At 55.7% G+C, this 113,868-nt stretch carries 117 protein-coding genes, 1 tRNA gene, 1 other RNA gene and 1 riboswitch (2 of these 120 cut by a window edge); of the genes, 62 read left to right on the top strand and 57 right to left on the bottom strand.

Annotation, left to right across the window (positions count from 1 at the left end; all coding sequences use genetic code 11):
* Positions 1-47, bottom strand: the 5' end (the start) of a protein-coding gene (locus QOY30_RS16680; RefSeq protein WP_283745749.1) for a hypothetical protein. 103 nt of this gene lie to the left of the window's left edge; 47 of the gene's 150 nt are visible here — the first part of the coding sequence; the start codon lies at positions 45-47; its stop codon lies off the left edge, out of view.
* 505 nt (positions 48-552) lie between these two features.
* Between QOY30_RS16680 and QOY30_RS16675 the strand changes: the two genes are divergently transcribed.
* Positions 553-1,185 carry a lytic transglycosylase domain-containing protein gene (locus QOY30_RS16675; RefSeq protein ID WP_283745748.1) on the top strand — a complete coding sequence of 211 codons (633 nt, stop codon included), beginning with the start codon at positions 553-555 and terminating at the stop codon, positions 1,183-1,185.
* Between the two features lie 56 nt (positions 1,186-1,241).
* A complete protein-coding gene (locus tag QOY30_RS16670) occupies positions 1,242-1,898 on the top strand; it encodes a DUF6629 family protein (RefSeq protein ID WP_283745747.1) in 657 nt (218 codons plus the stop codon).
* Positions 1,899-1,944: 46 nt separating this feature from the next.
* Here the strand turns inward: QOY30_RS16670 and QOY30_RS16665 are convergent, their stop codons facing one another.
* The 3 genes from QOY30_RS16665 to QOY30_RS16655 are packed head-to-tail and all read right to left on the bottom strand — an operon-like array spanning position 1,945 to position 3,023.
* Complete coding sequence (locus QOY30_RS16665; protein ID WP_283745746.1) at positions 1,945-2,346, bottom strand: helix-turn-helix domain-containing protein; 402 nt, start codon at positions 2,344-2,346, stop codon at positions 1,945-1,947.
* A 24-nt stretch (positions 2,347-2,370) separates the two neighbouring features.
* Positions 2,371-2,703, bottom strand: a complete 333-nt coding sequence (locus QOY30_RS16660) for an addiction module antidote protein (protein WP_283745745.1) — start codon at positions 2,701-2,703, stop codon at positions 2,371-2,373.
* Between the two features lie 56 nt (positions 2,704-2,759).
* Complete coding sequence (locus QOY30_RS16655; protein ID WP_283745744.1) at positions 2,760-3,023, bottom strand: type II toxin-antitoxin system RelE/ParE family toxin; 264 nt, start codon at positions 3,021-3,023, stop codon at positions 2,760-2,762.
* 703 nt (positions 3,024-3,726) lie between these two features.
* Between QOY30_RS16655 and QOY30_RS16650 the strand changes: the two genes are divergently transcribed.
* Positions 3,727-4,854, top strand: a complete 1,128-nt coding sequence (locus QOY30_RS16650) for a hypothetical protein (protein WP_283745743.1) — start codon at positions 3,727-3,729, stop codon at positions 4,852-4,854.
* Here QOY30_RS16650 and QOY30_RS18055 read toward each other — a convergent pair.
* A complete protein-coding gene (locus tag QOY30_RS18055) occupies positions 4,851-5,150 on the bottom strand; it encodes a hypothetical protein (RefSeq protein WP_349496696.1) in 300 nt (99 codons plus the stop codon). The genes QOY30_RS16650 and QOY30_RS18055 overlap by 4 nt on opposite strands.
* Between QOY30_RS18055 and QOY30_RS18050 the strand changes: the two genes are divergently transcribed.
* Positions 5,149-5,295: a type II toxin-antitoxin system RelE/ParE family toxin gene (locus tag QOY30_RS18050; protein ID WP_349496695.1), complete on the top strand. Its 147-nt coding sequence runs from the start codon at positions 5,149-5,151 to the stop codon at positions 5,293-5,295. The two genes, QOY30_RS18055 and QOY30_RS18050, sit on opposite strands and share 2 nt — an antisense overlap.
* A 10-nt stretch (positions 5,296-5,305) precedes the next feature.
* Complete coding sequence (locus QOY30_RS16640) at positions 5,306-5,605, top strand: HigA family addiction module antitoxin (RefSeq protein ID WP_283745742.1); 300 nt, start codon at positions 5,306-5,308, stop codon at positions 5,603-5,605.
* A gap of 106 nt (positions 5,606-5,711) precedes the next feature.
* Here QOY30_RS16640 and QOY30_RS16635 read toward each other — a convergent pair whose 3' ends face one another.
* The 5 genes from QOY30_RS16635 to QOY30_RS16615 form a co-directional block, all read right to left on the bottom strand.
* Positions 5,712-7,820 (bottom strand): SIR2 family protein, encoded by a 2,109-nt coding sequence (locus QOY30_RS16635; RefSeq protein ID WP_283745741.1) that lies wholly within the window; start codon positions 7,818-7,820, stop codon positions 5,712-5,714.
* A gap of 167 nt (positions 7,821-7,987) precedes the next feature.
* The gene (gene parC, locus QOY30_RS16630; RefSeq protein ID WP_283745740.1) at positions 7,988-10,351 is read right to left on the bottom strand and encodes a DNA topoisomerase IV subunit A; all 2,364 of its coding nucleotides are present in this window, start codon (positions 10,349-10,351) and stop codon (positions 7,988-7,990) included.
* A gap of 130 nt (positions 10,352-10,481) precedes the next feature.
* Complete coding sequence (locus tag QOY30_RS16625) at positions 10,482-10,880, bottom strand: endonuclease domain-containing protein (RefSeq protein WP_283745739.1); 399 nt, start codon at positions 10,878-10,880, stop codon at positions 10,482-10,484.
* A 138-nt stretch (positions 10,881-11,018) separates the two neighbouring features.
* Positions 11,019-12,977, bottom strand: coding sequence for a DNA topoisomerase IV subunit B (locus QOY30_RS16620; protein ID WP_283745738.1), 1,959 nt, complete (start codon positions 12,975-12,977; stop codon positions 11,019-11,021).
* 217 nt (positions 12,978-13,194) lie between these two features.
* Positions 13,195-13,563 (bottom strand): c-type cytochrome, encoded by a 369-nt coding sequence (locus QOY30_RS16615; protein ID WP_283745737.1) that lies wholly within the window; start codon positions 13,561-13,563, stop codon positions 13,195-13,197.
* Between the two features lie 310 nt (positions 13,564-13,873).
* Between QOY30_RS16615 and QOY30_RS16610 the strand changes: the two genes are divergently transcribed.
* A complete protein-coding gene (locus tag QOY30_RS16610; RefSeq protein WP_283745736.1) occupies positions 13,874-14,548 on the top strand; it encodes a zinc ribbon domain-containing protein in 675 nt (224 codons plus the stop codon).
* Positions 14,549-14,664: 116 nt separating this feature from the next.
* Here the strand turns inward: QOY30_RS16610 and QOY30_RS16605 are convergent, their stop codons facing one another.
* From QOY30_RS16605 to QOY30_RS18045, 3 genes are all read right to left on the bottom strand, one after another.
* Entirely contained in the window at positions 14,665-15,435 is a 771-nt protein-coding gene (locus tag QOY30_RS16605; RefSeq protein WP_283745735.1) for a slipin family protein, read from the bottom strand.
* Positions 15,436-15,729: 294 nt separating this feature from the next.
* Positions 15,730-16,614 (bottom strand): NfeD family protein, encoded by an 885-nt coding sequence (locus QOY30_RS16600; RefSeq protein ID WP_349496694.1) that lies wholly within the window; start codon positions 16,612-16,614, stop codon positions 15,730-15,732.
* Positions 16,509-17,048, bottom strand: a complete 540-nt coding sequence (locus tag QOY30_RS18045) for a Clp protease/crotonase-like domain-containing protein (protein ID WP_349496693.1) — start codon at positions 17,046-17,048, stop codon at positions 16,509-16,511. Before QOY30_RS18045 ends, QOY30_RS16600 begins: the two co-directional genes overlap by 106 nt.
* Positions 17,049-17,184: 136 nt before the next feature.
* On the opposite strand from QOY30_RS18045, the gene QOY30_RS16595 reads away from it, so the two are divergent.
* Positions 17,185-17,475 carry an acylphosphatase gene (locus QOY30_RS16595; RefSeq protein WP_283745734.1) on the top strand — a complete coding sequence of 97 codons (291 nt, stop codon included), beginning with the start codon at positions 17,185-17,187 and terminating at the stop codon, positions 17,473-17,475.
* 2 nt (positions 17,476-17,477) lie between these two features.
* The gene (locus QOY30_RS16590) at positions 17,478-18,290 is read left to right on the top strand and encodes an SDR family NAD(P)-dependent oxidoreductase (RefSeq protein WP_283745733.1); all 813 of its coding nucleotides are present in this window, start codon (positions 17,478-17,480) and stop codon (positions 18,288-18,290) included.
* Between the two features lie 2 nt (positions 18,291-18,292).
* On the opposite strand, the gene yqhD is transcribed toward QOY30_RS16590, so the two are convergent.
* The 3 genes from yqhD to QOY30_RS16575 all read right to left on the bottom strand — a co-directional run bounded on the left by yqhD (position 18,293) and on the right by QOY30_RS16575 (position 25,016).
* Entirely contained in the window at positions 18,293-19,447 is a 1,155-nt protein-coding gene (gene yqhD, locus QOY30_RS16585) for an alcohol dehydrogenase (protein ID WP_283745732.1), read from the bottom strand.
* 281 nt (positions 19,448-19,728) lie between these two features.
* Positions 19,729-22,680 (bottom strand): EAL domain-containing protein, encoded by a 2,952-nt coding sequence (locus tag QOY30_RS16580; protein WP_283745731.1) that lies wholly within the window; start codon positions 22,678-22,680, stop codon positions 19,729-19,731.
* Positions 22,681-23,168: 488 nt separating this feature from the next.
* Positions 23,169-25,016: a diguanylate cyclase gene (locus QOY30_RS16575; RefSeq protein WP_283745730.1), complete on the bottom strand. Its 1,848-nt coding sequence runs from the start codon at positions 25,014-25,016 to the stop codon at positions 23,169-23,171.
* 257 nt (positions 25,017-25,273) lie between these two features.
* Between QOY30_RS16575 and QOY30_RS16570 the strand changes: the two genes are divergently transcribed.
* The 3 genes from QOY30_RS16570 (at position 25,274) to QOY30_RS16560 (ending at position 27,606) form a co-directional block, all read left to right on the top strand.
* Complete coding sequence (locus tag QOY30_RS16570) at positions 25,274-25,429, top strand: hypothetical protein (protein ID WP_283745729.1); 156 nt, start codon at positions 25,274-25,276, stop codon at positions 25,427-25,429.
* Between the two features lie 188 nt (positions 25,430-25,617).
* Positions 25,618-27,138 (top strand): acetaldehyde dehydrogenase ExaC, encoded by a 1,521-nt coding sequence (gene exaC, locus QOY30_RS16565; RefSeq protein ID WP_283745728.1) that lies wholly within the window; start codon positions 25,618-25,620, stop codon positions 27,136-27,138.
* Between the two features lie 81 nt (positions 27,139-27,219).
* Entirely contained in the window at positions 27,220-27,606 is a 387-nt protein-coding gene (locus QOY30_RS16560) for a DUF779 domain-containing protein (protein ID WP_283745727.1), read from the top strand.
* A 44-nt stretch (positions 27,607-27,650) separates the two neighbouring features.
* On the opposite strand, the gene QOY30_RS16555 is transcribed toward QOY30_RS16560, so the two are convergent.
* From QOY30_RS16555 to QOY30_RS16540, 4 genes are all read right to left on the bottom strand, one after another.
* Positions 27,651-28,022, bottom strand: a complete 372-nt coding sequence (locus tag QOY30_RS16555; protein ID WP_283745726.1) for a YajD family HNH nuclease — start codon at positions 28,020-28,022, stop codon at positions 27,651-27,653.
* 138 nt (positions 28,023-28,160) lie between these two features.
* Entirely contained in the window at positions 28,161-28,415 is a 255-nt protein-coding gene (locus QOY30_RS16550) for a winged helix-turn-helix transcriptional regulator (protein ID WP_283745725.1), read from the bottom strand.
* Between the two features lie 174 nt (positions 28,416-28,589).
* A complete protein-coding gene (locus QOY30_RS16545) occupies positions 28,590-29,225 on the bottom strand; it encodes a DUF1109 domain-containing protein (RefSeq protein WP_283745724.1) in 636 nt (211 codons plus the stop codon).
* The gene (locus QOY30_RS16540; protein WP_283745723.1) at positions 29,225-29,764 is read right to left on the bottom strand and encodes a sigma-70 family RNA polymerase sigma factor; all 540 of its coding nucleotides are present in this window, start codon (positions 29,762-29,764) and stop codon (positions 29,225-29,227) included. Before QOY30_RS16540 ends, QOY30_RS16545 begins: the two co-directional genes overlap by 1 nt.
* Positions 29,765-29,885: 121 nt before the next feature.
* Here QOY30_RS16540 and msrB point away from each other — a divergent pair, with 121 nt between their 5' ends.
* The 7 genes from msrB (at position 29,886) to QOY30_RS16505 (ending at position 35,315) form a co-directional block, all read left to right on the top strand.
* Entirely contained in the window at positions 29,886-30,419 is a 534-nt protein-coding gene (gene msrB, locus QOY30_RS16535; protein ID WP_283745722.1) for a peptide-methionine (R)-S-oxide reductase MsrB, read from the top strand.
* Between the two features lie 24 nt (positions 30,420-30,443).
* On the top strand, positions 30,444-32,141 hold the full coding sequence (locus tag QOY30_RS16530; RefSeq protein WP_283745721.1) for a cytochrome c biogenesis protein DipZ: 1,698 nt from the start codon (positions 30,444-30,446) through the stop codon (positions 32,139-32,141).
* Positions 32,142-32,159: 18 nt separating this feature from the next.
* A complete protein-coding gene (gene msrA, locus QOY30_RS16525) occupies positions 32,160-32,786 on the top strand; it encodes a peptide-methionine (S)-S-oxide reductase MsrA (protein WP_283745720.1) in 627 nt (208 codons plus the stop codon).
* Positions 32,787-32,979: 193 nt separating this feature from the next.
* Positions 32,980-33,243 (top strand): BufA1 family periplasmic bufferin-type metallophore, encoded by a 264-nt coding sequence (locus tag QOY30_RS16520; protein WP_283745719.1) that lies wholly within the window; start codon positions 32,980-32,982, stop codon positions 33,241-33,243.
* The gene (gene bufB, locus QOY30_RS16515; RefSeq protein WP_283745718.1) at positions 33,243-34,088 is read left to right on the top strand and encodes an MNIO family bufferin maturase; all 846 of its coding nucleotides are present in this window, start codon (positions 33,243-33,245) and stop codon (positions 34,086-34,088) included. Before QOY30_RS16520 ends, bufB begins: the two co-directional genes overlap by 1 nt.
* Entirely contained in the window at positions 34,078-34,854 is a 777-nt protein-coding gene (locus QOY30_RS16510) for an HvfC/BufC N-terminal domain-containing protein (protein ID WP_283745717.1), read from the top strand. Before bufB ends, QOY30_RS16510 begins: the two co-directional genes overlap by 11 nt.
* Entirely contained in the window at positions 34,851-35,315 is a 465-nt protein-coding gene (locus QOY30_RS16505) for a DoxX family protein (protein ID WP_283745716.1), read from the top strand. The genes QOY30_RS16510 and QOY30_RS16505 overlap by 4 nt, the downstream gene beginning before the upstream one ends.
* Before the next feature lie 91 nt (positions 35,316-35,406).
* Here the strand turns inward: QOY30_RS16505 and QOY30_RS16500 are convergent, their stop codons facing one another.
* Together QOY30_RS16500 and QOY30_RS16495 are read right to left on the bottom strand one after the other, a co-directional pair.
* Positions 35,407-36,543: a PilT/PilU family type 4a pilus ATPase gene (locus QOY30_RS16500; protein ID WP_283745715.1), complete on the bottom strand. Its 1,137-nt coding sequence runs from the start codon at positions 36,541-36,543 to the stop codon at positions 35,407-35,409.
* A 47-nt stretch (positions 36,544-36,590) separates the two neighbouring features.
* Positions 36,591-37,634, bottom strand: a complete 1,044-nt coding sequence (locus tag QOY30_RS16495) for a type IV pilus twitching motility protein PilT (protein ID WP_283745714.1) — start codon at positions 37,632-37,634, stop codon at positions 36,591-36,593.
* 52 nt (positions 37,635-37,686) lie between these two features.
* On the opposite strand from QOY30_RS16495, the gene QOY30_RS16490 reads away from it, so the two are divergent.
* The 7 genes from QOY30_RS16490 (at position 37,687) to pstS (ending at position 42,944) form a co-directional block, all read left to right on the top strand.
* Positions 37,687-38,367, top strand: coding sequence for a YggS family pyridoxal phosphate-dependent enzyme (locus QOY30_RS16490; RefSeq protein ID WP_283745713.1), 681 nt, complete (start codon positions 37,687-37,689; stop codon positions 38,365-38,367).
* 231 nt (positions 38,368-38,598) lie between these two features.
* Positions 38,599-39,411, top strand: coding sequence for a pyrroline-5-carboxylate reductase (gene proC / locus QOY30_RS16485; protein ID WP_283745712.1), 813 nt, complete (start codon positions 38,599-38,601; stop codon positions 39,409-39,411).
* Positions 39,411-39,977, top strand: coding sequence for a YggT family protein (locus tag QOY30_RS16480; protein WP_283745711.1), 567 nt, complete (start codon positions 39,411-39,413; stop codon positions 39,975-39,977). The genes proC and QOY30_RS16480 overlap by 1 nt, the downstream gene beginning before the upstream one ends.
* Complete coding sequence (locus tag QOY30_RS16475; RefSeq protein WP_283745710.1) at positions 39,974-40,258, top strand: DUF167 domain-containing protein; 285 nt, start codon at positions 39,974-39,976, stop codon at positions 40,256-40,258. The genes QOY30_RS16480 and QOY30_RS16475 overlap by 4 nt, the downstream gene beginning before the upstream one ends.
* A gap of 54 nt (positions 40,259-40,312) precedes the next feature.
* Positions 40,313-40,906, top strand: a complete 594-nt coding sequence (locus QOY30_RS16470; protein ID WP_283745709.1) for an SRPBCC family protein — start codon at positions 40,313-40,315, stop codon at positions 40,904-40,906.
* A 170-nt stretch (positions 40,907-41,076) separates the two neighbouring features.
* The gene (locus QOY30_RS16465; RefSeq protein WP_283745708.1) at positions 41,077-41,361 is read left to right on the top strand and encodes an HU family DNA-binding protein; all 285 of its coding nucleotides are present in this window, start codon (positions 41,077-41,079) and stop codon (positions 41,359-41,361) included.
* A gap of 217 nt (positions 41,362-41,578) precedes the next feature.
* Positions 41,579-41,665, top strand: a riboswitch (cyclic di-GMP riboswitch).
* Between the two features lie 232 nt (positions 41,666-41,897).
* The gene (gene pstS / locus QOY30_RS16460) at positions 41,898-42,944 is read left to right on the top strand and encodes a phosphate ABC transporter substrate-binding protein PstS (RefSeq protein ID WP_283745707.1); all 1,047 of its coding nucleotides are present in this window, start codon (positions 41,898-41,900) and stop codon (positions 42,942-42,944) included.
* 106 nt (positions 42,945-43,050) lie between these two features.
* Here the strand turns inward: pstS and rng are convergent, their stop codons facing one another.
* From rng to ffh, 14 genes are all read right to left on the bottom strand, one after another.
* Entirely contained in the window at positions 43,051-44,508 is a 1,458-nt protein-coding gene (gene rng / locus QOY30_RS16455) for a ribonuclease G (protein WP_283745706.1), read from the bottom strand.
* Positions 44,505-45,122 carry a Maf family protein gene (locus QOY30_RS16450; protein ID WP_283745705.1) on the bottom strand — a complete coding sequence of 206 codons (618 nt, stop codon included), beginning with the start codon at positions 45,120-45,122 and terminating at the stop codon, positions 44,505-44,507. The genes rng and QOY30_RS16450 overlap by 4 nt, the downstream gene beginning before the upstream one ends.
* Before the next feature lie 27 nt (positions 45,123-45,149).
* A complete protein-coding gene (gene rlmH / locus QOY30_RS16445; RefSeq protein WP_283745704.1) occupies positions 45,150-45,620 on the bottom strand; it encodes a 23S rRNA (pseudouridine(1915)-N(3))-methyltransferase RlmH in 471 nt (156 codons plus the stop codon).
* Positions 45,617-45,970 carry a ribosome silencing factor gene (gene rsfS / locus QOY30_RS16440; protein ID WP_283745703.1) on the bottom strand — a complete coding sequence of 118 codons (354 nt, stop codon included), beginning with the start codon at positions 45,968-45,970 and terminating at the stop codon, positions 45,617-45,619. Before rsfS ends, rlmH begins: the two co-directional genes overlap by 4 nt.
* On the bottom strand, positions 45,964-46,629 hold the full coding sequence (nadD, locus tag QOY30_RS16435) for a nicotinate-nucleotide adenylyltransferase (protein ID WP_283745702.1): 666 nt from the start codon (positions 46,627-46,629) through the stop codon (positions 45,964-45,966). Before nadD ends, rsfS begins: the two co-directional genes overlap by 7 nt.
* A 4-nt stretch (positions 46,630-46,633) precedes the next feature.
* Positions 46,634-47,920, bottom strand: coding sequence for a dihydrolipoyllysine-residue acetyltransferase (aceF, locus tag QOY30_RS16430; protein WP_283745701.1), 1,287 nt, complete (start codon positions 47,918-47,920; stop codon positions 46,634-46,636).
* A gap of 15 nt (positions 47,921-47,935) precedes the next feature.
* Entirely contained in the window at positions 47,936-50,599 is a 2,664-nt protein-coding gene (gene aceE, locus QOY30_RS16425; protein ID WP_283745700.1) for a pyruvate dehydrogenase (acetyl-transferring), homodimeric type, read from the bottom strand.
* 2 nt (positions 50,600-50,601) lie between these two features.
* Positions 50,602-51,201 carry a 5-formyltetrahydrofolate cyclo-ligase gene (locus tag QOY30_RS16420; protein ID WP_283745699.1) on the bottom strand — a complete coding sequence of 200 codons (600 nt, stop codon included), beginning with the start codon at positions 51,199-51,201 and terminating at the stop codon, positions 50,602-50,604.
* Positions 51,201-51,503 (bottom strand): TfoX/Sxy family protein, encoded by a 303-nt coding sequence (locus QOY30_RS16415; protein WP_283745698.1) that lies wholly within the window; start codon positions 51,501-51,503, stop codon positions 51,201-51,203. The genes QOY30_RS16420 and QOY30_RS16415 overlap by 1 nt, the downstream gene beginning before the upstream one ends.
* 245 nt (positions 51,504-51,748) lie before the next feature.
* The gene (locus QOY30_RS16410) at positions 51,749-52,111 is read right to left on the bottom strand and encodes a HepT-like ribonuclease domain-containing protein (protein WP_283745697.1); all 363 of its coding nucleotides are present in this window, start codon (positions 52,109-52,111) and stop codon (positions 51,749-51,751) included.
* Positions 52,101-52,394: a nucleotidyltransferase family protein gene (locus QOY30_RS16405; protein WP_283745696.1), complete on the bottom strand. Its 294-nt coding sequence runs from the start codon at positions 52,392-52,394 to the stop codon at positions 52,101-52,103. The genes QOY30_RS16410 and QOY30_RS16405 overlap by 11 nt, the downstream gene beginning before the upstream one ends.
* A 42-nt stretch (positions 52,395-52,436) precedes the next feature.
* Positions 52,437-53,954, bottom strand: coding sequence for a threonine ammonia-lyase, biosynthetic (ilvA, locus tag QOY30_RS16400; RefSeq protein ID WP_283745695.1), 1,518 nt, complete (start codon positions 53,952-53,954; stop codon positions 52,437-52,439).
* 57 nt (positions 53,955-54,011) lie between these two features.
* A complete protein-coding gene (locus tag QOY30_RS16395) occupies positions 54,012-54,716 on the bottom strand; it encodes an HAD family hydrolase (protein WP_283745694.1) in 705 nt (234 codons plus the stop codon).
* A gap of 161 nt (positions 54,717-54,877) precedes the next feature.
* Positions 54,878-56,233 carry a signal recognition particle protein gene (ffh, locus tag QOY30_RS16390; protein ID WP_283745693.1) on the bottom strand — a complete coding sequence of 452 codons (1,356 nt, stop codon included), beginning with the start codon at positions 56,231-56,233 and terminating at the stop codon, positions 54,878-54,880.
* Between the two features lie 94 nt (positions 56,234-56,327).
* On the opposite strand from ffh, the gene QOY30_RS16385 reads away from it, so the two are divergent.
* From QOY30_RS16385 to xerD, 7 genes are all read left to right on the top strand, one after another.
* A complete protein-coding gene (locus QOY30_RS16385; protein ID WP_283745692.1) occupies positions 56,328-57,140 on the top strand; it encodes a cytochrome C assembly family protein in 813 nt (270 codons plus the stop codon).
* A 96-nt stretch (positions 57,141-57,236) separates the two neighbouring features.
* Entirely contained in the window at positions 57,237-57,491 is a 255-nt protein-coding gene (gene rpsP / locus QOY30_RS16380; RefSeq protein ID WP_283745691.1) for a 30S ribosomal protein S16, read from the top strand.
* Between the two features lie 68 nt (positions 57,492-57,559).
* The gene (gene rimM, locus QOY30_RS16375) at positions 57,560-58,084 is read left to right on the top strand and encodes a ribosome maturation factor RimM (protein WP_283745690.1); all 525 of its coding nucleotides are present in this window, start codon (positions 57,560-57,562) and stop codon (positions 58,082-58,084) included.
* Positions 58,081-58,857 (top strand): tRNA (guanosine(37)-N1)-methyltransferase TrmD, encoded by a 777-nt coding sequence (gene trmD, locus QOY30_RS16370; RefSeq protein ID WP_283745689.1) that lies wholly within the window; start codon positions 58,081-58,083, stop codon positions 58,855-58,857. Before rimM ends, trmD begins: the two co-directional genes overlap by 4 nt.
* A complete protein-coding gene (gene rplS / locus QOY30_RS16365; RefSeq protein WP_283745688.1) occupies positions 58,854-59,225 on the top strand; it encodes a 50S ribosomal protein L19 in 372 nt (123 codons plus the stop codon). The genes trmD and rplS overlap by 4 nt, the downstream gene beginning before the upstream one ends.
* A 139-nt stretch (positions 59,226-59,364) precedes the next feature.
* Positions 59,365-59,826: a methylated-DNA--[protein]-cysteine S-methyltransferase gene (locus tag QOY30_RS16360; RefSeq protein ID WP_283745687.1), complete on the top strand. Its 462-nt coding sequence runs from the start codon at positions 59,365-59,367 to the stop codon at positions 59,824-59,826.
* Entirely contained in the window at positions 59,813-60,709 is an 897-nt protein-coding gene (xerD, locus tag QOY30_RS16355; RefSeq protein WP_283745686.1) for a site-specific tyrosine recombinase XerD, read from the top strand. Before QOY30_RS16360 ends, xerD begins: the two co-directional genes overlap by 14 nt.
* Positions 60,710-60,742: 33 nt before the next feature.
* Here the strand turns inward: xerD and QOY30_RS16350 are convergent, their stop codons facing one another.
* The 14 genes from QOY30_RS16350 to QOY30_RS16285 all read right to left on the bottom strand — a co-directional run bounded on the left by QOY30_RS16350 (position 60,743) and on the right by QOY30_RS16285 (position 70,766).
* Positions 60,743-62,152 (bottom strand): phospholipase D-like domain-containing protein, encoded by a 1,410-nt coding sequence (locus QOY30_RS16350; protein ID WP_283745685.1) that lies wholly within the window; start codon positions 62,150-62,152, stop codon positions 60,743-60,745.
* 66 nt (positions 62,153-62,218) lie between these two features.
* A complete protein-coding gene (locus QOY30_RS16345) occupies positions 62,219-62,398 on the bottom strand; it encodes a hypothetical protein (RefSeq protein ID WP_283745684.1) in 180 nt (59 codons plus the stop codon).
* A 249-nt stretch (positions 62,399-62,647) separates the two neighbouring features.
* Positions 62,648-63,535, bottom strand: a complete 888-nt coding sequence (locus QOY30_RS16340; protein WP_283745683.1) for an ADP-polyphosphate phosphotransferase — start codon at positions 63,533-63,535, stop codon at positions 62,648-62,650.
* The gene (locus tag QOY30_RS16335) at positions 63,532-64,458 is read right to left on the bottom strand and encodes a F0F1 ATP synthase subunit gamma (RefSeq protein WP_283745682.1); all 927 of its coding nucleotides are present in this window, start codon (positions 64,456-64,458) and stop codon (positions 63,532-63,534) included. Before QOY30_RS16335 ends, QOY30_RS16340 begins: the two co-directional genes overlap by 4 nt.
* Positions 64,455-65,981 carry an alternate F1F0 ATPase, F1 subunit alpha gene (locus QOY30_RS16330; protein ID WP_283745681.1) on the bottom strand — a complete coding sequence of 509 codons (1,527 nt, stop codon included), beginning with the start codon at positions 65,979-65,981 and terminating at the stop codon, positions 64,455-64,457. Before QOY30_RS16330 ends, QOY30_RS16335 begins: the two co-directional genes overlap by 4 nt.
* A complete protein-coding gene (locus QOY30_RS16325) occupies positions 65,971-66,735 on the bottom strand; it encodes a F0F1 ATP synthase subunit delta (protein WP_283745680.1) in 765 nt (254 codons plus the stop codon). Before QOY30_RS16325 ends, QOY30_RS16330 begins: the two co-directional genes overlap by 11 nt.
* A gap of 2 nt (positions 66,736-66,737) precedes the next feature.
* Complete coding sequence (locus QOY30_RS16320) at positions 66,738-67,019, bottom strand: F0F1 ATP synthase subunit C (protein ID WP_283745679.1); 282 nt, start codon at positions 67,017-67,019, stop codon at positions 66,738-66,740.
* A 33-nt stretch (positions 67,020-67,052) separates the two neighbouring features.
* A complete protein-coding gene (locus tag QOY30_RS16315; RefSeq protein WP_283745678.1) occupies positions 67,053-67,736 on the bottom strand; it encodes a F0F1 ATP synthase subunit A in 684 nt (227 codons plus the stop codon).
* The gene (locus tag QOY30_RS16310) at positions 67,726-68,022 is read right to left on the bottom strand and encodes an ATP synthase subunit I (protein ID WP_283745677.1); all 297 of its coding nucleotides are present in this window, start codon (positions 68,020-68,022) and stop codon (positions 67,726-67,728) included. The genes QOY30_RS16315 and QOY30_RS16310 overlap by 11 nt, the downstream gene beginning before the upstream one ends.
* On the bottom strand, positions 68,015-68,350 hold the full coding sequence (locus QOY30_RS16305) for an AtpZ/AtpI family protein (protein ID WP_283745676.1): 336 nt from the start codon (positions 68,348-68,350) through the stop codon (positions 68,015-68,017). The genes QOY30_RS16310 and QOY30_RS16305 overlap by 8 nt, the downstream gene beginning before the upstream one ends.
* Positions 68,343-68,732 (bottom strand): F0F1 ATP synthase subunit epsilon, encoded by a 390-nt coding sequence (locus QOY30_RS16300; protein WP_283745675.1) that lies wholly within the window; start codon positions 68,730-68,732, stop codon positions 68,343-68,345. Before QOY30_RS16300 ends, QOY30_RS16305 begins: the two co-directional genes overlap by 8 nt.
* A complete protein-coding gene (atpD, locus tag QOY30_RS16295) occupies positions 68,729-70,171 on the bottom strand; it encodes a F0F1 ATP synthase subunit beta (RefSeq protein WP_283745674.1) in 1,443 nt (480 codons plus the stop codon). Before atpD ends, QOY30_RS16300 begins: the two co-directional genes overlap by 4 nt.
* An 86-nt stretch (positions 70,172-70,257) precedes the next feature.
* Entirely contained in the window at positions 70,258-70,440 is a 183-nt protein-coding gene (locus QOY30_RS16290; protein ID WP_283745673.1) for a hypothetical protein, read from the bottom strand.
* Positions 70,441-70,451: 11 nt separating this feature from the next.
* Positions 70,452-70,766 (bottom strand): DUF1840 domain-containing protein, encoded by a 315-nt coding sequence (locus QOY30_RS16285; RefSeq protein WP_283745672.1) that lies wholly within the window; start codon positions 70,764-70,766, stop codon positions 70,452-70,454.
* Between the two features lie 253 nt (positions 70,767-71,019).
* On the opposite strand from QOY30_RS16285, the gene QOY30_RS16280 reads away from it, so the two are divergent.
* The 9 genes from QOY30_RS16280 (at position 71,020) to QOY30_RS16240 (ending at position 81,374) form a co-directional block, all read left to right on the top strand.
* The gene (locus tag QOY30_RS16280) at positions 71,020-71,967 is read left to right on the top strand and encodes a DnaJ C-terminal domain-containing protein (RefSeq protein WP_283745671.1); all 948 of its coding nucleotides are present in this window, start codon (positions 71,020-71,022) and stop codon (positions 71,965-71,967) included.
* Positions 71,968-71,969: 2 nt separating this feature from the next.
* The gene (locus tag QOY30_RS16275; protein WP_283745670.1) at positions 71,970-72,290 is read left to right on the top strand and encodes a chaperone modulator CbpM; all 321 of its coding nucleotides are present in this window, start codon (positions 71,970-71,972) and stop codon (positions 72,288-72,290) included.
* An 82-nt stretch (positions 72,291-72,372) separates the two neighbouring features.
* Positions 72,373-73,398 (top strand): class I fructose-bisphosphate aldolase, encoded by a 1,026-nt coding sequence (locus QOY30_RS16270; RefSeq protein WP_283745669.1) that lies wholly within the window; start codon positions 72,373-72,375, stop codon positions 73,396-73,398.
* Positions 73,395-73,664: a thiamine pyrophosphate-binding protein gene (locus QOY30_RS16265; protein ID WP_283745668.1), complete on the top strand. Its 270-nt coding sequence runs from the start codon at positions 73,395-73,397 to the stop codon at positions 73,662-73,664. The genes QOY30_RS16270 and QOY30_RS16265 overlap by 4 nt, the downstream gene beginning before the upstream one ends.
* The gene (gene glgP, locus QOY30_RS16260) at positions 73,661-76,204 is read left to right on the top strand and encodes an alpha-glucan family phosphorylase (RefSeq protein ID WP_283745667.1); all 2,544 of its coding nucleotides are present in this window, start codon (positions 73,661-73,663) and stop codon (positions 76,202-76,204) included. The genes QOY30_RS16265 and glgP overlap by 4 nt, the downstream gene beginning before the upstream one ends.
* Before the next feature lie 165 nt (positions 76,205-76,369).
* A complete protein-coding gene (gene tkt, locus QOY30_RS16255) occupies positions 76,370-78,418 on the top strand; it encodes a transketolase (RefSeq protein WP_283745666.1) in 2,049 nt (682 codons plus the stop codon).
* Between the two features lie 209 nt (positions 78,419-78,627).
* Complete coding sequence (locus tag QOY30_RS16250) at positions 78,628-79,128, top strand: hypothetical protein (protein ID WP_283745665.1); 501 nt, start codon at positions 78,628-78,630, stop codon at positions 79,126-79,128.
* A 352-nt stretch (positions 79,129-79,480) separates the two neighbouring features.
* Positions 79,481-80,113, top strand: coding sequence for an FABP family protein (locus QOY30_RS16245; RefSeq protein ID WP_283745664.1), 633 nt, complete (start codon positions 79,481-79,483; stop codon positions 80,111-80,113).
* A 214-nt stretch (positions 80,114-80,327) separates the two neighbouring features.
* Positions 80,328-81,374 carry an AI-2E family transporter gene (locus tag QOY30_RS16240; protein WP_283745663.1) on the top strand — a complete coding sequence of 349 codons (1,047 nt, stop codon included), beginning with the start codon at positions 80,328-80,330 and terminating at the stop codon, positions 81,372-81,374.
* 18 nt (positions 81,375-81,392) lie between these two features.
* Here the strand turns inward: QOY30_RS16240 and QOY30_RS16235 are convergent, their stop codons facing one another.
* The 6 genes from QOY30_RS16235 to QOY30_RS18165 all read right to left on the bottom strand — a co-directional run bounded on the left by QOY30_RS16235 (position 81,393) and on the right by QOY30_RS18165 (position 88,785).
* On the bottom strand, positions 81,393-81,548 hold the full coding sequence (locus QOY30_RS16235) for a hypothetical protein (RefSeq protein ID WP_283745662.1): 156 nt from the start codon (positions 81,546-81,548) through the stop codon (positions 81,393-81,395).
* 72 nt (positions 81,549-81,620) lie between these two features.
* Positions 81,621-82,043 (bottom strand): surface-adhesin E family protein, encoded by a 423-nt coding sequence (locus QOY30_RS16230; protein WP_283745661.1) that lies wholly within the window; start codon positions 82,041-82,043, stop codon positions 81,621-81,623.
* 584 nt (positions 82,044-82,627) lie between these two features.
* Complete coding sequence (eruA, locus tag QOY30_RS16225; RefSeq protein ID WP_283745660.1) at positions 82,628-86,686, bottom strand: NACHT domain-containing antiphage protein EruA; 4,059 nt, start codon at positions 86,684-86,686, stop codon at positions 82,628-82,630.
* The gene (locus QOY30_RS16220; RefSeq protein ID WP_283745659.1) at positions 86,683-87,939 is read right to left on the bottom strand and encodes an ATP-binding protein; all 1,257 of its coding nucleotides are present in this window, start codon (positions 87,937-87,939) and stop codon (positions 86,683-86,685) included. Before QOY30_RS16220 ends, eruA begins: the two co-directional genes overlap by 4 nt.
* A gap of 174 nt (positions 87,940-88,113) precedes the next feature.
* A complete protein-coding gene (locus QOY30_RS16215) occupies positions 88,114-88,515 on the bottom strand; it encodes a hypothetical protein (protein ID WP_283745658.1) in 402 nt (133 codons plus the stop codon).
* A 6-nt stretch (positions 88,516-88,521) separates the two neighbouring features.
* Positions 88,522-88,785: a helix-turn-helix domain-containing protein gene (locus tag QOY30_RS18165; RefSeq protein ID WP_502958695.1), complete on the bottom strand. Its 264-nt coding sequence runs from the start codon at positions 88,783-88,785 to the stop codon at positions 88,522-88,524.
* A 392-nt stretch (positions 88,786-89,177) separates the two neighbouring features.
* On the opposite strand from QOY30_RS18165, the gene QOY30_RS16210 reads away from it, so the two are divergent.
* The 5 genes from QOY30_RS16210 (at position 89,178) to QOY30_RS16190 (ending at position 97,388) form a co-directional block, all read left to right on the top strand.
* Entirely contained in the window at positions 89,178-90,056 is an 879-nt protein-coding gene (locus QOY30_RS16210; protein WP_283745657.1) for a slipin family protein, read from the top strand.
* A gap of 91 nt (positions 90,057-90,147) precedes the next feature.
* Positions 90,148-92,289, top strand: a complete 2,142-nt coding sequence (gene glgX, locus QOY30_RS16205) for a glycogen debranching protein GlgX (protein WP_283745656.1) — start codon at positions 90,148-90,150, stop codon at positions 92,287-92,289.
* 1 nt (position 92,290) lies between these two features.
* Positions 92,291-94,921 (top strand): plasma-membrane proton-efflux P-type ATPase, encoded by a 2,631-nt coding sequence (locus QOY30_RS16200; RefSeq protein ID WP_283745655.1) that lies wholly within the window; start codon positions 92,291-92,293, stop codon positions 94,919-94,921.
* Positions 94,922-95,095: 174 nt separating this feature from the next.
* The gene (gene zwf, locus QOY30_RS16195) at positions 95,096-96,508 is read left to right on the top strand and encodes a glucose-6-phosphate dehydrogenase (RefSeq protein WP_283745654.1); all 1,413 of its coding nucleotides are present in this window, start codon (positions 95,096-95,098) and stop codon (positions 96,506-96,508) included.
* Positions 96,509-96,752: 244 nt separating this feature from the next.
* On the top strand, positions 96,753-97,388 hold the full coding sequence (locus QOY30_RS16190; protein ID WP_283745653.1) for a hypothetical protein: 636 nt from the start codon (positions 96,753-96,755) through the stop codon (positions 97,386-97,388).
* Between the two features lie 295 nt (positions 97,389-97,683).
* Here the strand turns inward: QOY30_RS16190 and QOY30_RS16185 are convergent.
* Positions 97,684-97,759 (bottom strand) — tRNA-Ala (locus QOY30_RS16185).
* A gap of 148 nt (positions 97,760-97,907) precedes the next feature.
* Here QOY30_RS16185 and rpiA point away from each other — a divergent pair.
* From rpiA to mraY, 16 genes are all read left to right on the top strand, one after another.
* On the top strand, positions 97,908-98,567 hold the full coding sequence (gene rpiA, locus QOY30_RS16180) for a ribose-5-phosphate isomerase RpiA (protein WP_283746078.1): 660 nt from the start codon (positions 97,908-97,910) through the stop codon (positions 98,565-98,567).
* Between the two features lie 60 nt (positions 98,568-98,627).
* Positions 98,628-99,335 (top strand): phosphate signaling complex protein PhoU, encoded by a 708-nt coding sequence (phoU, locus tag QOY30_RS16175; protein WP_283745652.1) that lies wholly within the window; start codon positions 98,628-98,630, stop codon positions 99,333-99,335.
* A 6-nt stretch (positions 99,336-99,341) separates the two neighbouring features.
* Positions 99,342-100,817, top strand: a complete 1,476-nt coding sequence (gene ppx / locus QOY30_RS16170; protein ID WP_283745651.1) for an exopolyphosphatase — start codon at positions 99,342-99,344, stop codon at positions 100,815-100,817.
* A gap of 48 nt (positions 100,818-100,865) precedes the next feature.
* Positions 100,866-101,084 (top strand): hypothetical protein, encoded by a 219-nt coding sequence (locus QOY30_RS16165; RefSeq protein WP_283745650.1) that lies wholly within the window; start codon positions 100,866-100,868, stop codon positions 101,082-101,084.
* A gap of 32 nt (positions 101,085-101,116) precedes the next feature.
* Positions 101,117-101,538, top strand: an RNA gene (gene rnpB, locus QOY30_RS16160) — RNase P RNA component class A.
* 583 nt (positions 101,539-102,121) lie between these two features.
* On the top strand, positions 102,122-102,349 hold the full coding sequence (locus tag QOY30_RS16155; protein ID WP_283745649.1) for a hypothetical protein: 228 nt from the start codon (positions 102,122-102,124) through the stop codon (positions 102,347-102,349).
* Positions 102,346-104,472 carry a hypothetical protein gene (locus tag QOY30_RS16150; RefSeq protein WP_283745648.1) on the top strand — a complete coding sequence of 709 codons (2,127 nt, stop codon included), beginning with the start codon at positions 102,346-102,348 and terminating at the stop codon, positions 104,470-104,472. The genes QOY30_RS16155 and QOY30_RS16150 overlap by 4 nt, the downstream gene beginning before the upstream one ends.
* Positions 104,473-104,553: 81 nt before the next feature.
* The gene (locus tag QOY30_RS16145; RefSeq protein ID WP_283745647.1) at positions 104,554-105,807 is read left to right on the top strand and encodes a hypothetical protein; all 1,254 of its coding nucleotides are present in this window, start codon (positions 104,554-104,556) and stop codon (positions 105,805-105,807) included.
* A complete protein-coding gene (locus tag QOY30_RS16140; RefSeq protein ID WP_283745646.1) occupies positions 105,804-106,691 on the top strand; it encodes a hypothetical protein in 888 nt (295 codons plus the stop codon). The genes QOY30_RS16145 and QOY30_RS16140 overlap by 4 nt, the downstream gene beginning before the upstream one ends.
* A gap of 383 nt (positions 106,692-107,074) precedes the next feature.
* Complete coding sequence (gene mraZ / locus QOY30_RS16135; RefSeq protein WP_283745645.1) at positions 107,075-107,521, top strand: division/cell wall cluster transcriptional repressor MraZ; 447 nt, start codon at positions 107,075-107,077, stop codon at positions 107,519-107,521.
* 8 nt (positions 107,522-107,529) lie between these two features.
* Positions 107,530-108,444: a 16S rRNA (cytosine(1402)-N(4))-methyltransferase RsmH gene (gene rsmH / locus QOY30_RS16130; protein ID WP_502958717.1), complete on the top strand. Its 915-nt coding sequence runs from the start codon at positions 107,530-107,532 to the stop codon at positions 108,442-108,444.
* Between the two features lie 123 nt (positions 108,445-108,567).
* Positions 108,568-108,852 (top strand): cell division protein FtsL, encoded by a 285-nt coding sequence (ftsL, locus tag QOY30_RS16125; RefSeq protein ID WP_283745643.1) that lies wholly within the window; start codon positions 108,568-108,570, stop codon positions 108,850-108,852.
* A complete protein-coding gene (locus QOY30_RS16120) occupies positions 108,849-110,585 on the top strand; it encodes a peptidoglycan D,D-transpeptidase FtsI family protein (protein ID WP_283745642.1) in 1,737 nt (578 codons plus the stop codon). The genes ftsL and QOY30_RS16120 overlap by 4 nt, the downstream gene beginning before the upstream one ends.
* On the top strand, positions 110,582-112,105 hold the full coding sequence (locus QOY30_RS16115; RefSeq protein WP_283745641.1) for a UDP-N-acetylmuramoyl-L-alanyl-D-glutamate--2,6-diaminopimelate ligase: 1,524 nt from the start codon (positions 110,582-110,584) through the stop codon (positions 112,103-112,105). The genes QOY30_RS16120 and QOY30_RS16115 overlap by 4 nt, the downstream gene beginning before the upstream one ends.
* On the top strand, positions 112,102-113,496 hold the full coding sequence (locus QOY30_RS16110) for a UDP-N-acetylmuramoyl-tripeptide--D-alanyl-D-alanine ligase (RefSeq protein ID WP_283745640.1): 1,395 nt from the start codon (positions 112,102-112,104) through the stop codon (positions 113,494-113,496). Before QOY30_RS16115 ends, QOY30_RS16110 begins: the two co-directional genes overlap by 4 nt.
* Positions 113,481-113,868: the beginning of a phospho-N-acetylmuramoyl-pentapeptide-transferase gene (mraY, locus tag QOY30_RS16105; protein WP_283745639.1), read on the top strand. The gene runs 716 nt beyond the window's last position; only the first 388 of its 1,104 coding nucleotides appear in the window; its start codon is at positions 113,481-113,483; its stop codon lies beyond the right edge, outside the window. The genes QOY30_RS16110 and mraY overlap by 16 nt, the downstream gene beginning before the upstream one ends.

Raw genomic sequence — 113,868 nt, 5'->3', positions numbered from 1 at the left:
GCGGCGGATTCACTGGAAAACGGTTGGGGAACATTGGGATTCTTCATGATTACTCCTCGTTAAATCTCGAGGGGCATTCCGTCGTCGGACGGGACGGCGGGCGCCGTATCGGGAAATCATTGTCATATAGCCGACTGACGCTGTCAACTATGGCTCTCCTGTAAATATCAGCTTTGGCAGCAGGCCATATCCGCCAATGGTCAATCTATTCAGCTACTTGAATTTACTCCCTTCTCCCGCAGGCGGGAGAAGGGTTGGGGATGAGGGGTGGTGGGCTGAATCAAAACGGTTTTCAACTCAACAGCGGGATTTCGCAAGGCAATGTGCGCTGCAGCACAGAAGCTTTGGCTTGCAAGCACATAATCGCGGCACAGCTTTTCTGAAACGCATGACCGGGGCCGCGATCACCAAGAGGCCAGTTTGCATAATTGAAAATATCATGCCGGCGTGCGCACAAAGAGACTGACGGATCTGGTTGCTGAAAAAACTCGATCCTGCTCCTTTATTACATGACTCTGTATTGCTTTGTTCATTTATTCATAGGAGCCAGCCATGAAAGCATTGGAACGCGTACCACTATTGTCGGCAGTCACCTTCATTGCGGTAAGCGTTCTTTGCATGCAACCGGTGTGGGCAGAGGAATCGATTTCAACCACTGGTGCAGGCGCAGTCAATTTACGCAATATTCAAATCGACAGTGACCACTCCGTAGTAATTCTGGAAGCGGCCAACCAAATCGTCGTGGTCCCCGAAGCATACACAGGTAAACCGCTATACAGCATCGCGGACAAAATAATTTATGAACGGATGGTCAACAGAATTGCTCGGATCTATGGTGTGGAGAGCGCGCTGCTGCATGCGGTGATTTCGGTTGAGTCGCGCTACCGGCCCGCGGCGATTTCCAGGGCTGGAGCAATAGGACTGATGCAATTGATGCCGGAGACCGCCAAGCGTTATGGCGTTGTCGATCCGCTTGACCCGATGCAAAACGTGCGCGGTGGCGCAAGATACCTGCGCTACCTGCTGAAGAAGTACCACAATGACAGAAATCTGGCACTCGCCGCTTACAATGCTGGCGAGGCATCGGTTGCGAAATATGGCAACCAGATCCCGCCTTATCCGGAAACAACAGACTATGTGCCGCGAGTGATGGAATATTATCGAAGGTATCTGGTAAAGGGCTGAGTACCCAAGAGTATCGTTTTAACCCTGTCGTTTAATTATTCCCACGGAAGACCTCAATGTGTTTTTGTGCTGCGGCAAGTTTTACAGCGGGAGCCGTTCTGTCCCTTATCGGCGTGGCTACCCTGAGATTGACAAAGCGCAGGGAGGAATTGTTCTTTGCGATGATTCCGCTCTTGTTCGGATTGCAGCAATTCATCGAGGGCCTGCTATGGTTGTCATTTCAGTTTGAAGGAAAGTTCCTCAACGTTGTCATGACGTATGCGTTCGTATTGTTCTCGCACGTCCTGTGGCCCGTATTTGTCCCGTTCTCCATCGGACACATGGAAACAGTTCCGTGGCGCAAAAAAGTGATCCGGGGATTTCAACTGACAGGCGTTGCGGTCGCCGCCTACCTACTCTATTTCATCGTTCACTATCCGATCACCTCAGAGATCCGCGAACATATCGTTTACGTATTCCCGCATTTTCATATCCCGCCCGTCCTGGCTTTGTATATCGCTGCCACCTGTGTGAGCGCGCTCTTTTCCAGCCAGCGTATCGTCGTTCTTTTTGGTGTGCTGGCTTTTGTCCTGTTTGTGGTGGCGTTCTGGTTCTACTACGTCGCGTTTTTTTCTGTGTGGTGTTTTTTTGCCGCGATACTCAGCGTAGTGATCTATCTGCATTTTCAGTTCAGGCATGTGCAGAGGTCATTCATGCAGTCGCTCATCGCATAATTGCCGATTACAAGGGGGCTGCCCCTTTGGCCCCAATCGTTCTGAATTACAAAAACAAAGCTGCCGAAACACCAAATCGCTCAGCCAAAGCTTTCACCTGACGAGCATTAAACCCGCGCCGACCAGAGAGCAACTCGGACACCATACCCTGGCTACCCAGTTCGGGTAGATCGACCTGACGCAAACCATCGCGCTGCATCAGGTAACGTAGCGCATCCGCACCGGTTGCGGCGGCCGGCACCTTGTCTTTGGCCTCGTATTCGGCAACCAGATCGCCGAGGTATTCAACCAGACGCGCGAGCGGATGCTTTTCATCCGCGCCGCCCGCATCGATCGCCGCGTCCAGCGCCTCTACCAACAGTGCATACTCCTTTGCATTGCGCGCAGGTTGCAACAGCGGTGCAACGAAGCCCCAATGCTGTATTGCTGTTTTAGCTCGTGCGTTCATTTCAAACCTACCCGGCCGTATTACTTACGCGGCTACGTGTTGGTCCGGCTCCACCGAAAGTTTCATGCCTACCGCCTTCAGCACGGCGAGCAGCGTTTTTAGCGTCGGGTTACCATTGGCCGAGAGAGTGCGATACAGCGATTCGCGACTGATACCGGCCTCTGCGGCAACCGCACCTAATCCGCCATATGCCTCGGCAACGGTGCGCAGTGCAAGTAGACCGGCTGCGCGATCATCGGGATCATCGAGAGATTCCATGGCGGCTTTGAGATATTCGACAGCCAGTTTGTGATCTGCGCGCAGCTCGGCTACTTCGCGTTCGTGGTGTGATACCGCAGCTTTAATTTTCTTGCTCATGTTTGCCTCCGCTTCCAATCTTGCCAATATTCCTTGGCGGTCTTGATATCTGCCGTTTACGATTTCTTGGTGCCACCGCACAGTAAGATGACGACTGTCTGGCCATGCCGACCGAAGTACACCCGATACCCTGCACCAAGGTGCTCGCGCAATTCCAGCACGCCATCACCTACCGGATCACAGTCTCCAAAATTGCCGGCCTCCAGTCGTTTGAGGCGGACGCGAATCTTGGCCTGCGCTTGCTTGTCTCGTAGCGACTGCAACCAAGCGGTTATTGGCTCTGTGCCATCTTCAGTCTGGTATCGGAAGACTTCGATCATGGGCATAATGTAGCTTATAAGCTACTGACAATCAAGCAGGCTTATGGGTGACGGCCTCGATGGATGGAGATCAATGTAGTCTCCTTGATTATTGATTTGTCGGTACGGATCAAATGTGAACAGAGGGCGTGCTAGAAAGCCCGACGGATTAGGTTCCTGAAAACAATCCGAACCCGACTCCTTTGGCTATATTCCTTTGCTTTGCTATCCTTCGTGTACCAGCCGACGTTGGCGGTCGATTTTTTCAGGGCGCCTCTAATAATTCAAAGTTCTGATGGAACTACTAGCCAATCCACTAAGCCAGCAAGCAGGCAAGTGGCTGGTTATAAGCAAGACAAGGCGCGAGCAAAAAATTGCGACGCGGCATATGCGGTCATGACACGGTGCGGCGGAGCCGTCTGGTGCGGGAATGACCGCTGGCGTCATCTCCCGCAAACGGCTGCTTTGCAGTAACGTGTCGATGGCGCTATATGTAAGGAGCAATTTTTTGTGAGCAACGTAGTATTGCGACAAAACGCAGTTTCAGTGAAGACTAATCTTTAGGTTATGTCGTAACTAAAATTTGGATTATTAGGGGTGCCCTTCATTGAGTTCGGGAGAATGCATGCGTATTGGCTACTTGCTGTTGGGATTGATTTTGTCCGCTTGCGGGGGAGGGAGCGTTGGGTCGCCGGTAAGTAGCAGTCCGGTTATGGATTTCAGTGTGAGCACAACACCAGCCAACTCAACGCTGAGTACGCCTTTCATGGGGCATACCAAGGTGATGGTGGGTTTCTCGGGGAGCAGCACTTCTGGCGACTCGGCACCTTTCGACATGCAGTACCAATATCTCAATTCAGGCAGCTTCAGTACCTACGACCACGCAGGGTGCTTGAATGGCACGGTGCCCGTGTCATCATGCTCCTGGTGGGGAGCCTGGCAGGAGAATGTCCCGCAACGCGGTTTGTTCGCGACGCGCTTTATTGCCACGGCCAAGGCACGCACCTGGAACTCCGTGTCTCGTCCGCAAATTCCATATTTCACCTATTACATGGTGTTGCCCGCTTCCGGGCTGAGCGAAGGGCCATCTCCCACCGGAGAAACGGCTGCGCTGAACGACCAGACGTTTTTGACCACCTATTTCGACGATTGGCGTTTCCTGTTGCAGACAATTGGCAACGAACAAGTCATGCTGCACATCGAGCCCGACCTGTTCGGATACCTGAAAGCCAGAGCCGCAGCGACAACGGGCCTACCCAGCGCAATTCCCGCCAAGGTGACGCTAAGCAACCCGACCGACTGCGGCACGGGGTTCACCGACGATGCCGCCGGCTATGCCAAGTGCATGATCCACATGGTGCGCGTCTATGCGCCCAACGCCAAGGTGGGCTTGCATTTCTCACCCTGGACCTATACCAATGCGGGTGATGCCGCGTCGTGGGCCAGCTTCATGCTCGCCATGGGCGCTGATCAGGGCGACTTTCTGGTGGCAGACTCCACCGACCGCGACGCCGATTGGTACCTCCTCGTGCAAGGGCAGCCGGGGCATGACTGGGATGTCACCAAGATGACCGCCTTCTTGCAATGGACGAAAGATGTTTCGACGGCCGTGGGCAAGCCATTCTTTCTCTGGCAACTGCCACTGGGCAATTCCTACCAGAACGACACCTACCAACACTACAAAGACCAACGCGTGGAACTGCTTTTTTCCCATATCGCAGAAGTGCGTGATGCCCATGTGGCGGGCATGCTGTTTGGTAGCGGCGAAACTGCGCAAACCAATGTGGAGTCGGATGGAGGTCTGCTGATTGGAAAGACAAAGCAGCACTACATCAGCCGTGGCGGCGACTAGTTCACTGAGTCCAAGTGATGGGGCGGTTGGCGTTGCCAGACCTTGAGAAGAATTAAAGGGGCTAGGCTCAATATGGTTTCCCGAAAAATCAAATCGAGCTCTTTGGCTTTACTGGCCCATTTAACTGGTTGACATATTACGCGCAGCGTAATACTGTGCGCGTTATGATCAAGTTGTTTTCCTGCAAGGAAACACAAGCATTGTTCGAGGGTGGAAGCCCTCGACGCTTCCGCGCCATCCAGACGGTAGCCGAGCAAGCTGGCACAACTGGACGCAGCCGCCACGCTGGATTTCATGCGCGCGCCGCCGGGTAATCGTCTGGAAGCCTTGCAGGGGAACCGCAAAGGACAATGGAGTATCCGCGTCAACGACCAATGGCGTATTTGCTTCACGTTCAAGAACGGCGACGTCTTCGATGTCGAGATCGACGATTACCACTAAGGAGGTCAACATGGCTAAGAACAAAATGCGCCCGGTACATCCTGGAGAAGTACTGCGCGAGGAATACCTCGTGCCGATGGGAATGAGCGTGCATGCACTGTCTCAGGCATTGCGCGTGCCTGCCACCCGCCTGCATGAGATCGTGAAAGAGCGACGCTCGGTTACGCCGGATACCGCACTTCGACTGGCACGCTATTTTGGTACCGATGCGCAATCGTGGCTTAACCTGCAAATGAGTTATGACTTGAAGATTGCCGAAGCAGAACTAAAAGACAAGATTGAAAAAGAAGTTGAGAAGATGGCTGCGTAGGAATTTGAGCACTGTCACCGATTATTTCGATGAAAAGCCCGAGGGTTTTGGTCGCTGGAAAAAACTCGAGCCTGGCCCGTTTATTTCCGTCGCCGGCACCTTTGGTTCAAGCCAAGGCAGCTTGGCAACAAAACTTCAACTTCTCTCCAGATCCACATGGACATTCGTCGTATGCCTTCAGATTTAGCCGTCTTACTTCCGCTTCCAACATTGCACGGCTCCGCTTTCGCCAGCCTGCAATACGTTGGTCAGAATTGCGGAGATCACCCCAAATAGAAGGAATCAATACGGAGCCTGAATTGCGAGGAATAAAGAGACCTGACAATTGGTCACGCGCCCGCTGGAGTACAGATGAAGGAAGAGCTTGATGAAGCCCTGCATTAATCGCGGTAACAATTTGACCACCATCATCAGCAGCAAGGCGTTGTGCAATTTCTCGACGAAAATTTTCCCCTACGGCTGACTCACGAAACTTCAATATTTCTAAGAGTAAACTGGGCTCTTGAATAATGATTTCACCAACATCTGAATCGTATTTTCCAGTCAAAACATAGCTAGCTGCGCTATCAGCCCATTCTGAACTTGCAGCGGCAGAAAAAGCGACACTAGCCAGTTTTTCGCTGCCAAAAATCATCCGGGTTGAACTAGCTTGAATGTGCTGACAGATGATGCCATTACTTATTACTCCCGCGAGTCTAAGAGTCGGAAATGACAACCACCGGGGTACAGAATTCCTTGGCGTACCGAGGCTCATACCAAGCATGCGGCGGATAGAAGGGTTCATTAGCGCACTACGAATTTTCGGCGTTAGAGAATCTGTCAGCTTTGCATCAGATGCATCTAGGACAGTTGACTCAAGGAGTTGAAAGAGTTGATTGGCTTCATTTTCCTTGCCTATCACTGGTAAGAGTTGTCTGCGGATACGTTCAGATATACCTATCGTCGTAAATTCACCTAACGAACTGGCGTTTGAGCCAAGGCTGATTGCGCCCAGTGAGCCAACCTGCGATGCCTCGTCGGAAAAAATGATTGCTGGTGCGGCTGGCGGAATTACTAAGCGAAGTGAGCCGCTAGTGACAAAAATCCAGAAAGCATCAGAGCCTAGTAGTTCGTGTACACGAGCTAAATGGTCTATTGATATACAAACTATATCGAAACAAATTAAACCAACGACAATATCATGGAGAGCGGAGTAATTATTAAGCACGACCTCTCCATCAACATAGCCTTCTCCAACAATCATCTGATGAGAAGCTCCAGTAGAGGTTTGAATAATCATTGTATGGGAAGTATCCCACTTACCCGGTGGTAAAAGGTCGGCAATAAAATAGAGACTCTTGCGAACAGAAGTTACTTCACTATCCTTGTATGCGGCCAAAGAATTTTGATTAGGGAGAGTGTCAGCTATCATCTCCAACACTTGAAGTGCATCTCGATGATCCGCAACTTCGGGAACGTAAAGTATGCGTCGAACCGATTCGGGCAGGCCAAACAGTTTTTCAGATGTCACGACGAAATGAGGTCCGGTACCAAATAACGGGCGGGCAGCTGAACTTTTCAGAAGACTACTGAGTACATAATCGTCACGCAAACCGTATCCAAGAAACAACACACTTGAATTTTCAAAAATTGTACGAATTGCGTTCAAATAGTCATTATTGTTTTGAATAGTTTCGTAATCCCTTTCAGAGAAAATCATAGTTTCAACTGAACTGCAAGAACCATGAAGTTTGCACACAAATGGTGAGCGCTCATGCATTAACTGCGGCAGACGTTCGAGATCAGAACGCTGGACCGTTAAAAGTTCTGGCATATTATGCTCCAGAGCCTCATCAACATTAGTTGTTACTAAGCTTACGTTTGGGAGATTGCGCAGTGCTCTTATTAATCGGAGGTATATACCATTGCTAGTTTTAGGCCGAAACTGATCCGACAACATGGTGAAGTAACGTGGCTGGTTGGCAAGTCGCATTTGCTCAAAAAACTCGGGAAATTTGCCTTCTTTAAGCAATAGAGCAGAAGTGATCTTGTTATAACTGTGTTCCTCCCGTGAATATGTCGAATGCATCTTGGCAGCTAGATCTTGCCATAGTGGATAGCCTGCCCAAGCACTAGCACCAGCACCAATCCATATTATGAGGGGGCGAGTTGGATTTTGTACTGCAGCTATAAGAGAGTTGAGTGCCTCGGCAGTTTCTTGATTATCGCTGAACAAATTGGCTCCTAGCTTATTAACTCATAACAATGCAATGTGCCTTGTTTCGACCTTCAGCAATATTTATTGGATGCTAAATGGCAGCGCATTGCAGTCATCATCCATCTAAATATTATTTACCTGCTTCTTATAAAGTCTATCCAAAGCTAACTAAACAATGTGCCTGTTCACTCAAACCTCAACCCCTTCAACTTAGTCTCAACCACCTTCCCTGCTCTCGCCCTCGCACCAAAGTAATCCTTCAACTCTTTCCCGCCAATGTGCAACTGCTGCACCTTGCTGCCCGCGGTGCCGCTCAAGGTCACCGCCGGTTGATTGACGACCGTGCAGGCCGTCAGTTCGTCGCCTTCTTTCAGGTCGATCAGCATCATGCCTTTGCCGCCGCCTTGCAGCAGTTTCAGTTCGGAGAGCACGAACACCAGCAGCCTTGCGTTCTTGCTCAGCACGGCGACGAGTGAGTTCTGCGTCGGGGCCAGGATGACGGGCGGCAGGATGGTGTCTTCTTTCACGCTGATGAACTGTTTGCCCGCCTTGTTGCGACCGACCATGTCGCCGAGGAAGCAGGGGAAGCCGTAACCGGCGCTGGTGGAGATGAGTACGGGGGTTTCGGTCTTGCCGCAGAAGGCGTGCGCGATCCTGGCGCCGGGGGCGAGTTCGATGAAGGTGGCCAGCGGTGCGCCGTCGCCGCGGCCGGAGGGCAGCGCGGAGACGGGGATGCTGCACACTCGGCCGTTGCTGCAGATGACGATGCACTGGTCGGTGGTGCGGCATTCATAGGTGGCGGCGATGCTGTCGCCGTCCTTGAAGGCGATGCTGCTGGCGTCGATGCCGTGGCCCAGTCTTGTGCGCACCCAGAAGCGTTGCGAGATGAACACCGTCACGGGCTCGTCGCTCACTTGAGCGGTCACTTTGGTGACTTGCGCTTCTTCGATCAGCGTGCGGCGCTCGTCGCCATAGGTCTTGGCATCGGCTTCGATCTCGCTCACCACCAGTTCGCGCAGCGCATCTTCGCTATCGAGTACGCGCTTCAGTTCTTTGGCTTCGGCCTTCAGCGCCTTGATCTCTTTCTCGATCTTGATGCCTTCCAGACGCGCCAACTGGCGCAGACGGATTTCCAGGATGTCTTCGGCCTGCCGTTCAGAAAGCTCGAAGTGCGCCATCAAGTCTTCTTTGGGATTGTCCGAGCCACGGATCAGCGCGATCACTTCGTCGATGTTCAGGTAAACGATCATGCGCCCGGCCAAGATGTGCAGGCGGTCGTTGACCTGGTCAAGTCGGTGTCCGCAACGGCGCGTGACGGTGCGCAGGCGGAACTCCACCCACTCGCGCAGCACCTGCGTCAGCGACTTTTGTTGCGGGCGTCCGTCCAGGCCGATCATGGTGAGGTTGACCGACACCGAGTTCTGCAGGCTGGTGTGGGTGAGCAGCACCGCCATCATGTCGTCCGGATTCAGCTTCGATGTCTTGGGCTGGAACACCAGACGGATCTTTTGCGATTTGTCCGATTCGTCTGCCACCGCATCCAGCACCGAGAGGATGAGCTGCTTGTTCTGCACCTGTTCCGGCGTGAGCGATTTCTTGTTGGCCTTGACCTTGGGGTTGGTCAGATCGTCGATCTCTTCCAGCACCTTCTGCGCCGAGACGCCGTGCGGAAATTCGCTCACAACCACCTGCCACTGGCCGCGCGCCAGTTGCTCCACCGTCCAGCGTGCGCGCATCTTCAGCGAGCCGCGTCCCGTGGTGTAGGCATCGCGGATGTCCGCGTCGGACGAGATGATCTGTCCGCCGCCGGGGAAGTCCGGGCCGCTGATGTAAGACAGCAGCTTGTCGTCCTTGAGGTTAGGGTTCTTCGCCAGCGCGACTGCGGCCTTGGCGACTTCTTTCAAGTTATGCGAAGGAATCTCGGTCGCCATACCCACCGCAATGCCGGATGCGCCGTTCAGCAACACCATAGGCAAACGTGCAGGCAGCATCGCCGGCTCCTGGAATGCGCCGTCGTAGTTGGGGATGAAATCCACCGTGCCCATGTCCAGCTCGGACAACAGCAGATCGGCGATCGGCGTAAGCCGCGCCTCGGTGTAGCGCATCGCCGCCGCGTTGTCGCCATCGCGCGAACCAAAGTTGCCCTGGCCATCCACCAACGGATACCGCATCGCAAAATCCTGCGCCAGCCGCACCATCGCCTCATACGCGGAAGAGTCGCCATGCGGATGGTATTTACCCAGTACATCGCCCACCACGCGTGCCGACTTCACATGCTTGTTGCCGTGCGTCAGGCCCATGCGCAGCATGGAGAACAGGATGCGCCGCTGCACGGGCTTCTGTCCGTCGCAGACTTCGGGGAGTGCGCGGCCTTTGACGACGGAGACGGCGTATTCAAGATAGGCGCGTTCGGCATAATCGGCGATGAGGACTTCGTCGCTGTCGGGGAGCTTGGCGAGGGGCGCGAATTCGCGCTTGCCGCTGGAGCTGGATTCAGCGGGGGCGGGGGCTTCGATTTCGGGTGTGTCTTGTGGTTCGTTTTCGTTCATGGTTGTTCGTTGTTGGTGCGGTTATTAATGTTCACTTCACTGTTTCTAACTCCTTCCCCCTCACAGGGGGAAGGCGGGGATGGGGGTGAATTTCGAGCTAACCGGCGCTCCAAGTTTCTACCCCCCCACCCTAACCCTCCCCCTGCATGGGGGAGGGAATGTCGGTGTTGGGTGTGCTTTTTAGCTTCTCCACTATTACTTCAAGCACCCCGTCCAGATTTTCCAGCACTTCGTTGTTCCAGAAGCGCACTACTTGCCAGCCCTGTTGGTTCAAATAGCCGCTCCTGGTGTCATCGTAAGTTTTCTGGTCCTGGTGCTGTCCGCCATCCAGTTCGATCACCAGCATTCTTTCCACACACGCAAAGTCCGCAATATAAGCGCCTATCGCGTGCTGGCGTCGGAAGCTGCAGCCTTCAAGTTGTTTTCCCCGGATCGCGCTCCAAAGCCTGCGCTCAACATCGGTCATGTTGCTGCGCAGCGACCTCGCTCTTGCGGTTGTGATCGGAAGAATCCTTCTCCTGTCCGGCATCGAAGCCTGCCCTCCTTATCTCTCCTTCCCCTTCTCAGGGGGAAGGCCGGGATGGGGGTGAATATCGAGCTATCCGATGCTCCAGTTTCTACCCCCACCCTAACCCTCCCCCTGCATGGGGGAGGGGATGGTGTTGTATCAAATATCCACCTCAACCTCATTCCCGTGATACTCCAGCCACGCCCTGCGGGTCGAAGCCTCCTGCTTGCCCATCAGCATGTTGAAGATCCCCATCGTGGATTTGAACGAAGCCAGATCCGCCTTCACACACAGCGCACGCCGTGTATCCGGATTCAGCGTTGTATCCCACAGCTGTTCCGGACTCATCTCGCCCAAGCCTTTAAATCGCGAGATCGACCAGCTGCCTTCGCGGACTTTTTCCTTGCGCAACCGGTCGAGGATGCCGTTCATCTCGGCTTCGTTCAGCGCATAGACCTTGCTCGCCTGCTTCTTGCCATGTGCAGGCACATCAATGCGGAACAGCGGCGGTTGCGCGATGTAGATCTTGCCCGCTTCGACCACCTTGTAGAAATGTCGGTAGAACAGCGTGAGCAGCAGCGTGGAGATGTGCGAACCGTCCACGTCGGCATCGGCCATGATCAGGATGGCGTTGTAGCGCAGGCCGGAGAGGTCGACGGTATCCGTCGGCGCATGCGGGTCGACGCCGATGGCGACGGCGATGTCGTGGATCTCGTTGTTGGCGAACAGGCGGTCTTTCTCCACCTCGAAGGTGTTTAGCACTTTGCCGCGCAGTGGCAGCACGGCCTGGAATTCCTTGTTGCGTCCCTGCTTGGCAGAACCGCCGGCGGAATCGCCCTCGACCAGGAACAGTTCGGTGCGGGTGGAATCGCTGGAGCTGCAATCGGTGAGCTTGCCGGGCAGCACGGCGACGCTGGAGCCTTTTTTCTTTTCGACTTTCTGTGCCGAGCGCAAACGCGCCTGCGCCTGCTGGATGGCGAGTTCGACGATCTTCTTTCCGTCGTCGATGTGCTCGTTCAGCCACAGGTCGAGCGGGTCCTTGATCATGGAAGAAACCAGGCGCAGCGCTTCGCGCGACACCAGTTTCTCTTTGGTCTGGCCCTGGAATTGCGGGTCCAGCACTTTGGCGGAGAGCACGAAGCTGGAACGCGAGAACACGTCTTCCGCCACCAGCTTCACGCCTTTGGGCAGCAGGCCGTGCAATTCGGCGAACGATTTCACCGAATTGAAAATACCTTCGCGCAGGCCGGACTCATGCGTACCGCCGGAGGGAGTGGGGATCAGGTTGACGTAGGATTCGCGCACCACGTTGCCTTCGGCGCTCCATGTTAGCGCCCAGGTGGCGCCTTCGCCTTCGGCAAAGCCGCTGTTGTCGTCCTTGCGCGCGAATTTTTCCTGCAACAGGATGGGCGTGGTCAGTTCGAATTCGGAAAGCGATTCCGCCAGATAGCCGCGCAGGCCGTCGGCATAGGTCCACGATTTGGTCTCGCCGGTCTTTTCCAGATTCAGCGTGATGGTAACGCCGGGCAGCAGCACGGCCTTCGAGCGCAGCGAGTGCTCGAACTGTGCGAGGTTGACGTTGGGTGCGTCGAAATATTTTGGGTTGGGCCAGGCGCGTACGGAAGTGCCGGTCTTGGTCTTGGGGCAAGAGGCGGTCTTCTTCAGCGGCGCTTCGGCGACGCCTTCGATGAAACGCAACTCGTGCTGCCCGCCGTCGCGGAATACCGTGACTTCCACTATCTTCGACAGTGCATTGGTCACCGCCACGCCCACGCCGTGCAGGCCACCGGCGAATTGGTAGGCACCACCTTTTTCCTTGTCGAACTTGCCGCCCGAGTGCAGCACGGTGAAGGCGACCTCGACCACCGAGCGGCCTTCTTCCTTGTGGATGCCCACCGGGATGCCGCGTCCGTCGTCAGAGACAGAGATCGAGCCATCGCTGTGTGCCGTGACGACGATGTTCTTCGCGTATCCCGCGAGCGCTTCGTCGCAGGCGTTATCCACTACCTCGGCGATGATGTGGTTGGGCGATTCCAGGTTGGTATACATGCCGGGGCGTTGCCGCACCGGCTCCAGACCGCGTAAGACTTTGAAACTTGCTTCGTTGTAAGTAGCCATTATCTGATTGATTGGTAACTGGTATTTCCGTAATAGGGCGCCTTTGGGCGGCCTATTTTACCGGACAGAGTAACAGAGAGACGAGTCCCCTTCGCTATTGTTGGCATAACCGGTCGTCGGTTTGATCCTCAGGGCGCGCTTGTATTTGGTGCGCATCGAAAGCAAGAAAGCCGGCATTGAGCCGGCTTGTCTCGGGGTATCGCGTTTTAAAATCTATTTATGGATGGGTCGTGGCCAGGCTTTGCTCGAACCTTACCAGCTCCTCGATCTTGGCTCTCTTGGCACCGGCCAGGTCATTGGCAGGCATGGGCATGGATCCCCAGTTGCCGGATCCGCCTTTGGATACTTTCATCACCAGGCCTTCGATCAGCGGGTATTCCTTGCCTCTGTAGGTATAGGTGGTGACGCCCTTGCCTGTGTATCTGTTGGCCACGTCGCGCCATGCCGGACCGACTACCTTGTGGTCGATCGCGTGGCAGGCGACGCAGTTGAGTTCTTTTGCCAGCGGCGGCATATCTACTGCAAGGGTATTGCCGGCGATCATGATTGCTGCGGTTGCTGCCATGCTTACGATGATGGATTTCATTTTTCCCCCTAAGAAATATTTCTACTAAACCAGGCAACGGTTAAGGATATGGCAGCTTTGTTGATTCAGACCTCCGAGTATCAACTTTTTTCGCTGACAAACATACAACGTCTATCCTAAAAGATTGTTGACGAATATGCTCGGCTGTTTCGCAACAAATCAGAATTTTTGTCGGACTTTAACCTTCCTTTAACGTTGGCATGACGTCTGCGGCCTGTTTCCGGTGTCGGCTGTCATCGTGACCTGTGCTGTATAGCCTTATGCAAGCTTTGCTGATAAATTTTGGACCTGACGGTTCCGGATGATTTTGATGTCATTAATAACCTGCAAGAAATGCAAGAAAATCGTCGACTCAAGTGCCGAGTCCTGTCCCTATTGCGGTGAGAAAAATCCAGGAGGCGTGCAGGGCGATTTGAGTGCACAGCAAGGGGTTTCCAGATACGCGGGAATCGGATTGATCATTCTGGTTGTGCTGCTGATTATTCTTTTTTTGTGGTCGCAAAATAATGATCTGTCCAACGAGACAAATCCGGATCAGCCTTCCGGTAGCAATGCGGCTGACGTTTCGCCGGCCCCCTCAAGTTGTCAGGACTCCGAATGTCCGGCAGGAACGAAAGCCGTTTCATACGCAACGCAGCAGGAACCGTTCTATCTGTGCAAAAGCAGCGAGCTTTCAGAGTACGCAAATTTTGTTCTGGGTGTGATGGTCAAGCAGGCACGGTATGCAGAGGTTGCTCCGCTAATATCCGGCAAGACCGGCGAGCCCGCAGTCGAGGGGGACGATAAATTGCTGCTGGATAAATACCGGGCGAAAGCGGGCGTTTCGTCATTCGAAGAAGCCATGTCCAAATGCTACAAAGGCAGGCGGGATATGAAACTGGTTGTGCTGTATAGCCCGGAGGATAGCAGCAGTATTTATGTGGCCGCGGAAGACGATCAGGAAAACAAGCTTTGGCTGCCCAAGGCGAGGTTGTTCAGGAGGTAGTATTTACGAATGCCACCGGCCTTTCCATGCGCTCATGCACATGGAAAGTTGCATCGAATCTGATGCAAGACAAGCATCATGCCTGCCCGCCATCTTCCCCACAAAAAATGCCGTCCTTACGCTTGGCTCCGGTTTGATTTGGCCTTTTCCAGGAACGGGGTGATGAGATCCATGGGCAACGGAAATATGATGGTCGTGTTCTTGTCCGCGCCGATGACCGTCAGCGTTTCCAGATAGCGCAACTGGATTGCCTGCGGTTCCTGCGCAAGGATCTTCGCAGCCTGGAACAATTTTTCCGAAGCCTGCAACTCACCCTCGGCATGAATGACCTTCGCACGCCGCTCGCGTTCCGCTTCGGCCTGTCTTGCGATGGCCCGTATCATGGATTCGGTCAGGTCGACTTGCTTGATCTCGACGTTGGCGACCTTGATTCCCCATGAATCGGTCTGCGCATCCAGCGCTTCCTGTATGTCCTTGTTCAGTTTCTCCCGCTCTGCCAGCATGTCGTCCAGCTGATGCTTGCCCAGTACCGAGCGCAACATGGTCTGTGCCAGTTGGCTGGTGGCGTTGAGATAGTTCTCGACCTGGATGATCGCTTTTTGCGGATCGATGACGCGCAGATACACCACCGCGCTGACCTTCACCGAAACGTTATCGCGCGAGATCACATCCTGGGTCGGCACCTCAAGCACGATGGTCCGAAGGTCGACCCTGACCACCTGCTGGATGCCGGGGATGAGGACGATCAGTCCCGGTCCTTTCACCTTCCAGAAACGTCCCAGCATAAAGACAACGCCGCGCTCATATTCGCGAAAGATCTTCAGGCTTGAGAACGCCAGCAACGCGATCAGCAACACAACAACGCCGAAACTCAAATTCAGATCCATGTCATTCTCCTTATCGAAAGTATCAGAAAAAAATGATTATTGATCTTTCCATAATTAATTACACAAAATTTGTGAACTATCGTCATTCCGGCGAAGGCCGGAATCCAGTCAGAAAACAAACTCCCGCAACGCGGGACAAAAGCTAAAAGCATGTTGAATAAACCCGCTGGATTCCGGCCTTCGCCGGAATGACGAGATAACAAGTTTCGTGTGTTGTCACCAATTATGGAAACCTCAATAAGTCTGTTTCTCTCCCTTCGGGAGAGAGAACTTGTTCGGTATTTATCCAATCATTCATACCTGTCTTTCAGGCTCCACCTCCAGAATCAGCCCGTTCATGCGAACGACCCTGACGCGTTGTCCTTGGCTCAGCGGCTGCTTGCTTGCGATGCGCCAGTTTTCGCCGTGCACAAGCGCCCGGCCATCCTTGCCGTCGAAGTCTTCCAGCACTTCGCCGATACCTCCGATCAACTCCTCACGGCCGCTCACGACAGGGCGACTTCGCGCCTTGAGCGCCATGCCGACCGCAAAGAAAATGAACAGCGCGCAGGCGAAGGCGACCGGCAAGATCACCGACCACGGAACGCCATACCCCGAGACATCGGTATCGATCAGCATCACCGAGCCGAACACGAACGAGGCGATGCCTCCGATGCCGAGTATCCCGAAGCTGGGCACGAACGCTTCGGCAGTCATGAAAGCAATACCGAGCAGCATGAGCACCAGCCCGACATAGTTGACGGGCAACACCTGGAAGGCGAACAGCGCGAGCAGCAGGGAAATGGCGCCGATCACCCCCGGCAAGATGAAGCCCGGATTGGAGAACTCGAAAAAAATCCCGAGGACGCCCGCGAGCATCAGCAAATAGGCGAGGCTCGGATCCGCGATGGCAGATAGCACGCGATTCCGCCAGTCCGGATCCAGCTTGACGATGGCGGCTCCGGTTACATTCAGTGTGCGCTCTTCATTCAACACCTTCACTTTGCGCCCGTCCAGTTTGCGCAGCAGGTCGGGTACGTCGTCGGCGACCACATCGATGACCTTGAGCTTCAGGGCTTCGGCCGCAGTCAGGCTCACGGCTTGCCGTACCGCCTGTTCAGCCCATTCGACATTGCGGCCGCGCATCTGCGCCAGGCTGCGGATGTAGGCGGAAGAATCATTGACCAGTTTGTGCTCCATAGCGGAAGTCGGTGCGCCTGATCACCCGACCCCGGCAGGCCGCCGATGCCGATCATGACGGGCGTGGCCGCGCCCAGGTTGGTGGCGGGCGCCATCGCGGCGATATGGCTGGCGTACAGGATGTAGGTTCCCGCACTCGCCGCTCTGGCGCCGTCGGGTGCGACAAAGGCAACAACAGGAACCGGCGAAGCGATGATCTGCTTGATGATCTGGCGCATGGACGTATCCAGCCCACCCGGCGTGTCCATCTTCAGTACGACCAATTGGGCCGATTCGGCTGCGGCAGATTTCAGGCCGCGCACGATATAGTCGGCGGTGCCGGGGCTGATCGCCCCGTCCACGTTGAGCACGACTACCACAGGTGCAGATGAGGCCAGACACGTCCCGGCGATCAAGAACAGGCCGGACAACAGCAGTGCAATAACCTTGTTCATGATGTGCTCCTCAGGAAGCCATCGTTGACGAAATCAAAGCATGCGCCAGCAGGGCGGGATTATCAATACATGATGCCGATGCTGTTTAAATTCCGGGCGCCGACTGCTAGGATGGCTCAATTGCAGGAGCACCGATATGACCAGCCAGTCTTCTTCCAACCTGAAAACATTGCACCTTGTGATCCATGGTCGCGTGCAAGGCGTGTTTTTCCGCCAGTCGATGCAGCACGAAGCAGAGAGTCTGGCGATCTCCGGCTGGGTGCGGAACCGCAGCAACGGGACGGTGGAGGCGGTGGTACACGGCGATCCCGCTGCGGTCGACGCGATCGTGCGCTGGGCGCAGCGCGGTCCGCAACTGGCGCAGGTGGAGCGTGTCGACATCGATCCGACGGATGGCGCTTACACCAATTTCGAGATCATCAATTGAGCATGAAGACGATACTCATCACCGGGGCGACCGACGGCATCGGCCTGGAAACCGCAAAGGCACTGGCGCGGCAGGGACATGAACTGGTGCTGCATGGGCGCAACCGGAAAAAGGCGAGAACTGCCATGGGCGCCGTGCATGCCGTTGCGCTCAATGCGCCACTGGAAATAGTCTGCGCCGATCTGGGCGACCTGGCAGCCGTGGCGCGCATGGCGCAGGACCTGTCTGCGCGATTGCCGCGGCTGGATGTGCTGATCAACAATGCGGGGGTTTACATGACCGAACGCAAGACTTCCCGCGACGGATTCGAGATGACGCTGGCGGTAAATCATCTTGCACATTTTCTGCTGACCAATCTGTTATTGCCGCTGCTGAAGAAGTCGGATGCACCGCGCGTGGTAACGGTCAGCTCGATGGTGCACAAGAGCGGGCACATTGCATTCGACGACATGAACAGCGAGAAAAATTTCGACGGCTATCAGGCTTATGCCGATTCCAAACTGGCCAATATGCTGTTTGCGAACGAGCTGGCGCGGCGCGCGCCCTGGCTTACCTCGAACAGCCTGCATCCGGGCGTGGTCGGCACCAAGCTGCTGCATGCGGCTTTCAGCATGCAAGGGGAATCTGCAGCGACCGGCGCGCGGACTTCGGTGTATCTGGCGACTTCACCGGAAGTGGAAAAAGTGACGGGAAGATATTTCAGCAATTGCACTGCGGCGACGGCAGCGGCACAGGCGCTGGACCAGCAACTGGCGCAACGCTTGTGGGAGTGGTCGATACAGGCGGTAAAGGCATATGCGCCGGAACTGAATTAAATTCAGGCAGCCAGTTCGTATACGCGCTGCGAACGTTGGATATCGAAATCCTGGTGCTCGCCCAGCCCAACCGCGCCGTGCCGCTGCAGCTGGGCGACCAGTGCCGGTATCGCGTTGGCGCTGATGCCGTAAGCTGACAGCCGTGTCGGCACTTGCAACGATTCGAAGAAACGGCGGGTGTGCTCGATGGCTTGGTCGATGCGCGCATCCGCGCTGCCTTCGTGCAGTCCCCAGACACGATCCGCGTACTGCAATAATTTCTCGCGCTTTTCCTTGCGCCGCATCTGCAGCATGGCAGGGAGGATCACGGCCAGGGTCTGGGCATGGTCCAGTCCGTGCAGCACGGTGAGTTCATGCCCGAGCATGTGGGTCGCCCAATCCTGAGGCACACCGGCGCCGATCAAACCGTTGAGTGCCAATGTCGCTGTCCACATGAGGTTGGCGCGTACCGAATAATTCTCCGGTTCCTGCAATGCCTTCGGTCCTTCCTCGATCAGTGTCAGCAGCAGTCCCTCGGCAAAGCGGTCCTGAACCTTTGCATCGACCGGATAGGTGAGGTATTGCTCGATCACATGCACGAAGGCATCGACGACACCGTTGGCAACCTGGCGCGGTGGGAGGGTGAAAGTCTTGACCGGATCGAGCACGGAGAAGCGCGGGAAGACCTGCGAACTGAGAAAGACCAGCTTGTCATTGCTGGCGCGCCGCGTCACCACGGCGCCGTTGTTCATCTCGGAACCGGTTGCGGACAGCGTGAGCACGCAGCCGAAAGGGATTGCAGTCTTGACCTTGGCTTGCTTGGCGAGGATGTCCCAGGGATCGCCTGCGAAGGGGACGGCGGCGGCGATGAACTTGGTACCGTCAATCACCGAACCGCCGCCGACGGCGAGCAGGAAATCGATTTTTTCGCGGCGCGCGAGTTCGACGGCCTGCATCAGCGTTTCGTAAGTCGGGTTGGGCTCGATGCCGGAAAACTCGAAGACCGTATAGCCCTTAAGTGCGGACTTCACTTCGGCCAGCGTGCCGGTCTTGACGACACTGCCGCCGCCGTAGGTGATCAATACGCGCGCTCCGGCCGGGATTTCGCGGGAGATATCGGCGATGCGGCCTTTGCCAAAGAGGATGCGTGTCGGATTATGGAAGGTGAAGTTCTGCATGGGTTCGTCCTTGTGGTTCGGGTTGGGGTAACGCGGAATGGATGGTCAGTGTAACGATGTTAAAGGCAAAGCGAAAAAGATATCCGGAATTTGTGATTGATTTCATATGCACGTTGTTGCAGGGACGGCGGACATACGCCAGTTTCTGGTTGGCTGTCGCTTTCTAACCCACAAGGTCAAGCTACTCCAAAGCCGACATTCAGGGTCGCCAAATTTTCAGCCGTTGATGTACAGACGTATAGGACAAAATGCTTTCTGAACTGGTACAAAACGGCAGCAGTTCAACTCGGCTTGTTTAATAGCTTGGAATGCAGTTTTTCAGAGCGGACAAAGGCCGCGAACTCCTCGGCCGGGAGTGGACGGCTGTACAAGTAACCTTGAATCTCGTCGCATCCATAGTTTCTGAGAATGACAAGTTGATCTTCGTTTTCGACGCCCTCTGCAATCACGGAAAGTTGCAGTGTGTGCCCGAGCTGTATGATTGCTTTCACGATTGCAGCATCGTCGGGGTCAACCGACATATCACGAACGAATGACTGGTCAATCTTGAGTTTATCTACTGCCAGACGCTTCAGGTAGGAGAGGCTGGAATATCCCGTTCCAAAATCGTCGATGGAGAGCCTGACTCCGATCTCCTTCAGGCCGTGAATGGTCTTCATGACGGATTCCACGTCCTGTAATAGCACGGATTCGGTCAATTCCAACTCTAGCTGACTCGCTGGCAGACCGGAATTGTCGAGTGCGCTCTTCACGGATTCGAGGATGTCGCCGCGTTTGAATTGCAATGCAGAAAGATTGACTGCAACCGTGATCGGATGGTGTTGATAAATCGCCTGCCAAGCTTGGGCCTGCCTGCACGCTTCATTGAGTATCCATTCGCCCAGCGGAATGATCAGGCCGCTACGCTCGGCTAGGGGAATGAATTTTGCCGGCGATATCAGTCCCCGTTCGGGATGTTGCCAGCGCACCAGAGCTTCAGCCCCAATGATGAGCCCGTTAGCCACATCGATTTGCGGCTGGTAGTGCAGGAGGAATTCCTGGTTCCTGATCGCGTTGCGCAGCTCCCCCTGCAATTGCATGTGCTCCAGTTCGTTGACTTTCATTTGCTGCGAGAAGTATCGATAGGTGTTTCGCCCCGAATCTTTAGCCTTATATAACGCGGTGTCGGCATGTTTGAGCAGTGAACTAAAGTTGCTGCCGTCAACGGGAAAAATACTGATTCCGATACTGAAGGATGTAATCAGTATGTTGCTATCGACATCGAAAGGCTCGGAAAAAGCCTCGATGATATTCTGTGCAATTGCATCGATGGAGCCCTGATCATTAAAATTGGTCAGCAGAATTACGAATTCATCGCCGCCCGGTCGGCTGATGATGTCGGTTTCGCGAACGCATCCTTGCAATCGCTCTGCAACCGCGACCAGAAGTTGGTCACCCACTTGATGACCAAGAGTGTCATTGACCTGGTTGAAGTTGTCGAGGTCGAGGAAAAGCACAGCCATTTCAGAATTTTCTCGTTTCGCATGCGCCATCGCCTGTTCAAAGCGATCATGCAGCAGAAGGCGGTTGGGCAATCCTGTCAGGATGTCGTGGTTGGCAATAAATTCAAGCTGTCTTTGTGCTGCGTCGTGCTCGATACGAGCCCGCAGTGTCTGGATTCCGTAGGCAAGATCGTTTGCAAGCTCTTCAAGCAGTGCTTGCTCTTCCTTGCCAAATGCGTAGGGATCGGCGGCGTAAATGGTGAGTGCGCCCAATATTTGCTTGTCGCAAATTAAGGGTAGCGCAATGCTGGACTGGTAGCCGCGTTTAATGGCGGCCTCACGCCACGGAGCCATTTTCGGATTGGTCAGGCACTCCTGGTTGATCACCGTAGTGCCGGTTCTGATTGCGGTACCGGTCGGCCCCCACCCGTGTTGCCTATCGGCCCATGTGATGTTGATGCCATTCAGATAGCCTTCTTCATAACCCGATTGGGCAATCGGACGCACGGTCTTCGCATCGTTATGTTCTGCGTATCCTACCCATGCCATCACGTAGCCGCCCGTCTCCACTGCCAAGTGACATATTATGGCAAGCAGTTGCTCTTCATGCTCGGCACGTATCAGGGCCGAGTTGCATTCACTTAGCAGCTTGAGGGATCGGTTCAGGCGCAGAATCTCGTTTTTCGACATCAGCGCAATGGCCATTTTGTCGATGGATTGTGCAAGGTATCCGATCTCGCCGTTGTTGTAATCAAGGCCGGTACGAACTCCATGGTCACCCTGTCCAAGCCTGCGCGCCACCCCGGTAATTACCGAAATCGGGCGCAGCAACAACCATTCGCTGCCGAACCACACAATGCCGAACAGAGCCGCAAGCAGCGCGACACAGATAGCAATGGTTAGAATCAGATTTTGATTTATCTGGCTGGTTACAGAGTCCCTTGATACGGCGACCCACAGATAAATCGGCCCATCCGTTGTGTCGGCGAAATGTGCATATCCATAGATACGGGGTACCCCGTCAAATCCGAGAGATTCGCCATTACCTGTGCCAAAATGAGCTATCAAATCTTTGAAAAACGGCGTATCCGATGCATCGCGGGTTACCCATTTTTCCGCGTCCGGATACCTGGCAAGAACGATACCCCTGCTGTCTATCAGTCCGATACGCGCGTCTTGGCGGATCGAGTGAGACAACTCACGATTTACCCATTGCAGATCGATTGCGACGACCAGAACACCCCGGACGTGACCGTCTCTGTCGAGCAACCTCTTGGCAATAGGTAATTCCCATTTCCCGTTCGTACGACTAAAAATCGCTTTCCCAACTACGCCGCGCTCATTAACAAGTACTTTATGGAAGTATTCTCGATCGGCAATATTGATCGGTCGAGCAACCGCGACGGCATTACAGAAGACATTGCCACGAACGTCGGCCAGCAATATATTGGCCAGTCTCGAATCCTGGCTCAGCAGTTGCGCAAGCATTTGCGGACAATCTTTTGCGGGCAGCAGACCACCAAAATTGTGAAACTGCACCAGTAAATTATCTAACTGGTTTGCGAAATTTATAACGTTGGTTTGATCGCGTGCAATGCGCATTGCGGTGTCATGCACGCCGTCTTTGGCTTCGGATAATAGATAATTCCGCTGGGAAACGGCAAAATACACCAGCACACACAGGGTTGCAAACGCCGCAAAACCGATCAAGAGAAGCAGTCGAACTCTGATACTCAAATTTTTGTTAAGCATTTTAAATATGAATAAATAACATCAATTTTCAACTTCTTCCTGACGATACACAAAACATTACTTTGCTAGATCGCCAGCGTGTTTCGGGAGATCCTAGATAGATGTTTGAGCATTAATTTGATCGGAGGGTTTGGAGCCGGTGGTGGCTCCCATTTTTTAGGCATATCCGCAGTTCACTTTACATCCGCAGCGAGTCTAATATTCCATTAGGCCATTCGGCCTTTTTTCGATTGAGCACAGAATACACCGCACCTATAAGGATTGAAAGGATAATTATTCCAACTATTGAACCTTTTTTGATCAGCGCTCAGTTCTTATCGAATGTCTTCTTTTGGCTGCGATTTGCGACTTTCATTCTATCGTTCAATAAATGATTCTATGTTGTTTTCGACTTGCCATCTCGTACAAGAGACTCTGCTTGTTCATTTAAATCATCAGTCTCTAAATCATCAGTTCCGGATACCCAGAAAAAAATTTGGCGCAGATGCTCAAATATGTCCTTCATGGAACCGGATCAGATTGCGCCCGCCCTCTTTGGCCATATACATCGTCGCATCGGCCCACTTCAGGATATCGTCCTGGCTCACTTCGTGGTTGATGAACACAACGACGCCGATGCTTACCGTGCAGCGATGCTCGATCACGATGTCCGTTTTCCCATCCTTGCTGATGGTCAGCAGGTAGGGTGCGGATAAAGCGGTACGGATCTTTTCGGCAACAGTGCCGGCCAGTGCTGTGGAGGCGGTCTTGTCCACATCCAGTTCATTGAGCACCACAACGAACTCATCGCCGCCGAAGCGTGCAACGGTGTCGATTTCGCGAACCGATCTTTTCAGGCGGTCCGCTGCGATGATCAGCAGCAAATCACCCGCCTCATGTCCGTGCGCGTCATTCAGCGGTTTGAAGTTGTCGAGATCCAGGAACATCACCGCGTTATAGCGGCCGCTGCGCTTGCTTGAAGCCATGGACTGCTTCAGGCGGTCGTAAAGCAGGCGGCGGTTCGGCAAGTTGGTGAGCGAGTCATGGAATGCCAACAAGCGAACCTGTTCTTCCATTTGTTTGCGTTTGCTGATCTCCCGGGTGATGCCGTGATATCCGGTGATCGCACCCTGCTCGTCGAACATGGGGGTGGAGAAGACCTCGCCCCATATCACGCTGCCGTCCTTGCAGCGATGCTGCGCCTCGAAGTTTATAAAATCCGCCTGAGTCGATTGCGATCCGATCGCCTTTCTCTGGCGCATGATTTCCTTGACGGTTGCTACTCCTTCATCGGTGAATAGTTCAAAAACATGATGGCCGACCACTTCGTCGGCTTTGTAACCCCGCAGCCGCTCATCCGCAGGGCTGATATAGGTCATGCGCAGTTCGCTGTCCGTTTTCCAGATCACGTCCAGCGCATCTTCCGTGAGCAACCGATAGTGGGCCTCGCTGTCGCGCAGCTTTTCTGCCGCTACGCTGCGCTCGATGGCAATGCTGGCGAGATGGGCGGTGTGCTCGATAAGTTGCAGATCGGACTCTTTAGGTGTGTGGGCTGCATGATGATAGATGGCGAAAGTGCCCAGAACCTGGCCCGTCGAGTTGCGGATAGGCTGTGACCAGCAGGCACCCACTCTGGCCTTGGCCGCGAGTTCCTTGAAGGGCGCCCAATAAGGGTGAGTTGCAATGTCGTCGACGACGACGCGTTCGCCGGTATAGGCGGCAGTACCACATGAACCGACGCCGATGCCTATCTCGACGGTTTCGATAGCCCTGTTATAGAAGTCGGGCAAGCTGGGCGCGGCCCCAGTCTTCAGATGCTTTCCACCCTTGTCCAACAATAAAATGGTGCAAAGCATTGCTGAATCCAGCTGTTCCACGCCAAGCACGATGGCTTCAAGAATAACGGGGAGCAGTTGATCGCCAGCCAGCAATTCCAGCACGCGGCTGCGAAACTGTTCGAACCTCTCGGCCTGTTTGCGCCCGGTAATATCGCGCCAAAGGGTGAGCAGGATCACCTCGCCGCCCACCGTGATTGGAGTCAGCGATATCTCGACAAGGAACTCGGAGCCATCCGCGCGCGCATGCATCCATTCGAACCGGTGGAAACCATCGCTCATTGCAGTCGCGATCATTGCGTCGGCTTTTTCGGCGGAGGCTCGGCCATCGGGTTGATACTCGGGCGAGATGTCGCCGGGTGTGTGATTGACGAGCTCGGGTTTTGCGATTCCCCCGAGCATACTCAGAGTGGCGGCATTGCAGTCCACAAAACGACCATCCTTGAGCAACAGGACCGGGTCGCACATCCCCTCAAAGGCATGGCGATACAGTTCCGCATTTGCAGGCAGGGATGTTGTCATGAGCCGGTTCAGCTGTCGGAGATGGGGAAAGGACACATAAATTGATTATATACAGGTCTTGTTGTCGGCACCCCGGCTGCAAATACTTAGTGTGATTGAAAAATAATTTTAGTTTTGTCGACAATATGACTTCAGTCGAATGAGCGAACGTTTTATGTTATCCATCGCACAGAGTTTGCAACTGGTCGGGCGCAAGGTGGTGTTTCGCCGTCGTCGAATGTGATGCTTATGGCGAACTACATTTTCAGGAGACCCTCATGACCCAGCAAACCAAAGTTCAGCATAATCAACCCGTGCAACCGAAGTCATTTAGTGCGGAAGAAGTGAACAAGCAAAAGCAAAAAGCGGAAGTGACCGAGGTTGCCGGCAGGCATAAGAATGACGGTCAGAAAGATCACAAGGGCGCCCGTTAAACGAATATGTTGACGCGTGAAATCTCCTTCCTGACCAGATGCTATTGGTTCCAGAGAAGCTGCAAAATCCCGATCCTGAATATCGGGCGAAATATCCATTGCAGTTCATATTCATCCGGCAATAGCCGCTCACCACAATCCTGTTCAGCGGTCGTTCCGTTCAGTCATCATCAACATAAGGAGGCAACATGATATACGCCGCTCCCGGCTCCGCCGGCGCCAAGATCGTTTACAAGAAACAATATGACAACTTCATCGGCGGCAAATGGGTCGCCCCGTTGAAGGGTGAATACTTTGATGTCATTTCCCCGATCAACGGCAAGCCCTATACCAAGGCCGCCCGCTCGGGTGCAGAAGACATCGAATTGGCTCTTGATGCGGCACATGCCGCCGCCGACAAGTGGGGGAAGACCTCTGCCACCGAACGTTCCAACCTGATGCTGAAGATCGCGGATCGCATCGAAGCCAATCTCGAACTGATCGCCTATGCGGAAACGGTGGATAACGGCAAACCGATACGCGAAACGCTGGCTGCCGATATTCCGCTGACCGTGGATCACTTCCGCTATTTCGCCGGCTGTGTGCGCGCGCAGGAAGGCGGCATTTCCGATATCGACGAGACCACAGTTGCCTATCATTTTCACGAACCACTGGGCGTGGTCGGTCAGATCATCCCGTGGAATTTCCCGATTCTGATGGCGACATGGAAGTTGGCGCCGGCTATCGGTGGTGGCAACTGTGTCGTGCTGAAACCGGCTTCGGAAACGCCGATCAGCATCCTGATCCTGACAGAGCTGATCGCTGACATACTGCCGCCCGGAGTACTCAACATCGTCAATGGCCACGGCCGCGAGGCAGGCTTTCCGCTTGCGACCAGCAAGCGCATCGCCAAGATCGCCTTTACCGGATCCACCAGCACGGGCCGGGTGATCGCGCAGGCTGCCGCCAATAACCTGATTCCGGTCACACTGGAACTCGGCGGCAAGTCGCCCAATATCTTTTTCGGCGACATCGCCCGCGTCGACGACGGTTTTTATGACAAGGCGATCGAAGGCCTCGTGCTGTTCGCGTTCAACAAGGGCGAGGTGTGCACCTGCCCCTCGCGTGCACTGATACAGGAATCCATTTACGACAAATTCATGGAGCGTTGCCTCAAACGCGTGAAGGCGATCAAGCAGGGCAACCCGCTGGATACCGAGACGATGGTCGGCGCGCAGAACTCGCAGGAGCAGATGACCAAGATCATGTCCTACCTCGATATCGGCAAGCAGGAAGGTGCGCAACTGCTGATCGGCGGAAAACGGGCCGAAGTCAGTGCAGACCTGAAAGGCGGTTACTACGTCGAGCCGACCATGTTGAAGGGCCACAACAAGATGCGCATCTTCCAGGAGGAGATATTCGGCCCGGTGCTGGCGGTGACGACATTCAAGGATGAGGCCGATGCCTTGGCCATCGCCAACGACACGCTGTATGGACTCGGTGCCGGTGTGTGGAGTCGCGACGGCAACGTGGCCTACCGCATGGGGCGCGCGATCAAGGCGGGTCGTGTATGGACCAACTGCTACCATCTATACCCGGCGCATGCCGCATTCGGAGGTTACAAGGAATCGGGTTTCGGCCGTGAGACGCACAAGATGATGCTCGACCATTACCAGCAAACCAAGAACCTGCTGGTCAGTTATAGCGAGCAGAAACTCGGCTTCTTCTGATCGCCCGTTCTTGTCCCGTCACCCGTGTGTGACTCTTTAGTGGGGCGGGCGACCGCCCCATATTCATTGGAGATGAAGATCATGGTGGAAAAAGTGATTGCCACAGAGGCTCCGCTGGAGCTGATCGGGTCCCTGAAAAAGAAACACGGCTCGCTCATGTTTCACCAGTCCGGAGGCTGTTGCGACAACAGCGCAGCCAACTGTTTTCTGCCCGGTGAAATCACCATCGGTGCCGGAGATGTCTATCTTGGCGACATCGGCTGCTGCGCTTTTTATATAGGCAAGGCGCAGTATGAATATTGGAAGCACACACAGGTGATCATCGATGTGATCGAGGGCGGAGGCGGTACGTTTTCGCTGGAGGGTCCGGAAGGCAAGGCATTCCATTCCCGGTCACGGGTGTTTACCGATGCCGAATTGAGCGAATTGCAGTCTGAAGAAAAAAGCCTGCTTGCACCTTCAAGATAAATAACGTTCCGCCGTTCGGGAGTCAGGCAACCGCACTGCATGCGCTACTCTTTTTTCTTCAGCAGTGATTTCAGGTCTGCGAAGGGATTATGCGTTGCCACTGTTTGTTTCTCAGCATTCCGGTCTCGCACCACCTCATCCATCACGCGAGAATGCTCGTTATCGTGACAGTACAGGCATAGCAACTCCCAGTTGCTTCCATCCAGCGGGTTGTTGTCATGGTTGTGGTCTTTGTGATGCACGGTCAGCTCGCGCAGCCGTGCACCGGAAAATTCGCGCCCACAACGTCCGCAGATCCAGGGAAACAATTTGAGAGCCCGTTCTCGATATCCGGCCTCGCGCAGCTCGCGTTGCTTGCGCGCTTCGGCAACGACGCGGTCAAGCCGCGCGTGATCGGGAGTGGTATGTTTGGTCATGGCTGACGGCCAGCTTAAAGTTGATATAACTATATCAGGACACTCATATGCAGTGCATGTGCCAAGCGCGGGAACCACTTCGCCAAAAACCATGTAGCCCGGAGTTGTAATGACTACAGGTGCAAGATGCCTGGAGAATTACGACAACTTCAATTGGGATTTGGATTTTCGGCCGGGAGCTGCCGGAGGAATGAATCCGGCCAGGCGGCAACTGATACCTTCGGTCTTTTTGCCCTTTTCGAACTTGGTCGAATGGCACACCATGATCTCGCCTTTGGCTGCGAGCTCGGTCAAATGAACGCGTACCTTGGCCAGCGAGATGCCTGTCGCTTCGGCGATATCTGTATCGAGTCGTTCGCCATGCGCTTTCAGGTATTGCAGGATTTCTTTCATAGGGTCATTACCACACCAGCAATATAGCTTGAGACGTCAATGTACAGGTATGGCAGGCATAGGACAAATCTTAATGCACTTGAAAGGTTGATTTTTTTCCGGATCGTGACATTTATTGCAGCCGCGAACCAATGCACGGATCAAATCCTTGCGTATTCAATCAGTTCCGGTGGGTCACCATTTCAATAGCACTTTTCCCAGCCACAGACCGCCAAGTCCGATGAAGAGCATGGGCAGGTAATGCCACTCGACAAGATGCGCAATGGAGTTTGTTTCTTCATGCAGCCGCAGCCACAGTGCCCCGACGCTGAAAGCAGAGAGCAGGGCAGTGCTGCCGGCGAGCCGGTAGTGTGTGCTGGCAAATTTGCGCAGGGAATAGAACGCCCATGCAGCGGGCAGCAGCGTCATCAGCGCGATGCTGAGCGTGCATTCGAAGCTGTGTACGGGCAGCGGCGAGGGCGGGGAATCGGCGCGCCAGGCAAAGAACATGACGCCTAAAAACAGTGTGAATGCGACGACGGGCGCGAAGGCCAGGAGGCGCTTCTGGTGCAGATCGGGAAACGCCAGCAAGGCGGTGCTGAGCGAGGTGACGATGAAGATGCCAAGCAGTGCAACGATCTCGGCGACGAACCATGTGTTGTGCAACTTTTCGAGCAGATCCGGGCGCGGTCCGGAAAATATCAGCAATACCGCAAGGTAGATTGCTGCAGCGCCCATCCATTGGAAACTCAGTACGAACGGGTGTGGTGCAGGCTTTACTGCTGCCGCATCCTGCGCAAGCGTCGTCACGAGATCGTCGATATTTGCCATTATCTTTCCAGCTTCTTTCTCAATACCTTGTAGGCCCGGTGGGCAGCGACCTTGACCGCAGATTCGGTCATGCCGGTCTTCTCCGCCACTTCCCTGGCGGTGTAACCGTCCTGGTGCAGGAAGCGCAGGATCATCGCCTGCTTCTCGGGGAGTTTATCCACTTCTCCGCTGATGGATTCGTATGACATCAACGATTCGGTTACAGGTTCGAGCAAATATTCTTCGAGCTCATCGAAATCGAGGGCATGGCGCAACTGGTCGGAATAGTGGACGCGCAGATGATCCTGCAGGCGGAATTTGGCGATCGCATACACCCAGGGCTTGTAAGGGCGATTGCCGTCATAGGTATGGCGGGCTTTGTGGATGGAGAGCAGAATCTCCTGCATCAGGTCATCCACTTCGTTGGCGATACTCAGGCGCTTGGCAAGGAACGGGCGCAACAGGCGAGTGGTCTCATGCAAGAGCGCGGCATAGGCACGCTGGTCTCCGGCCAGTGACCGTCGCATCAATGCTTCCAGATTGTCGTTTTGTTCCGTCACGGGGATCCCGGAGATTTTTGTAACTATTTATCGAGCAGCTTCGAATATACGTGCGAATGGATGAATCATAACTGGTTTGGGTTCTCCTATCGAATGAGACTAATGCACAGGAGGCAATATCATGCAACGCAGACAATTCTTGATGGCATTATCCGGTATGGCTTTGACGTATTCGGCGCGTTCCATGGCCGGCACTCCAGCGGACAAGGTGACCGTCATGCAGTATTCGGATGATGGTAAACAACTGGGGTATGCCACCTTGGCCAAAGTGAACAAGGATGCCGAGTGGAAGCAGCGCCTGTCGCCGCTGGCCTACGAAGTGACACGCCAGCAGGGCACAGAACGGGCGTTCTCCCAGCCCGGCTACGACAGGCACGAACCCGGTCTGTATCGCTGTGTGTGTTGCGACAACGCACTGTTTGATGGCGCCACCAAATACGATTCCGGCACCGGCTGGCCCAGCTTCTGGCAACCCATCGCAGCGGAGAACGTGCGCAATATCACGGATCGCATGTTCGGCATGACGCGCACTGAAGTGCGCTGTGCCCTGTGCGATTCGCATCTCGGCCATGTGTTCGACGACGGCCCGCAACCGACCGGCTTGCGCTATTGCATGAATACCGTGGCGCTGCGTTTTGTGCCCAGACCCAAATAAACCCCGGCACAAGGAACAAACATCATGCTGATCTTCCTGCTCGCCTGGCTTGGCGGCGTGCTCACCATTCTGAGTCCGTGCGTGTTGCCGGTGCTGCCCTTTGTATTTGCACGCTCGGAAAAATCGTTCCGCCGCTCCGGTCTTCCTATACTGCTCGGCATGGCGGCGACCTTCACCGTGCTGGCCAGCCTGGCCGCCGTGGGTGGTGCATGGCTGGTCGAAGTGAACCAATACGGGCGCTATGCGGCGATGTTGCTGCTGTTGTTGTTGGGATTGGCATTGATCTTCCCGTCGTGGTCGGAACGCATGATGCGCCCCTTCGTCGTGTTGGGCGGGCGGCTGCAACAACGTGCGGATCAGCAGGGCAGCGTCAAAGGCTCGCTGCTGCTGGGCGTGGCCGTGGGATTCCTGTGGGCGCCCTGTGCCGGGCCGATCCTGGGGCTGGTGCTGGCGGGCGCCGCGTTGAACGGCGCGAATCTGCACAGCGCATTGCTGCTGCTGGTGTTTGCCGCCGGTGCGGCGACCTCGCTGGGTGTGGCACTGCTGGCCAGCGGTCGTGTGATCGGCTGGATGAAACGCAGCTTTGGTGTCGAAGAATGGGTGCGGCGCGTGCTGGGTGTCGCGGTGGTCGCGGGCATCGTCGTGATCGCATTCGGCTGGGATACACGATTTCTGGCGCAATTCACTTCTGCGAACACCACGGCTGCCGAGCAACATTTGATCGAGCATCTGGCGCCGCGTTCGGATGCAACCGAGGTCGCGGCAACAAGCGTGGCACCGTCTTTGAATGGCGCGACACAATGGCTGAATTCACCGGCACTGGGCCAGGATGCATTGCGCGGCAAGGTCGTGCTGGTGGATTTCTGGACCTATTCCTGCATCAACTGCCTGCGCACCTTGCCGTACCTCAAGGCATGGGACGAGAAATATCGCGCCCAGGGTCTGGTCATCGTCGGCGTGCATGCGCCTGAATTCGCCTTCGAGAAGGATCTGCACAACGTCGAACAGGCCGTGCGCGAACTGGGCGTGAAATATCCCGTGGCGATCGACAACGATTACGCAATCTGGAACGCGTTCCAGAACGAATACTGGCCCGCACATTACCTGATCGATGCCCAAGGGCACATACGTCACCAGCATTTCGGCGAAGGCGCGTATCAGGAAACCGAGTTGATGATCCAGGCTCTGCTCAAGGAAGCGCATCAGGATGTGGCTGTGAATGATGATCTGGTGCGGGTCGCGGGAACAGGCGCGACGGCAGCGGCGGCGGATATGGAACGATCTCCGGAGACTTACCTCGGTTACCAGCGCCAGCAGAATTTTTCCTCGCCCGAGGATATCACGCGCGACATGCCTGCGCGCTATAGCATTCCGCATGTGCTCAAGCCGGATCAATGGGCGTTGAGCGGCTCGTGGCTGGTCAGCCCGGAATCCGCGCTGTTGCAGCCGGGCCGGGGCGCCATCAGCTACCGCTATCGCGGGCGTGACTTGCATCTGGTATTGGGCTCGCACAGCGGCAAGCCTGTGCGTTTCAAAATCACCCTGGATGGACGAGCGCCCGGCAAGGATCACGGTGCAGACACCGATGCCCAAGGCTATGGCGTTATACAGGAACAACGCCTGTACCAGCTCGTGCGACAAAGCGGAAAGATAAAGAACCTGACTTTCCGTATTGAATTTCTGGATGCCGACGCAGAGGCGTTTGCTTTTACTTTCGGCTAGATCAAAAGGAGTGCCATCATGAAGTCCGTCAAAATTATTATCACTTATTTGCTCGGCAGCATTTGTCTCATGCTCAGCTTTGGAACCATACCAAACGCTGGCGCAGCACCCGCCGAACAGACGGCGGTTTTCGCAGGAGGTTGCTTCTGGGGTGTGGATGCGGTGTTCAAGCATGTCAAAGGCGTGACCAACGTTGTGTCGGGGTATGCAGGCGGCGTTGCGTCCACGGCACATTATGAGATGGTGAGTGAAGGCGATACCGGACATGCAGAATCGGTGCAGGTACGCTTCGATCCCGCGCGGGTGACTTACCGGCAATTGCTGCAGGTGTTCTTCAGTGTGGCGCATGACCCCACCGAGCTGAACCGCCAGGGTCCCGACACTGGTAGCCAATATCGTTCCGCGATCTTTTACACCAGTACTGAACAGTTGCATGCCGCACAAAGCTATATCGGCAAACTCACTGCCGAGCATGTTTATTCCGCACCCATCGTCACACAGGTGGTGCCGCTGCAGCAGTTCTATCCTGCCGAAGAGCATCACCAGAACTATCTGGCTTTGCATCCTTACCAGCCGTACATTGTTTTCAACGACATGCCCAAGCTGGAACAATTGCGCAGGCAGTTTCCTGCGCTGTACCAGTGAGCATCCCCGCTCACCGGTTCAATTTGAAATCCGTTTGAAAATATTTTCATCGGCCGTGTAACCAAAATTCCGGCCTGTCCGAATCAATCGGTGCGAGGGAAGGATGCTGTGTATCGGAATTCTGGATCCGGCCCGAACATCGTTGGAAGAACTTTATCAATCAATTTCATCAACCCGCAAAAGGAGTATCAAAATGGAAAAGCAAAAGATGTTGTCGTTGGCGATCGGTGGTTTGTTGGCACTGGGTCTGGCAGGCACCGCGAGCGCCGCCGACAAGAAGATGGATATGGAGCAGTGTTTCGGCATTGCCAAGGCAGGCAAGAACGATTGCTCCAGCAACAAGAGCGCGCATTCCTGCGCAGGTCAGGCCACCAAGAACAACGACCCGATGGACTTCGTCGCTGTTCCCAAAGGAACATGCGACAAGATCGCCGGCGGCATGCTGAAGGCGATGTAATGAACAGGCCCGCAACCAATACATTGCCGTCTGCCGCAGGTATCGGCTTGCGGGCACCTCACTACCGTGAGGTCCTGGATAACTTGCCCGCGCTGGGCTGGGTGGAAGTGCATAGCGAGAATTTCTTCGGCGGGGGTGCGCCGCTGCACACCTTGCTCAGGGTGCGCGAACACTACCCGGTCAGCCTGCACGGTGTCGGCATGGGCCTGGCGTCCGTGACACCGCTCGATGCGAACCACCTGTCAGCGTTAAGCCGTCTGTGCGATGACGTGCAGCCTGCCGCCGTATCCGAGCATCTGTGCTGGAACGCAGTGGACGGCATGGTGATCAACGATCTGCTGCCATTCCCGTATACCCGCGAAGCGCTGGATCATGTCGCGCAACGCGTGGATCAAGTGCAGCAAAAATTGCAGCGCCAATTGCTGGTGGAGAACCTGTCCAGCTACCTATCCTTTTCCCACAGCGAAATGACCGAGGGTGAGTTCCTCGCAGAATTAGCAAAGCGCACCGGCTGCGGCATCCTGTTCGATGTGGAGAACCTGTATGTGAATGTATGCAACCTCGGCGTGGACGCCGATGCATTCATCAAAACCATTCCTGCGGAAGCAGTCAAGGAATACCACTTGGCCGGGTACAGCATGCGCGACGGATGTCTGGTGGATACACACGACCATCCGATCTATCCCGAGGTATGGGCATTGTATGAGTCCGTGTTGCGGCATATCGGTCCGCGCCCCACATTGATCGAATGGGATACCGATATCCCCGAACTTGCCGTGCTGACGGGCGAGGCGGCAAAAGCCCAACGGCGCCTGGACGCAGTGGAGGAATGCCATGTTGCATGACGAACTTGCCCAATTTGCGCATGCCATTGTGCACGGCGAAATGCCATCGCCGCGGATAGACCCGGCATATGAAAATTATTCCGCCGAAACCGCGATCGAAGTCTATCGCAACAATTACCGCGGCAATTTGCATGATGCGTTGGCGGGTGCGTACCCGGTCATCAAACAGCTGGTCGGTGACGATTTCTTCCGCTTTCTGACCAAACGATACATCGAACAGCATCATTCACGCAGTGCGAATTTGCATCACTTTGGCTCGGAGCTGGCCGACTTTATTGCGACCTTCGAGCCGGTAAAGGAATTGGTTTATCTGCAGGATGTAGCCACCCTGGAGTGGGCGTGTCATGTTGCCTATTTTGTAGATGATGAAACTACGCTGGACATTAACAAGCTGGCACAAATAGCGCCCGGGCAATATTCAGAACTGGCTTTGCATACCCATCCGTCTTGCCATATCGTGCGCTCACGCTATCCGGTAGCCTCCATCTGGCATGCCCATCAGCCCGGTGCACCAGAAGACTTTCATATTGATCTGGATAGCGGGCCAAGCTATGTCTTGGTCAGCCGCAAGGATGACGTTGTTCTGGTCAGTGAGCTGATGGAAGCGGAAGCAACGTGGCTGGAACGCACACAAGCCGGAATCTCTCTGGGCGATGCAACTGCCGAAGCGCTGGAGCGGCATCCCGGCTTCGACTTGCAGGCAACGCTGCTGAAGCTGATGGGGCAAAACGTATTTACGACTTTCACTCCGGGAGCGACATCATGATGCTGTTATCACGCCTGCTGAGACATTACTACAGGGCCTCGCACTGGCCGGAGTATCTGGCGCCACTGCTGGATCTCGCACTGAGGCTGTATGTTGCGGATGTGTTTTTCAAATCCGGCCTGACCAAGATACAGAACTGGGACAGCACCCTGTACCTGTTCAGCGATGTCTATCAGGTGCCGTTGCTGAACACGGATGTGGCAGCGTACATGGCGACTGCAGGCGAGCTCGGTTTGTCAGTGTTGCTGGTGCTAGGGCTATTCGGGCGTTTTGCCGCGGCGGGCTTGTTCATCCTCAATGCGGTTGCGGCCTATTCGTATTACTCAGGCTTGAGCGAAGCGGGCCTGTTCCAGCACTTTTGCTGGGGAATCTTGCTGGCAGTGCTGTTGGTGCTGAGCCGCGGCAAATGGGCGTTCGACACGTGGCTGGAGAAAGGTTTTGGATTGCCGGTTCGGCGGTAGCTCGGTAATAGCGCCGTGTGAAGGTCAGACTCGGCTTGCAGCTGCAAAGTAGCCGACCTGACGGGAGCGGGCCGACATCAATAACAACGCATCAGGTCATCCGCAGATTATCCAGGCCGCTCATCACGTCCCTGTCTTTGGTGGCCCGGCCCTCCAGTTTGATCTTCAGCCGCAGGTCGTTCACGGAATCCGCGTTCTTGAGCGCTTCCTCGTAGCTGATAGCGCCCGCCTCGTGCAGTATGAAGAGTGCCTGATCGAAGGTTTGCATGCCGAGTTCACGCGACTTGGACATGACTTCCTTGATCTCGTGCACATTGCCCTTGAAAATGAGGTCGGCGATTAGTGGTGAGTTGAGCAGGATCTCGAAGGCGGCAGCGCGGCCCTTGCTGTCGCGCTTCGGGATCAGGCGTTGCGAAATGAGCGCCTTGATGTTGAGCGACAAGTCCATCAGCAATTGTTCACGCCGTTCTTCCGGGAAGAAGTTGATGATGCGGTCGAGTGCCTGGTTGGCGCTGTTGGCGTGCAGTGTGGCCATGCACAAGTGGCCGGTTTCGGCGAAAGCCACCGCATATTCCATGGTCTCGCGGTCGCGGATCTCGCCGATCAGGATCACGTCCGGTGCCTGGCGCAAAGTATTTTTCAGCGCGGCGTGCCAGTTGTCGGTATCTACGCCCACTTCGCGATGGGTGACGATGCACTTGTCGTGGTCATGCACAAACTCAACCGGGTCCTCGATGGTGATGATGTGGCCGTAACTGTTGTGGTTGCGATGACCGAGCATGGCAGCCAGCGAAGAGGATTTACCGGATCCGGTTCCGCCGACCAGGATCACCAGGCCGCGCTTGGTCATCACCACATCCTTCAGGACGTCCGGCAGTCCCAGCTCCTGAAAAGTGGGAATTTGGGTGGTGATGGTACGCAGCACCATGCCCACGCGTTGCTGCTGCATGAACACATTGACGCGGAAGCGCCCGATGCCGGGTGGGCTGATGGCGAAATTGCACTCGTGGGTTGATTCAAATTCGGCCGCCTGGCGGTCGTTCATGATGCTGCGCGCCAGTTCCTGGGTGTGCTGCGACGTCAGCGCCTGGCTGGAAACGGGCGTCATCTTGCCGTCTACCTTGAATGCGGGCGGGAAGCCGGAAGTGATGAACAGGTCGGATGCCTTTTGCGAGACCATCCCGCGCAAAAGATTGTGAACTAGCTCGGTAGCCTGGTCTCTTTCCATGATTGACTCCTGAAACAGTGATGCATTTTGATTTTATTGGTTGGGGATTAAGCCGGGAAAAGATCCTTGTTTGCAGCTTTCCCGCGCGCTTCTGACGAAGCCACAAGGTTGCGTTTCACCATGTCGCTCAGGCATTGGTCCAGCGTCTGCATGCCGATGTTGCCCCCTGTCTGGATGGCGGAATACATCTGCGGCACTTTTGCTTCGCGGATCAGATTGCGGATCGCCGGGGTACAGATCATGATCTCATGTGCCGCAACGCGGCCTGTGCCGTCCTTGGTTTTGAGCAGGGTCTGCGAGATCACCGCACGCAAAGATTCGGACAGCATCGCGCGCACCATTTCCTTTTCATCGGCGGGGAACACGTCGATGATACGGTCGATGGTCTTGGCAGCCGAGCTTGTGTGCAGCGTGCCGAAGACCAGGTGGCCGGTTTCGGCGGCCGTCATTGCGAGGCGGATGGTTTCCAGGTCGCGCATTTCGCCGACGAGGATCACATCCGGGTCTTCGCGCAATGCGGAACGCAGCGCGTTGTTGAACGACAGCGTATGCGGGCCGACTTCGCGCTGGTTGACCAGCGACTTTTTCGATTCGTGCACGAATTCGATCGGGTCTTCCACGGTCAGGATGTGGCCCATCTCGTTCTCGTTGATATGGTTCACCATCGCCGCCAGCGTGGTCGATTTGCCGGAACCGGTCGGGCCGGTCACCAGCACCATGCCGCGCGGAAATTCGGAAATATCCTTGAAGATCGGCGGACATTTGAGGTCTTCCAGCGTGAGTATCTTGGAAGGAATGGTACGCATCACCGCGCCGGCACCGCGATTCTGGATGAAGGCGTTGACGCGGAAACGCGCCAGGTTTGGCACCTCGAACGAAAAATCGACTTCCTTGTTTTCTTCGTAGTGTTTGCGCTGCCCGTCGTTCATGATGTCGTACACCATGGCGTGGACTTCCTTGTGATCCATGGCAGGCAGGTTGATGCGGCGCATATCGCCGTGTACGCGGATCATCGGTGGCAAACCTGCGGAAAGGTGCAGGTCGGAAGCTTTGTTCTTCACGCCGAAGGCGAGCAGTTCGGTGATATCCATATATAATCCTGAGTGTATTAAACTGCGTCGGATAAAGACGACTCGGGCGATTATGACTGCAATCCTCTCCAACTTGCAAGCAACCCGCGAGGCTATTGCCCAAGCCGCCAGAGCGGCACATCGGAATGTGACGGAAGTCCGTTTGCTCGCCGTCAGCAAGACCTTTCCCGCGATGGCCGTGCGCGAGGCATACAGTGGCGGGCAGACGGCTTTCGGCGAGAACTATCTGCAGGAAGCACTGGCGAAGATCGGTGCGTTGCGCGATTTGCCGCTGGAGTGGCATTTCATCGGTCCCATCCAGAGCAACAAGACGCGCGCCATCGCCGAGAGTTTTGCCTGGGTGCACAGTGTGGACCGGTTGAAGATCGCCGAACGGCTATCGGCACAGCGACCCTCAAATCTGCCCCCGTTGAATATCTGTCTGCAAGTAAACGTGAGCGAAGAAGAGAGCAAGAGCGGTGTTGCGGCAGAAGATGCGGTACAACTGGCACAACAGCTTGCGCGTTTGCCGCACATCAAGTTGCGCGGATTGATGACGATACCGGCTCCCGCTGTGGGCGAAAGGGAGCAGCGCGCACCTTTCGCACAGATGCGGGCTTTGCTGGAAAGACTGAACTCGCAGGGCCTGGCTCTGGATACGCTTTCGATGGGCATGTCGCACGACTATCCCGCGGCCATCAAGGAGGGTGCTACCATCGTGCGGATCGGCACGGCGATATTCGGCCAGAGGTGAAATAGTTTCGCGTAGCGACACGTTTGGCCCCTGTGTCAATTCCACGTCCAGCTTGCTGGACAGTGGATTTGCCAGCCTTTGGTGTTCCCTCCGGGGTAACCAATGACTTGGCTGACGTTGTTTGACAGCCTGGTCAGATGGCTAGTAGTTTTATCAGAGGGTGCGGGAACGGGTGGGGCAAATTACATTATCAGGTATGGCTATTTGCCATACACGTGACGGAGACAACAAATGAAGATCACTTTCATCGGTGGTGGCAACATGGCCAGGGCATTGATCGGCGGGCTGATCAAGCGCGGCTATTCTCCTTCCAAGATGCACGTCGTTGAAGTGGGCAAAGAGAAATGTGCGGAGCTGCACAACGAATTCGGGGTCAGGGCAACGATGGAGATGGCAACTGCCGTGGCGCACGGAGAGGCGGTGATCCTGGCAGTCAAGCCGCAACAGATGCAGGAAGTCGCTGTGCAGCTTGCCCCGATCATTGATGGGCAACTCGTCATTTCCATCGCTGCGGGTATCCGCACACAGGACTTGGCACGCTGGATGGGAACACAGAACATCGTGCGCTGCATGCCCAATACGCCTGCGCTCATTCGCTGTGGCGTCACCGCCCTGTATGCGATGCCGGCGGTGAAACCGGAGCAATGCCAGCGCGCAGAGTCAATTCTTTCCGCAGTAGGCAGTACTTTGTGGATAGAGGACGAGGAGATGCTGGATGCAGTGACGGCTATTTCCGGCAGCGGACCGGCGTATGTGTTCTATTTCATCGAGGCGATGCAACAGGCAGCCTATGAGTTGGGGCTGGACGAAACGCAGGCGCGACAGTTGGTGCTGGATACATTCCTCGGAGCCAGCAAACTGGCGGACAGCAGCCAGGAAGATGTCGCTACCCTGCGCGAGCGCGTGACTTCCAAGAAAGGCACGACCGAACGTGCATTGCTCAGCATGGAGAAAAACCAGGTGAAGATGGACATCGTCGCCGCCATCCATGCGGCAGCAGCGCGTTCCAGGGAAATGGGCGACGAACTTGGGAAGGATGCCTGATGCTGGGTGAGACGCTGTCGTTTTTGCTCGACGCACTGGTGCAGCCCTTCGCGGCCATCCTGCTGTTCCGTTTCCATGCGGTATGGCTGCAGGCACCGATGCGCAATCCCATAGGCGAGTTCCTGATGGCGCTGACTGACTTTGTCGTATTGCGCGCGCGCCGCTACATTCCAAGGATTCTTGGCCTGGATACTGCCTCTTTGCTGTTGGCGTTCCTGGTCGAATTTTTCTATCTCTGTGCCTTGTTATGGCTGCAGGGTTACGCTTTCGAAACATTCCACTTGCCCGGACTGTTGCTATGGACGGCGGTCAAGTTGCTGAAGATCAGTTTTTACCTGCTCATGGCCACGTTGATCACAGAAGCGATCCTGTCCTGGGTCAATCCGCATACACCGCTTGCGCCGATGCTGGGCGCGGTCAACCGTCCCTTCGTGCAACCTTTGCGCCGCCGCATCCCGCCGGTAGGCAATGTTGATCTCTCGGTGCTGGTGCTGCTCCTTGTCTGCCAGCTTATCCTCATCGTGCCGATAGGCGGATTGGAACAGGCCGTGATGAGATTGCTGTGAGTGCATGGTATCGCCGCAACGGCGAAGTGCTCACCCTGACCTTGCACATCCAGCCCGGTGCAAAACGCACCGAAGTGGCTGGTTTGCATGGTGTGGCCCTCAAGATCCGCCTCGCCGCTCCGCCGGTCGAAGGCCGTGCCAACGAAGCACTCCTGAAATTCATCGCCGAATCCTTCGGCGTTTCACTACGACAGGTCGAGCTCAAACAAGGCGGGCAATCCCGCCACAAAGTCGTGGCGATCACGGGTAGCAAGGTGGAGCCGGAGAACTTGCTGGCCTGACACTTAAGTTGCCGTGTCATGTTCGCGTCACAAAGATTCCTTATAAGGGTATCCATGATGAAGCGAATCTTGTTCGGGTGGCTATTGATGACCAGCACTATAGCCTGGCCGGATACCCAATATCCGGGTTTGCAAGTGGATGTAAAAAGGGCCGGCAGCTTGTATACCTTCATCGCCAATTTCGATACCCCGTTGACTAAATGTGCCGCTTACCGTTACTTGACTGATTATGAAGCGGCAAAGAGTTTGCCGGGTGTGGTTGAATCGCTTGCCTATCGCGAAACCGCAAACACGGTAAGGGTTGAACGCACAGCCGACGAACATGTCCTGTTTTTCCATGTCCGGCTTCATTCGATCATGGAGTACACAGAAAAGCCTTATGAGGGTATTTCCTTTATGCAGTTGTCAGGCGATTCGAAAGAATTTCAGGGAAGCTGGAGCATCCAGCCGAACCAGCATGGAAGTACGCTCAGGTTCCAGGGGGTGTGGGAGCCGGACACCCTGATTCCACTGTTCATCATCGACCATTTTGCAAAAAACGGCCTCGTGGACAGATTCAGCGCTATCGCCCAATTGGCCGAGAAGCGCAACGACACGGCCTCAACTCAATGTGAAGACCAGCAACAAATGGCCAACGTAGTAGAATAAGACTGACTTGAGTTGGTTTGTGGGCTTGATTCAAACAAGGCTTGCAACCGCGAATCAAGGTCTGGCAGGAGATTTTGCAGGGTAATTGGGATCCAACCACTTGCCAACGAGTGAAATATCCTCAACAATCCGTACCCGGTACTTCAACCGCAACCAAGGAGCAAAAACGCATGAACCGTAAAGAACTCATCGACGCACTGGCAACCAAGACAGACAGCAGCAAGGCTGATGCTGACCGCAACATCGCTGCCCTGATTGAAATCATCACCGCTACCCTGAAGAAGGGCGACAACGTTGCGTTGGTAGGCTTCGGCACATTCGAGGTCCGCAAGCGTGCAGCTCGCAATGGCCGTAACCCGTCCACTGGCGCTGCTATCAAGATCAAGGCTTCCAAGCAGCCCGCATTCAAGGCTGGTGCTACCTTGAAAGCCGCAGTCAACGGCGTTAAGAAGTAATTATCCAGGCCAGAGATGGCTTAGGAAAAAGGCCGGCGACAAGCCGGCCTTTTCAGTTGGGCAGGGCACGTCAGGCAGGATTTCTGTTATGCATTCCAGTGCCACTATTGGCACTGCTTGCGTATTTTCGCCATTCTTGACGCAGGTATATTTCCTCAGTAACCTTGTCATGTACTTGTAACAATAGTTTCATGCTTGGCAATAAGCTTTATACAAAATCTGAAAACGGCAAACTGGTCAAAAGATCAGGACGCAAAATTACCGGTCTAAGGGGCTTCGGCGCTATGACAGCGGGATCACCAGATACATTCGCGCGAATTCCCGCGCAAGACTTCTGCGTCTCTCTTGTCATTCTCCTCACCCTGAAATAACCCGGTTTTGCCGCTTATCTGGGCGGTGCCAGAAACAGGTTTTGCCGGCAGGGTCTCTTGTTGGTCCCAAGCAAGCTTCGCCAAAATATTTGGCGATGGCTGCCTGTGAAGCTGTCTGACCGGCTGGAAATTTAGATTTGTTTGTGCTTTAAATCAGGAGAAAAAATGAAGAGGAATAAGACTTGGGGCGGCTTGAACGCAATTTTTATGTTGTTGTTGATGCTGAATCAGGCACAGGCGGGCGTCATTTTTGGGATAGGGGCAACTTTTCCCAAGCAGGTTTACCAGGAATGGGGGAAACAATACAAGGCTGAAACCGGATCGGCACTGGCATATTTTGCGCAGGGTTCCGGCAAAGGCATCGAAGCGATCTTGGCGGGGAAGGCCGACTTTGGGGCGAGTGACAAACCATTAATATTCGAAGAGCTGGAAAAAAGCAAGTTGATGCAATTTCCTGCATTGATCGGGGGTGTTGTTCCCGTCGTCAATATCAAAAAAATAGGCGACGGGCAGCTGCAACTGGATGGTGTCATTCTGGCAGATATTTATCTTGGCAAAATCAGACGCTGGAATGATCAGGCGATCGTCGCCCTCAATCCCGGACTGGCTTTGCCTGACGAAGCAATCGACGTGATGCATCGCTCGGACAGTTCGGGCAGCACCTTTGTCCTGACCGACTATTTGTCCAAGGTCAGCAGTGAATGGAAAACCACCATGGGCGCAGCAACAGCGGTAGCCTGGAAGGTGGGGGAAGGCGTTGACGGCGGTGATAATCTGGCAAAAAAAATCGGCAATACGCCGAATTCCATCGGCTATCTCGATCCGTCTGTAGTGCAACAGAGGCATCTGACCTTCGTGAAGATGCGCAATCGTGACGGCAAGTATGTCAGCCCGAATCAGGCCTCGTTTGCGGCCGCGGCGAAGAATGCAGAATGGAGTGCGTCTAACGGGTTCAACCAATCGCTGACCGATCAGATCGGTTCTGAAAGCTGGCCGCTGGCCACCGCCACCTACATCATTATTTCCCGCAGTCCTGCTGAAGCGTCCGGAACCGAGGAGGCATTGAAATATTTTGACTGGACATTCCGCAAGGGAAACCTGATCGCCCAGGATCTTGGATTCGTTTTGATCCCGCCCGAGGCGATGCAAAGCGTGCGCGATTCATGGAAGATGCAGATCAAGGACCGCGCCGGCCGGCCTTTGTGGAAATAGGCAGATGTAAGTTATCGGCTGTATGAGTTTCAAGCGCCGGTGCCTGAAGAAAGAAGATAGCGCCGACTTTTCATCAGTCACCGAAACTGTGGCATTACGTACAAGCTTACATCAGGATGACATCGTATTGTTCCTGCGTGTAGAGCGTTTCCACCTGCAGGGAGACGGGCTTGCCGATGAAGTCGGAAAGCATGGCGAGGCTTTGCGATTCCTCGTCCAGGAACAGGTCAATGACTTGTTGTGAACCCAGGATACGGTATTCGCGGGCGTTGAACTGGCGTGCTTCGCGCACGATCTCACGCAGGATCTCATAGCACACGGTCTGCGCGGTCTTTACTTCGCCGCGCCCCTGGCAGGTCGGGCAGGGCTCGCACAGTACATGCGCCAGGCTTTCGCGGGTGCGTTTGCGCGTCATCTCCACCAGGCCCAGCGAGGAAAAGCCGCTCACACTGATGCGAGTGTGGTCGTGCGCCAGCATTTTTTTGAATTCATCCAGCACCGCATCACGGTGCTCTGTCGTGTCCATGTCGATGAAGTCGCAGATGATGATGCCACCCAGATTGCGCAGCCGCAATTGGCGCGCAATGACCTGCGCGGCTTCCAGATTGGTCTTGAAGATCGTGTCGTCGAAATTGCGCCCGCCGACGAATCCGCCAGTGTTGACGTCTACGGTGGTCAGGGCTTCGGTCTGGTCGATGATGAGGTAACCGCCCGATTTCAGGTCCACGCGGCGTGACAGCGCGCGCTCGATCTCTTCTTCCACGCTGTACATGTCGAACAGCGGGCGGGCTCCGAGATAGTGTTCCAGCTTGGGCACGGCGGTGGCAATGTAGTCGGTGGCAAAAGCCAGCATGCGTTCATGCGTCTCGCGGGAATCTACGAGGACGCGCGCCGACTTTTCATCCACGAAATCGCGCAACACGCGCAGGCTGATGTCCAGTTCTTTGTATAACAATTCGGGGGCAGCCATACGCTGGGATTTCAATTGAAGATTGCCCCACAGCTTGTCCAGATAAGCAACATCGGCCCGCAATTCGTTGTCGGATGCGGATTCTGCCATGGTGCGAATGATGTATCCGCCCTTGTGCTCGGCTGGCAGCACTTGCTGCAGCTTGGCACGCAAGGCCTCGCGTTCATCCTCGTCTTCAATACGCTGCGAAACACCGATATGTGCTTCCTGAGGCAGATAAACCAGCATGCGCCCTGCAAAGCTCAGTTGTGTTGAGAGTCGCGCGCCCTTCGTACCGATGGGGTCCTTGATGACTTGTACCAGCAGGCTTTGCCCCTCGAACAATACTTTTTCAATAGGCTTCGCGGCGGCCTCGCCGCTTGCGCGGTTCTCCCAGATATCGGCGACATGCAGGAAGGCAGACCGCTCAAGGCCGATATCGATGAATGCCGACTGCATGCCGGGCAACACCCGCTTTACTTTGCCGACATAGACGTTGCTCACCAAGCCGCGCTGGCTGCCGCGTTCGATGTGCAGTTCCTGCACGACGCCCTGTTGCATCACCGCGACGCGCGTTTCCTGCGGGGTGACATTGATCAATATCTCTTCTGTCATGGTGCGGGATATCCGAATAGTTTCAGCAATTCTACCGTTTCAAACAGCGGCAGTCCCATCACACCGGTGTAGCTGCCCTCGATGCGCTTCACGAAGGCGCCGGCATGTCCCTGGATGCCATAGGCACCCGCTTTGTCGTGAGCCTCTCCGGTCAGCAGGTAACGGCGGATGCGTTCTTCGCCCAGCGTGTCGAACGCGATGGTGGTCGTCGACAGGCGCATCTCGATACGTTCCCCGAATGACATCGCGACCGCGGTCAGCACCTGATGCTGCTTCCCGGAGAGCATGCGTAATATTTCCGCGGCATGTTCGTTATCATCCGGCTTGCCGATGATTTTCCCGTCTAGCGTGACGGTGGTATCCGCTGCCAGCACCGGAAGCAGCGGCAAATTGCGCAATATCAGCGTTTCCCAGCCGGCACGCGCCTTGTCTCGGCATACGCGCTGCACGTAATCCAGCGGTATTTCGCCTTCGTGCGGCGTTTCGTCGACGCTGACCTTGCGCCGCGGATCGCTGCGCAACAACAGCATGTCGTAATGGATGCCGATTTGCTTGAGCAATTCCCGTCGGCGCGGGCTTTGAGAGGCGAGGTAGATGCGTTGGTGTTTACTCATGGCAACAAGGATAGCCCAAAATACGGGCTATTCGCGATGGTAAGGATGATTGTGCAGCAGGCTGTGTGCCCGATACAGTTGTTCGGCCAGCAACACGCGCACCATGCCGTGCGGCAGGGTAAGGGCAGACAGCGCCATCAAATGCTGCGCTTTTTGTTTGACGGATTCATGCAGCCCGTCCGCGCCGCCGATGATAAAAGCGACATCGCAGCCGCGCTGCATCCAGTCCTGCATCTGCTGGCTGAGCTGTTTGGTGGTGGGGGTCGCACCGTGCTCGTCGAGGGCGATGCACAGGGCGCCATTGGGCAGGGCGGCGCGAATACGCTGCGCCTCGGCTTCCATGATTTGCGTCGCCGTCTTGCCGCTGTTGCGCGCTTCCGGCTTGATCTCGATCAGTGAAATCATGGCTTCGCGCGGCATGCGCTTGGTGTATTCGTTGAAGCCTTCGGTGATCCAGGCGGGCATCTTATTGCCCACCGCCAGGATCAGCAGTTTCATTTACCTGAAATCGCGCGCTGCTTGGGATGCACGCTCCACAGTTCTTCGAGGTTGTAGTAGGCGCGCACCGCGGGCTGCATGATGTGCACGACCACTTCGCCCAGATCGACCAGCACCCATTCGCCGCTGTCTTCACCTTCGGTGCTGTTGACCGTCTCGCCCAGCGCTTTGAGCTTTACCACCACGCTGCTCGCCAGCGCCTTGGTTTGACGCGTGGACTGCGCGCTGGCGACAACCATGCGCTCGAACAGGGGGCTGAGCTTGCTGGTGTCGATGACGGTGATGTCGAGCGCTTTGACGTCTTCCAGGGCGGAGACGACGGCTTGGGTTTTTTCTTCAGTGTTTAGCATTGACGGTAAAGTTCGTGAGTGTTGATGTAATTGGTGACGACATCCGGCACCAGAAAACGGGTACTTTTTCCTTCCGCACAGCGGCGGCGGATGTCGGTGGAGGAAATTTCCAGGGCGGGCATGTCGGCGACGAAGATCGCGCCGCTGGGGGTCTCGTGCAACGCACCTGCACCCGGGGCGAGGCGCGTCTGATATTCGGCCTGCAACGCGGCATCGGCCTTGAGCATCGCATTGCCCAGCGGCTGGCCGCCGGCACGCTGCAATACCACGATATGGGCCAGTTCGAACAGGCGTTTCCACTCATGCCAGGTGTGCAGATGCAAAAAGGCGTCGCCTCCGAGGATCAGGCACAGCGGCTGTTGCGGGCCAAGTTCGGCGCGCAAACCCGCCAGTGTGTCCACCGTATAACAGGGGTCGGTACGGAACACCTCGCGTACATCGACCAGAAAGTCGGAATGGCCGTTCAGGGCCAGACGCACCATCTCCCAGCGCGATTTGGCCGAGGCGCTTGGCGTCGGGCGATGCGGCGGCGTGCCGCAGGGAACGAAACGCACCTGCGCCATACCGCACTGTTCCAGCGCCTCCTGTGCGATACGCAGATGCCCATTGTGGATGGGATCGAAAGTGCCGCCCAGGATGCCGATGGGAGAGGTACTCACCGGATTACAGCGCCAGCCTGCGCATGTCGGACAACACATGCGCCAGGTAAGTGGTGAAACGCGCGCCGGCAGCACCGTCGATCACGCGGTGATCGTAGGACAGCGACAGCGGCAGCATCAGGCGAGGCACGAATTCGCCGTCCTTCCAGACCGGTTTCATGCTGGAGCGCGACACGCCGAGAATGGCGACTTCCGGCGCATTGATGATAGGCGTGAACGAAGTGCCGCCGATGCCGCCCAGGCTGGAAATGGTGAAACAGCCGCCCTGCATGTCCGCGGCCGTGATTTTCTTCTCGCGTGCCTTGGCGCTGACTTCGCCCAGTTCCTTCGCCAACTGCACGATGCCTTTTTGGTCCACGTCGCGTATCACTGGCACCATCAGCCCGTCCGGCGTATCCACGGCAACGCCGATATGGATGTATTTCTTCAGCACTAGATTTTCGCCGCTGGCATCCAGCGACGCATTGAAATCAGGGAAGTGTTTCAGGGTGATCGCGCAGGCCTTGAGCATGAAGGCGAGCGGGGTGATCTTGAAGCTTTCTTTTGCGTATTCCAGACCCAACTCTTTGCGGAAAGCTTCCATCTCGCTGATGTCTGCTTCCTCGAACTGGGTCACGTGCGGAATGGTCACCCAGTTGCGGCGCAGGTTGGCGCCGGAGATCTTCTTGATGCGCGACAGCGGTTTGGTTTCTATCGCGCCGTACTTGGCGAAATCCACCGCCGGCATTTCCGGCACTTGCAGGCCGCTGCCGCCGGCCGGTTGCGCCAGCGACTTTTTGACGAAGTTCTGCACGTCGTCCTTGGTCACGCGGCCTTTTTCGCCGCTACCGCCTACCTGAGTCAGGTTCACGCCCAGTTCGCGCGCAAAGCGGCGAATGGACGGACTGGCATGTGCGCTGCCGGACGCAGGGGTCGCCATCGGGGCGGCTGAAATTGCTGCCGCGACAGCTGCGGGTTCGGCGGGAGACGGGGTTGCGGGCACAACGGGAACTGCTGGTGCGGCCGCAGGTGCTACCGCAGCCGGGGCCACCGCCTGTGCCGCAGCTTCACCGCTCGCTTCAATCGTCACGATCAATGTACCTTCAGATACCTTGTCGCCCACCTTCACCTTCACATCTTTTACCACGCCACCGAACGGCGCAGGTACGTCTATGGTCGCCTTGTCGGTCTCCAGCGAAATAAGTGCCTGCTCGGCGCTTACCTTGTCGCCGGCCTTCACCGACACTTCGATGACACTCACATCCTTGAAATTGCCGATGTCCGGCACTAACACATTCTTGATTTCGGCCACGTTGTTCCCCTTGCCTTAAACCGTCGTCGGGTTCGGTTTGTCAGGATTGATCTTGTACAGCTTGATCGCCTTGCTCACCTCGCTCGCCGGGATAGCTCCCTCGTCTGCCAGCGCCTTCAACGCGGTGATGGCGACGTAGTGGCGATCCACCTCAAAGAAGCCGCGCAATTTTTTGCGCGTATCCGAGCGGCCGAAACCGTCCGTGCCCAGCGTCTTGTAATGCGCCTTGACGAACGGACGGATCTGGTCGGAATAGGAACGGATGTAATCCGTTGCAGAGATCACGGGGATCTTGGCGTCCAGACATTGTTCAACATAGCTCACGCGTGGCTTGGCTTCAGGATGCAGGGTATTCCAGCGTTCGCAATCGATGCCTTCGCGCCGTAGTTCGTTATAGCTGGTCACACTCCACACGTCGGCGGATACGCCGAAATCCTTCTCCAGCAGTTCAGCCGCGGCGATCACTTCACGCAGAATCGTTCCGCTGCCCAGCAGTTGCACCTTGGCTTTCGCCTTGGCTTTGCCCGCGCTGAACTTGTACATACCTTTGATGATGCCTTCCTCCGCGCCCTTGGGCATGGCCGGATGCGCGTAGTTCTCGTTCATCACCGTCAGGTAATAGAACACGTCTTCCTGGTTATGGTACATGCGGCGCATGCCGTCATGCACGATCACGGCCAGCTCATAGGCAAAGGTCGGATCGTAGCTTACGCAGTTAGGGATCATGGCGGCCTGCAGGTGGCTGTGCCCGTCCTGATGCTGCAGGCCTTCGCCATTCAGGGTGGTGCGGCCTGCAGTGCCTCCGACGAGGAAGCCGCGCGCGCGCAGGTCGCCGGCCGCCCAGGCCATATCGCCGATACGCTGGAAACCGAACATCGAGTAATAGATGTAGAACGGGATCATCGCCGTGCCGTTGTTGGCGTAAGAAGTCGCCGCGGCGATCCAGTCGGCCATGCCGCCGGCTTCGTTGATGCCCTCCTGCAATATCTGTCCGGTCGACGACTCTTTGTAGAACATGAGTTGGTCGGCGTCTTCCGGCGTGTACAGCTGGCCGACCTGCGAGAAGATACCGAGCTGGCGGAACATGCCTTCCATGCCGAAGGTGCGAGATTCGTCCGGGACGATGGGCACGATCTTCTTGCCGATGTTCTTGTCTTTTACCAGCACGCTGAGCAGGCGTACAAAAGCCATGGTGGTGGAGAATTCACGGCCCTCGCTGTCCTTGAGCAAGGCGTCGAATGCCGACAGTTCCGGAATCGTCAGCGGCTCGCTGAGCGGTTTGCGTGCCGGTAGCGTACCCATCGCCGCGCCGCGCTCCCGCAGGTATTTCATTTCCTGGCTGTCTTCCGCGGGACGCACGAAGGGCAGGTTGGGCAATTGTTCGTCGGTGACGGGAATGTTGAAGCGGTCGCGGAACTTGCGCAACGCTTCCTCGCCGATCTTCTTTTGCTGGTGCGTCGGGTTCTGTCCTTCGCCCGCTTCGCCCATGCCGTAACCTTTGACCGTCTTGGCGAGGATCACGGTCGGCTGGCCTTTGTGCTTCATGGCCGCAGAATAGGCCGCAAACATCTTGAACGGGTCGTGACCACCGCGGTTCAGGCGCCAGATATCGTCGTCCGACATGTCTGCGACAAGTTCCAGCAGTTCCGGATACTTGCCGAAGAAATGCTGGCGCACGTACGCGCCATCCTTGGATTTATAGGTCTGGTATTCGCCGTCGACCACTTCTTCCATGCGCTTCAGCAACAGGCCTGTCTTATCCTTGAGCAACAGGCGATCCCACCAGCGGCCCCAAATGACCTTGATCACGTTCCAACCCGCGCCGCGGAATACGCCTTCCAGTTCCTGAATGATCTTGCCGTTGCCACGCACCGGGCCGTCCAAGCGCTGCAGATTGCAGTTGATCACGAAGATCAGGTTGTCGAGTTGTTCGCGCCCGGCCATCGAGATCGCGCCCAGCGATTCCGGTTCGTCGGTCTCACCGTCGCCGAGGAAAGCCCATACCTTGCGATTGTCGGTATGCGCGAGTTCGCGGTGTTGCAGATAACGCATGAAGCGGGCCTGGTAAATCGCCATCAACGGGCCCAGACCCATGGATACGGTGGGGAACTGCCAGAAATCGGGCATCAGCCACGGATGCGGATAGGAGGACAACCCTCCTCCATCCACTTCCTGGCGGAATTTATACAGCTGTTCTTCGCTCAGGCGGCCTTCGATGAAAGCGCGGGCATAGATGCCGGGCGAAGAGTGGCCCTGGAAGTACACCAGGTCGCCACCGTGATCGTCGGTCTTGCCGTGAAAGAAATGGTTGAAAGCGACGTCGTACAAAGTCGCGGCCGAGGCGAAGCTGGCGATATGGCCGCCCAGTTCGGACGATTCCTTGTTGGCGTTCATGACGATGGCCATTGCGTTCCAGCGCATCAGGGCGCGGATGCGGTGCTCCAGCTCCATGTTGCCGGCAGAGCGCTCTTCCTTGTCCAGCGGGATCGTGTTGATGTAGGGGGTGGTGGCGCTGATCGGCATATCGTCGCCGGCCATGCGGGCATGATGGATCAATTGGTCCATCAGGAAGTGGGCGCGCTCAGCGCCTTCCTTTTCCAGCACGGATTGGAGCGCATCCAGCCACTCCTGCGTTTCCAGCGGATCGCGATCTACATTTTCCGGTTGTTGCATTGGCATCTCTACTCTCTCCCTAAGTTGCAGCGTATCATTTCGGCTTCCGTCACCAGCCACTCCACATTGCGGTCGGTACTCTCTTGCGGAATCTCCTGCACTACTTGTAGCGCGAACGCGCCGGCGACCAAAGCCGGCCGATGCGGTATTTGTGCCAGCAGTTTGTCGTAAAAACCGCCGCCGTATCCCAACCGTGCACCCTCGCGGGTGAACGCCACGCCGGGTAACAGGATGAACTCCACCGTTCCAAGCGCTTCTTCTTTTATACAGCGTTCTGCAACTGGCTCACGTATACCCCATGAACCGGGTGCCACATCATGCTCCAAATCCTGCACCCGATATAAGTCCAGATGTCTGCTGGCACGGTTCACTCGCGGCAGCAACACCTGCTTGCCGTCGGCCAGCGCCTGCCGTACCCACAGCTCGGCCACCAATTCTGCGCCGAAATTCAGATAACCCAGTACTGTCCGCGCCTGCTGATAGACCGGCAAATTGCGGGTAGATTCAACAATGGCACGGCTCAGGCGCAAGCGCTCGGCAACGGGCAACTTTTCGCGGTCGGCGATTATACTTTGCCGGAGGGCCCGCTTCCTAGCTTGGATGTTCATCAGCGCGCCGCCTTTCGTGTCCGCGACGTTAATTGCATGCCATCTTCCAGTATCTCTACCGGAACTTCGCGGTAATTCTTTAAAACCTGTTTTTTCGAGGGGGCGAATACGGAGGCTGCAACGGTCAGGTAATCCGGCAAGGTATCCGGATGTGTCTTGAAATACAGCCTGCCATCGAAAAGGATGCCGAAAAACACCTCGTCGGCGTAAAGGCCATGACCGCCAAACATGCGTTTGCAGCGCAGTCCTTCAAGAGCAGCAAGTTGCTCCAGCACGAAATCACGGAAGGAATCGGTAGCCATTTTTTGAACCTATATTTCTAGCAACTAAAGGTTAAAAAGGGCAACCACCGGCTGCCCTTTTGGGAATAAATAGCTTGGACAGATAGCTTGTGCTCATAAATTTGCATCAATAGGGGACATCTTTGTGGTGTTTGGCGGCGGCTTCTTTGCCGATCCAGTTAAGTGTGGGCATATTCTGTGGGTTTTTTCAACCTTTTTGTCGGCGTCGGCAAATTGACCCGCACAGTTGTTATTGAATAAAAATTTCAAGACTGACCTTTGAATAGGTCGGTGCGAGTGGCAGCAATGTGCAGCAAGGCTGCATGTAATTTTGGCACTTCTATCTCCACGACGTGCCAAAGCATTGCATTATTGATTCCGAAATAGCCATGAGCCAAACGGTTGCGCATTCCGATCAATTCGCGCCATGGCACCTCAGGAATTTTGCTGCGTATTTCTTCAGGGATATTTTTGGCTGCTTCACCGAATAACTGTACATTCCACAGAGTTGCATCGTAGTTGAGGCCGCTGGTTTCAAACTCTTCGCGTGTCAGGCCGTGTGTGTAGCTTATAACCTTCTCGCAAAATCCCAGCAAATCGTCGAAATACAGTTTCCATTCACGCGACATAATGCGCCTCATTCTCGATGTATGGCTTGAGTTGGGGGCGCAGGGCATCGCGGCTCACCAAATCTATTGCGCAGTGAAGATGATCTTCCAGATAAAACAAAAGGTCGAAGTAATTGCGGTAGTTCTCGCCACCTTCGAACTCTACCAGTACGTCGATATCACTGTCTTCGCGGGCTTCGTCGCGCACAACAGAGCCGAACAATGCCAGATGCTTTACACCAAACCGTTCGATGATGGTTTGTTTGTGTGATTCAAGGAAATCCAAAGCATCTTGTTTCTTCATGATTTGCGCGCTCCTTTCATCGAAAAGGCGGTTGCCACGATTTTATCCAAGAAACAGCCGGTACGCCGGATTGTCGCTCTCGTCCCAATAGCGGTAGCCGAGGGTGTCAAGGAAGGTCTTGAGCGCCTTTTTATCGCTGTGCGGCACTTGCATGCCGACCAATACGCGCCCGTAGTCCGCGCCGTGGTTGCGGTAGTGGAATAATGAGATGTTCCAGTTGTGGCTCATGCTGTTGAGGAAATTCATCAGTGCACCGGGACGTTCCGGGAACTCGAAACGGAACAGGATCTCGTCATGGGCGGCTGGCGCGTGACCGCCGACCAGGTGGCGCAGGTGCAGCTTGGCCATTTCATTGTCGGAGAGGTCGAGGGTGGCCAGCTTGTTGCGTTGCAGTTTGTCCACCAGGTCGGAAGTTTCCGACTGGTCTTTCACTTGAATGCCGACGAACACCTGCGCCGCTTTCGGATCGGCGAACCGGTAGTTGAACTCGGTGATGTTGCGTTTGCCGAGTAATGAACAGAATTTGCGGAAACTGCCCGGGGTTTCCGGGATGGTGACGGCGAGGATGGCTTCGCGCTTTTCACCGATTTCGGCGCGCTCCGCCACGAAGCGCAGGCGGTCGAAATTCATGTTTGCTCCGCAGGCGATGGGGATGAGCGTTTCGCCTTTGAGTTGTTCGCGCTTGGCGTACAGCTTGGCACCGGCAATCGCCAGCGCACCCGCGGGTTCGAGGATGGAACGCGTGTCCTGAAACACGTCCTTGATGGCCGCGCACACGGCGTCGGTATCCACCAGCACGATCTCGTCCACGTATTTTTTGCAGATGCGGAACGTCTCTTCGCCCACTTGCTTGACTGCCGTGCCGTCCGAGAACAGGCCGACGTCGGCGAGTTGCACGCGCTTGTTGGCTTTGAGGGAACGGTACATGGCGTCCGAATCGGTGGTTTGCACGCCGATTATTTTGATATCCGGGCGCACCTGTTTGACGTAGGCGGCCACGCCCGCGATCAGCCCGCCGCCGCCGATGGCGCAGAAGATGGCGTGGATGGGGGCCTGATGCTGGCGCAGTATCTCCATGCCGATGGTACCTTGCCCGGCGATCACATCGGGATCGTCGAACGGGTGCACGAACGTGAGATTCTTCTCTTTTTCCAGTTCGTACGCCCGGCTGCAGGCATCGCTGTAGCTGTCGCCGTGCAACACGATCTCGACGGAACGCTGGCCGAAATGTCGCACTGCCTCGATCTTGACTTGCGGGGTGGTGGTCGGCATCACGATGATGGCTTTGCAGCCGAGGCGGTGCGCGCTGAGTGCCACGCCCTGCGCGTGGTTGCCTGCCGAGGCGGCGATCACGCCGCGCTTGAGTTGCTCCGGGGTGAGTTGGGCCATCTTGTTATATGCGCCGCGCAGCTTGAACGAGAACACCGGCTGCATGTCTTCGCGTTTGAACAGGACGTTGTTGCCGATGCGCGCCGACAGGTTGGGCGCGTGTTCAAGTGGCGATTCGATGGCCACGTCATAGACGCGGGCAGTGAGAATACGTTTTAAATAGCTTTGCATGATGGGTTGCGAACAATTGAATTGTCCGCAAGATTAGCAGGAAACCGCCCGAACTGCCTAAATGTGCAGGCCGGTTACCCGGTAGAAATTTGCCAGGTCGCTCAAATCATCGAACACAGCAGCGGCCTCAGCGAAATCCTGGCGGTGCGTGTAGGGATTGGTGGTGACGTAGGTCTTGATGCCGGCCGCCAGCGCAGAACGCAGGCCGTTGTTGGAGTCTTCTAGCGCAATGCAGTCCTGCGGTGCGAGCTTGAGTTCATTCAGCACCCAGTTGTAGATATCCGGCGCGGGTTTTTTGTGCGGCACGATATCGCCGCAGCCGTTGGCGTCGAAATTTTTTGCCCAATCCTTCCCCAATCCCACTTCCAGCAAAGCAGAGACGTTCTCCGGGGTGGTGGTGGTTGCAATGGCGAGCCTGATACCGGCTTTGCGCGCATCCTCTATCAGTTGTTTGATGCCGGGGCGTAACGGAATGGCGCCGCCGCGCAACATGGCGGTGTAGTGGCCGGTCTTCACCGCATGCAGATTCTTGACGAAGCCGTCATAGTCAGCCGGTTTTTTGAAATCGGGCAGCCAGTTTTCGACGTAATACTTGATGCGTTCCTTGCCGCCGGTCACTTTCAGCAGCTTGTCGTACAGCGCCACGTCCCAGTTCCAGTCCAGCCCGCTTTCGGCGAATGCCTTGTTGAATGATTTGCGGTGCGCGTTTTCAGTGTCGGCCAGAGTGCCGTCAACATCGAATATGATTGCTTTGATAGTCATGTGTATCTCTTAAAATCCAGATTTCATCCCAACTGCTGCGTTACTCGGAAATTTCCTTGCTTACATATTCACTCATATGCCGCGCCGCGAAAATTTCCTCGCGCCTTGCATTTGGGCGAACTCTGAATTTTCAGAGACACACATAAGCGTGGTGATAAAAATTAGCGACCCATGCCGGGAAACTTGCCAGCCATGCCGCGCATCATCTTCGCCATGCCGCCTTTGCTGCTGAACATCTTCATCATCTTCTGCGATTGTTCGAACTGGTTCAGCAACTGGTTTACATGCATCACTTGCACGCCTGCACCGGCAGCGATGCGGCGTTTGCGCGAGGCTTTGATGAGTTCTGGATGGGTGCGCTCGAACGGCGTCATCGAGTTGATGATGCCTTCGGTGCGGTTGATCTGGCGCTCGTCCACATTCGCTCCGGCAGCCGCTTTGGAAAGCTGTGCGGGCAATTTGTCCATCAATGCCGACATGCCGCCCATCTTTTTCATCTGCACGATCTGCATCTTGAAATCGTTGAGGTCGAAGCCTTTGCCGCTGTGCATCTTCTTCGCGAGCTTTTCGGCTTCGCCGATATCGACGTTGCGTTGCGCTTCTTCAATCAGGGACAGCACGTCACCCATGCCGAGGATGCGTTGCGCCATGCGTTCGGGGTGAAAGGCTTCGAGGCCGTTCGGTTTTTCGCTGACGCCGACGAACTTGATCGGCTTGCCGGTGATCTGCCTCACCGACAAGGCCGCGCCGCCGCGCGCATCGCCATCCAGTTTGGTGAGGATGATGCCGGTGAGCGGCAGCGCATCGCCGAAGGCTTTGGCCGTGTTCACCGCATCCTGTCCTGTCATCGCGTCGACCACGAACAGGGTCTCGATCGGTTTCAGTGCGGCATGCAGGTTCTTGATCTCGGCCATCATCGCTTCGTCCACGGCGAGGCGGCCGGCGGTGTCGACGATCAGCACTTCATGGTGGTGTTTGCGTGCCCAGTCCAAGGCGGCGAGCGCAATATCCAGCGGCTTCTGGCTGATATCGGAAGGGAAAAAGTCAATGTCGAGCTGTTGTGCCAGCGTGCGCAGTTGCTCGATTGCGGCGGGGCGATAAACGTCGCAACTCACCAGCAATACTTTCTTTTTATTTTGCTCGCGCAACAGTTTGGCCAGCTTGCCGCTGCTGGTGGTCTTGCCCGCGCCCTGCAGGCCGGCCATCAGGATCACGGCGGGCGGCACGGCGGCAAGGTTGAGCGCGTCGTTGTGCTCGCCCATCAGTTTGGTCAGTTCGCGGTTCACTACGCCGATCAGCGCCTGTCCCGGCTGCAGGTTGCCGATGACTTCCTGCCCCAGTGCGGCTTCCTTTACCTTGGCGATGAAGTCTTTGACGACCGGCAGCGCGACATCGGCCTCCAGCAGCGCAAGGCGAACCTCCCTGAGGGCATCCTGAATGTTGCTTTCGGTCAGCCGCGCCTGGCCGCGCAGATTTTTGACGATGCCGGTGAAGCGTTGTGTAAGGTTATCCAACATGATTCAAGTCCTGAAAGTTTCAGTCCGCGCCGGTGCAGACACTTGGGCGGCGCTTCCTGTAGAATCCGCACAGTCTAAAACATCTGCACTCCCCATGTCGAACCAAGCTCTGCATCTGCTAACGTTTGCCCTTTATTTCATACTGGCTATTCTGTTCTGGCGCGCACAGGCGGCGGGTAATGCCGAGCAGCAGAATCGGGGCGTATTGGGTTTTGCGGTCATCGTGCCTTTGGCGCTGCACGGGTGGTTGCTGTATGACACCTTGTTTGTCTGGGGAGCGCTAAACTTGGGACTGGTCTATGCGCTGTCGCTGATTTTGTGGCTGACAGTGCTGGTGTATTGGTTGGCGCGCTACTTCTATCCATTATCCAGCTTGCAGACCCTGGTATTGCCGCTGGCAGCCATCAGCACGGCGCTGCCGGCGATTTTCCCCGAGGCGCACATCCTGTCACAGCCTGCTTCAGGCCTGTTCGATACGCATGTTCTCGGCGCCATGTTGGCCTACAGCTTGTTTACCATCGCGGCCTTGCATGCGGGGTTGATCTCCCTGGTCGAAAAGCGCCTGCACCATGCCAAGCTGCCCAAGGTATTGCGCAACCTGCCGCCCCTGATGACCATGGAAATCCTGCTATTCCGTATTATCGGTATCGGATTCCTGTTGCTGACCATTACCGTTGCATCAGGCATGCTGTTTTCGGAGAAGATCTTCGGCCATCCCTTGCGCTTTACCCACATGACCCTGTTTGGGATGGTTTCCTGGGTGGTATTCGCCGTACTGTTATTGGGGCATCAGTTCTACGGCTGGCGCGGCCATACGGCGGTGCGCTGGACCATGAGCGGCTTCGTATTCCTTGTATTGGCCTATCTGGGCACCCAATTCGTGCTGGAAGTCTTCCTGCACCGCTAGTCGCCCCTATAAACAATCCTTGCCAGAATTCAACGATATATCGTAGAATTCGCGCCCTTTCGGCATTGGCCGAAATAAATCTATTGGGTAATTGCTATGGTAGTCATTCGTCTTTCTCGCGGCGGTTCTAAAAATCGCCCGTACTTCAACGTAGTGGTCGCGGATTCCCGCAACCGTCGTGACGGTCGTTTCATTGAGCGTATCGGCTTCTACAACCCGCTGGCAGTAGAAGGCACTGAAGGTCTGCGCATCCAGCTGGACCGCGTGACCCACTGGCAAGACAAGGGCGCGCAGTTGAGCGAGACCGTAGGTCGTCTGGTCAAAAAAGCCGGTGCAGCAGCCAAAGTTTAACGGACATAGCCGTTTCCCCCACCCTAACCCTCCCCCGGAGGGAGAGGGGACAAACGAGGCGAAACGCAATGAATGTTAACGAGGCAAGTCCCATGGTCGTCATGGGGAAGGTGGTTGGAGCGCAGGGCATCCAGGGTTGGGTAAAGGTACAAACCTTTACCGAGTATCTGGACGGCTTGCTTGAGTACGACACCTGGTACGTTGGCAACGAACAAAGCTGGCGTCCGCTGGAAGTTCTGGAAGCGAACGTGCATGGCGGCAAGGTACTGATCGCCAAATTGCAGGGCATCGTCGACCGTACGGCAGCAGAGAAATGCAAAGGTATGCTGATCGCGGTTCCGCGCGCAGAGTTGCCGGAGCAGCCGGAAGGCGAATATTACTGGTCGGACCTGATCGGGCTAACGGTTGAGAATCTGGCGGGTGAGGTGTTCGGCACGGTGGATGCGTTGCTGGAGACCGGAGCCAATGACGTGCTGGTGGTCAAAGGTGCGGCAGGCGAGACATTAATGCCGTTCATTGCCAGTGTCATCCAGAAAGTGGATTTGAAAAGCAGGAAGATCCTTGTGGATTGGCAGGCGGATTACCTCAAATGAGGTTCGACGTCATCACGCTGTTCCCGGAGATGTTCGAAGCGCTCACCAGGTATGGCATAACGCGGCGAGCGGCAGAGCAGGGCAAGTTTGAGTTGCGGACGTGGAATCCGCGCGATTTCACGACAGACAACTACCGCACCATCGACGACCGTCCCTACGGCGGCGGACCCGGGATGGTGATGTTGGCGGAGCCGCTGGAAAAAGCGATCAGCGCAGCGAAAGCAGCGCAGGCGCAAAGCGGGGCAAGGAAGAGTTGTGTGATCCACCTCTCGCCGCAAGGCAGGCAGCTCACCCACGAAGTGGTGATGGAACTGCTGGCGCGGGACGAAGGATTGATATTGCTGGCGAGCCGTTACGAGGGCGTGGATGAGCGCCTGTTGCGCCAGCAAGTGGACGAAGAGCTTTCCATCGGCGATTACGTGTTGTCCGGTGGCGAGTTGGCAGCGATGGTGGTGATGGATAGCGTGGTGCGGCAGATACCCGGCGTATTGGGCGACGATGCATCGGCGCAGCAGGACTCCTTCGTACAGGGCCTGCTGGATTGCCCCCACTACACGCGGCCCGAGATTTATAACGGCGAGGCGATCCCGGAAGTATTGATGTCCGGGCACCACGCCGAGATAGAGAAGTGGCGATTGAAGCAGGCATTAGGCAGGACTGCGGAACGTCGCCCGGATTTGCTGGCAACACGCCAGTTGACTAAACAGGAAGCTCGGCTACTGGCAGAGTACCAGCAGGAACAAGCGTCCGCACAAGAAGAGGAAACAAAATGAATCTGATCGGAATTCTTGAAAAAGAAGAAATCGCCCGTCTGGGCAAGACCATCCCCAATTTCGCACCCGGCGACACCGTTGTGGTCGGCGTGAACGTGGTCGAAGGCGACAAGAAACGTACCCAGGCCTTTGAAGGCGTGGTGATCGCCAAGCGCAACAAGGGGCTGAACTCCAGCTTCATCGTGCGCAAGGTGTCTTCCGGCGAAGGCGTGGAACGTACCTTCCAGACCTACTCCCCGAGCATCGCCAGCATCGAAATCAAGCGTCGCGGCGATGTACGCCGTGCCAAGCTGTACTACCTGCGCGACCGTTCCGGCAAGTCGGCACGTATCAAGGAAAAACTCGCTGCACGCAAAGTTACAGCGTAAGCAAGGGCAGTATGCAGCACGGAAAACGGGAGCTTCGGCTCCCGTTTTAGTTTCGGCCGCCGCTTTGCGGCTTCACATCGGCTACGCCGATATGAGCCTGCACTGAAGCATAGCTTTGCATTTCAGCTATGATGTGCGCATGAAATTCCAGGCCATCATCTCAGCACCGTTCGGCAAGCTCGGCATCCGCTGTTCAGACACGGATCTGCTGGGTATCGAATTTCTGCCTCAGAAGACCAAAAACCAGCCGCCAGTGAGCGACATGGCGAAAGCGATCTGTGCGGATTTGGAAGCCTATCTGGCCGATGCGAAACATGAGATCGATCTGCCTTTCGAGCTCGATGGCACGCATCATCAGTGCAACGTGTGGCAGGCAATGCTGAACATTCCCTGCGGGCAGACACTGACCTACGGCGAACTCGCAAAGCAAATCGGTTCCAGCGCACAAGCGGTAGGGCAAGCCTGCGGCAACAATCCCATCCCCATTGTCATCCCCTGCCATCGTGTGGTGGGCAAGGCAGGGCTGGGTGGATTCATGCATCGCGCAGACGATGATGCGCTGGCGATCAAGCGTTGGTTGTTGGCGCATGAACGACGCTGAACTACTGGACGAATTCAGTGACGCCCTCTGGTTGGAAGACGGTCTCTCCCGCAACACGCTGGAAAGCTATCGGCGAGATCTGAACAAATTCGCGGAATGGCTGCAAAAGCGGCGTGGATGCGGCCTGCAGGCCGCCACTCATGCCGATATACAGGGCTTTCTCGCGCATCTGGTCGGCGGCGAAAAAGCCAAAGCGACTTCCACCTCGCGCGCCATCTCCAGCCTCAAGCGATTGTTCCGCTACCTGCTACGGCAGAACAAGATCACGGATGATCCGACCCTGCAGATCGCCACGCCCAAGCTGCCGCGCAGCCTGCCCAAGAGCCTCACCGAGGAAGATGTCGAACTGCTGCTGAATGCACCCGATGTCGATACACCGCTCGGCATGCGCGACCGCACCATGCTGGAAGTGCTGTATGCCAGCGGCTTGCGCGTGTCGGAACTGGTCGGACTGAGCGTGGCGCAGGTGAGTCTGGACATGGGCGTGACGCGCGTGATGGGCAAGGGCAGCAAGGAGCGGCTGGTGCCGCTGGGCGAAGAGGCATTGGACTGGATCAGGAAATACCTCGCCGAAGCCCGTCCTGCCTTGCTTCAGGGCAAGCTCACCGATGCACTGTTCGTCACCCAGCGCGGCGAAGGCATGACGCGGCAGATGTTCTGGTATCTCATCAAGAAGCATGCGAAAGAGGGGGGACTACACAAGCCGCTGTCGCCGCACACCCTGCGCCATGCTTTTGCCACGCACCTGCTTAACCACGGCGCCGACTTGCGCGTCGTGCAGATGTTGCTGGGGCATTCGGATATTTCAACGACGCAAATCTATACGCATGTGGCGAGAGAGCGGCTCAAGGCCTTGCATGCGATGCATCATCCGCGAGGGTAGGAGGCAAAGCCTGATTTGGCGGCAGGAGGTTGTTCAGAGTTGGAAAGCCAGCCATAGAAACATACCTTCAGCAATTTCCCGCCAGAAGTTGAGCGGTTTAACGCGGTATGGCAGAGCCGCAGCTTGCTGGCGTTCGATCCACCCTGAAAAACGTCTGACCGCAGTCTGCTCATAAAATGCAACCATCATTTCGTAATTCAGGAACAGGCTGCGCTCATCCAGGTTCGCGGTTCCGGCCAAGGCGATCTCATCGTCGATCACCACTGCCTTGGCATGCATCATCCGGGGCAGGAACCACACATGCGCTCCCGCCGAAGTCAGCTCACGCAGCGCGCGGTGGCGCGAAAGATCCGCCAGAAGATGGTTAGATTTCTTCGGCATGACCAGGTCGACCCTGACACCGCGGCGAGCGGCGAGAGCCATGGACATCAGCAGTGTGGTGTTGGGGACAAAATAGGGAGTGACCACCAGGATGCGTTTGCGGGAATTGAAAAATGCGGAGACGAGTATTGTGTAGAGCGTATCGTCCGTCTGGTCCGGGCCGCTCGCAACCAGTTGCCCGATGGCAGATCCCGGCATCGGCTCCGGGTTGATCGGCGGCGCTGCATCAGGAAGCGAGCCGCGGGTTGCGAATGCCCAATCCAGCTCAAACTGCTGGCGTGTTTGCAGTGCCAATGCGCCATGCAAATCGAAACTCAGGTCGATCCAGGGTGGGTTGACTGAGGTGGCATCACCTTCGAAATACTCGGCAGCAAGATTTCTGCCGCCGCACCACAACCATTCGTCGTCCGCGACAACCATCTTGCGGTGATTTCGAAGATTGGTACGTCCCCGCAGTGACGAACGCAAAGGCGGCACGAAGAAGACCACCTGTACTCCCGCATCGGACAGGCTCCTGAAGTCGGTCAGTCCGCCCAGATAGGCACCGATACCGTCAACCATCAGCCGTACCTTGATCCCTTCACGGGCACGCCGCTTGAGTCTGCTTGCCAATTCGTTTCCCAGCCCGTCATTTGCGAAAACGAATGTGCTGAGTTCAATCGTATGCACTGCACCATCTATCATGCTGCGCAGTACCTGAAGTGCTTGCGTCCCGTCTTCGTGTATGTTCAATTGATGGTAGGGTGAGGCGACAGGGAGCGCCATGACTGCAGCGAGCTGTTGTGTCCGGGTAGCGAGAGTATCCGCATCGGAGTTATGTGTTGCTGATTCGGATATCCTGGCAAACGAACGGGCACTCTTTACCTTGCGTATCCCGAACATCAGATAGAGCGGCAAAGTTGCATAAGGCAACAAAACCAAAGCGACGACCCAGGCGATAGACGCCGAAGGATGGCGACGCAAGTGCAGCGTGTGCGAGGTGACGACATAAATGGACAACCCCAGCATCACGAACAGACCGTGCAGCGTCAGCCAGCGGCCAAGCAGTGTTTCATACGTCATTGTCATCACGGCATAGGCATAAGAGACAGTCTGCTGGTTTAATGTGAATTCCGGTTACAGCGCGTGTCAGTAAATCTTTTGGTCACCATCGGAAGGCATGGTCGTCAGGGCCAGTTCAATATTCGAGGCAAGATTATCGGCATATTTCGCCGCCTCGAACAGATGTAGCGTATCGTAGTATTGAGCTTTCGACCGAAAATTTTCAATATCTTGCTGCAGTATTTTCCGTATTTCATCTTTTTTCATCGCGTGACTCCCGAGTTTGAATCGCATAGCAATCAAATTGCCATCTGCGCAAGTCGGCATTTCTGCAAACAAAAGCCAAACAGCGATTCATGCAATGCATTGTTTTCGTTTTCAAGACGTTGCTCAGTTCACTAACACACATATGATCGGGGAAAGTGTTCAAACATTGATGAAGGGGGGTGGGGCATCAACCTTCAACTGAAAGCAATGAGTCGAACCTGTTCTGCAGAGCCAGCCGTGACAGGGATTCTATTTACCGGTACTTCCCTCCTTGATCAAGTGTCGGCGAATGGACTCCAATTCATGCCGGTGCTCCTCGTTGGTCTTCGGGTATGCCATCTTGAGGCTCTTGAATGTGTCGAGAATGATCCGGGAAACGATCAGCCGCGCATTCTCCTTGTCATCGGCGGGAACGACATACCAGGGTGATTTTGCGGTACTCGTTGCACTCAGGCACGCTTCATACGCTTGCATGTATTTATCCCAGTATTTTCGTTCTTCAATATCGGCTGTGCTGAATTTCCAGTTTTTGTCGGGGTTATCGATGCGAGCGAGGAATCGTTTGCGCTGTTCTTCTTTCGAAAGATGCAGGAAGAATTTGATGGTACGCGTACCGTTGCGGTGGAGATGATTTTCCAGGTCCACGATGGAGCGGTAGCGCTCCGACCAGATTGTCCTTTTGTTCAGCAGTTCGTCTGGAATATTCTGTGCCTGCAGAATCTCCGGATGTACGCGAACGATCAACACTTCCTCGTAATAGGAACGGTTGAAAATGCCGATGCGTCCGCGTTCCGGCAGCGACTGTGTGGTGCGCCACAAAAAATCATGTTCCAGTTCTTGAGCGCTTGGGTGCTTGAAACTGAACACCTGGCAACCTTGGGGATTGATGCCGGACATCACATGCTTTATGGCTCCGTCCTTGCCTGCAGCATCCATGGCCTGAAAGATCAGCAAAAAAGCGTAGCGGTCGGAAGCGTACTGCAGCTGTTGCAGCTTGCGCAGTTCATCAACGTGTTCGGCCAGCATCTTCTGATATTGTTCTTTTGAACTATAAACAGGCTTTACCAGTGTCGGCCACTTCTTCAGATTGACCTTGTCGCCTTCACGCACGCGGAAATCGCCGGATTTGATTTTCATGTGGATCCTTTCGGGTTATGCAGCTGCGAGCACTGCGGCTGGGGAATGGTCAGCGCCTCAAACCCGGCAATGACATCGAATAATTCTTCGTCGATACCGCTCTGCCGCAGACGGTGATAATCCCGGTTGAGTCCCTCCAGCAGTTCGCCGATGTTCTTCTCCGCACGCTGCATCGCGGTCAGGCGACTGGCATGCTCGCTTGCCAGCGATTCGGCACATGCGCGGAACAACGAAATGAAAAGGTATTCGCTGATCAACGCATGCAAGGTCGCATCGCCGCCCTCAAGTACTTCGGGCAGGTTTGCGTCCGGCCATGCCAGTTTGGATAATCCTGCCCGCCAGGTTTCGTCCAGCGGCAGCAGTCGCTGCATCACCGGTTCATAACCCGCCCTGGATTTCGGACGATTGTAGAACAGGTAGACCTGCGCGACTTTCCCGCGCTCGCGCTGCGTCTCGATCTCTACGAGTACGCGCCTGACCAGCGACGTGATCGCGGCGATGGAGTTGGGCACCGGAAAGTCACCGGAGACCGGCAATCCGGCCGTTTCGAGATAGCCCTGCACGCGCTCGCCGACAGACCAGACATGCTTGTTGCCCGGCATGCCCCCCAGCGCACCGGCAGCGAATTCCGTCAACACCTCGTTGAACTGGCCGACCAGCCCCTGATCCGAACCGAAAACCACCGCCCCGGTAGCCGCCTTATCATGTCGCATGTTTCCTTCCGGGTAGATCGCCGCGCCGGTGTGGCGCAACCAGGCGACCAGACCCAGCTCCACGGTCCGGTAGTAATCGTCCAGCGAATGCACCGCCCGCTCGTACTGCACGATGCTCGCGGCAGCCAGCGCTTTCATTGTGCGTACCACCGATTCGAGCTCGGTGGCACCGCCGATCTTGCGGCGCAGGTTTTCCGGCGTTTCGCTCATGATGATCCGAACGGTGCCAGCGCCACGCGCGCAAACTGCAGGATCGCCTCCCGGTCGCTGTCCATCAATTCTTCGAACGATGAGATGCGTTTGATCAAGTCGGCCGGGAATCCCTCCGTGGCTTTGTGCAGTGCCAGTTCGGCCTCGCGCATGCGTTCGAGAGGCACGTTATCGAACAGTCTGCCGGTCAGCGCCAGCAACACGGCGATCTGGCCGGGCACGGATACGGGCTCAAATGCCGGTTGCTTAAGGCAGGCGCGCACACGCCGCCCGTGTTCGATGATCTTGCGGGTGGCCTCGTCGAGCCGCGTGCCGAAGCGGGCGAAGGTTTCCAGCTCCTCAAACTGCGCGTAGGCGAGTTTGAGGTCACCCGATATTGCCCGGTAGGCGGCGCGCTGTGCCTGGCCACCGACGCGCGATACCGATTTGCCGACATCGACGGCGGGCAGAATGCCGAGCTCGAAGATGTTCGGCGAAAGATATATCTGTCCGTCGGTGATCGAGATCAGGTTGGTCGGGATGTAGGCGGCGATGTTCTGCGCCTCGGTCTCGATGATGGGCAGCGCGGTGAGCGAGCCTCCGCCGAGTTTGTCGCACAAGTGCGTGGCGCGTTCCAGCAGGCGCGAGTGGATGTAGAAGATGTCGCCGGGATAGGCCTCGCGTCCGGGCGGGCGGCGCAGCAGCAGCGACAGTTCGCGGTAGGCGCGGGCATGATTGGTGAGATCGTCGTAAACGATCAGCACATCGCGCCCGGCCTGCATGAAGTATTCGGCGATGCTGGTCGCGGAATACGGCGCGATATAGGAGAGACCGGGAGGATCGTTGCCCTCGGTCACGACGACGACGGTGTATTCCATCGCGCCGTTCTCGCGCAGGTCGGCGATGACTTTGGCGACCGCAGAGGCACGCTGGCCGATGGCGCAGTAGACGCACAGCACATCCTGGCCGCGCTGGTTGAGTATCGTGTCGACAGCGATGGCTGTCTTGCCGGTCTGGCGGTCGCCGAGGATCAGTTCACGCTGGCCGCGCCCGATCGGGATCAGCGCATCGACGACTTTGATGCCGCTCTGCAATGGAACTGTAACAGGCGCCCGATCCATGATGGGCGGCGCGGGACGTTCGATCGGCACGCGCTTTTCGGCGATCAAGGGCTCCTTGCCGTCAAGCGGTCGTCCGAGCGGATTGACGACGCGGCCGATCATGCCATCGCCCACCGGTATATCCACCACATGGCCCCTGCGCTCGACTTCGTCGCCTGCGTGCAGATTCCAGTAGTCGCCGAGCAGGACGACGCCGATCTCGTCTTCGTCGACATTGAAGGCGATACCGAACAATTCACCGGGAAACTTCACCACTTCCTCGTAACAAACGCCGGGCAGGCCGGCCACCCGGGCAATGCCGGTGGACAGGCTGGTGACGATACCGATCTCGTGCGCATCCAGCCCCTGCACATGGGCCTCGCGTACCCTGTCGAGGTTGGCAAAGGCCTGTTCGACCGTCGCCTGCAAGTTTTCAGCTTTCATGTCGTTGCGCTTTCAGCAGTGCGGCCAGTTCCTTTTCCAGCGACGCAAGATGATCGGAAATGCTCCATGCGATCTTCTGGCCCTGCAAAATGAGCTCGATGCCCCCGATCAGGTCGGGTATGGTCTCGAACCGGATCGGATCGCCAGTGCCCAGCGTGGCCTTGATGGACTCCTCGATCGTTGTTTGCTGCAGTTGCGGCAACTCGAAGGCGCTACGCACGGTAACGATGCCCTCGCCCGTTATAGCCGCCAATTTGTTGCGCTCGCTGTCGCCAATTTCGCGCAGGCGGCGCACAAACACCTCGACCATGCGCGCTTCCAGGCTGGCGCCGGAAAGATCGGCCAGCGTCTTGCGCGCGATCGAAAACACCGCTGCCTGCGTCCTGCGTGCGATCTCCTCATGCAGGCTGGAGAATTCGTTATCCAGCTTGTCCTGCAATTTGCCGCGCATGTCACCCGCTTCCTTGCGCACCTCCTCGAGCAGCCGACCATGCTCGGCAATCGCGTCGCTGGTCGCCTTGCTCAACAAACCGTCGCGCTGGCGGTCGAACTCGTCATTCTTGCGCCTGAATTCCTCGCGCTCGGCCAGTGCCTCGGTCTTCTTCAGGTCGGCGTCCGCCAGTTCCGCGGCAATGCGCTGCTCGCGTGCATCCAGCGCCTTGAGAATGGGCTGGTACAGATAACGCTTCATCAGCCACACCAATATCAAAAAATTGACGGCCTGCGCGATGACGGTGAACCAGTCGATCAGCATGATTATTTTGCTGCCGCCTGTGCGATCACATGGTTCCAGAACGGGTTGGCGAAAATCAGGATCATCGCAACCACGAAACAGTAGATCGCAATGGATTCGATCATCGCAAGTCCGACAAACAAAGTGCGTGTGATTGTGGTGGCGGCGTCGGGTTGCTGGGCCAGCGAGCTCAGTGCCGTAGAGACGGCGCGGCCTTCGCCCAGCGCCGGGCCGATGCCGCCGATGGCGATCGTCAGGCCCGCGGTGATGATCGAGGCCATCGCGATAAGTGTCGTGCTATCCATGCCTTTTTCCTTTCATTGTGATTGCTGGAAACTTCATGATGCTCCCGCTTCCTCTCGCGCCCGAGTCGCAGCCGCAATGTAAACGGTGGCGAGAATGCTGAAGATATAGGCCTGCACCATGCCGGTCAGCAGACCGAGCAGGCTCATCACGATCGGGAACAGGAACGGCGTGACGGTCAGCAGGATGGCGAGGATCATCGTGCCGCTCATCATGTTGCCGAACAGGCGGATGGCCATGGCCAGCGTGCGCGACAGTTCGCTGATCAGGTTGAACGGCAGCATGATTGCGGTCGGCTTCAGGTAGGATTCGAGATATAGGGCGAGCCCGCTTTCGGAGATGCCATACAGCGGTACCGCAATGAACACGCTGAGCGCGAGCGCGGCCGTGGTGGACAGAGAACCGGTAGGCGGTTCGTAGCCGGGGATGATCGTGCACAGATTCGAAAACGCGATGAACAGGAACAGCGTGCCTATGAAACCCAGGTATTTTTCCGGGTGGAGCAGGCCGACTTCTGCGATCTGATCGCGGATGGTCACAACGATCACTTCGAGCAGGCTTTGCCAGCGCGTGATGTGTACTTGGTGCTCGAGGTTGTGCGTGATAAGGCGAGCAGTCACGACCAGCACCAGCATCAGCACCCAGGTTGTCACGATGGTGACGTTGAGCTTGAAGAACCCGTGCTGCCACAGGATCAGTTCATCGGAACTAAGGTGCATGGACTGTCTCCCCCGGTGTCCGTTTCGCAGTCCAACGGGTCACGATCGAACGCGCGATGATGAAACCGAGCAGGCACAACAGCAGTCGCCGCCAGTCCGGCCCCCCGACAAAATAAAATCCTGCCAGCACAATGGCGGTGCGCAACAGCAAGCTGGCGCCGAACCACAGCGCGGGCTGTCCGGCCGAGAGTCCCTTACGCACCGTCCACCACAGGCCGCCGAAGAACAGCGCGCCGAGCAGCATGCCCGCGATCGGTACCAGCGCCATTTGCAACACTTCAGTCATCTCCGCCGCTCCCATCATCTTCGTGCTCCCGGCGTATCTCGTTATCCTCTTTAGCAATCCAGTGCCAGGCGTTCAGGCAACCGATGCCGAGGCCGGTAAGCAGCAGCGTCAGCATCCACGAATGGTTTGCCGGGTAGCGGTTGTCCAGCCAGACACCCAATGCGGCGCCGAGCAGTGTCGGCACGGACACCGACCAGCCCACCAGGCCCATCATGCCGAGACCCGACCACACCGTCCGCGTGACTTTGCGCTGTGCCCTGAGCTTGCGCGTTTCCTTCGCGCCGACCTGGCGCGCGAAAGCAGTCTCGCGTTCCGGCTTGTCAGCCACGATGATACTCCGTGAAATGGCGGACAAATCCGCTCTCCAGCCTTGCCAGCACAGCGCGAACTTGCCGCTCGTTCTCGTCGAGATTGACGAAATCCCGTGCGACCGCGTCGCGCAGCGTGCCGAGGTCCGTCCCGCCGATCGCGTTGCGCACCGAGACCAGCACGTCCGCGCCCGCCTTGACCAGTATGCCTTCGTCTACCGCGATGTAAACCTCGCCCTGCGCCTTCGTTTCATAGGTCAGTATCCCGGGTTCCAGTGCCGCCACGCAATCGAGCCGGCGCGGCAACAAGCCGAACGAACCCTGCGGCGTCTCCACGACGATGCGGCTTACGTCGTCGATCTCGGCGTAGACCTGGTACGGCAACAGGATCTTGAGTCTCATGTCGCGACCACCGGCTGCTTGCCAGCTGCGGATAGAGGCTGGTCAGCTTCGACCTTCTGCAAGGCTTCGTCGACACTCCCGATCATGTACAGTGCGCCCTCGGGCACATCCTTGAACTCGTCGCGCAGGATGCGCTCGCAGCCATCAAGCGCATCCTTGAGGCTGACGAGCTTGCCCTTGATGCCGCTGAACTGCTCGGTGGTATAGAACGGCTGGGTGAGGAAGCGCTCAAGCCGGCGTGCGCGCGCAACCACAGCGCGGTCGGTCGCGGACAATTGTTCCAGACCGAGCATCGCGATGATGTCCTTCAGGTCATCGTATTGCGCGAGCGTATTCCTGATTTCCTGCGCCAGCGCATAGTGGCGCTCGCCGACGATACCGGGAGTGGCCATCTTGGAACCGGACTGCAGCGGGTCGATGGCCGGATAGAGCCCCTCGCTCGCACGCTTGCGCGACAGCACAATGGAAGCGGACAGGTGCGAAAAAGTATGTACCGCGGCCGGGTCGGTGAAATCGTCAGCGGGTACGTACACCGCCTGGATAGAGGTGATCGCACCGGTGTCGGTGTTGGCGATACGCTCTTCCAATCCGGACAACTCGGTGCCCATGGTCGGCTGGTAACCGAGGCGCGACGGCATCTGTCCCATCAGGCCGGATATCTCCGAGCCGGCCTGGATGAAGCGGAAGATGTTGTCGATCAGCAGCAGCACATCGCGGTGCTCGTCGTCGCGGAAATATTCCGCCATGGTCAAGGCGGCATGACCGACGCGGAAGCGGCTGCCCGGCGGTTCGTTCATCTGGCCGAACACCATCACCATGTTGGGCAGCACACCTGCCTCTTTCATGTCGCGGTAAAGCTCCTCGCCTTCGCGGCAGCGTTCGCCGATGCCGCAAAAGATACTCACGCCTTCATGGTGGCCGACCATGTTGTGGATCATCTCGGTGAGCAGCACGGTCTTGCCCACCCCGGCGCCGCCGAACAGGCCAGCCTTGCCGCCGCGCTCCAGCGGAGCCAGCACATCGATGACCTTGATGCCGGTCTCGAAAACCTCGGATTTGGTTGAGCGTCGCGCCAGAGGAGGCGGAGCGTTGTGTACGCTGCGCCATTCGATGCCGGAGGGTGGAGGATGGCGGTCGATGACATTGCCGAACACGTCGAACATGCGCGAGAGTATCGCTTTGCCGACGGGCGCCTGTAGCGGCCCTCCGGTGTCTGTTACCACCGTTCCGCGGGCGAGGCCTTGCGTGGGTGTCAGCGCAATGCCGCGCACACGATACGCATCGAGCTGGGAAAGAACTTCAATGGAGATCTGATTGTCCGATCCGGCATGCAGGAGCGAATAGATCGGCGGCAAACGGCCGTCGAACCGGATATCGACGACACTGCCACGAACCGAGACGACTATGCCGCAATTGGATATGGCAGTCTTGTCTTCCATTTTTGCTCCCTCTGGCCAACCTCGTTACAGTGTAGGCGCACGCGTCCCCAATTTCCAGCGGAGCTATTGTTGATACAAATTATCAATTACACGGAAATGTCATCCAAAGCCTTGTGCATAGCCGCCAGAATCAGTTTGTCCGCATTCTTCTGATCGATCTCCGGAATATCCCAACCGAAGATCGTGCGGTATTTTTCAAGCAAGCCCTGCATGTCGGCAGCGATATCATTGCGATGAGCATCCAATTCCAGTTGTTCCATTTTTTTCATGGCGTACCCTTTTACTTTATGAACGTCGATTCGTTCCACATCACATAGTCGTTCGCTTTGACTGCCGCAGTCAGCAGCTCGACCAGGGGCATCCCGCGATGGGCTGCGCTCACCACCGGTTCCTCGTCATTTTTGGCGGCCACTTTCGGAAGTGCCTTGTCCGCAGCCAAGGAACTGGTCAACAGATTCAGCGCATGCGAAACGTCTTCCGCCCGGATGGAACCGGGCACGGTTGCGCTGTGACCCATCATTTTAAGCATGGCAAGCGCGTCATCCCCAAACAGGGTGATATTGGGATAGTTATCGGTTGAGAATGTCACCAGCATACAGTCCTCCTCGAATCAAAAATTGAACCTTGTGAACAATAGCGCAAACGGGAAGTTGCAGGGTGTCATGCGCCATGGCCCCATTTACTACTTGGCAAACAATATGCACTGTGCGTCTGCGTACATACAGCCAAAGTGGTTTGGCCTTAACTTGGCAAGCATTGCGTTGAGTAATATATTGTCCGTGGTGACTGTGCCAAACATATTGGCCATCATTGCGTTTCTCCGGATCCGAGCGGAAACAAATAGAGCCATGGAATACAAGGACTATTACAAGATCATGGGGGTTGCGCGCGACGCTACCCAGGATGAGATCAAGCGCGCATATCGTCTGCTGGCGCGCAAATATCACCCGGATGTCAGCAAAGAGCCCGATGCCGAAGCCCGTTTCAAGGAAGTCGGCGAAGCCAATGAAGTACTCAAGGATCCCGAAAAGCGTGCAGCCTACGACAAGCTGGGCGCCGACTGGAAAGCGGGCCAGGATTTCCGTCCGCCTCCCGATTGGAATACCGGCTTTGAATTTTCCGGCGGAGGCTTTACCGACGGCGACGCGGCGCAATTCAGCGACTTTTTTGAATCGCTCTATGGGCAAGGCTTTGGCGCGGGAAGCGGCCGCCGTGCGCAACCCCATGCAAAAGGCGAAGACCATCACGCCAGAGTGATGATCGATCTGGAAGATGCCTACACCGGTGCAGTCCGCACCATCACACTGCAAGTCCCCGAAGTCGACGCGCAGGGGCGTGTGGCGATGCGCGAACGCAAGCTCAACGTGACCATACCGCGCGGCATCCGTGCCGGGCAGCATATCCGCCTGGCGGGGCAGGGTGCGCCAGGTTCCGGGCAAGGCAAGTCGGGTGACCTGTTCCTGGAAATCGAGTTCCGTCCGCACCCCTACTATCGAGTCGAGAAACACGATGTGTATCTCGACCTGCCCGTTGCTCCCTGGGAGGCGGCTTTGGGCGCGGCCTTGAATGTGCCCACTCCGGGCGGTGTCGTCGAGATCAAGATTCCGGCCGGTGCTGCCACTGGAAACAAACTGAGACTTAAAGGCCGCGGCATTCCGTCGAGTACGCCGGGTGATTTTTACGCTGTGCTGAAGATCGCCCTGCCGCCTGCCGACGATGAAGCGGCCAAAGAGGTATACCGCAACATGGCCGGGCAGTTCAAATCCTTCAACCCGCGCAGCAAGCTGGGAGTGTGAGCATGGACAACGATGAAATGCTGCCGCAACTGAGCGGAATCATTCTGGAAGAACAAACCGGATTGACGCTGGCCGATATTTGCCGCGCATGTGCGGTACACGCGGAATACATCATCGAACTGGTTGAAGAAGGTGTACTTGCACCGGCCGGGCGCGAGCCGGCCAGCTGGCGGTTCACCGGAATCCACATGCACCGGGCAACGGTGTCCTTGCGCCTGCAGCGCGATCTGGGGGTCAATCTCGCGGGCGTGGCGCTGGCCTTTCAATTGCTGGATGAAGTCGAAGCACTGCGGGCGCGGATCAGGGCAATGGAAAACGAATGAGGCTGTATTTCACCGGAAAACCGGATGACAGGAAATCCGCCGATCGAATTTGAACAACTTTGCTGAAAGGCGAGAGACGACCATGACCATCACAGACGAACTTCAAGCCACCATGGAGCAGATGGTGCAACGCGGCAAAGGCATACTCGCTGCTGACGAAAGCCAGCCCACCATCGCCAAGCGCTTTGCATCGATCGGGGTGGAAGCCAGTGCGGAGAATTGCCGCGCTTATCGCACCCTGCTGTTCACTGCCCCCGGCATCGAGAGTTATATCAGCGGCGTGATCGAATTCGAGGACACGCTTGCGCAGTCCGCCGGCGATGGCACGCCGTTGCCGGCAGTGCTGGCGCGGCGCGGCATCGTGCCCGGCATCAAAGTGGACAAAGGCAAAGGGCCGCTGGCACTGTCGCCCGGCGATCTCATCACATACGGGCTGGACGGACTGGCGGAACGCCTGCGTGACCACAAAGGGCAGGGCGCGCGTTTTGCCAAGTGGCGCGAGGTCTACTCCATCGGCGAACGCAACCCGTCGATGCTGGGCATCTCGGCCAATGCAGAGATGCTCGCGCGTTATGCGGCGGTCTGTCAGGAGCAGGGCATCGTGCCCATTGTAGAACCGGAAGTGTTGATCGACGGCAATCACAGCTTGGCTCGCTGCGCCGAAGTGACCGAGGCGGTGCACAAGGAGATCTTTCATGCACTGCACCGCCATCATGTCGTGCTGGAACATATGATACTCAAGCCCAACATGGTGCTGCCGGGCAAGGATTATCCGCTGCGGGCCAGCGCTGCAGAGATCGCGATGGCGACCCTGCGCGTATTCCGGCGCACCGTTCCGGCGGCAGTGCCCAGCATCAATTTCCTGTCCGGCGGTTTGAGTCCGGAGGAGGCGACGGCCAACCTGAATGCCATGAATGCCGGCCTCCCCGGCATGCCGTGGCTGCTATCGTTTTCCTATGGCCGTGCCCTGCAAGAGCCGGTGCTGCAGGTTTGGCAGGGCAAGCCGGAGAATGTCGCCGCGGCCCAACTGGCATTGCTGAAACGTGCAAGGTTGAACGGTGCAGCCCAGCGGGGCGAATATCTGGCCGCGATGGAGTCCGCGAATTGACAAGCCGGGAGATCACGGTTGCCGAATATCTGCCGATCCGGTTGAAACAGATCGGGGTGAATCAGCTGTTCGGTGTACCGGGCGACTTTGTTCTCGGCTTCTTCAACCAGGTGCTGGAGAGCGAAGTGAAGTATGTCGGTACCTGCAATGAGCTCAACACCGCGTATGCAGCCGACGGCTATGCCAGAATTCGAGGCATTGGTGCTTTTGCATCCACCTTTGGCGTCGGGCCTGGCCTTGATGTTCAGACGGAGGCGAGAGCATGAGCGAACAAGCACGGGGAAACCATCCGCTATACGACCTGTTGCCCACAGATGTCGAAGGCTTCGAATCGCTGGTCGATCTGGCCCTGGATATGCGCTGGTCCTGGAGTCATGCCACCGACGAAGTGTGGCGGGAACTGGATCCGGTGCTGTGGGACCTGACGCATCATCCGAGCGATGTCCTGCAGACAGTCTCGCGCGAAAAGCTGCGCAACGCGCTCGCCGACCCGGCTTTCCGCAAAAAGATAGATGCCCTCGTGCAGTCCAAGAAGCGGGCGGAAGATGCGCCGGCATGGTTTCAGCAATCGCATCCGCAATCGCCGCTGAACTGTGTTGCGTATTTCAGCATGGAATTCATGTTGAGCGAGGCGTTGCCCATCTATTCCGGCGGTCTCGGCAACGTGGCGGGCGATCAGCTCAAAGCCGCCAGCGATCTGGGCGTGCCGGTGATCGGTGTGGGGCTGCTCTACCAGCAGGGCTATTTTCGCCAGGTGATTGACCGCGACGGAGAGCAACAGGCACTCTATCCGTATAACGACCCGGGACAATTGCCGATCACGCCCTTGCGCAAACCGGATGGGGAGTGGTTGCGACTGGAGATTCCGTTGCCCGGTTACTCGGTCTGGTTGCGTACCTGGCAAGTCCAGGTAGGCAGCGTGAAACTTTACCTGCTCGACAGCAATGACATCGCGAATTATCCGGCGCATCGCGGCATTACCAGCGAGTTGTACGGTGGCGGGCCGGAGTTGCGTCTCAAGCAAGAGATGCTGCTGGGAATAGGCGGGTGGCGTTTGCTGCGTGCCCTTGGCTTGCAGCCGGAAGTCTGCCACCTGAACGAAGGGCATGCCGCCTTCGCGGTGCTGGAACGGGCGCGGGACTACATGCAGGAATCCGGCCAACCTTTTGATGTGGCGCTGGCTGTGACCCGGGCCGGCAACCTGTTTACCACGCACACGGCGGTAGAGGCAGGATTCGATCGTTTTGCACCGGCCCTCATCGAGCAATATCTCGGCGGTTACGCCAAGAATCTCGGCATCACATTGCACGACCTGCTTGCGCTCGGCCGCCAGAATCCGAATGATCCGGCCGAACCGTTCAACATGGCCTATCTGGCGATACGCGGCAGCGGCGCAGTGAACGGCGTGGGCAGCTTGCATGGCCGGGTAAGCCGACATCTGTTCCAGCCCCTGTTTCCGAACTATCCGCATGCGGAAGTCCCGGTCGGGCACATCACCAACGGCGTCCACATGCCGACCTGGGATTCCGCGGAAGCGGATGAACTGTGGACCGAGGCTTGCGGCAAAGACCGTTGGATGGGGACGTCAGAGATCACCGGGCAAAACATGCGCCGTGTTTCCGACGCCAGACTCTGGAAGTTTCGCATTGCGGCCAGCCAGTCTTTTGTGGAGTACGTGCGCGAGCGCCTGTCCAGGCAACTGGCTACCTCCGGCGCTACCCCGGAAGAGGTGGCGGATGCGAAACAGTTTTTTGATCCCAATGTACTGACCCTGGGTTTTGCGCGCCGCTTCGCCGCCTACAAGCGTCCTAACATGCTGTTGCACAATCCGGAGCGACTGCTGCGTCTGTTGAGCAATCCGCAGCGCCCGGTACAACTCATCATCGCGGGCAAAGCACATCCTGAGGATCGTGCAGGCCAGGCTCTCATCCGGCAGTGGATACAATTCATCCGGAGTCCCGAGGCGCGCCGCCATGTGATCTTCCTGAGCGACTACAACATGCTCCTGAGCGAGTACCTGGTGCAGGGTGTCGATGTCTGGATCAACACCCCCTTGCGTCCGTGGGAAGCGTGCGGCACCAGCGGCATGAAGGTGCTGGTCAACGGCGGCATCAATCTGTCCGAACTGGACGGCTGGTGGGCGGAAGCCTACACGCCGGAAGTGGGCTGGGCATTGGGCGACGGTCACGAACATGGCGATGACCCGGACTGGAACGCGCACGAAGCCGGACAACTCTATGACCTGCTCGAACGCGAAGTGGTCCCGGAGTTCTACTCGCGTGACGATCAGGGAATACCCGTTGCCTGGGTGAACCGCATGCGGGAGAGCATGGCGCAATTGACGCCCAGGTTTTCCACCAACCGCACCGTGCGCGAATACACCGAACAACACTACCTCCCGGCAGCCGCAGCCTACCGCGAGCGAAGCGCGGACAAAGGTGCGTTCGGTGTCCAGATGGTCGATTGGCAGCGGGCACTTGCGCAAAAATGGAACGCGCTACGTTTCGGTGAGGTCAAGATCGAGACTGTCGGCGAGCAGCATGTATTTGAAGTGCAGATGTATCTCGACGGCTTCGATCCGGATGCGGTGCGGGTCGAGCTCTACGCCGAAGGCATAGGCGGCGCTGCGCCGGAGCGTGTGGAGATGCAGCGCGTGCGGCTACTGGTGGGCGCAATCAACGGCTATGTCTATCGTGCCAGCGTCTCTGTGGTTCGCACGGCGTCAGACTATACGGCGCGGCTCATGCCGAAGCGCGATGGCGTGGCGATTCCCCTCGAAGAGAATCATATTCTTTGGCAGCGATGATTCAAAGTTCCGTAGTCCCCTAGGTCGGGTTAGCACAGCGTAACCCGACATTATTGAGTAGGTCTGGCTTTAGCCAGACATGTCGGGTTAAAACCCGACCTACCAGACTTTCGTGCAAACCGGCTTGGCAGGCCTACACCCCCCGTGTTCATTCAGGAGACAACCATGTCCGGCAAACTCGATCAGCAATGCATCAACACCCTGCGCTTTCTGTCGGTAGACATGGTACAGAAGGCTGACAGCGGACATCCCGGCCTGCCGCTGGGAGCAGCGCCGATGGCTTATGTACTGTGGACGCGCTGGCTCAGGTTCAACCCGCGCAATCCGCATTGGTTCAACCGCGACCGCTTCGTGCTCTCGGCCGGACACGGTTCGGCGCTGCTCTACAGCTTGCTGCACCTGACCGGCTACGATCTGTCTCTGGACGATATTCGGCAATTCCGCCAATGGGGCAGCAAGGCACCGGGGCACCCCGAACGCGGACACACGCCCGGAGTGGAAACCACCACCGGACCGTTGGGTCAGGGTTTCGGCAACGCGGTCGGCATGGCGATCGCTGAGGCGCAACTCGCCGCGCGTTACAACCGGCCCGGCCACACCCTCATCGATCACCATACTTATGCCATCGTCAGCGACGGCGATCTGATGGAAGGCGTGGCCTCCGAAGCAGCCTCGCTGGCCGGGCATCTCAAACTCGGCAAACTGACCTGCCTCTACGACGACAACTACGTCACGCTGGCTGCAGGTACCGACATCAGCTTTTCGGAAAATCGCGCGCAGCGCTTCGAGGCCTACGGCTGGCACACCGTTTCGGTGGCGGACGGCAACGACATCGACGCAATCGATGCCGCCTTGGCGGCGGTACGCGCGGAAACCACCCGCCCCTCGCTGATCCTGGTGCGTACCCATATCGGTTACGGCTCGCCCGAGCAGGACAGCTTCAAGGCACACGGCTCACCGCTCGGCGCGGACAACGTACGCAAGGCGAAGCAGAAACTGGACTGGCCGACCGAACCTGACTTCCTGATACCTGACGCGGCAATGGTGCATTTCCGGGAAGCAGTGACACGCGGTGCGCAAGACGAGGCTGCCTGGAACGAGCGCATGAGCGCCTACGCCAAGACGTTTCCAGAGATGGCAGCAGAGCTTCAGTACCGCCTGCGGGACGAATTGCCGCCGGGATGGGATGCCGACATCCCGGTATTTCCGGCCGACACCAAAGGGCTTGCGACACGCGAGGCATCCGGCAAGGTAATGAACGCCATTGCACCCAATCTGCCGGCGCTGACCGGCGGATCGGCCGACCTCGATCCATCGACGAAAACGGCCATGAAAGGCATGGGCGATTTCAATCCCCTGCCGCAAAAGAACACCGACCAACAGGGTTCCGACAGCGCCGGTTGGAGCTATGCCGGCCGCAACCTGCACTTCGGTATCCGCGAGCATGCGATGGGCGCCATCGTCAACGGGCTTGCGGCACACGGAGGCTTTGTTCCGTATGGCTCGACATTCCTGATCTTCTCCGACTACATGCGCCCATCGATTCGGCTGGCAGCATTGATGAGTCTGCACGTCGTGCACGTGTTCACGCACGACAGCATTGCCGTCGGGGAGGACGGTCCCACGCACCAGCCGGTGGAACAACTGGCGAGCCTGCGCGCGATCCCGAACCTCATCGTGATCCGCCCCGGCGACGCCAATGAAACTGCGGTCGCCTGGCGCGTCGCACTGGAAGCGCGCGACCGGCCGGTGCTATTGATACTGAGCAGGCAGGATATGCCCACACTCGACCGCAGCCGCTACGCAACGGCGGATGGACTGCGCCGTGGCGCCTATGTTCTGAGCGATGCACCAGACGGCAAACCGCAAGTGATCCTGATCGCTAGCGGTTCTGAAGTCGGCCTCATCGTGGCGGCGGCGGAACGCTTGCAACAGCAAGGCATTGCAGTGCGCTGTGTCTCGATGCCAAGCTGGGAGCTGTTCGAGGCTTTGCCGCAAGCCGAGCGCGATGCGGTGCTGCCGCCTGCAATCGGTGCAAGGCTCGCTGTCGAACTGGGTGTGGCGCAAGGATGGGAGCATTACGTCGGCGAGCGCGGCGACATGCTCGGTGTTGAACGTTTCGGCGCTTCCGCACCGGCCGCAACCGTGTTGCGCGAATACGGCTTTACCGTGGACAATGTTTGCGCACGGGCAAAAGTACTGCTGGGCAGATGAAATCAGTATTCAGGATCGGCTACGGACACGATCAGTCACCTCACACATGTGATGCCCGATTAGGCGGCAGGGTTTTCGAACGGGATGCGCTTATCTTTCTCCAAATCCGTCACATGAAAAAAATGACGACAGTGTTTACGCAGTCAATACAGCGACGTAAGGCTTCATGAATTCGGTGTGATCATCAACCGCATTTCCCAAGGAGATATATGAAAAGATTACTATTAACGACGTTGCTGATATTTTCCGCACTTCCGGCGTGCGCTGCCGATGTGGCCGGCATTTTCGGACAGGGAAGCACCCAATTTTCCTTGCTGGCCGGAAGCGGCAATGCTTTCAACAACAACTATTTCATTGTCGGTGCGGGCGCGAACTATTACGTGCTTGATGGAGTGGGTGTCGGCTTGTCTTACGAGAACTGGTCGGGCAGCAGCCCCGGTATCAACAAAATCTCGCCGTCCGTGCAATACGTTTTTTATCGGGCAACGTCGGTGCAGCCATATGTGGGCGGATTTTATCGTCATGCCATGATCTCCGGTCAGTCCGGCATCAATTCGGTCGGGGCTCGCGCTGGTGTCTATTTTTCTTCGGGCTCCAAAAGTTTGGTCGGCGTCGGACTGGCGTATGAATCCTACCTTAACTGCCAGACGTCAATTTACGGTTCGTGCAGCGAAATTTATCCCGAGGTCAGTTTTATTTTCGGATTTTGATGAGGCAGCTTGTGCGTCTTTGATGCTGGTGCAGAAGCCCGATTATTGAGATTTCCGTAATTGGTGACAACACACGAAACCTGTTATCTCGTCATTCCGGCGAAGGCCGGAATCCAGCGGGTTTATTCAACATGCTTTTAGCTTTTGTCCCGCGTTGCGGGAGTTTGTTTTCTGACTGGATTCCGGCCTTCGCCGGAATGACGATAGTTCACAATTTTTGTGTAATTAATTATGGAAAGATCAATAAATAGATAGTGCTTCGAACCGTGAGGACGACAACAGCGCTTGAAGAAGGCACGGCAAAGAATTTTTTGACTGTTGATGATTAACCTGATGAATGACTGGAGATTTCATGACGCATTTTTCAAATGATATTTACACTGAGCCTTCAAATATCGACGTTGATACACTGAAAAATCTTGGCCCTCTTCGCGGAATGGCAGGTATTTGGGAAGGCCGGCGGGGTTTGGATACCAAACCAAAGGCTGAGGGGCCGAAGAAACAAGTTTACGTCGAGCATATTGAGCTTCAACCCATTGATCCCCAGACCAACGGGCCGCAATTGTTATATGGCCTGCGATACCACACTCATGTTACAAAGCCCGATCAGGTCAAGACTTATCACGAGCAAGTAGGATACTGGTTATGGGAACCCGCCACGAACACTGTGATTCACAGCCTTACGATTCCGCGCGGTGAAATTGTTATGGCAGCAGGGAATGCAAGTGAAGACGCGAAAGAATTCGAGCTGATCGCAACGCATGACTCCACCAACTTTGGAATTCGCTCGGCTCCATTTCTTGACCATGCATTCAAGACGGTCGAATTCCGGATAAAAATATCCATCAATTCAGACGGCACCTGGTCTTACAACGAAGATACCGTCCTGATGATAAAAGGAAAGAACGATCTCTTTCATCATACCGATCAAAATACACTGACCAGGATAGCCGAACCTACGCCAAATCCATTGGCGCGATCATGATTGGCATTATCGGATGGCGTCCGTCCCGGGACAGTTTCTTTACAACCATCAACAGCGCGGACTCCACAGTCGAGGATACTCTTGGGTGTGAGTTCATTACTCAAGGGATAGCGGTTGTGGTGTGAAATATCCAGACTGAATGGCATATTGTTATTTCCCACCCGGTCATGTAGCGTCCGCAAAATAATTCAAACTTTCGATGTTCAGGAAAACAATGCTGGCACAAGACAAACTAAAAACCTATCTTTCCCTGACCTTGCTCGCATCAGCCGTTTGGTTGATGCACGGATTTATTCCGGCAATGCTGTGGGCTGTTGTTATCGGTATCGCAACCTGGCCTTTGCGCATAAAGGTCGCGCAAAAAACCAAACTTAACGACATGGGGGTTGCGGCCATCATGACCGTTGCTGTTGCCGTCTTGTTGTTCCTTCCGATTATCTATGCACTGATTCTCGTTGCCTCTGACCTGGGCGCATTGACCAGCTGGATCATGCAGATGCAGAAAACCGGGATAGCGGCACCTGACTGGCTGCACTTAATTCCAATAGTTGGCGACCGGGCATCCGGGTGGTGGGCGGCTAATCTAAGTGATCCGGCCGGCCTCTCTGTATTCCTGGGAAGTGCGGATAATTCATGGATAAGAGAAATTGCGCAGAACATAGGTGCGCAGGCGGCCCACCGCCTGTTCACGCTGGTATTTGCGATTGTGACGCTCTTTTTCCTGTACAAGAAGGGAGAGGGTTTATCAAGCAAAACACTTACGCTCCTTGAGAAATTGACTGGCGAAAGCGGCAAGCGTTATGGGCTGCAGGCAGCGACCGCGATCAGGGCTACGGTGAACGGCGTTGTGCTTGTCGGACTGGCAGAAGGATTGTTCATAGGCATGTCCTACTGGGTCGCAGGTGCTCCTCATGCGGCAATTCTGGGGGTGTCGACCGGCGCGCTGGCGATGATTCCTTTTGCTGCTCCCTTGATTTTTACAGGTGTATCCGTCGTCCTGATCTTGCAAGGGAAAATGGCTGCCGCGGTGAGTGTGTTTGTGTTCGGTTGGCTGGTACTGGCAATTGGCGACCATGTTTTGCGGCCAAAAATCATCGGCAATTCGGTCGAACTACCTTTTCTATGGGTGTTGTTCGGTATTCTTGGTGGTGTGGAAGTTTTCGGGCTGATTGGCTTGTTTATTGGCCCGGCACTCATGGCGCTGGTGGTGATGATGTGGAACGATATGACGGAAGTTGAAAGCCAATCAGCGTCCGTCTGATAACTGCAGGACGCAGGATTACTTTTTTTGCTCCGCTGATTTATAAACGGTTGAATCCGTTTTTTCTGCTTTTACGTTGCTGCGATTACGTAGCAATACCACAATACCGGCCATCACTAACCCGCCTGCCACGACGATAGCCAAAGCCAGCAACATTCCAAGACCGAGGCTCATAATTGTCTCCATTCAAATTTTGAATACCGGCTATCCAATCCGGTCATTTGCGATCCCGGAAAGCGGACGATCCTAATTTTTTCCGCAGGCGATTCTCCACAGTTCCATGTTAATGCTGTCAGGTTCAACAGGGCGCCAGTCAGAATCCGGGTATGACTCTCTAAAAACAATTTCGCCCTTGCCTTTTTTTTCAGAGTGATAAGAGATATACAGTAATCGCTGCAGCTCTTTCTTGCAGTCGTATTCCCTCTGCTCTTTATCCGACCAAGCCGTATTGTCACCCAGAGGCATGTGGGCCTCGCCATTGCCAAAGTAAACTGCCTTGGGCGACGCAAAATTTATTAAACTCCACATTGTGACCTTGTTGCCATCCGCATGAATGGTGGCCGGGTCGGCGAAGGCTGTTACGTTTGTATTGCTGCCGGCCTGAACCCACCCGGCAATCGCGGAGTTGCTTACCACAGCAAATAGCAGCACCAGAATTAATTTATTCATTGCTATCCCCCCGGTTGTTTCGCCCCCTGAGAATACCTGTGGCCGTCTGAATTGTTAAGAGCTGTCAGATGACTGTCACCGGGCACAGGATATCAGAATGCAGCTTTCTGCAACGGCTATGGCCGAACGCTGCCGGATCAATTGCTTGTCCCGGGTAGGTGCGGCGTTCTTTGGTGCATATTCCGGACACTCATGAGCACTTGTTCCGATTGGAGTTGAATAGGCATTCCGCTTTAATCTGATCACTCATACTTCTGATCATGAGCAGCGGAACCTGCAACCAGTTTCTTTTATCGGTAGCTCGCTGATATGGAGATAGTCTGCTTTTTGGCCAAAGCGGACCTGGTGAACAGCAGAACGTGAGTCTGCTTTGTCTGCCATAGCGGCCCCAAGGACTGCTGTCTGCACCGAAGCGATCATCAATCACCAAGAGATTGGCAATCTTCGGCAGTCAGTTCCTAACCAAACTGCGTCATTCGTGGGCGTCCGCTAGGCGGCAATCAACAATTAAACTCTAATGATCGATGTTGGCGTTACGAGTGAAGGCTTAAATCGTAGGAGCGTAGACATTTCACTAATAAAATTTAAGTTGGAAGTGCACAATCAATAACGCAAATGTGGATTCGATGACTTTCTTCCGTCGTGAGAGTTTGACACAGGCGGTCTTCGAGTTCGAGGGCGCTGTGGAGTTTTTTGCCGTCGAGAGGCGGCTTCATTCCTTTGCCGCCAAACCAGAAGACTAGATAAATACCATAACCTTCCGCGCCAGGATCGCGAATATACTTAGGAATCAATTGCTCGTGGATTGCACGCCAAAGGTCATCGTGTGTATCTTTTTTAATTTCGATGGGAACGTTGAATCCGTTGGCTCCACCAAATAACACCTTAATATCAGCACGTTTATCATCCGCGTAATTTCCTTCCCGTTCAGCATCAATTCCCAGCGAACTTAGCCGTGCTTTCAGGTCTGAAAGCAGTGCATCCCGACAGTCGTTTTCAGGTTTAGGCTTATTCAGAATCTTATTGCTTATGTCGTAGCTCCAGTACTGCCTGTAGTCATTGGTGCTGCCGTCCCGAATTTTTCGGGCGATGTCGCGAAGATGATCGAACGTCAGCGCGGCGAGGTCAGCGGCACTGGCGGGTTGGAGGTTTGCTAGCGTTCGACTGACTTCTTCGACACCTAGACGTCGGAATGTAGACTTGCGTCGGGCGATTCGCTGGTCATGCAATGCGCCACGCAAAGTGGTATGCCAATGCGTGAGGGACGAAAGTGCCAACAGACGTTCGAGCTCACGGCTTGCAGTTTCACTCGGACTGCCCCCAAGCTTGTTGATGAATGAACGCATCAGATCTGCAGTATTCATTGAGGTGCTGACCCAGTGAGTACCAACAGGTCGTTCGGGCGTGCAGCTAGGCAAGAGTAGTTCTATCAGACGCGCGAGTACTGTCTCTGGCAGAGCTGCATAAGGAAATCCACGTTCCCACCGATCATGCAGAAAAGCTGCCAAATGGCTTTTACGAGGCCTGCTCTTGCCTACGTACTGAAATAGTTTTGCTGCATAGGCGGCTGGATCAACAATCAATCCGCAAGCCAGCCAATAAACTCGCTGCGCGGCATCCATGCTCCCCAACTCAAGTTTGCGGTCAATGATTGAAGCAAGCCTCCTCTTGTCTAAGTAATTTAACGCCCCCTTTAACAACGGATCGAGCGCATGTCCCAATTGTTGCTTGCGCGCGCGCAAAGGAAAACCTTCCAGCATCAGCGGTAAAGCAATTCTGGCAACCTCGGAATAGACGTCGTTGTATGCCAATGGATAGAGTCCACTGACATGTTCATTTCCGGCACGCAGCTTGGGCAATGCATAAGCTACAAGCACCTCTGCGACTAATGCTGATCTTGTTCGAATTAGTGCATTTATCCACTCTGGGTTTTCTCCAACATCGTAAGTAAAGCGGAAAGCTAACAAGCGTGATAGAACGCTATCGTCGAGTCGCATCGCCTCCGTCGGGTTGTTCTGAAACAATTCGTCAATACCCACTAGGCAAGGTGTGCGGACATAGGGCATTTTCCCTTTTATATCTAACTCGACAATTTCGCTGACAGTCGGGAGGTCTTTACGGTCAAGGATATGACGAAAACCTGAATAGGCTGCTTCTACCAGGTCCTTGTCCCCATTCAAAAAATCCTCAAGGCGCTCGCGAGGTGTTTCACCCGTGGCTTCGTAAATCAATCCGTTATAGGCTTGTGCCAAGTCATGCAGAATTTGCGGATATGCATTGCCATTCCGAATGGCATTAAGATGTTTTCTGTAAAAGCCAACCCGTTCAACTTTTTGTTTTTTTTGCTCAGTATTCCATTCGTGGCTTTGTATGGCTTGTTCCTGTTGCCACTCACCAATTGGACAAGTTGTAAACCACTCCAGCCAGGGTTGGAATATTGGATATGCATTTACCCATGATTCGAGGAACTTTAGCGCAGGGTCCGTCAATTCTTGCTGTCCGCCATCACGTTTCAACATATAAACGGCTTCATAAAAAAAATACTGAGCCAACTCTTTAGAGGTTTCTAGAGCTGCTTTTTTCAGATACCATATCCCGATGTCGGAGGGCGGTGTGCCAGGCAGCCTCATGGCGCATCGACTCATGCAATACCGGACATTCTCCTGGTCGACACAGAGTGTGGCCCCGCGTTCGATTATCGCTTTGTATCGGTTGGGGCGTCCCGCAAGCCAATTAGCAATGCGTTCGGAATGCTCTCTTTCGAGCCGTGCATGTCCATATTCGTCGAGACCGATGCCGAGCCAATCGTAAAGACGTTCATCCGAAATGCTGTCGCCATGTGTTTCAAGTCCGCGAACCAATAGCTTCCCCAACATTCGGTTGAGTTGATGATGCTGCAACATCTTTCTCAGGTCAGCATGTTTTTGTATTAATTGATCCAACAGCAAAGGCAAATCACCAATAGCTGTTATTTCAGGAATCTCGTGAGTCCAGAGCATGAAATAATTGCCTATCAAACTTTCATTTTTGGGCTTATGGAGGTAATCCAATATTTTCGCAGGCGGAATATAAGTGGGATAAAGTTTACGCAAAAGAGCACCGAGTAATTCATCTTCTCGGTCTTCGACTGTGCCCTCACGAATATCTTCTGCAAGCTTCAGGAGTCTCGAACTGTTATCCTGCATGGCATGCATTAGCGCCTGTGCCGCATTGGTGCGAACCGCCGGCCAATAGCTAGCGTCTCGTGCGATGGTTTCCAGCGACTTAGATAATGAAGGCAGTGGATCACCATGACGTATGGCGTCGAGCACGCAGTCAAGCAGCGCTTGGTCGGCTTCCGCGCGCGAAGGCGAAATAAGAATTTCCCTAAATGCTGATTCCATGTCGGCTGTCCCCAGCGCACCAAAAGGCGGAGAAGTCCAGTCCTGTGAGCGAAACCACGGGTAGCGTAGCGCTTCGTTTTTCAATGCGTTCAGAACTAGCCGTTTGTCGTCCACAATGAAATTGCGCACATCGCCATAGAGCACTACCCCCAAAGGATCGCGTGCAATAAGATCTGACCGCCCTGTGCGGCAATGAACGGATAGCCATGCTGCAAACCCACGCAGGTCGGGCACCATACCACCGTCTTCTCCAGATATTAGAGCCAGTACGCGACCGAATGGTAAGCCACCATCTTCGATTCGTGCCGCCAAGTGGCGTGCGCCAAGATACTCGGCGACGCTGCGGTGTATTGGAACGCGTTGCTCTTCTTCGTCTTTCTGAAACAGATTTGTTTTCAGAGCAGGAAGCAAGGGTAATTTATACCCTGACAGCTCATTCCAGTAGTAGTGTTGATCGTCGCTTGCGTCTTTATCCAGAGCAAAGCCAGCAATCCCGGATAGCAGTTGAATGGCACACATGTAGCCAGCGGCATCCAGTAACGCCTCGGGGGAGTGATGTTTTTCGCGCTTGGCATCCCGATGTGCTCTGCTTTCCTCACGCACGAGCTGGTGACATGCCATTTCGTAAATTCCCTTGCGGCTTTTCGGCCATTTATTTCCGCCGACGGCTTCTACAAGCAGGTTCAAGGTTTGCGGGTTGTGCAGCAGGTCACCTAGTCTGTGTTCGCCAGCATTGCGTATAAACTCGTTAGGATCAGGTACGCTGTCTTTGTGACGTAGGATATCGATTACGTCGCTATTGCTGAGCGGGTCGAGGTGTAAGGCAACAACATCACCATTTGGCGATATGCGCTTGAGGGTTGCGCTGTCGCTTTCGCCCAGCCAGTCCGCCTCGCGGCAGGAAAGACGAAAGCGGGGGCAGCCTAACTCTCCCAGTCGTTTGCTCACTTGAGCAAGAGATGTCCAACCGTCTCCTTCGCCCGCACGCATCTCGTCCAGTGCGTCGATGAATAGAGTTTTTTCTGTATCTTCCGCTGTTGGCTCGAACGCGGCGAAGACGCGTGCCTTGATATATTTACCTCCTGATTCTTCCGCTTCCCGCTCGAATGCCGCGGTCTTGCCTGCACCTGGGTCGCCAAGCAGTACATAGGCAGGCAACTCCCTATAGGATTCCAACGGATGGGTCCCCTGCTCATCCTCATTGCCGGATTTGCGCGTACAGTTGCGCCGGACTAGATAAGGTTTTACTGTCTCGCTCAAAGCCAGTGCTCCGCCGGGTAGGAGAGAAATTCCACCAGTGGGATGCCACCTTCGCCAACTAGTAGTTTCCGGCATTTGCCGAAGTTTTCTTCAAATACATCGAGTCCGCTGGCATGACCTGAAGAAGGTCCACTTTTTACTTCGATAGCGGTCAGTTTATTGCCGCGTTCGATTACAAAATCGACCTCGTGGCGGCTGTCGCGCCAGTAATATTGCTGACAATCCGGGTAACCAGTGTTGTGCAAATGCGCTCCGACCGCGCTTTCCACCAAACGCCCCCAATAGCTGCGGTCGGCTTTAGCTTCTGCCTTGGTGTATCCCGATCCCGCAGACATCAAGGAAGTGTTGAGCACGTTAAGTTTAGGTACGGATGCACGCCGCCGATGCTGTTGCCCGGCGTATTTCTGCAACCCCTGAATCATTCCGGCATTGCCCAGTAAGTCCAAATAATGGGCGAGTGTCACCGTGTTGCCTGCATCCTGCAATTGCCCGAGCATTTTGGTGTAGGACAGAAGCTGCCCAGAATATTTGCAACCTAAGTGGAATAGTTGTTTGAGCAGCGCTGGTTTATCGACCCGCGTCATCATCAGGATATCTCTCTCAATGCTCGGCTCAATCAATCCATCGCGCACATAGTTACGCCAGCGGGGCTCATCACGAATATATGCAGCACTTCCGGGGTAGCCGCCGAAATAGATATATTCATCAAGGTCGTAGTCGAATGCTTCATGCATTTCAGAGAACGACCAGTGCGTGACGCGTATCAGGTCAAAGCGTCCAGTTAGACTTTCTGTCATGCCTTTTTGCATCAGTAAGGGCGAAGAGCCGAGTAGAACTACATGCAGCCGCAACTCTTCGGCCCGATCTGCATCCCATAAGCCTTTGACTGCCTCAGACCAGCGGGGAATTTTCTGAATTTCGTCGAGAACCAGAATGTGTCCATTCGTTGATTCCCGCGCAGCTGCACGCGCACGTTGCCATTGTTCTACCAGCCATGTTGTATCTCTTGGTCTTGCATCACGGTCATATGCAATGTCTTCTACTGATGAGAGGCCATAGCCGCGAGGCGCATCAGGTTGGTCTACCGGAACGAAGTGGTAATCGCTACGACCGAACTGTGAAAGAGCATCATGCACCAACGTGGTCTTGCCAACCTGACGTGGCCCAGCCACGAAGATTAATAATCGCGGAGTTTCGGAAAGCCTATTAAGAAGAGTACTAACTTCTTGGCGTTGATAGGGTTGGGCTGGCATAATTATTCTACTGAGTAAAATTACTCAGTAGAATAATCCTCAAACTAGATAAACTCAAGAGAAATGGAGGCTATAACTCAGAATCTGTGTATCGTGGAACAGCCATCCCGACGACGCGCCCGCACTTTCTGCTTTTGCCAAGGCCCGGTCATCGGCTAAGCCGACAATTGAAGATCAAACAGCTTTAGCTAGAAATACGGCAAAGCCTGCCATAGCAAGCAGGAACCCCCACTTTACTTGCTGGCTCTCCGGAATGCCTCCTGTGACACGATTTGCAAAAATCTCACAGTTGTTAGATACCAAATCGTAAGCTGATGGCTGGCTAATCTCTTGATGAACTCTAGAGAATGTTGCCTGTCGTTCTGACATAGGTACTTTGCGAATTTCCTTAACCTGCTTGCCAGCGGCAAACTCTTGATATGTTACATAGTGAGGCCCTTTGTCACCTGTTGTGTGAGCCACCATTCCATTTGGGAGAAGCACTCCCCAATGTTCACCTACCCCATTTAGTTTCGGACGTGCGATTACTGCAATCTGAGATGTGAATGAGTTCAAATAAGAAGACAGTGAGTTCATTTGTTATTACTTCCTTGAGAGTAACCAAACAAGCGCAGCAATGACGCCCGCGCCAACCAATAGATTTTTAACTTCAGTCTGCGCCTGAGCCGCCTGTTGTTCTGCCTTCAGCTTAAACTGTGCCATCAATGACGCCTGATATGCGGAAGGCACAGCAACCCCCCGCTCCCACTTGCTGATAGTCATAACATGAGCATCAAACAAGCGAGCAAAGTCAGTTTGGGTCAAACCTAGGGATTTTCGTATAGCAACAATCTCTTCTGGCCTCATTGTACTAAGTTAAATGATAAGTCTACGTATAAGTTTAAACTTATATATAGACTGTGTCAAGAGGCGCTATAGGAAGATTCATTAGGTTGGTTTGAGGGGGAGTGTGTCCGGAAAATTGTGTAAAGCAGCCCATATCACCCTTTGGCCCAAAGGACTGCTTTGGCCGATAACCGGCCAGTTGCAATTATCTAGCTGATCGGCAAATCAGGGGGCATTACGTCTGGGATGTACTCAGAGGCTGCCGACTGCGCAACAGGACTGGACTTGGTGCGCATGTCGTTGGATTAGCCGATCAGGATTACCGGAATACGCATTTGGTTCGGAACCGCACAGATACAAACCGCAATGACGCGTAATTTGTGCATCTGCAACTCTATTCACGGTGCACAGCTATGAACCCGATTACATCATTCCTGGTTTTTGTGTGTTTTGTCGCGGGTCTTGCCATGACGCAATGGGTGAGCAACTATCTTGCGCTGGTGTTTTTCGGTGCCGCCATCTTCATTGCGCTGGCACTGAAGATGGCCAATGCCTGGGAGAAGTTTGTCATTCTGAGAATGGGCAAGTTGCAAAGCGTCAAAGGTCCCGGCTTGTTCGTCATCATTCCGGTCATCGACAATGTAATCGCGGTCATCGACGGACGCATTCAGACGACAGCCTTCAACGCCGAGCAGGCGCTGACCAGAGACACGGTTCCGGTCAACGTTGACGCAATCATTTTCTGGCATGTGCACGATGCCGAAAAAGCGGCGTTGGCCATCACCAATTATCGCGAGGCCATTGACCGGGTTGCGCAAACCTCGCTGCGCGAGATGATCGGTTCGTCGATGCTGGCCGCATTGCTGTCCGACCGCAAAGAAGCCGACGAACAATTGAAGGACGAGATCGCCAAGAAGACTTCACCGTGGGGTATATCGGTGAGCTCGGTAGAGATTCGCGATGTTGCCATTCCGGAAGCCCTGCAGGATGCCATGTCGCGCCAGGCTCAGGCTGAACGCGAGAAGCAGGCGCGTGTGATTCTCGGTTCCGCCGAAGCGGCAATCGCAGGCAAGTTTGTCGAGGCCGCCGATATATATGCCGGTCATCCCGCGGCACTCCAGCTTCGGGCCATGAATATCATTTACGAGACAACGAAAGAAAGAGGGGCAACGATCCTGATTCCAAGCTCCATGGTCGATAGCCTGAACCCTTCCGTAACCGGTCTTGCACTTTCTCTCGCAACCAAACAAATGCCGGATGCAGGGGCTGCTTCGCCCCAGTCCGCGGCCTGAACATCGGGCGGGAAGGCGCAAACGATTAACCGGATACCGTTCAAAACCAGGTCGGGTCGCATGAAAGAAGAATATGCAAAAAAATGCGCGCATGAATAAAGCCGAACGCCCGCTTGATGATTACTCGGCCAAGGTTTGTGAACGCACCGAAATCCGGAGAGGGGTTCCCTTGCCGCTGGGAACGCATGAATCCGAGGGCGGCGTTAACTTTGCCCTATTCAGCCGTCACGCCACCCGTATCCGTCTGGAATTGTTCGATCAACCGGCGGATGCAAAGGCGTCCAGAGTCGTTGATTTCGATCCGGCCCGCAACCGCACGGGTGAGGTGTGGCACGTATGGGTCAAAGGGATACGTCCCGGGCAACTTTATGCTTACCGGGTAGACGGCCCGTACCAACCCGAAGCCGGGCACCGCTTCAATTTCAACAAGCTGCTGCTCGATCCGCTTGCGACAGCAATCTCGCCATTGCCCGATTGGGATTTTGGCCCGGCTCGCGGATATGAGCAGTCTGATCCGGAGAGGGCTCCTTCGAAACTGGACGATGCCGGAGCCATGCCGAAATGTGTGTTCACTCATGGACATTTCAACTGGTATGACGATCACCCGCTCCACCATCCCTGGTCGGATACCGTGATCTATGAAGTGCATGTTCGCGGTTTCACCCGCCACGCCAGTTCGGGCGTGGAACATCGCGGTACCTACCGCGGCCTCATGGAAAAGATCCCCTACCTGAAAGAATTGGGGATCACGGCTGTGGAATTGATGCCGGTGCACGAGTTCAATGAACACCAGGTTTCCGGCACCAACCCGCAAACCGGCAAGCCACTCGGAAATTACTGGGGCTACGATCCCGTGGCGTTCTTTGCGCCGAAAGCATCCTATAGCAGTGCGGGCGGACTGGGCCAGCAAAAGCTGGAGTTCAAGGAAATGGTCGGCGCACTCCATCAAGCCGGTATCGAAGTGATCCTGGATGTCGTGTTCAACCACACGGCAGAGGGAAACGAGTTGGGTCCGACCTTGTGTTTTCGCGGGATCGACAACGCAATTTTCTACATGCTGGAATCTGACAAAATTCACTACAAGAATTACTCGGGTACCGGCAATACTATCAATACCAACCATCCCGTGCTGCGGAGCCACATCATGGGGGCATTGCGCTACTGGGTGGTGGAGATGCACGTGGACGGTTTTCGCTTTGACCTGGCGTCGATACTGGGCCGCGACGGCAACGGCAAGCTGCTCGCCAATGCTCCTCTGCTGGAACGGATTGCCGAAGACCCGATCCTGAGAGACGTAAAAATCATCGCCGAGGCATGGGATGCCGCCGGTGCATATGAAGTGGGCAGCTTTTCGGAACAGCGCTGGGCGGAATGGAACGGTCGTTTCCGGGACGATGTGCGGCGGTTTTGGCGCGGGGACGAGGGCATGCTCGGCTTGTTTGCTAGCCGCATTTGTGGCAGTGCCGACATCTACGCCAAGTCGGGCAAGGGACCGGACAACAGCATCAATTTCGTCACCTGCCACGACGGCTTCACCTTGAACGATCTGGTGAGTTATCGCGACAAGCACAACGAGGCCAACGGTGAAAACAACCATGACGGCACAAACGATAACTTGAGCGATAACGGCGGCGCGGAAGGAGTAACGGCGGACGCCGGCATCGAGGCATCGCGCAAAGGCCAGATCAAGAACTTCCTGCTGACGCTGCTGGTCTCGCGCGGTGTGCCGATGCTGTTGGGTGGGGATGAATTCCGCCGTACCCAGGGCGGCAACAACAATGCCTACTGTCAGGACAACGAAACCAGCTGGCATGACTGGCACTATCTGGAAACGCACCGGGAGATTTTTCGTTTCGCGAGCGGCATGATCGCCTTTCGTCGCGCCCATCCGGTTCTGAGCAAGGAACAATTCTATGCGGACGCCGACATAAACTGGTTCGGCGCGCAAGGCGGATTGCCCGACTGGACCGACCCGAAAGCAAAGCAGTTTGCCTGTCTGATTCATGAGGATGAGCAGCGCGCTCTTTACCTGATGTTCAATGCAGCCAACGTTGCGAGCGATTTTTCATTGCCGCCCGCAGCGCAATCTACCCGGTGGCATCTGGCAATCGATACCTCGCACCCAATACCGCAGGACATGTTTGCCGCGGGTGAAGAACCGCTTCTGGATTACCCGCAAACCTACCTGCTGGCCCCCCGATCCAGCGCGATACTTGTGACACGAAAAAAATAGCATGCCAACGACACTCGATAAACCCGAAGACGGGCCGAAGCCCCCGATGCCGGCAACGGCCAAAGCGCCCGAGATCGCTTCTGCATCGGTTCCCGACACGCTTGCGACGCTGAAGGTCGATCCCGACAAGGGACTCACGTCCGCCGAAGTGGAAAACCGGCGCAAAGAGAATGGCTACAACGAAGTGGCCCTGCAAAAGGCACACCCGGTACGCAAATTCCTCGGGAAATTCTGGGGCATGTCGGCGTGGATGCTGGAGTTGATCATGGTTCTGTCGGCCTTCCTGCACAAGTACTCCGATCTCGCCGTGGTGAGCGCCCTGCTGGTCATCAATGCGGTGCTGAGTTTCGTGCAGGAGCAGCGCGCAGCGGGTGTCGTCGAAACCCTGCGGCGGCGCTTGCAAATCAGTTCGCGCGTGTTGCGCGACGCGAATTGGCAGGTCGTTCCGGCGCGGGAACTGGTTCCCGGCGATATCGTCCGCGTGCGCGCCGGTGACGTTATTCCCGCCGATGTGAGACTGCTCACCGGAACAGTGAGTGTCGACCAGTCCGCTCTCACCGGAGAGTCCAAGGATGCGGACAAGGCATACGGCGATGTGCTTTCGTCCGGGTCCGTCGTTCGCCGGGGCGAATGCAATGGCGTGGTCATCCTTACCGGTGCGAAGACCTACTTCGGCCGCACCACCGAACTCGTGCAAACGGCACGTCCGAAGCTCCACATCGATGCCGTGGTGGCCAAGATCGTGCGCTGGCTTTTTGTCGTCGTCGGTGTGTTGCTCGCCGTGGTGGTCGTCATGTCTCTCACGCGCGGCACGCCGTTCATCGAGATGATTCCGCTCGTGCTCATCCTGTTCATGAGTGCCATACCGCTGTCCCTTCCCGTCATGTTCACGGTTGCCATGGCCGTGGGCTCTAAGGAGCTGGCGAAACGCGGCGTGCTGGTCACCCGCCTCAGTGCCGCGGAGGATGCGGCGACCATGGACGTGCTGTGCGTGGACAAGACCGGCACCATCACGATGAACCAGCTGGCCGTCACCGGCGTGATTCCGCTGGCACAGGCGACGGAGAACGACGTGCTGGTTGCCGGCGCGCTTGCATCGCAGGAATCCAACCAGGACCCGATCGACCTCGCCTTCCTGGCGGCGGCCAAGGAGCGGCATATTTTTGACGGCAAGCCTGCGTTCAATTCCGTCTCCTTTACACCGTTCGATGCGAAGAACCGGCGTACCGAAGCCGTGATCGAGCAGAACGGCCAGCGGCTGCGCGTGATGAAGGGCGCCGTGCGCACCGTCGCCGAGGCCTGCGGCCTCCAGCCTGCAGAGATCGACGGGCTGGAGGCACGGGTGGCCGAATCGGCGCTGAAGGGCTATCGCACTCTGGCGGTGGCGCGCGGCGGAGAGTCCGGTGCGGTCACTTTGCTCGGACTGGTGACACTGTATGACCCGCCCCGCGCCGACGCCAGACAGTTGATCGCCGAGCTGCGCGGCCTTGGCGTTCAGGTGAAGATGCTGACCGGCGATGCGCTTGCGGTCGCAAGCGAGATCGCACGCGGCGTGAGTTTGCCCAATATCCGGCGCATGGCCGACCTGAAGTCTGCTGCCAGCGCGGGCAGTAATGACGCGGTCGACTTGCTGGCGGGCGCCGATGGCCTGGCCGAGGTGTTCCCGGAGGATAAATATACGGTCGTGAAGCATCTGCAGGCAGCGGGGCATGTGACCGGCATGACGGGCGACGGCGTCAACGATGCGCCCGCGCTGCGCCAGGCTGAAGTGGGCATCGCCGTCAACACCGCGACCGATGTGGCCAAGGGCGCCGCGAGTGTCGTCCTGACCGACGCGGGACTGGAAAATATCGTAGCGCTGGTCGAGCAGGGGCGGACGATCTATCAGCGCATCCTGACCTATATCGTCAACAAGATCAGCCGGACGATATTGAAAACGGGCTTCGTGGCCATCGCATTCGTTGTGACCGGCAAGTTCGCGATGTCTGCCTTTGCCATGCTGTTGCTCGTGTTCATAACCGACTTCGCAAAGATCTCGCTGGCGACAGACAACGTTCGGCCTTCGAAGAGACCAGAGACGTGGAACATCGGTTACCTCATTTCCGTTGCTGCGGTGTTGGGCACCCTGATGGTCGCCGAAGCGCTTCTGGCGTTGTGGTTCGGCTGGTCGAGACTCGGCCTCGGCAGCAATGAAAATGCACTCTACACTTTCAGTTTCCTGACGCTGCTCTACTTTGCCGCACTGTCCATTGTGTCTGCGCGCGAACGCCGCTGGTTCTGGATGACGATGCCGAGCAAACTGGTCGTAGCTGCTGTCGTTGCAGAAACGCTCATCGGCACGTCCCTGATGTTCGTTGGCCTGCCGGGTCTCGCACCCATGCCCTGGTGGGAGGCACTATCGATCTTCGGCTACGCGGCATTCTCGTGCCTGGTCGTGAACGAAGTTGTGAAGGTCGTGCTCATCAAATGGCGCCGCCCCGCAAGGGGTGCCGGGACGCCGGCCGATCTGCGGTCGCAGATCGCCACCAGGGCCTATGAACTCTATGAACATCACGGCCGCAGCGATGGTCATGCGGATCAGGATTGGCTACAGGCGGAAAGTGAAATTCGAAAAGAAGATCCCGCCAAATGAACATGAAAACGGATTCGGGGGAATGTCGGGTTGAAAGCACGCGAACAGGCATTCGCCGGGAAAGAGAGCATCATGGAAGTTGCACACCGGTTCCATGATGCATCGTACCGATATTGAACCAAGCTGCATGCAAGCAGTCAGGCGATCATGACGAGAAGAAAAACAGGTGATGAAATGAGCAGCAAGCATGGCCGTACAACCCCAGCCGATGCATTGGTGATCTTCGGTGTGACCGGTGATCTCGCACACAAGATGATCTTTCCCGCGCTGTACGCGATGGCGAAACGCGGTGTTCTCAATGTGCCCGTGGTGGGCGTTGCCTCCTCGAAATTGACCATGGGGCAACTGCGCAAACGGGTGAGGGACAGCATCAGGCAAGCGGGCAAGATCGATGATCGGGCCGCGCTCGACCATCTTTTTTCCAAACTTCAATATGTGTCCGGAAACTACAACGATCCGGACACGTTCAGCGCACTCAAACAAAAGTTGGGCGGTGTGCGGCGACCGGCGCACTACCTCGCCATCCCGCCCGCACTGTTCGCCACCGTCATCGAAAGTCTCGGCGCATCGGGTCTGGCCGACCAGGCGCGCGTCATCGTGGAAAAACCGTTCGGACGCGACCTGGCTTCCGCGCGCGAACTCAATCGCATCGCGCTGTCGGTGTTCGAGGAAGATTCGATCTTTCGTATCGACCACTATCTCGGGAAAGAGGCGATCATGAATATCCTCTATTTCCGTTTTGCCAATTCCTTCCTCGAGCCGATCTGGAATCGCGACTGCGTGGCAAGCGTGCAGGTCACGCTGTCCGAGGATTTCGGCGTGAAGGGACGCGGTGCGTTTTACGAAAGTGCCGGTTGCCTGCGCGATGTCATCCAGAACCACCTGTTTCAGATTGTCGCGCTGCTGGCCATGGAGCCGCCCGCGTATCAGGGCTTCGGTGCCGTCCACAACGAGAAGGCCAAGGTGTTCCAGGCCATGCGCCCTCTGGTGCCCGACGACGTGGTGTGCGGCCAGTACACCGGTTATCGCAAGGAGCCGGGGGTGGCAAAGAGATCGGAAGTCGAGACATTCTGCGCCCTGCGCTTGTTCATCGATTCCTGGCGCTGGGCGGGGGTGCCGTGGTATTTGCGTTCCGGCAAATGCCTGGCGACGACCGCAGCCGAAGTGCTGGTTGAGCTGAAGCCGCCTCCGCAAAGACTGTTCGACGATTCGGACCCGGCAGGTGGGCGGGCCAATTATTTGCGCTTCCGCCTTTCTCCCGATTCCGCTGTCGCGCTTGCCGCACGCGTCAAGCGCACAGGCAAGGAATTCGTTGGCGACCAGCGCGAGTTGTTTTTGCTGGATGAACATCCGGGAGCGGAGCTGCCCTACGAGCGGTTGCTGAGCGATGCCATGGCTGGCGACGGCGCGCTCTTTACGCGCGAGGATGCGGTGGAAGCCGCATGGGCTGTGGTCGACCCGGTTCTCGATGCGCCTCGCCGGATTCACCCCTACAAGCCCGGTGGCTGGGGGCCGAAGCAGGCCGATGTGCTGATTGCGGCAGACGGCAGCTGGCACAATCCTGTGCCGGAGAAGGGGGCGTCATAGCCCGGTAAAGCCTTTGGTGGCCGATCGTCATCAACCCGTGCTCAACGAGCAGCAAGACATCATTCCGCTGCACTGAGGTCTGGCAAGTAACTGTCAATAACTGACCAAACCTCGTCATTTACCCTTGATTGCCCATTACTATAATAATGTTATTGCAGATATGAATTTAATTTATTCAATAGCTTAGAAAGCTGGTGCGGATATTGCTGTCTAGGACAACAATTCATTCTCACATTGGACACAGATGATGCGACAGAACAATCAAGGCGGAGCCACTTTGTTTGAAATTACCTCTGCTATAGCGATCGTGTTGCTGCTGATTACTATCTTATTGATAGGTCAGAAAGTCACCCTCAACATACAAGTGAATCGTCTGGAGCGCGATTTCAATAGCATTCAGGCAACTATCTTTGATGCTCATAACAGGTTGCGTCCGATGAAAATTATTTCTCATGATGCACCTTCCAATTTGCTGGTTTCAACCGCGGATAGCAATAACAGCAACTGGAATGCGATTATCGACGGGAGCTGGAACTCGACATCGGGAGACACTTTTAATGTCTGGCAAAACGTTCAGGTAGCAGGATTGCCTCAAGGTTCGACGAACAAGAATTTAAAAGCTTATGTTCCACTCAAACCCTCCGGCAGCGTCATTGACATTTCCGAAGCTTCCAGCGCCCCCATCGCAGAGCTAAAAGGAAATTACATAATCTGTTCGAGCAACATCGACGGTAGTCTCGTCAAACAACTCGACCTGGTAATTGACGACGGAAATACGGCTTCTGGCTCCATGATGGTGTCCAATACAATTGGTGGCGCAGCTATTACCACTTACGGCATCGTTAATGGCAATACTTATACGGTTTGCATGGGAGTTTGAAGAATCTCCATGATGAGATTTGAAGCTGCCTTTGGAGGATTGCGCTCCGGGAAGTTATTAGGTCTGCGTGATGGAAAACTTTCGTAACCGATCGCCGATATCGGGAAGCTCGCAAGGCCGCTTCGACTATTGATCCGGCACGCAGTATCCAAGAATCCGTTCGCATTGAGCTTGTCGAAATGTGAATGGATTCCTGTGCTTCGACAGGCTCAGCACGAACGGCAATGAGGTTAAAAACGTGCCGGATCAATAGTGAGTGAGTTCGCCAATGTCCGGATTGCGGGTGATATGCCTGTGGTGGAGGTGATCAGGATCGAACTGACGACCTTCTGATTGCGAACCAGACGCTCTCCCAACTGAGCTACACCCCCACGGCAGGCGAATCCTAAAGGCAAACCGCCCGTTTGGAAAGAGTTTGACGGAAAGACTCGGGAAGGTTCCTAATTTAGCGAATTCCTGCAATAATCCCCGCACGAAACAATATTACCGATTATTAGCGAATCAGGATAAATGATGGCATTGACACAAGATGATTTGAAACGCGCGGTCGCCCAGGCGGCAATCGCTTATGTACCGAATGATTGCATTGTGGGCGTGGGCACGGGTTCCACCGCCAATTTCTTCATTGACGAGCTGGCCAAGATCAAAAACAGGATACGCGGTGCGGTCGCCAGTTCTGAGGCCTCTACCAAGCGCCTGCAAGGACACGGCATCGAAGTGCTGTCCCTGAACGAGGCGGGCGAGTTGCCGGTGTATGTGGACGGTGCGGACGAGATCACCAAACACATGCACATGCTCAAGGGCGGCGGCGGGGCACTGACGCGCGAGAAGATCGTGGCGGCGGCCAGCAAGAAGTTCATCTGCGTGTGCGATGCCTCCAAGCTGGTGGACGTGCTGGGCAAGTTCCCGCTACCTATCGAGGTGATTCCCATGGCACGCAGTTATATTGCACGCGAGCTGATCAAACTGGGCGGGCAGCCGCAATTGCGCGAGGGTTTCACCACCGATAACGGCAATGTCATCCTGGATGTCCACAACTTGCAGATCATGAACCCGGTGGAACTGGAAACCACATTGAACCAAATGGCCGGCGTGGTGACCAACGGATTGTTCGCGCGTCGTGCGGCGGATGTGTTGCTGCTTGGCACGCCGGACGGTGTCAAGACGCTTACTGTGTAACAAAACCTTAACCGCACGCCCGTAGCATCCATCATTTGCAGCAATTTTTAAGGAATTATCATGGTCGGTAGCGAACATACCTCGAAACAATTCGACGCGGAACTGGAAGCGGTTCGCGCCCGGGTGTTGCAGATGGGGGGGCTGGTGGAAAGCCAGATCCGCTTGGCGGTCGAGTCTCTGCTTTCCGGCGATGTGGGCTTGATGAACCGTGTGATTGAAGACGATCATCGCGTGAACGCGATGGAAGTCGAGATTGATGAAAGCTGCAACCGCATTCTGGTGCGTCGCCAGCCTGCGGCGGGCGATTTGCGCATGATAACGACCGTGATCAAGACCATCACTGATCTGGAGCGTATCGGTGATGAAGCCGAGAAAATCGCACGCATGGCCAAGTTGCTGTCCCAGAAAGAACGTCTGCACCTGCCCCGTTACAACGAGATCAAGCATGCTTCTGATATCGCGCTGGACATGCTGCGCAAGTCGCTGGATGCATTTGCGCGCCTCGATCTTTCCACAGCGGCCCAAGTGGTGCGCCAGGACGAGTTGGTGGACGAGGAGTTCCGCGCCATCATGCGCTATCTCATTACCTTCATGATGGAAGACCCGCGCACGATCTCCACTTCACTGGAGATTCTGTTCGTGGCCAAGGCTATCGAGCGTATCGGAGACCACGCCAAGAACATGTCCGAATACGTGGTGTACATGGTCAAAGGCCGCGATGTGCGCCACGTGACCGTGGAAGAGATCGAACGCGAAGTACTCGAATAAACGCCCGTGCAACAGCCAATACTTGCCGCAGTCGACCTCGGCTCAAATAGTTTTCGCCTGCAAATCGCCCGTGTGGAGAATGACCAGCTTTATATGCTGGATGGCTTGCGCGAAGCCGTGCGTCTGGCCGCCGGCATAACGGAAGACAAGCGTCTCGACAAACCGGCGCAGCAACGCGCGCTTTCCTGCCTGCAGAAATTCGGCGAGCGGTTGCGCGGCCTGCCGCGCGAAGCGGTGCGTGCGGTAGGCACCAATTCCTTGCGCGTCGCCAAGAACGCTCCCGAATTTTTGCAACAGGCAGAGGCGGCGCTCGGCTTTCCCATCGACGTCATCGCCGGGCGTGAAGAGGCACGACTGATCTACCTTGGCGTGGCGCGTACCCTGCTGCAAACGGCAGGCAAGCGGCTGGTGATGGACATTGGCGGCGGTTCCACCGAATTCATCATTGGCAACGGCCTGCAGCCGCTCAAACTTGAAAGCCTGTACATGGGCTGTGTCAGCTACAGCGTGCGCTTTTTTCCTGACGGCAAGATCAACAAATCCAATCTCAAGCAGGCGGAACTGGCTGCGCGCAGCGAAGTGCAGGCCATCGCTTCCGAATTTTCCAAAGGTCACTGGAACGTTGCGTTCGGTTCTTCGGGCAGTGCGCGGGTGCTGTGTGACATTCTCGAACAAAACGGCTATAGCGCGGGCGGCCTCACGCTCGACGGGCTGGAGCAGTTGCGAGTTCAGTTGCTCAAGGCGGGCGACGTAAACAAACTCGATTTGCCCGGACTCAAACCGGATCGCATCTCGGTATTGGCCGGCGGCTACGCCATCATGTACGCGGCCTTTTGCGAACTCGGCATCGAGCACATGCAGCCCGCGATCGGTGCATTGCGCGAAGGTGTGCTTTACGACCTGCTGGGGCGCTTCCATCACAACGACATGCGCGAAGTCACCATGCAACAGTTCATGCGCCGCTACCATGTCGATGTGCGCCAGGCAATGCGGGTGGCGCATCTTGCAGACTTTCTGGCGAAGCAATTTTTGGAAGGCCGGTTGAGCGACGAAGAATTGCACCTGCTCAACTGGGCGGCGAACCTGCATGAGATCGGCATCAGCGTCGCGCATAGCGGTTACCACAAACACACCGCCTATATTCTTGCCAACGCCGATATGCCGGGTTTCTCGAAAACCGAACAAAGTCATTTGAGCCTGTTGACGCTGGCACATCGCGGCGGCCTGGAAAAATTGCGCGGCAAGCTGGACACGCAGGAGATATTGGCCGAGGCGATGGCGCTGCGTCTGGCGGCGCTCATCTATCGCAACCGCGGGGACGTCGATTTGCCCGCAATGCGGGGGCGGTTCAGCGGTACCAAATTTCACCTCGTCCTCGCCCCGGGCTGGCTGGTGCAGAATCCGCTCACCGAAGCTGCACTGCTGGAAGAAATGAGGCAATGGAAAGTGCTGGGCGTGAGCATGCAAGTCGTTGAGGGATGAGTCAGCATTAATCCGCAGCTGAATCTCAGTAATCGTATCGGGGGATAAATGAAACAACTTAAAGCCATATTGATCGGTTTGGTGATCGGTGTATTCATCGGCATGGCATTGGGCATCAATATAGGTCGCGACAGACCGCTGTTCTCCAATCCGTTCGCAAAAGAGTCTCTGGTTGACCGGGCCAAACAGCTGGGCAGCGAGACGCTGGAAAAGAGCGGCAAGGCATTGGAAAAGACGGGACAGGCACTGCAAGACAAAGCCAGGTAATCCGGCCCCCGCTCCGTGATAGACTTCGCCCCGAAGCTGGCTAGACAGTCGCTGCACACTTTATGCTGTGTAGAGGAAAGTCCGGGCTCCATAGAGCAGGATGCCGGTTAACGACCGGACGCCGTGAGGCGATGGAAAGTGCCACAGAAAATACACCGCCGATGGCCCGACTTTGCCGTTCGCAAGAACGGCAAAGTCTTCTCAAGAAGAGCAGTGGTGAAAGCTGCTGCGATGATTGAGAGGGGATCAGGTAAGGTTGAAATGGCGAGGTAAGAGCTCACCGCACTGGTGGCAACATCAGTGGCAGGGTAAACCCCATCTGGAGCAAGACCAAATAGGCAAGCTATGACGTGGCTCGCGTCGCTTGCGGGTAGGTTGCTTGAGCGTCAGGTAACGAAACGCCTAGAGGAATGACTGTCCACGACAGAACCCGGCTTACCGGCTGGCTTCACCTCTTTTGTAGTCAAGTTGCGCTTCGATAAATTCGAGGCTTCAATCGAGGGCAATGCACTAAACATCCAGCCTTCATCACTATTGATCCGGCACGCTTTGAATTTCACTGCCGCTCGTGCTGATTCCATTTCTCAATCAATAGTGAATCGGGGCATTCCCTCTCCCGCAGGCGGGAGAAGGGAGTAAATTCAAGCATTGAAATAGAATTGGAATGAGTTTGTCGAAGCACAAGAATCCATTCAAATTTCGACAAGGCCTTTAGTGCATCGTCGAAGGGGCAATCTGACCGGATTTCTGGATAATGAGTGCGGGTCAGTTTTTTAGACCCTCGGCGCTCACCTGATTCTTATGCCTCGCCGGGAGCGGCTCTCATCCCGACATCTCCTGAAGCATTATTCAACGCGGCAACAGTCGGTGTTATCCATATCTGCGTGCGGCAATTGATCACGTGCACCTTCATTCCCCGATTATTTTTGGGTAAGGCCAGCCTGAAGTTATAGCGAAGTATCTAGGCCGTTTGGCATATTGACTGGGTTGGAGTGGCCGGATAGGGTAGGGTAACAGTCACTTACTCAGACGATAGCATGAGAGCAGACATCGGTTCTGTTGAGTCCTTGATGGGCGCAAAGGGCAGGAAGAAGCAAGTTGCGGCGACACTCGAAAAACATTCGAGCACCTTTAAGTTGTTTGCAATATTGACTTGCCAGTTAAAAAGCGCGAAAGCCGTTGTGTTCCACTCTTCCGACCGGTGCAACCCAAAATATCACTTTATCCCAATCCATCTTTATTCATTTATCGGCGGGAAGTTATGATCAGAGAAATTGCTCCAAAGAGTTCTTTCATGAGGGTTTGGGGACTCTTTGCAATTCTCTGCCTTGGTGCATGCGGAGGTGGAACTAGCGTTGGAAGTGCCACTGCTACTCCACCAACCGGCCCTGTAGCAACTGGCAGTACACCAATTGGCAATCCGCCAAATCTCACCCCGCCATTAACAGATTCGTTCACGGCCACAACATCCCGCACCACCGGCGTTGCCCCCTTGTCGGTGTTCTTTGATGCCACCGCGACCACCTCAGCGCTCACCACCAAGCCATTCCATAAGCTTCAGTACACATGGAATTTCGGGGATCCGACTGGCAGTCCAGTCAGCGGTACTACATGGGCTAATGGCGCTGCGCCTGGGGTGTCGAGCAGAAATGCCGCTACAGGCGCAGTGGCCGGACATGTGTATGAAAACCCCGGTACATTTCAACCAATCCTGACAATTTATGATGGGGTGTCGTCTCATTCGGTGAGTTTGCCGCAGATCATAGTGGCCGATCCCAATACGACTTTCGCCAACACCAAAACATATTGTTTCGCGGCAACTGCACCCCCCGTTGCAGGGTCTGGGGGATGTCCGACCGGAGCGGCAGTTGCAATGCAATCCAACTTTGCGACGGCCATGAATACTGCCATAGCATCTGGCGCCACGCGTATTCTATTCAACAGAGGCAATACATTTACAGATACTGCCTCGGTCACTATAACCACTCAAGGCCCGGGACTGATCGGCTCTTATGGCACCGGCGCACTGCCCGTAATCCAGGGAACATTCGATGGGGCGCAACTGGTCTTCGGTGATCTTTACCATGTCTCCGTGAACCACTGTGTCGCCAGTCCAGCTTCCTGTGCGAACACACCGCTTAGCGATTGGCGTGTGATGGATCTGAACTTCAAAGGCCTGGCAGCAACCGATCCAACTGCGATCAATACAGGCGCAGTCGGGTTGAATGGTGCGTTCAACGACTTGACCTTTCTAAGACTCTCCATGAGCGGGCAAGCCAATGCATTTGGCGATAACGACATTCTGCTTTCCCTGAACAACAATACCGGTTGGTGCTGCCATAACATCTGGTCAGGTATAACCATGCAGGACTCCACTATCTTCAATCCGATAATTGGAACGCCGGGAAACACATCAACGTATGGGTATGGGGTGTACCTGAGCGGAGACAGGGTAGCCTTCTCAGGGAACTCGATTGACCTCGGTGGTACGGCGGCGCATACCGAATCTCATGTGGTCAGGTTCACTTACCTAGGACAGGCTGCAATCACAAACAACACATTGGCACATCCGGGGCCTACTGAATCGAATATCAAGCTGATGGGGCCGGGATTCCCGGCAGCATGGGGCGGGGCTGGCGATACCAACCAATATTTTTACTGCCCGACTGGCGCGGGGTGCCCGACACCGGATATTCAGGGCCTGGGCCAGGGATACACCAGATGGGTGGAAATATCGGATAACCAATTCATCAGTGGATATAACAATTACATGGTTGCCGTCGCGCCGCAGAATCAGAATAGCGATGAACGAATCAAGGATGTGGTCATTGAGCGTAATCACTTTGCAGCAAAGAATAGTACTGTAACCATCGCGCTTTATCTCGATGGATTCGACTACACCGTCAGAAACAATACGTTCGATATGAATGTGGCGGGGGATCCGGCAAATGCCATTGCTTTTATAGCCGAAGTTGGTGGCACCATTTCTGTTGCCCCCGACGATTTGATGGCTTACAACAATTCCTACTATACGGACTACGCAATATCTGGGAATAACATAAATTTCCTGCAAGTAAACACCGCAACCACCACTGTGGATGTGGAAAATAATATCGCTTTTGCTCCCAATGCCAGTATATCTAATGGGCTAAATGCCCTTATATTCGGGACCCCCAAGGCGGGAAGCATAGTCGCCAATAATTCGACAACATTGCAGATGATGACTGTTAGCCCCTTATATTTTGCAACACCTCCGGTTAACCCATCAGACTTCAAACCAGGTACTGGTAGCTATGCGAGAGGTACCGGTGCAACCGTCCCGGTATGGACAGATTTTTTCGGTTTGCCCAGGAGCGCACCATATGACATGGGTGCCGTGAATCATTAATCAGCCCCGTTCATTTCTACGTATATATTTCATCGGTCAGAGTTGGGGCAACGCTGATCTTAAGGATTATCTTCTGAGGTTATGATGATCAAAAAACTGGCATTCAAACGCTTTATCGTAGAGTTCTCTGTGCTATTCGCAGTTCTCTCTCTTGGTGCATGCGGAGGTGGAGCTGGCGTTGGAAGTGCCACTGCTACTCCACCAACTGGCCCCGTAGCAACTGGCAGTACGCCAATTGGCAATCCGCCAAATCTCACCCCGCCATTAACAGATTCGTTCACAGCCGCAACATCCCGCACCACCGGTGTTGCTCCCTTGTCGGTGTTCTTCGATGCCACCGCCACGACTTCGGCACTGACCACCAAGCCATTCCATAAACTTCAGTACACCTGGGATTTTGGAGATCCTACTGGCAGTCCGGTAAGCGGTACAACCTGGGCAAATGGTTCAACTCCTGGAGTGTCGAGCAGAAATGCGGCAACAGGCGCAGTGGCAGGGCATGTGTATGAAAATATAGGTACCTTTACGCCAAAATTGACCGTATATGATGGATCGGCATCCTATTCAGTCACCTTGCCTTCAATAGTTGTTACTGATCCGGCTATAGTGTTTTCCACTAATACCATTTGCATTGCAGCCACATCAACGCCTATTGCCGGAAATAATGGATGTCCACCCGGGGCAACTGTTTTGCAGCAATCCGCATTTGATACAGCGATGAAAACTGCAACTGGCAGCAACGGATGTGGTACTGGTGTTATATGCAAAAGGATTTTATTTAAGAGGGGTGATTCTTTTTCACAATCAGTGTCGTTTAATCTCTACATCAATGGCCCCGGAATCATCGGCTCTTATGGTACAGGTGCAACACCTGTTATAACAGGAACTATGGACGATTCTCAGTTGCTTTTTGGAAAACTTCAATATCCTTCAGTAAATAGCTGTTCTAATCCCGGATCTTGCATAGGTGGTGTTTTGGCTGACTGGCGCGTAATGGATTTGAACTTCATAGGAATGGCAACAGGCGGCACAATTGCAAGCTCAACTTCAGCAGTGAATATGGCAGGGCAGTTTAATAATCTAACATTTCTAAGACTTTCCATGAGTGGACAACGTGCCGCGTTCGGAAATGGCGATCAGGGATTGGATTTGTATAACAACACTGGATGGTGTTGCCATAACATATGGACAGGAATTACTCTTCAAGATTCCACTATTTTCAATCCACAAGTTGGTACTGTAGGAAACACAGCTACTTATTCTTACGGTGTCTACATGAGTGGGATCGTGTCTTTTTTTCAGGAAACTCAATTGATCTGGGTGGAACAGCATTGACTACTGAATCTCATGTGGTCAGGTTCACTTACCTGGGACAGGCAGCAATAACAAATAACACGCTGGCACATCCGGGACCAACAGAACAAAACATCAAGCTAATGGCTCCTGGATTTCCGGCAGCATGGGGCGGGGCCGGCGATATCGACCCAAATCCCTGGTGTCCCACTGCCGCTGGATGCCCAGCAGTGGACATAGCAGGCCTGGGCAAGGGATATACCAGATGGGTGGAAATATCGGATAACCAATTCATCAGTGGCAGTAACAATTACATGGTCGCCGCCGCGCCGCAGAGTCAGGGGAGCGATGAACGGATCAGGGATGTTGTGATTGAGCGCAACCACTTCGCTGCAAAAAATAGTACTGTATCTGTCGCGCTTTATCTCGATGGCTTCGACTACACCGTCAGAAACAATACGTTCGATATGAAGGTGGCGGGGGGGCCGGCAAATGCCATTGCTTTTATAGCTGAAGTTGGTGGAAACATTTCTGTTGCCCCTGACGATTTGATGGCATACAACAATTCCTACTATTCCGGCTATGCAATAGGGGGGAATAACATAAATTTCCTGCAACTAAATACCACATCGACCACTGTGGACGTGGAAAACAATCTTGTGTACGCCCCTTTATCCACCAATGGGCAGACATCCGTTATATATGGAACCCCCAAAGCGGGGAGCATCGTGGCCCCTAATTCGACAACAGCGCAGATGAAGACTGTCGACCCCTTGTATGCTGTTACACCTCCGGTTAACCCATCAGACTTCAAACCAGGTACTGGTAGCTATGCGATAGGTACCGGTGCAAATGTCCCGGTATGGACAGACTTTTTCGGTTTGCCTATTAGTGCGCCATATGACATGGGCGCAGTGAAACATTAGTTTGCGTCAACTTCCATGACGTAAGTTGCGTCACCAGCGGGTAGGTTGCTTGAGCGTCAGGTAACGAAACGCTTGGAGGAATGACTGTCCACGACAGAACCCGGCTTACCGGCTGGCTTCACCTCTTTTGTGGTCAAGTTGGGCTTCGATAAATTTGAGGCTCGAAAACAGGGCAAATCGCCCAAATTTCCAGCACTCCGTTACAAACAACTTTAGCTTACTAGCGCAATCCATTGCTTTTTAAGCATATTTGTTTTGCATTAACTATGTGCGCTAACTCATTGTCCCGTAAAGAAAAATCCCATTTTCTGGCTTGACCACCCCATTGTTTTTCAATATAGTGGCTGTAAGTGGTAAAAAGTGGGTAAAGGTGGGGAATCGGGATGTTTCAGGGAGCGACGCAACTTAATCTGGATAGCAAGGGCAGGCTCGCGATACCGGCGCGGTATCGCGACATGCTGCTTGCGCATTGTGCAGGTCAGCTAGTGCTGACTGCCGATGCCGACGGATGCCTGTTGGTCTATCCGCAACCCGAGTGGCAGCCCATCCGCGAAAAACTGATGAAGCTCTCCGCTTTCGATCCGCGCATACGCGCGCTACAACGTTTCCTTGTTGGTCATGCCGAAGATACGGTGATGGATGCCGCGGGTCGCGTTCTGGTTTCGCCCACGTTGCGTACTTATGCGGTGCTGGACAAACACGTGATGCTGGTGGGGCAAGGCAATAAATTCGAGTTGTGGGATGAGGCGCGCTGGCAGGCGCAGAACGAGAAGATGACCGGATTCTCGGCAGACAATTTGCCGCCGGAGTTGGAGGGTTTCACGCTGTGAGCCAGAACATGGCCCACGCGACCGTCCTGTTGAATGAAGCAGTCGAAGCCTTGCAGGTGAAGGCTGATGGCGTTTATGTGGATTGCACGTTTGGGCGCGGCGGTCATAGCCGTTTGATATTGGAAAAGCTGGGTGAACGCGGCAGGCTGATTGCGCTGGACAAGGACCCGGCGGCAGTAGCGGCAGGACGCACGATCAAGGATGCGCGGTTTCAGTTGGAACATAGTGAGTTTGAAAATCTGAGTGCCGTGTTGAACGGACTCGGCATAGCCAGGGTGGATGGTGTGTTGCTCGATTTGGGAGTGTCGTCGCCGCAACTGGACGACGAACAGCGCGGATTCAGTTTTCGGTTCGATGCGCCGCTGGACATGCGCATGGATACAAGCAGGGGGCAGACGGCGGCGGAATGGCTGGCGACGGCGGATGAGGGCGAACTGACGGAGGTGATATTTGATTACGGCGAAGAACGGTTTGCTAGGCAGATTGCAAGGGCGATTGTTGCTGCGCGCCAGGAACACGCGATCCTCACCACGAAACAGCTCAGCGACATTGTCGCGAAGTGTGTACATACGCGCGAACCCGGCAAAAATCCGGCGACTCGTACCTTTCAGGCTATACGGATTTATATCAACCGCGAGCTCGAAGAACTCGAGAGCGTGTTGCCGCAGTGTGTGGATCACCTGAAAGCCAGCGGACGCATGGCGGTGATCAGCTTTCATTCGTTGGAGGACCGCATGGTCAAGCACTTCATGCGTGAAATGGCGCAGGGCGACAAGCTGCCGAAGGGGGTGCCGATCCGTGCCGCCGATGTGCCACAAGGTAAAGTGCGTGTGGTGGGTAAACCGGTCTATGCATCGGAAATGGAAGTGGCTGCAAATCCGCGCGCGCGCAGTGCGGTGTTAAGAGTAGCGGAGCGGTTGTGATGAGGCACGCGAAGCGTAACGGTTGGCCCCTCTCCCTCCGGGGGAGGGTTCGGGTGGGGGAAGGACTAATGGTAAGTCCAATTCTCAGGAGTGATTCATCGCCATTGTTGTTGGAGGCCGCGGGTGGCTAGGCTGAACGTCTTGCTGCTTTGTCTTGTCATAGCGTGCGCGTTAGGAGTAGTGACCTCGCAACACAAGGCACGCAAATTGTTTGTTGAATTGCAGCAGGAAAAGGACAGGGCGCAGCAGATGGACGTGGAGTGGGGGCAGTTGCAGCTTGAGCAAGGCACGTTGGCGATGCCTGCGCGCGTGGAAAAACTCGCCGGAAGCCAATTGCAGATGCAAATACCGCAGTCCAGACAGATTCGTTATATTCGTTCCGATACCGGCGTGGTAACCCAACCATGAACTACGCCACCACAACCATACAGACTTCCGGACAGATCGCATTGCCCGCATGGCGCTCGCGGGTTCTGTTTGTGCTGCTGTTGGCTGGCCTGGCATCCCTGCTGGTTCGGGCGGTCTACTTGCAAGGAATCCATAACGGATTTTTGCAACAAAAAGGCGATGCGCGCTATGGGCGCGTTGTGGAAATCCACGCACATCGGGGCATGATCACGGATCGTAACGGCGAGCCACTCGCAGTGAGTACGCCGGTGGAGTCAGTTTGGGCGAGCCCGGGTGATGTGGAAGTATCCCCGGCTCAGATAGCCCAACTTGCGCAGATCGTCGGCATTTCGCCTCAGGAGGTGAAAAGCAAGCTCGCCGACACATCGCGCGAGTTCGTCTATCTCAAACGCCAATTGCCGCCGGAGCAGGCGGCAAAGGTGGTCAAACTGGAGATACCGGGAATTTCGCTGCAGCGCGAATACCGCCGATACTATCCGGGAGGCGATGTCACGTCGCATCTTATCGGCTTTACCGATGTGGATGACAACGGGCAGGAAGGTATCGAACTTGCACTGCAGGGACGCCTGGGCGGCAAAGCGGGCAGCCAGCAAGTCATCAAAGACCGGCGGGGTTACATCGTGGAAGACGTGGCAAGTTTGCGGGCACCCAAGGCTGGCGGCGATGTCACCCTGAGTATCGACAGCAAGATACAGTCACTGGCTTACCGCGAGATCAAACAGGCAGTTGAAAAAAGCAAAGCCAGGAGCGGTTCTATCGTTGTTCTGGATGCCAGGACTGGCGAGGTGTTGGCGCTCGCAAACTGGCCTTCATACAATCCCAACAATCGTGAAAAGCCGAATATATCGGTCCTCCGCAACCATGCGGTCACCGATGAGTACGAGCCGGGTTCCACCATGAAGCCGTTCACTATTGCAACGGCCCTGGATGCGGGAAAGATCAAACCGGGGACAGTCATCAATACTGCGGGCGGAGTATTAACAGTAAACGGGCGCACGATTCACGATACTCATCCCGCGGCTTCGCTCACAGTGGCTCAAGTAATCCAGAAATCCAGCAATGTCGGCACTGCCAAGATTGCGCTAAGTCTGCCGCCGGAAACCTTGTGGCACGGATTTAGCGAGAGCGGCTTCGGATCGCAGACCGGGAGTGAATTTCCCGGCGAGGCCGAGGGCAAGTTGCGGGATTACAAAACCTGGCGACCCATCGAGCAGGCAACCATGTCGTACGGAAACGGCATCTCGGTGAATCTTTTGCAGTTGGCACGCGCATATACGGTGTTCGCCAACAGCGGCGAATTGAAATCGATCACCCTGCTCAAACAAGAAACACCAAATGTCGGCGTCAAAGTATTTTCCGATGTAACGGCGCAAGAAGTGCGTGACATGCTGGAGATGGTGGTCAAGCCCGGCGGAACTGCTCCTCTGGCGCAGATTACCGGCTATCGTGTAGCTGGCAAGACAGGCACGGCGCACAAGCTTGAGAATGGAAAGTATGTCGACCGGTACGTGGCTTCGTTCGTTGGCCTGGCACCGGCATCCGCTCCGCGCTTGATTGTTGCGGTGATGGTCAATGAGCCCGGCGGCAAAGATTACTACGGAGGTCAGGTAGCTGCACCGGTATTCAGCAATGTAATGGGAGCAGCTTTGCGCATGCTCGGTGTGCCGAACGACGCGCCTTTGGATAACGTGATGAAGCCGACTCCTGCAGACCTGGTCCCGGAGGAAGTATGAGTGCTGCTTTGACCATACCCAAGACAGGTTTCCGCATCGACGATCTGGATGCGCTCGGGATAAGCATCACGCGACTAACCTCCGACAGCCGTTCCGTACAACGTGGCGATACCTTTGTCGCTTATCGCGGCATGCAGGCGGATGGGCGCAATTTCATCGCGCAAGCCATTGAGCGGGGCGCGAACGCGGTGATCTGGGAAGCGCAAGAATTCAAATGGGACAACGAATGGCATGTGCCCAATCTGGCAGTGCACGACCTGCGCCATCAGGCGGGCCTGATCGCTGACCGGGTTTATGGGCATCCGTCGCGGAAGTTGTGGATGGTGGGTGTCACCGGCACCAACGGCAAGACGTCTATCAGTCACTGGCTGGCCAGAACATATACGGCCCTCGGTCGCAAGGGTGCAGTGCTGGGCACAGTGGGTAACGGATTCCCCGGAACATTGCAGGCAACCGTGAACACCACACCTGACGCGCTGATCGTGCATGGCTTATTGGCGGAGTATGAGCGCGAGGGTGCGCAGACGGTCACAATGGAGGTGTCCTCGCATGCGCTGACGCAGGGGCGGGTGAACGGTGTGAACTTCGATGTCGCGTTGCTCACCAACCTGACACGCGATCATCTGGATTTCCACGGCGATATGCAAAGTTACGCCGCCGCGAAACGCCGCCTGTTCGATTGGGAAAAACTCAAGCATGCCGTGCTCAATCTGGATGATCCGTTCGGTGCCGATTTGGCCGAGCAGCTCAAGGATAAGTCCGTGGAAGTGATTGGCTACGGGCTGAACAGGGATTCACTGGAACTTGCGGAACGTCTGGGAATCCGCATGGTATACGGCACGCTCGCGCAGATGGATGCGCAGGGACTTATTTTGCAATTGCACACCAGTTGGGGAACTGCAGCAATGCAAAGCAAGCTGATCGGGCGTTTTAATGCATCCAATTTGCTGGGTGCGCTGGCGGTGTTGCTGGTCAGCGAAATCGATATCAATGATGCGGTGCGCGAACTCGGGCTGCAAAAAGCAGTGGCGGGCCGCATGCAGACCCTGGGCGGCAAAGACACGCCTGCGGTCGTGGTGGACTATGCCCATACTCCGGACGCGCTGGAAAAAGTATTGAATACCTTGCGCGAGGTGACTGAACCTTCGGGCGGCAAGCTCATCTGTGTATTCGGTTGCGGCGGCGACCGCGACCGCGGAAAACGTCCGATGATGGGAACGGTGGCATCGAAATTCTCCGATGTCCGCATCATCACCAACGACAACCCGCGCAGCGAAGAGCCGCGCGAGATCATCAATGCCATCATCACGGGCATGCAGGGAGATTTTCAGGTGATCGAAGACCGTGCCAAGGCGATCACGTATGCCATCAACAAAGCGCAGGCCAACGATACCGTACTGCTTGCCGGCAAGGGACACGAGGACTACCAGGAGATCAAAGGAGAGCGCCAGCCGTTTTCCGACAGCGAAATTGCGCATCGTGTGCTGAGCATGTGGACGCCAGAGGAGCGCTGGATATGATGCTGCTCTCGCAAGCCGCCCAGGCAATACATGCGCAGCACATCGGTGCGGACGAGCGCTTCGCCGCCGTATCCACCGATACCCGCACGATTGTTCAGGGCGATTTGTTTATCGCGCTCAAGGGAGAGAATTTCGACGGCGCCAAGTTTGTGGCCGATGCGCTGAAGAACGGTGCCGTGGGAGCGATGGTTAGCGTACAGGGCTATGAGCAGATTCGCGCTATCCTCAATCCCCAATCCCCAATCCTGGTAGTGGACGACACGCGCCTGGCTCTCGGTCGGCTCGCCGCGCACTGGCGGAAGCAGTTCGATATCCCCCTCGTTGCCATCACCGGTAGCAACGGCAAGACCACGGTAAAAGAAATGCTGGCGGCGATCTTGCGCGGCTATGCAGGCAGCGAAGAAAGTGTGTTGGCAACCCAGGGCAATTTCAACAACGATATCGGCATGCCGCTCACCCTGCTCAAACTGCGGGCGAATCACCGCTACGCGGTGATCGAGATGGGCATGAACCATCCGAAAGAGATCGATTACCTCACGCGCATAGCCCGGCCGGATGTGGCGCTGGTCAACAATGCAACCGGCGCGCATTTGCAAGGCCTGGGTTCCGTGGAAGGTGTGGCGCATGCCAAGGGTGAAATCTTCGCGGGGCTGGCTGATGGCGGTACGGCAGTGGTGAATGCCGACGATATCTATGCACCGTTGTGGCGCGGTCTTGCCGGAAAACACAGCATGCTCGATTTTGCGCTGAAACGTCCGGCTGCGGTGCAGGGCAAATGGGCGGCTGGCAGCTATGGCGGAACCTTGCATGCACACACTCCGGCGGGCGAACTGCGTGTCGCATTGCAGGTGCCGGGCGAGCACAACGCGCTCAATGCTTTGGCTGCGGCCACGGCGGCATTGGCGCTGAAAGTTCCCCTGACAAAAATTGCCGACGCTCTGGAGAAATTCGGCGGAGTGGCCGGCCGATTGCAACGCAAGCAGGCCTTGCAAGGCGCGATGCTGATCGACGATACCTACAACGCCAATCCTGCCTCCGTACATGCCGCGATCGAAGTACTGGCTCATGTGTCGGGTAAGCGCATTCTGGTGCTGGGCGACATGGGTGAACTGGGAGAAAACGCGGCCCAGTTCCACCGGGAGATCGGCATCGCTGCCCGCGAACTCGGCATCCAGCAGCTATTTGCGCTGGGCGAACTGAGCGAGGAGGCGGTGCGCGAATTCGGCACGGGTGCACGGCATTTCGCCGGAATCGATGCGCTGCATGTTGCTCTGGACAAGGAATTGGATAATCAAACCACCGTACTGGTGAAAGGCTCGCGCTTTATGAAGATGGAAAGGGTAGTGCAACACCTTGCGCTGCAAAAGGAGGAACCATGCTGCTCGCATTAGCGCAATGGCTGGCACAGGATGTGCGCACGTTCAGCGTATTCAACTACATTACGCTGCGAGCGGTGATGGCGGCGATGACGGCACTGTTTATCTCGTTCATGCTCGGGCCGTGGATGATCCGCAAGCTGACTGCACTGAAGATCGGCCAATCCGTGCGCACGGATGGACCGCAAACGCATCTGGTTAAAGCCGGCACGCCGACCATGGGCGGTGCGCTTATCCTGGCTTCGGTCGCGATCACCACATTGCTGTGGGGCGATCTGCACAATGCGTATGTCTGGGTCGTGCTGCTCACTACACTGGGCGTCGGAGCCATCGGCTGGGTGGATGACTATCGCAAAGTGGTACACCGCAATCCGGACGGCCTGTCGG

The sequence above is a fragment of the Sideroxydans sp. CL21 genome (genome assembly GCF_902459525.1).
Taxonomy (GTDB): domain Bacteria; phylum Pseudomonadota; class Gammaproteobacteria; order Burkholderiales; family Gallionellaceae; genus Sideroxyarcus.
Note: the sequence above shows the minus strand (reverse complement) of the source record. Positions and strands in the feature narration are given on the sequence as shown.

Bases quoted from the DNA above. Each gene is read 5' to 3' on its own strand.
- QOY30_RS16675 (WP_283745748.1), top strand. From the start codon at position 553: ATGAAAGCATTGGAACGCGTACCACTATTGTCGGCAGTCACCTTCATT.
- QOY30_RS16670 (WP_283745747.1), top strand. From the start codon at position 1,242: ATGTGTTTTTGTGCTGCGGCAAGTTTTACAGCGGGAGCCGTTCTGTCC.
- QOY30_RS16665 (WP_283745746.1), bottom strand. From the start codon at position 2,346: ATGAACGCACGAGCTAAAACAGCAATACAGCATTGGGGCTTCGTTGCA.
- QOY30_RS16660 (WP_283745745.1), bottom strand. From the start codon at position 2,703: ATGAGCAAGAAAATTAAAGCTGCGGTATCACACCACGAACGCGAAGTA.
- QOY30_RS16655 (WP_283745744.1), bottom strand. From the start codon at position 3,023: ATGATCGAAGTCTTCCGATACCAGACTGAAGATGGCACAGAGCCAATA.
- QOY30_RS18050 (WP_349496695.1), top strand. From the start codon at position 5,149: ATGCGCGCGCCGCCGGGTAATCGTCTGGAAGCCTTGCAGGGGAACCGC.
- QOY30_RS18055 (WP_349496696.1), bottom strand. From the start codon at position 5,150: ATGAAATCCAGCGTGGCGGCTGCGTCCAGTTGTGCCAGCTTGCTCGGC.
- QOY30_RS16640 (WP_283745742.1), top strand. From the start codon at position 5,306: ATGGCTAAGAACAAAATGCGCCCGGTACATCCTGGAGAAGTACTGCGC.
- parC (WP_283745740.1), bottom strand. From the start codon at position 10,351: ATGAACGAAAACGAACCACAAGACACACCCGAAATCGAAGCCCCCGCC.
- QOY30_RS16625 (WP_283745739.1), bottom strand. From the start codon at position 10,880: ATGCCGGACAGGAGAAGGATTCTTCCGATCACAACCGCAAGAGCGAGG.
- QOY30_RS16620 (WP_283745738.1), bottom strand. From the start codon at position 12,977: ATGGCTACTTACAACGAAGCAAGTTTCAAAGTCTTACGCGGTCTGGAG.
- QOY30_RS16615 (WP_283745737.1), bottom strand. From the start codon at position 13,563: ATGAAATCCATCATCGTAAGCATGGCAGCAACCGCAGCAATCATGATC.
- QOY30_RS16610 (WP_283745736.1), top strand. From the start codon at position 13,874: ATGTCATTAATAACCTGCAAGAAATGCAAGAAAATCGTCGACTCAAGT.
- QOY30_RS16605 (WP_283745735.1), bottom strand. From the start codon at position 15,435: ATGGATCTGAATTTGAGTTTCGGCGTTGTTGTGTTGCTGATCGCGTTG.
- QOY30_RS16600 (WP_349496694.1), bottom strand. From the start codon at position 16,614: ATGGAGCACAAACTGGTCAATGATTCTTCCGCCTACATCCGCAGCCTG.
- QOY30_RS18045 (WP_349496693.1), bottom strand. From the start codon at position 17,048: ATGAACAAGGTTATTGCACTGCTGTTGTCCGGCCTGTTCTTGATCGCC.
- QOY30_RS16595 (WP_283745734.1), top strand. From the start codon at position 17,185: ATGACCAGCCAGTCTTCTTCCAACCTGAAAACATTGCACCTTGTGATC.
- QOY30_RS16590 (WP_283745733.1), top strand. From the start codon at position 17,478: ATGAAGACGATACTCATCACCGGGGCGACCGACGGCATCGGCCTGGAA.
- yqhD (WP_283745732.1), bottom strand. From the start codon at position 19,447: ATGCAGAACTTCACCTTCCATAATCCGACACGCATCCTCTTTGGCAAA.
- QOY30_RS16580 (WP_283745731.1), bottom strand. From the start codon at position 22,680: ATGCTTAACAAAAATTTGAGTATCAGAGTTCGACTGCTTCTCTTGATC.
- QOY30_RS16575 (WP_283745730.1), bottom strand. From the start codon at position 25,016: ATGACAACATCCCTGCCTGCAAATGCGGAACTGTATCGCCATGCCTTT.
- QOY30_RS16570 (WP_283745729.1), top strand. From the start codon at position 25,274: ATGACCCAGCAAACCAAAGTTCAGCATAATCAACCCGTGCAACCGAAG.
- exaC (WP_283745728.1), top strand. From the start codon at position 25,618: ATGATATACGCCGCTCCCGGCTCCGCCGGCGCCAAGATCGTTTACAAG.
- QOY30_RS16560 (WP_283745727.1), top strand. From the start codon at position 27,220: ATGGTGGAAAAAGTGATTGCCACAGAGGCTCCGCTGGAGCTGATCGGG.
- QOY30_RS16555 (WP_283745726.1), bottom strand. From the start codon at position 28,022: ATGACCAAACATACCACTCCCGATCACGCGCGGCTTGACCGCGTCGTT.
- QOY30_RS16550 (WP_283745725.1), bottom strand. From the start codon at position 28,415: ATGAAAGAAATCCTGCAATACCTGAAAGCGCATGGCGAACGACTCGAT.
- QOY30_RS16545 (WP_283745724.1), bottom strand. From the start codon at position 29,225: ATGGCAAATATCGACGATCTCGTGACGACGCTTGCGCAGGATGCGGCA.
- msrB (WP_283745722.1), top strand. From the start codon at position 29,886: ATGCAACGCAGACAATTCTTGATGGCATTATCCGGTATGGCTTTGACG.
- QOY30_RS16530 (WP_283745721.1), top strand. From the start codon at position 30,444: ATGCTGATCTTCCTGCTCGCCTGGCTTGGCGGCGTGCTCACCATTCTG.
- msrA (WP_283745720.1), top strand. From the start codon at position 32,160: ATGAAGTCCGTCAAAATTATTATCACTTATTTGCTCGGCAGCATTTGT.
- QOY30_RS16520 (WP_283745719.1), top strand. From the start codon at position 32,980: ATGGAAAAGCAAAAGATGTTGTCGTTGGCGATCGGTGGTTTGTTGGCA.
- bufB (WP_283745718.1), top strand. From the start codon at position 33,243: ATGAACAGGCCCGCAACCAATACATTGCCGTCTGCCGCAGGTATCGGC.
- QOY30_RS16510 (WP_283745717.1), top strand. From the start codon at position 34,078: ATGTTGCATGACGAACTTGCCCAATTTGCGCATGCCATTGTGCACGGC.
- QOY30_RS16505 (WP_283745716.1), top strand. From the start codon at position 34,851: ATGATGCTGTTATCACGCCTGCTGAGACATTACTACAGGGCCTCGCAC.
- QOY30_RS16500 (WP_283745715.1), bottom strand. From the start codon at position 36,543: ATGGAAAGAGACCAGGCTACCGAGCTAGTTCACAATCTTTTGCGCGGG.
- QOY30_RS16495 (WP_283745714.1), bottom strand. From the start codon at position 37,634: ATGGATATCACCGAACTGCTCGCCTTCGGCGTGAAGAACAAAGCTTCC.
- QOY30_RS16490 (WP_283745713.1), top strand. From the start codon at position 37,687: ATGACTGCAATCCTCTCCAACTTGCAAGCAACCCGCGAGGCTATTGCC.
- proC (WP_283745712.1), top strand. From the start codon at position 38,599: ATGAAGATCACTTTCATCGGTGGTGGCAACATGGCCAGGGCATTGATC.
- QOY30_RS16480 (WP_283745711.1), top strand. From the start codon at position 39,411: ATGCTGGGTGAGACGCTGTCGTTTTTGCTCGACGCACTGGTGCAGCCC.
- QOY30_RS16470 (WP_283745709.1), top strand. From the start codon at position 40,313: ATGATGAAGCGAATCTTGTTCGGGTGGCTATTGATGACCAGCACTATA.
- QOY30_RS16465 (WP_283745708.1), top strand. From the start codon at position 41,077: ATGAACCGTAAAGAACTCATCGACGCACTGGCAACCAAGACAGACAGC.
- pstS (WP_283745707.1), top strand. From the start codon at position 41,898: ATGAAGAGGAATAAGACTTGGGGCGGCTTGAACGCAATTTTTATGTTG.
- rng (WP_283745706.1), bottom strand. From the start codon at position 44,508: ATGACAGAAGAGATATTGATCAATGTCACCCCGCAGGAAACGCGCGTC.
- QOY30_RS16450 (WP_283745705.1), bottom strand. From the start codon at position 45,122: ATGAGTAAACACCAACGCATCTACCTCGCCTCTCAAAGCCCGCGCCGA.
- rlmH (WP_283745704.1), bottom strand. From the start codon at position 45,620: ATGAAACTGCTGATCCTGGCGGTGGGCAATAAGATGCCCGCCTGGATC.
- rsfS (WP_283745703.1), bottom strand. From the start codon at position 45,970: ATGCTAAACACTGAAGAAAAAACCCAAGCCGTCGTCTCCGCCCTGGAA.
- aceE (WP_283745700.1), bottom strand. From the start codon at position 50,599: ATGCCAATGCAACAACCGGAAAATGTAGATCGCGATCCGCTGGAAACG.
- QOY30_RS16420 (WP_283745699.1), bottom strand. From the start codon at position 51,201: ATGAACATCCAAGCTAGGAAGCGGGCCCTCCGGCAAAGTATAATCGCC.
- QOY30_RS16415 (WP_283745698.1), bottom strand. From the start codon at position 51,503: ATGGCTACCGATTCCTTCCGTGATTTCGTGCTGGAGCAACTTGCTGCT.
- QOY30_RS16410 (WP_283745697.1), bottom strand. From the start codon at position 52,111: ATGTCGCGTGAATGGAAACTGTATTTCGACGATTTGCTGGGATTTTGC.
- QOY30_RS16405 (WP_283745696.1), bottom strand. From the start codon at position 52,394: ATGAAGAAACAAGATGCTTTGGATTTCCTTGAATCACACAAACAAACC.
- ilvA (WP_283745695.1), bottom strand. From the start codon at position 53,954: ATGCAAAGCTATTTAAAACGTATTCTCACTGCCCGCGTCTATGACGTG.
- QOY30_RS16395 (WP_283745694.1), bottom strand. From the start codon at position 54,716: ATGACTATCAAAGCAATCATATTCGATGTTGACGGCACTCTGGCCGAC.
- ffh (WP_283745693.1), bottom strand. From the start codon at position 56,233: ATGTTGGATAACCTTACACAACGCTTCACCGGCATCGTCAAAAATCTG.
- QOY30_RS16385 (WP_283745692.1), top strand. From the start codon at position 56,328: ATGTCGAACCAAGCTCTGCATCTGCTAACGTTTGCCCTTTATTTCATA.
- rpsP (WP_283745691.1), top strand. From the start codon at position 57,237: ATGGTAGTCATTCGTCTTTCTCGCGGCGGTTCTAAAAATCGCCCGTAC.
- rimM (WP_283745690.1), top strand. From the start codon at position 57,560: ATGAATGTTAACGAGGCAAGTCCCATGGTCGTCATGGGGAAGGTGGTT.
- trmD (WP_283745689.1), top strand. From the start codon at position 58,081: ATGAGGTTCGACGTCATCACGCTGTTCCCGGAGATGTTCGAAGCGCTC.
- rplS (WP_283745688.1), top strand. From the start codon at position 58,854: ATGAATCTGATCGGAATTCTTGAAAAAGAAGAAATCGCCCGTCTGGGC.
- QOY30_RS16360 (WP_283745687.1), top strand. From the start codon at position 59,365: ATGAAATTCCAGGCCATCATCTCAGCACCGTTCGGCAAGCTCGGCATC.
- xerD (WP_283745686.1), top strand. From the start codon at position 59,813: ATGAACGACGCTGAACTACTGGACGAATTCAGTGACGCCCTCTGGTTG.
- QOY30_RS16350 (WP_283745685.1), bottom strand. From the start codon at position 62,152: ATGACGTATGAAACACTGCTTGGCCGCTGGCTGACGCTGCACGGTCTG.
- QOY30_RS16345 (WP_283745684.1), bottom strand. From the start codon at position 62,398: ATGAAAAAAGATGAAATACGGAAAATACTGCAGCAAGATATTGAAAAT.
- QOY30_RS16340 (WP_283745683.1), bottom strand. From the start codon at position 63,535: ATGAAAATCAAATCCGGCGATTTCCGCGTGCGTGAAGGCGACAAGGTC.
- QOY30_RS16335 (WP_283745682.1), bottom strand. From the start codon at position 64,458: ATGAGCGAAACGCCGGAAAACCTGCGCCGCAAGATCGGCGGTGCCACC.
- QOY30_RS16330 (WP_283745681.1), bottom strand. From the start codon at position 65,981: ATGAAAGCTGAAAACTTGCAGGCGACGGTCGAACAGGCCTTTGCCAAC.
- QOY30_RS16325 (WP_283745680.1), bottom strand. From the start codon at position 66,735: ATGCTGATCGACTGGTTCACCGTCATCGCGCAGGCCGTCAATTTTTTG.
- QOY30_RS16320 (WP_283745679.1), bottom strand. From the start codon at position 67,019: ATGGATAGCACGACACTTATCGCGATGGCCTCGATCATCACCGCGGGC.
- QOY30_RS16315 (WP_283745678.1), bottom strand. From the start codon at position 67,736: ATGCACCTTAGTTCCGATGAACTGATCCTGTGGCAGCACGGGTTCTTC.
- QOY30_RS16310 (WP_283745677.1), bottom strand. From the start codon at position 68,022: ATGACTGAAGTGTTGCAAATGGCGCTGGTACCGATCGCGGGCATGCTG.
- QOY30_RS16300 (WP_283745675.1), bottom strand. From the start codon at position 68,732: ATGAGACTCAAGATCCTGTTGCCGTACCAGGTCTACGCCGAGATCGAC.
- atpD (WP_283745674.1), bottom strand. From the start codon at position 70,171: ATGGAAGACAAGACTGCCATATCCAATTGCGGCATAGTCGTCTCGGTT.
- QOY30_RS16290 (WP_283745673.1), bottom strand. From the start codon at position 70,440: ATGAAAAAAATGGAACAACTGGAATTGGATGCTCATCGCAATGATATC.
- QOY30_RS16285 (WP_283745672.1), bottom strand. From the start codon at position 70,766: ATGCTGGTGACATTCTCAACCGATAACTATCCCAATATCACCCTGTTT.
- QOY30_RS16280 (WP_283745671.1), top strand. From the start codon at position 71,020: ATGGAATACAAGGACTATTACAAGATCATGGGGGTTGCGCGCGACGCT.
- QOY30_RS16275 (WP_283745670.1), top strand. From the start codon at position 71,970: ATGGACAACGATGAAATGCTGCCGCAACTGAGCGGAATCATTCTGGAA.
- QOY30_RS16270 (WP_283745669.1), top strand. From the start codon at position 72,373: ATGACCATCACAGACGAACTTCAAGCCACCATGGAGCAGATGGTGCAA.
- glgP (WP_283745667.1), top strand. From the start codon at position 73,661: ATGAGCGAACAAGCACGGGGAAACCATCCGCTATACGACCTGTTGCCC.
- tkt (WP_283745666.1), top strand. From the start codon at position 76,370: ATGTCCGGCAAACTCGATCAGCAATGCATCAACACCCTGCGCTTTCTG.
- QOY30_RS16250 (WP_283745665.1), top strand. From the start codon at position 78,628: ATGAAAAGATTACTATTAACGACGTTGCTGATATTTTCCGCACTTCCG.
- QOY30_RS16245 (WP_283745664.1), top strand. From the start codon at position 79,481: ATGACGCATTTTTCAAATGATATTTACACTGAGCCTTCAAATATCGAC.
- QOY30_RS16240 (WP_283745663.1), top strand. From the start codon at position 80,328: ATGCTGGCACAAGACAAACTAAAAACCTATCTTTCCCTGACCTTGCTC.
- QOY30_RS16235 (WP_283745662.1), bottom strand. From the start codon at position 81,548: ATGAGCCTCGGTCTTGGAATGTTGCTGGCTTTGGCTATCGTCGTGGCA.
- QOY30_RS16230 (WP_283745661.1), bottom strand. From the start codon at position 82,043: ATGAATAAATTAATTCTGGTGCTGCTATTTGCTGTGGTAAGCAACTCC.
- QOY30_RS16220 (WP_283745659.1), bottom strand. From the start codon at position 87,939: ATGCCAGCCCAACCCTATCAACGCCAAGAAGTTAGTACTCTTCTTAAT.
- QOY30_RS16215 (WP_283745658.1), bottom strand. From the start codon at position 88,515: ATGAACTCACTGTCTTCTTATTTGAACTCATTCACATCTCAGATTGCA.
- QOY30_RS18165 (WP_502958695.1), bottom strand. From the start codon at position 88,785: ATGAGGCCAGAAGAGATTGTTGCTATACGAAAATCCCTAGGTTTGACC.
- QOY30_RS16210 (WP_283745657.1), top strand. From the start codon at position 89,178: ATGAACCCGATTACATCATTCCTGGTTTTTGTGTGTTTTGTCGCGGGT.
- glgX (WP_283745656.1), top strand. From the start codon at position 90,148: ATGAATAAAGCCGAACGCCCGCTTGATGATTACTCGGCCAAGGTTTGT.
- QOY30_RS16200 (WP_283745655.1), top strand. From the start codon at position 92,291: ATGCCAACGACACTCGATAAACCCGAAGACGGGCCGAAGCCCCCGATG.
- zwf (WP_283745654.1), top strand. From the start codon at position 95,096: ATGAGCAGCAAGCATGGCCGTACAACCCCAGCCGATGCATTGGTGATC.
- QOY30_RS16190 (WP_283745653.1), top strand. From the start codon at position 96,753: ATGATGCGACAGAACAATCAAGGCGGAGCCACTTTGTTTGAAATTACC.
- phoU (WP_283745652.1), top strand. From the start codon at position 98,628: ATGGTCGGTAGCGAACATACCTCGAAACAATTCGACGCGGAACTGGAA.
- QOY30_RS16165 (WP_283745650.1), top strand. From the start codon at position 100,866: ATGAAACAACTTAAAGCCATATTGATCGGTTTGGTGATCGGTGTATTC.
- QOY30_RS16155 (WP_283745649.1), top strand. From the start codon at position 102,122: ATGAGAGCAGACATCGGTTCTGTTGAGTCCTTGATGGGCGCAAAGGGC.
- QOY30_RS16150 (WP_283745648.1), top strand. From the start codon at position 102,346: ATGATCAGAGAAATTGCTCCAAAGAGTTCTTTCATGAGGGTTTGGGGA.
- QOY30_RS16145 (WP_283745647.1), top strand. From the start codon at position 104,554: ATGATGATCAAAAAACTGGCATTCAAACGCTTTATCGTAGAGTTCTCT.
- mraZ (WP_283745645.1), top strand. From the start codon at position 107,075: ATGTTTCAGGGAGCGACGCAACTTAATCTGGATAGCAAGGGCAGGCTC.
- rsmH (WP_502958717.1), top strand. From the start codon at position 107,530: ATGGCCCACGCGACCGTCCTGTTGAATGAAGCAGTCGAAGCCTTGCAG.
- QOY30_RS16120 (WP_283745642.1), top strand. From the start codon at position 108,849: ATGAACTACGCCACCACAACCATACAGACTTCCGGACAGATCGCATTG.
- QOY30_RS16115 (WP_283745641.1), top strand. From the start codon at position 110,582: ATGAGTGCTGCTTTGACCATACCCAAGACAGGTTTCCGCATCGACGAT.
- QOY30_RS16110 (WP_283745640.1), top strand. From the start codon at position 112,102: ATGATGCTGCTCTCGCAAGCCGCCCAGGCAATACATGCGCAGCACATC.